This is a genomic window from Clostridium sp. CM039 (assembly GCF_055081075.1).
The window spans coordinates 3,601,201-3,716,543 of record NZ_CM143649.1 but is presented as its reverse complement, the minus strand read 5'-3'; the positions used below and the strand labels follow the sequence as shown (position 1 = coordinate 3,716,543).

General features: G+C 31.3%; 102 protein-coding genes, 4 pseudogenes, 2 riboswitches and 3 other annotated features (2 of these 111 only partly in view). Of the genes and pseudogenes, 42 read left to right on the top strand and 64 right to left on the bottom strand.

Annotated features, from left to right (window positions below):
• The 14 genes from ACWJJ2_RS17390 to ACWJJ2_RS17325 all read right to left on the bottom strand — a co-directional run.
• Positions 1-1,015, bottom strand: the 5' portion of a protein-coding gene (locus tag ACWJJ2_RS17390; RefSeq protein ID WP_462953621.1) for a phosphoglycerate kinase. 182 nt of this gene lie to the left of the window's left edge; only the first 1,015 of its 1,197 coding nucleotides appear in the window; the start codon lies at positions 1,013-1,015; the stop codon falls past the left edge of the window.
• A 226-nt stretch (positions 1,016-1,241) separates the two neighbouring features.
• On the bottom strand, positions 1,242-2,249 hold the full coding sequence (gene gap, locus ACWJJ2_RS17385; RefSeq protein WP_165412698.1) for a type I glyceraldehyde-3-phosphate dehydrogenase: 1,008 nt from the start codon (positions 2,247-2,249) through the stop codon (positions 1,242-1,244).
• Positions 2,250-2,329: 80 nt separating this feature from the next.
• A complete protein-coding gene (locus tag ACWJJ2_RS17380) occupies positions 2,330-3,364 on the bottom strand; it encodes a sugar-binding transcriptional regulator (protein WP_216301897.1) in 1,035 nt (344 codons plus the stop codon).
• 157 nt (positions 3,365-3,521) lie between these two features.
• Positions 3,522-4,892: an RNA polymerase factor sigma-54 gene (gene rpoN, locus ACWJJ2_RS17375; protein ID WP_216302031.1), complete on the bottom strand. Its 1,371-nt coding sequence runs from the start codon at positions 4,890-4,892 to the stop codon at positions 3,522-3,524.
• Positions 4,893-5,081: 189 nt separating this feature from the next.
• Complete coding sequence (locus ACWJJ2_RS17370) at positions 5,082-6,014, bottom strand: ABC transporter permease (RefSeq protein ID WP_216301896.1); 933 nt, start codon at positions 6,012-6,014, stop codon at positions 5,082-5,084.
• Positions 6,007-7,113 (bottom strand): ABC transporter permease, encoded by a 1,107-nt coding sequence (locus ACWJJ2_RS17365; RefSeq protein WP_216301895.1) that lies wholly within the window; start codon positions 7,111-7,113, stop codon positions 6,007-6,009. The genes ACWJJ2_RS17370 and ACWJJ2_RS17365 overlap by 8 nt, the downstream gene beginning before the upstream one ends.
• Entirely contained in the window at positions 7,106-8,647 is a 1,542-nt protein-coding gene (locus ACWJJ2_RS17360; RefSeq protein ID WP_216301894.1) for an ABC transporter ATP-binding protein, read from the bottom strand. The genes ACWJJ2_RS17365 and ACWJJ2_RS17360 overlap by 8 nt, the downstream gene beginning before the upstream one ends.
• Before the next feature lie 161 nt (positions 8,648-8,808).
• Positions 8,809-9,891 (bottom strand): BMP family lipoprotein, encoded by a 1,083-nt coding sequence (locus ACWJJ2_RS17355; RefSeq protein ID WP_216301893.1) that lies wholly within the window; start codon positions 9,889-9,891, stop codon positions 8,809-8,811.
• A gap of 274 nt (positions 9,892-10,165) precedes the next feature.
• A complete protein-coding gene (gene trxB / locus ACWJJ2_RS17350; protein WP_216301892.1) occupies positions 10,166-11,089 on the bottom strand; it encodes a thioredoxin-disulfide reductase in 924 nt (307 codons plus the stop codon).
• Positions 11,090-11,129: 40 nt separating this feature from the next.
• Positions 11,130-11,969: a DegV family protein gene (locus tag ACWJJ2_RS17345; protein WP_216301891.1), complete on the bottom strand. Its 840-nt coding sequence runs from the start codon at positions 11,967-11,969 to the stop codon at positions 11,130-11,132.
• A 55-nt stretch (positions 11,970-12,024) separates the two neighbouring features.
• The gene (locus ACWJJ2_RS17340) at positions 12,025-12,492 is read right to left on the bottom strand and encodes a tRNA (cytidine(34)-2'-O)-methyltransferase (protein ID WP_216301890.1); all 468 of its coding nucleotides are present in this window, start codon (positions 12,490-12,492) and stop codon (positions 12,025-12,027) included.
• A 133-nt stretch (positions 12,493-12,625) separates the two neighbouring features.
• Positions 12,626-14,188: a MutS-related protein gene (locus ACWJJ2_RS17335; protein WP_216301889.1), complete on the bottom strand. Its 1,563-nt coding sequence runs from the start codon at positions 14,186-14,188 to the stop codon at positions 12,626-12,628.
• 165 nt (positions 14,189-14,353) lie between these two features.
• Positions 14,354-14,944, bottom strand: coding sequence for a response regulator (locus tag ACWJJ2_RS17330; protein ID WP_462953620.1), 591 nt, complete (start codon positions 14,942-14,944; stop codon positions 14,354-14,356).
• Positions 14,941-16,755, bottom strand: coding sequence for an ATP-binding protein (locus ACWJJ2_RS17325; protein WP_462953619.1), 1,815 nt, complete (start codon positions 16,753-16,755; stop codon positions 14,941-14,943). The genes ACWJJ2_RS17330 and ACWJJ2_RS17325 overlap by 4 nt, the downstream gene beginning before the upstream one ends.
• Positions 16,756-17,039: 284 nt before the next feature.
• On the opposite strand from ACWJJ2_RS17325, the gene ACWJJ2_RS17320 reads away from it, so the two are divergent.
• From ACWJJ2_RS17320 to ACWJJ2_RS17310, 3 genes are read left to right on the top strand one after another with little or no spacing between them, the layout of a single operon-like run.
• Complete coding sequence (locus ACWJJ2_RS17320) at positions 17,040-18,182, top strand: LuxE/PaaK family acyltransferase (RefSeq protein ID WP_216301887.1); 1,143 nt, start codon at positions 17,040-17,042, stop codon at positions 18,180-18,182.
• Entirely contained in the window at positions 18,179-19,528 is a 1,350-nt protein-coding gene (locus ACWJJ2_RS17315) for an acyl-CoA reductase (protein WP_216301886.1), read from the top strand. Before ACWJJ2_RS17320 ends, ACWJJ2_RS17315 begins: the two co-directional genes overlap by 4 nt.
• Positions 19,529-19,557: 29 nt before the next feature.
• Positions 19,558-20,328, top strand: a complete 771-nt coding sequence (locus ACWJJ2_RS17310) for an SDR family NAD(P)-dependent oxidoreductase (protein WP_216301885.1) — start codon at positions 19,558-19,560, stop codon at positions 20,326-20,328.
• 86 nt (positions 20,329-20,414) lie between these two features.
• Here ACWJJ2_RS17310 and ACWJJ2_RS17305 read toward each other — a convergent pair whose 3' ends face one another.
• Together ACWJJ2_RS17305 and ACWJJ2_RS17300 are read right to left on the bottom strand one after the other, a co-directional pair.
• Positions 20,415-21,242: a Cof-type HAD-IIB family hydrolase gene (locus ACWJJ2_RS17305; protein WP_216301884.1), complete on the bottom strand. Its 828-nt coding sequence runs from the start codon at positions 21,240-21,242 to the stop codon at positions 20,415-20,417.
• A gap of 83 nt (positions 21,243-21,325) precedes the next feature.
• Positions 21,326-22,678 (bottom strand): VanW family protein, encoded by a 1,353-nt coding sequence (locus tag ACWJJ2_RS17300; protein WP_220286101.1) that lies wholly within the window; start codon positions 22,676-22,678, stop codon positions 21,326-21,328.
• A gap of 174 nt (positions 22,679-22,852) precedes the next feature.
• Between ACWJJ2_RS17300 and ACWJJ2_RS17295 the strand changes: the two genes are divergently transcribed.
• The gene (locus ACWJJ2_RS17295; RefSeq protein ID WP_462953618.1) at positions 22,853-23,893 is read left to right on the top strand and encodes a M42 family metallopeptidase; all 1,041 of its coding nucleotides are present in this window, start codon (positions 22,853-22,855) and stop codon (positions 23,891-23,893) included.
• Between the two features lie 49 nt (positions 23,894-23,942).
• On the opposite strand, the gene sleB is transcribed toward ACWJJ2_RS17295, so the two are convergent.
• Positions 23,943-24,659 carry a spore cortex-lytic enzyme gene (gene sleB / locus ACWJJ2_RS17290; protein WP_375294741.1) on the bottom strand — a complete coding sequence of 239 codons (717 nt, stop codon included), beginning with the start codon at positions 24,657-24,659 and terminating at the stop codon, positions 23,943-23,945.
• 438 nt (positions 24,660-25,097) lie between these two features.
• On the opposite strand from sleB, the gene ACWJJ2_RS17285 reads away from it, so the two are divergent.
• Positions 25,098-27,053 carry a YgiQ family radical SAM protein gene (locus ACWJJ2_RS17285; RefSeq protein ID WP_462954359.1) on the top strand — a complete coding sequence of 652 codons (1,956 nt, stop codon included), beginning with the start codon at positions 25,098-25,100 and terminating at the stop codon, positions 27,051-27,053.
• Between the two features lie 71 nt (positions 27,054-27,124).
• Here the strand turns inward: ACWJJ2_RS17285 and ACWJJ2_RS17280 are convergent, their stop codons facing one another.
• The 3 genes from ACWJJ2_RS17280 to ACWJJ2_RS17270 all read right to left on the bottom strand — a co-directional run bounded on the left by ACWJJ2_RS17280 (position 27,125) and on the right by ACWJJ2_RS17270 (position 29,341).
• Entirely contained in the window at positions 27,125-27,775 is a 651-nt protein-coding gene (locus ACWJJ2_RS17280) for a hypothetical protein (protein WP_462953617.1), read from the bottom strand.
• 65 nt (positions 27,776-27,840) lie between these two features.
• Complete coding sequence (locus ACWJJ2_RS17275) at positions 27,841-28,728, bottom strand: YegS/Rv2252/BmrU family lipid kinase (RefSeq protein ID WP_220319577.1); 888 nt, start codon at positions 28,726-28,728, stop codon at positions 27,841-27,843.
• A gap of 184 nt (positions 28,729-28,912) precedes the next feature.
• Positions 28,913-29,341, bottom strand: coding sequence for a CBS domain-containing protein (locus ACWJJ2_RS17270; RefSeq protein ID WP_220286103.1), 429 nt, complete (start codon positions 29,339-29,341; stop codon positions 28,913-28,915).
• Between the two features lie 231 nt (positions 29,342-29,572).
• On the opposite strand from ACWJJ2_RS17270, the gene pssA reads away from it, so the two are divergent.
• On the top strand, positions 29,573-30,085 hold the full coding sequence (gene pssA / locus ACWJJ2_RS17265; RefSeq protein WP_216301878.1) for a CDP-diacylglycerol--serine O-phosphatidyltransferase: 513 nt from the start codon (positions 29,573-29,575) through the stop codon (positions 30,083-30,085).
• Between the two features lie 100 nt (positions 30,086-30,185).
• Here pssA and ACWJJ2_RS17260 read toward each other — a convergent pair whose 3' ends face one another.
• The 5 genes from ACWJJ2_RS17260 to ACWJJ2_RS17240 form a co-directional block, all read right to left on the bottom strand.
• Positions 30,186-30,515 (bottom strand): hypothetical protein, encoded by a 330-nt coding sequence (locus ACWJJ2_RS17260; protein ID WP_216301877.1) that lies wholly within the window; start codon positions 30,513-30,515, stop codon positions 30,186-30,188.
• Positions 30,516-30,623: 108 nt separating this feature from the next.
• Positions 30,624-31,670 (bottom strand): calcium/proton exchanger, encoded by a 1,047-nt coding sequence (cax, locus tag ACWJJ2_RS17255; protein ID WP_165412673.1) that lies wholly within the window; start codon positions 31,668-31,670, stop codon positions 30,624-30,626.
• A 271-nt stretch (positions 31,671-31,941) separates the two neighbouring features.
• Positions 31,942-32,832: an L-serine ammonia-lyase, iron-sulfur-dependent, subunit alpha gene (sdaAA, locus tag ACWJJ2_RS17250; RefSeq protein WP_462953616.1), complete on the bottom strand. Its 891-nt coding sequence runs from the start codon at positions 32,830-32,832 to the stop codon at positions 31,942-31,944.
• 20 nt (positions 32,833-32,852) lie between these two features.
• The gene (sdaAB, locus tag ACWJJ2_RS17245) at positions 32,853-33,530 is read right to left on the bottom strand and encodes an L-serine ammonia-lyase, iron-sulfur-dependent subunit beta (RefSeq protein WP_165412671.1); all 678 of its coding nucleotides are present in this window, start codon (positions 33,528-33,530) and stop codon (positions 32,853-32,855) included.
• A gap of 60 nt (positions 33,531-33,590) precedes the next feature.
• A complete protein-coding gene (locus ACWJJ2_RS17240; RefSeq protein WP_462953615.1) occupies positions 33,591-35,249 on the bottom strand; it encodes a nucleoside kinase in 1,659 nt (552 codons plus the stop codon).
• A 126-nt stretch (positions 35,250-35,375) separates the two neighbouring features.
• On the opposite strand from ACWJJ2_RS17240, the gene ACWJJ2_RS17235 reads away from it, so the two are divergent.
• The 3 genes from ACWJJ2_RS17235 (at position 35,376) to ACWJJ2_RS17225 (ending at position 37,527) form a co-directional block, all read left to right on the top strand.
• Complete coding sequence (locus ACWJJ2_RS17235; RefSeq protein ID WP_216301874.1) at positions 35,376-36,065, top strand: DUF421 domain-containing protein; 690 nt, start codon at positions 35,376-35,378, stop codon at positions 36,063-36,065.
• Positions 36,062-36,442 (top strand): DUF4363 family protein, encoded by a 381-nt coding sequence (locus ACWJJ2_RS17230; protein WP_165413649.1) that lies wholly within the window; start codon positions 36,062-36,064, stop codon positions 36,440-36,442. The genes ACWJJ2_RS17235 and ACWJJ2_RS17230 overlap by 4 nt, the downstream gene beginning before the upstream one ends.
• A gap of 137 nt (positions 36,443-36,579) precedes the next feature.
• The gene (locus tag ACWJJ2_RS17225) at positions 36,580-37,527 is read left to right on the top strand and encodes a ketose-bisphosphate aldolase (protein WP_165413650.1); all 948 of its coding nucleotides are present in this window, start codon (positions 36,580-36,582) and stop codon (positions 37,525-37,527) included.
• 189 nt (positions 37,528-37,716) lie between these two features.
• On the opposite strand, the gene ACWJJ2_RS17220 is transcribed toward ACWJJ2_RS17225, so the two are convergent.
• On the bottom strand, positions 37,717-38,754 hold the full coding sequence (locus ACWJJ2_RS17220) for a nucleoid-associated protein (protein WP_462953614.1): 1,038 nt from the start codon (positions 38,752-38,754) through the stop codon (positions 37,717-37,719).
• Between the two features lie 343 nt (positions 38,755-39,097).
• On the opposite strand from ACWJJ2_RS17220, the gene ACWJJ2_RS17215 reads away from it, so the two are divergent.
• The 5 genes from ACWJJ2_RS17215 to leuS all read left to right on the top strand — a co-directional run bounded on the left by ACWJJ2_RS17215 (position 39,098) and on the right by leuS (position 44,741).
• The gene (locus tag ACWJJ2_RS17215) at positions 39,098-39,646 is read left to right on the top strand and encodes a class IV adenylate cyclase (protein ID WP_216301872.1); all 549 of its coding nucleotides are present in this window, start codon (positions 39,098-39,100) and stop codon (positions 39,644-39,646) included.
• Positions 39,646-40,566, top strand: a complete 921-nt coding sequence (locus tag ACWJJ2_RS17210) for a DUF5685 family protein (protein WP_216301871.1) — start codon at positions 39,646-39,648, stop codon at positions 40,564-40,566. Before ACWJJ2_RS17215 ends, ACWJJ2_RS17210 begins: the two co-directional genes overlap by 1 nt.
• A 124-nt stretch (positions 40,567-40,690) precedes the next feature.
• Entirely contained in the window at positions 40,691-41,320 is a 630-nt protein-coding gene (locus tag ACWJJ2_RS17205; RefSeq protein ID WP_220286203.1) for a J domain-containing protein, read from the top strand.
• A 26-nt stretch (positions 41,321-41,346) separates the two neighbouring features.
• The gene (locus tag ACWJJ2_RS17200) at positions 41,347-41,847 is read left to right on the top strand and encodes a hypothetical protein (protein ID WP_253198072.1); all 501 of its coding nucleotides are present in this window, start codon (positions 41,347-41,349) and stop codon (positions 41,845-41,847) included.
• A gap of 76 nt (positions 41,848-41,923) precedes the next feature.
• Positions 41,924-42,185: a binding site (T-box leader), on the top strand.
• A gap of 96 nt (positions 42,186-42,281) precedes the next feature.
• Complete coding sequence (gene leuS / locus ACWJJ2_RS17195) at positions 42,282-44,741, top strand: leucine--tRNA ligase (protein ID WP_462953613.1); 2,460 nt, start codon at positions 42,282-42,284, stop codon at positions 44,739-44,741.
• 87 nt (positions 44,742-44,828) lie between these two features.
• Here leuS and ACWJJ2_RS17190 read toward each other — a convergent pair whose 3' ends face one another.
• The 7 genes from ACWJJ2_RS17190 to ACWJJ2_RS17160 all read right to left on the bottom strand — a co-directional run bounded on the left by ACWJJ2_RS17190 (position 44,829) and on the right by ACWJJ2_RS17160 (position 52,802).
• On the bottom strand, positions 44,829-45,620 hold the full coding sequence (locus ACWJJ2_RS17190) for a GTP pyrophosphokinase (RefSeq protein ID WP_165413656.1): 792 nt from the start codon (positions 45,618-45,620) through the stop codon (positions 44,829-44,831).
• Positions 45,621-45,673: 53 nt separating this feature from the next.
• On the bottom strand, positions 45,674-46,363 hold the full coding sequence (locus ACWJJ2_RS17185) for a metallophosphoesterase (RefSeq protein ID WP_462953612.1): 690 nt from the start codon (positions 46,361-46,363) through the stop codon (positions 45,674-45,676).
• 308 nt (positions 46,364-46,671) lie between these two features.
• Positions 46,672-47,892, bottom strand: a complete 1,221-nt coding sequence (gene tyrS, locus ACWJJ2_RS17180) for a tyrosine--tRNA ligase (protein WP_220319575.1) — start codon at positions 47,890-47,892, stop codon at positions 46,672-46,674.
• A 209-nt stretch (positions 47,893-48,101) separates the two neighbouring features.
• Positions 48,102-48,317 (bottom strand) — a binding site (T-box leader).
• Positions 48,318-48,505: 188 nt separating this feature from the next.
• On the bottom strand, positions 48,506-48,916 hold the full coding sequence (locus ACWJJ2_RS17175; RefSeq protein ID WP_216301864.1) for an ATP-binding protein: 411 nt from the start codon (positions 48,914-48,916) through the stop codon (positions 48,506-48,508).
• A gap of 117 nt (positions 48,917-49,033) precedes the next feature.
• On the bottom strand, positions 49,034-50,179 hold the full coding sequence (locus ACWJJ2_RS17170; protein ID WP_216301863.1) for an AlbA family DNA-binding domain-containing protein: 1,146 nt from the start codon (positions 50,177-50,179) through the stop codon (positions 49,034-49,036).
• A 108-nt stretch (positions 50,180-50,287) separates the two neighbouring features.
• Positions 50,288-51,403, bottom strand: coding sequence for a Ger(x)C family spore germination protein (locus tag ACWJJ2_RS17165; protein ID WP_220286108.1), 1,116 nt, complete (start codon positions 51,401-51,403; stop codon positions 50,288-50,290).
• A complete protein-coding gene (locus tag ACWJJ2_RS17160) occupies positions 51,396-52,802 on the bottom strand; it encodes a spore germination protein (protein ID WP_462953611.1) in 1,407 nt (468 codons plus the stop codon). Before ACWJJ2_RS17160 ends, ACWJJ2_RS17165 begins: the two co-directional genes overlap by 8 nt.
• Before the next feature lie 129 nt (positions 52,803-52,931).
• Here ACWJJ2_RS17160 and ACWJJ2_RS17155 point away from each other — a divergent pair, with 129 nt between their 5' ends.
• Positions 52,932-54,011: a GerAB/ArcD/ProY family transporter gene (locus tag ACWJJ2_RS17155; protein ID WP_216301860.1), complete on the top strand. Its 1,080-nt coding sequence runs from the start codon at positions 52,932-52,934 to the stop codon at positions 54,009-54,011.
• Positions 54,012-54,242: 231 nt separating this feature from the next.
• Here ACWJJ2_RS17155 and ACWJJ2_RS17150 read toward each other — a convergent pair whose 3' ends face one another.
• Complete coding sequence (locus ACWJJ2_RS17150) at positions 54,243-54,785, bottom strand: ECF transporter S component (protein WP_216301859.1); 543 nt, start codon at positions 54,783-54,785, stop codon at positions 54,243-54,245.
• 305 nt (positions 54,786-55,090) lie between these two features.
• Between ACWJJ2_RS17150 and ACWJJ2_RS17145 the strand changes: the two genes are divergently transcribed.
• Positions 55,091-55,246, top strand: a complete 156-nt coding sequence (locus ACWJJ2_RS17145; RefSeq protein ID WP_165413665.1) for a DUF5670 family protein — start codon at positions 55,091-55,093, stop codon at positions 55,244-55,246.
• A gap of 64 nt (positions 55,247-55,310) precedes the next feature.
• On the opposite strand, the gene ACWJJ2_RS17140 is transcribed toward ACWJJ2_RS17145, so the two are convergent.
• From ACWJJ2_RS17140 to ACWJJ2_RS17130, 3 genes are all read right to left on the bottom strand, one after another.
• The gene (locus tag ACWJJ2_RS17140; protein ID WP_216301857.1) at positions 55,311-56,912 is read right to left on the bottom strand and encodes a peptide chain release factor 3; all 1,602 of its coding nucleotides are present in this window, start codon (positions 56,910-56,912) and stop codon (positions 55,311-55,313) included.
• A 218-nt stretch (positions 56,913-57,130) separates the two neighbouring features.
• A complete protein-coding gene (trpS, locus tag ACWJJ2_RS17135; protein ID WP_216301856.1) occupies positions 57,131-58,126 on the bottom strand; it encodes a tryptophan--tRNA ligase in 996 nt (331 codons plus the stop codon).
• A gap of 468 nt (positions 58,127-58,594) precedes the next feature.
• Entirely contained in the window at positions 58,595-58,969 is a 375-nt protein-coding gene (locus ACWJJ2_RS17130; protein ID WP_216301855.1) for a desulfoferrodoxin, read from the bottom strand.
• 395 nt (positions 58,970-59,364) lie between these two features.
• Between ACWJJ2_RS17130 and ACWJJ2_RS17125 the strand changes: the two genes are divergently transcribed.
• A complete protein-coding gene (locus ACWJJ2_RS17125; RefSeq protein ID WP_462953610.1) occupies positions 59,365-59,586 on the top strand; it encodes a hypothetical protein in 222 nt (73 codons plus the stop codon).
• Between the two features lie 54 nt (positions 59,587-59,640).
• Here the strand turns inward: ACWJJ2_RS17125 and ACWJJ2_RS17120 are convergent, their stop codons facing one another.
• Positions 59,641-68,262: a GH36-type glycosyl hydrolase domain-containing protein gene (locus ACWJJ2_RS17120; protein WP_462953609.1), complete on the bottom strand. Its 8,622-nt coding sequence runs from the start codon at positions 68,260-68,262 to the stop codon at positions 59,641-59,643.
• 165 nt (positions 68,263-68,427) lie between these two features.
• Positions 68,428-69,729 carry a M18 family aminopeptidase gene (locus tag ACWJJ2_RS17115; protein WP_216301852.1) on the bottom strand — a complete coding sequence of 434 codons (1,302 nt, stop codon included), beginning with the start codon at positions 69,727-69,729 and terminating at the stop codon, positions 68,428-68,430.
• Between the two features lie 175 nt (positions 69,730-69,904).
• On the opposite strand from ACWJJ2_RS17115, the gene ACWJJ2_RS17110 reads away from it, so the two are divergent.
• Positions 69,905-71,092, top strand: a complete 1,188-nt coding sequence (locus ACWJJ2_RS17110; RefSeq protein ID WP_220286111.1) for a cation diffusion facilitator family transporter — start codon at positions 69,905-69,907, stop codon at positions 71,090-71,092.
• A gap of 235 nt (positions 71,093-71,327) precedes the next feature.
• On the opposite strand, the gene ACWJJ2_RS17105 is transcribed toward ACWJJ2_RS17110, so the two are convergent.
• Complete coding sequence (locus ACWJJ2_RS17105) at positions 71,328-71,873, bottom strand: GNAT family N-acetyltransferase (protein ID WP_462953608.1); 546 nt, start codon at positions 71,871-71,873, stop codon at positions 71,328-71,330.
• Positions 71,874-72,158: 285 nt separating this feature from the next.
• The gene (locus tag ACWJJ2_RS17100; RefSeq protein ID WP_462953607.1) at positions 72,159-72,500 is read right to left on the bottom strand and encodes a hypothetical protein; all 342 of its coding nucleotides are present in this window, start codon (positions 72,498-72,500) and stop codon (positions 72,159-72,161) included.
• Positions 72,501-72,782: 282 nt separating this feature from the next.
• Between ACWJJ2_RS17100 and ACWJJ2_RS17095 the strand changes: the two genes are divergently transcribed.
• From ACWJJ2_RS17095 to ACWJJ2_RS17055, 9 genes are all read left to right on the top strand, one after another.
• Positions 72,783-72,989, top strand: a complete 207-nt coding sequence (locus ACWJJ2_RS17095) for a helix-turn-helix transcriptional regulator (protein ID WP_216301849.1) — start codon at positions 72,783-72,785, stop codon at positions 72,987-72,989.
• A gap of 1 nt (position 72,990) precedes the next feature.
• Positions 72,991-73,443: a hypothetical protein gene (locus tag ACWJJ2_RS17090; protein ID WP_462953606.1), complete on the top strand. Its 453-nt coding sequence runs from the start codon at positions 72,991-72,993 to the stop codon at positions 73,441-73,443.
• Positions 73,444-73,457: 14 nt separating this feature from the next.
• A complete protein-coding gene (locus ACWJJ2_RS17085; protein ID WP_462953605.1) occupies positions 73,458-73,679 on the top strand; it encodes a hypothetical protein in 222 nt (73 codons plus the stop codon).
• 304 nt (positions 73,680-73,983) lie between these two features.
• Positions 73,984-74,646 (top strand): response regulator transcription factor, encoded by a 663-nt coding sequence (locus ACWJJ2_RS17080; RefSeq protein WP_216301846.1) that lies wholly within the window; start codon positions 73,984-73,986, stop codon positions 74,644-74,646.
• A gap of 1 nt (position 74,647) precedes the next feature.
• A complete protein-coding gene (locus ACWJJ2_RS17075) occupies positions 74,648-76,105 on the top strand; it encodes a sensor histidine kinase (protein ID WP_462953604.1) in 1,458 nt (485 codons plus the stop codon).
• Between the two features lie 149 nt (positions 76,106-76,254).
• Entirely contained in the window at positions 76,255-77,682 is a 1,428-nt protein-coding gene (locus ACWJJ2_RS17070; RefSeq protein WP_216301844.1) for an ABC transporter permease, read from the top strand.
• Positions 77,683-77,697: 15 nt separating this feature from the next.
• Positions 77,698-78,369, top strand: a complete 672-nt coding sequence (locus ACWJJ2_RS17065; protein WP_462953602.1) for an ABC transporter ATP-binding protein — start codon at positions 77,698-77,700, stop codon at positions 78,367-78,369.
• Positions 78,370-78,540: 171 nt separating this feature from the next.
• A complete protein-coding gene (locus tag ACWJJ2_RS17060; protein ID WP_462953603.1) occupies positions 78,541-79,941 on the top strand; it encodes an ABC transporter permease in 1,401 nt (466 codons plus the stop codon).
• Between the two features lie 15 nt (positions 79,942-79,956).
• A complete protein-coding gene (locus tag ACWJJ2_RS17055) occupies positions 79,957-80,628 on the top strand; it encodes an ABC transporter ATP-binding protein (RefSeq protein WP_462953602.1) in 672 nt (223 codons plus the stop codon).
• A gap of 185 nt (positions 80,629-80,813) precedes the next feature.
• Here the strand turns inward: ACWJJ2_RS17055 and ACWJJ2_RS17050 are convergent, their stop codons facing one another.
• From ACWJJ2_RS17050 to ACWJJ2_RS17035, 4 genes and pseudogenes are all read right to left on the bottom strand, one after another.
• Complete coding sequence (locus ACWJJ2_RS17050; RefSeq protein ID WP_462953601.1) at positions 80,814-81,578, bottom strand: MBL fold metallo-hydrolase; 765 nt, start codon at positions 81,576-81,578, stop codon at positions 80,814-80,816.
• A 365-nt stretch (positions 81,579-81,943) separates the two neighbouring features.
• A pseudogene (locus ACWJJ2_RS17045) lies at positions 81,944-82,173 on the bottom strand (DapH/DapD/GlmU-related protein); the annotation flags it as partial.
• A gap of 26 nt (positions 82,174-82,199) precedes the next feature.
• The gene (locus tag ACWJJ2_RS17040) at positions 82,200-82,490 is read right to left on the bottom strand and encodes a YciI family protein (RefSeq protein ID WP_462953600.1); all 291 of its coding nucleotides are present in this window, start codon (positions 82,488-82,490) and stop codon (positions 82,200-82,202) included.
• Positions 82,491-82,563: 73 nt separating this feature from the next.
• Positions 82,564-83,373, bottom strand: a complete 810-nt coding sequence (locus ACWJJ2_RS17035; protein WP_216301838.1) for a nitroreductase family protein — start codon at positions 83,371-83,373, stop codon at positions 82,564-82,566.
• 200 nt (positions 83,374-83,573) lie between these two features.
• Between ACWJJ2_RS17035 and ACWJJ2_RS17030 the strand changes: the two genes are divergently transcribed.
• The gene (locus tag ACWJJ2_RS17030) at positions 83,574-83,966 is read left to right on the top strand and encodes a MarR family winged helix-turn-helix transcriptional regulator (protein ID WP_462953599.1); all 393 of its coding nucleotides are present in this window, start codon (positions 83,574-83,576) and stop codon (positions 83,964-83,966) included.
• Between the two features lie 36 nt (positions 83,967-84,002).
• On the opposite strand, the gene ACWJJ2_RS17025 is transcribed toward ACWJJ2_RS17030, so the two are convergent.
• Complete coding sequence (locus ACWJJ2_RS17025; RefSeq protein ID WP_462954358.1) at positions 84,003-85,076, bottom strand: acyl-CoA thioester hydrolase/BAAT C-terminal domain-containing protein; 1,074 nt, start codon at positions 85,074-85,076, stop codon at positions 84,003-84,005.
• A 304-nt stretch (positions 85,077-85,380) separates the two neighbouring features.
• Between ACWJJ2_RS17025 and ACWJJ2_RS17020 the strand changes: the two genes are divergently transcribed.
• The 5 genes from ACWJJ2_RS17020 to ACWJJ2_RS17000 all read left to right on the top strand — a co-directional run bounded on the left by ACWJJ2_RS17020 (position 85,381) and on the right by ACWJJ2_RS17000 (position 89,178).
• The gene (locus tag ACWJJ2_RS17020; RefSeq protein ID WP_462953598.1) at positions 85,381-85,977 is read left to right on the top strand and encodes a MarR family winged helix-turn-helix transcriptional regulator; all 597 of its coding nucleotides are present in this window, start codon (positions 85,381-85,383) and stop codon (positions 85,975-85,977) included.
• Positions 85,970-86,908 carry an ABC transporter ATP-binding protein gene (locus ACWJJ2_RS17015; protein ID WP_462953597.1) on the top strand — a complete coding sequence of 313 codons (939 nt, stop codon included), beginning with the start codon at positions 85,970-85,972 and terminating at the stop codon, positions 86,906-86,908. Before ACWJJ2_RS17020 ends, ACWJJ2_RS17015 begins: the two co-directional genes overlap by 8 nt.
• Positions 86,909-86,918: 10 nt before the next feature.
• A complete protein-coding gene (locus tag ACWJJ2_RS17010; RefSeq protein WP_462953596.1) occupies positions 86,919-87,662 on the top strand; it encodes an ABC transporter permease in 744 nt (247 codons plus the stop codon).
• Positions 87,662-88,645: an ABC transporter permease gene (locus ACWJJ2_RS17005; protein ID WP_216301831.1), complete on the top strand. Its 984-nt coding sequence runs from the start codon at positions 87,662-87,664 to the stop codon at positions 88,643-88,645. Before ACWJJ2_RS17010 ends, ACWJJ2_RS17005 begins: the two co-directional genes overlap by 1 nt.
• Positions 88,646-88,887: 242 nt before the next feature.
• Entirely contained in the window at positions 88,888-89,178 is a 291-nt protein-coding gene (locus tag ACWJJ2_RS17000; RefSeq protein ID WP_462953595.1) for a ketopantoate reductase family protein, read from the top strand.
• Between the two features lie 24 nt (positions 89,179-89,202).
• Here ACWJJ2_RS17000 and ACWJJ2_RS16995 read toward each other — a convergent pair.
• A pseudogene (locus tag ACWJJ2_RS16995) lies at positions 89,203-89,373 on the bottom strand (manganese catalase family protein); the annotation flags it as partial.
• Between the two features lie 325 nt (positions 89,374-89,698).
• Between ACWJJ2_RS16995 and ACWJJ2_RS16990 the strand changes: the two are divergent.
• The 3 genes and pseudogenes from ACWJJ2_RS16990 to ACWJJ2_RS16980 all read left to right on the top strand — a co-directional run.
• Positions 89,699-89,914 carry a hypothetical protein gene (locus ACWJJ2_RS16990; RefSeq protein WP_216301829.1) on the top strand — a complete coding sequence of 72 codons (216 nt, stop codon included), beginning with the start codon at positions 89,699-89,701 and terminating at the stop codon, positions 89,912-89,914.
• 1 nt (position 89,915) lies between these two features.
• Positions 89,916-90,218: a spore coat protein gene (locus tag ACWJJ2_RS16985; RefSeq protein ID WP_216301828.1), complete on the top strand. Its 303-nt coding sequence runs from the start codon at positions 89,916-89,918 to the stop codon at positions 90,216-90,218.
• 37 nt (positions 90,219-90,255) lie between these two features.
• A pseudogene (locus ACWJJ2_RS16980) lies at positions 90,256-90,369 on the top strand (manganese catalase family protein); the annotation flags it as partial.
• 114 nt (positions 90,370-90,483) lie between these two features.
• On the opposite strand, the gene ACWJJ2_RS16975 reads toward ACWJJ2_RS16980, so the two are convergent.
• From ACWJJ2_RS16975 to ACWJJ2_RS16965, 3 genes are read right to left on the bottom strand one after another with little or no spacing between them, the layout of a single operon-like run.
• A complete protein-coding gene (locus ACWJJ2_RS16975) occupies positions 90,484-90,639 on the bottom strand; it encodes a hypothetical protein (protein ID WP_216301827.1) in 156 nt (51 codons plus the stop codon).
• A 2-nt stretch (positions 90,640-90,641) separates the two neighbouring features.
• Positions 90,642-91,805 carry an undecaprenyldiphospho-muramoylpentapeptide beta-N-acetylglucosaminyltransferase gene (locus ACWJJ2_RS16970; RefSeq protein WP_462953594.1) on the bottom strand — a complete coding sequence of 388 codons (1,164 nt, stop codon included), beginning with the start codon at positions 91,803-91,805 and terminating at the stop codon, positions 90,642-90,644.
• A 12-nt stretch (positions 91,806-91,817) separates the two neighbouring features.
• Complete coding sequence (locus ACWJJ2_RS16965; RefSeq protein WP_216301825.1) at positions 91,818-92,789, bottom strand: polysaccharide biosynthesis protein; 972 nt, start codon at positions 92,787-92,789, stop codon at positions 91,818-91,820.
• A 398-nt stretch (positions 92,790-93,187) separates the two neighbouring features.
• Here ACWJJ2_RS16965 and ACWJJ2_RS16960 point away from each other — a divergent pair, with 398 nt between their 5' ends.
• From ACWJJ2_RS16960 to rfbG, 4 genes are read left to right on the top strand one after another with little or no spacing between them, the layout of a single operon-like run.
• Positions 93,188-93,925 (top strand): sugar phosphate nucleotidyltransferase, encoded by a 738-nt coding sequence (locus tag ACWJJ2_RS16960; protein WP_462952776.1) that lies wholly within the window; start codon positions 93,188-93,190, stop codon positions 93,923-93,925.
• Entirely contained in the window at positions 93,922-96,051 is a 2,130-nt protein-coding gene (locus ACWJJ2_RS16955; RefSeq protein ID WP_462953593.1) for a glycosyl transferase, read from the top strand. Before ACWJJ2_RS16960 ends, ACWJJ2_RS16955 begins: the two co-directional genes overlap by 4 nt.
• Before the next feature lie 31 nt (positions 96,052-96,082).
• Positions 96,083-97,048 carry an NAD-dependent epimerase/dehydratase family protein gene (locus ACWJJ2_RS16950; RefSeq protein ID WP_462953592.1) on the top strand — a complete coding sequence of 322 codons (966 nt, stop codon included), beginning with the start codon at positions 96,083-96,085 and terminating at the stop codon, positions 97,046-97,048.
• Positions 97,049-97,060: 12 nt separating this feature from the next.
• Entirely contained in the window at positions 97,061-98,134 is a 1,074-nt protein-coding gene (gene rfbG, locus ACWJJ2_RS16945) for a CDP-glucose 4,6-dehydratase (RefSeq protein ID WP_462952773.1), read from the top strand.
• A gap of 218 nt (positions 98,135-98,352) precedes the next feature.
• On the opposite strand, the gene ACWJJ2_RS16940 is transcribed toward rfbG, so the two are convergent.
• The 12 genes and pseudogenes from ACWJJ2_RS16940 to ACWJJ2_RS16885 form a co-directional block, all read right to left on the bottom strand.
• Entirely contained in the window at positions 98,353-99,090 is a 738-nt protein-coding gene (locus tag ACWJJ2_RS16940) for an ACT domain-containing protein (RefSeq protein ID WP_268064076.1), read from the bottom strand.
• A 205-nt stretch (positions 99,091-99,295) separates the two neighbouring features.
• A riboswitch (Lysine riboswitch) is annotated at positions 99,296-99,467 on the bottom strand.
• A gap of 273 nt (positions 99,468-99,740) precedes the next feature.
• Positions 99,741-102,038, bottom strand: a complete 2,298-nt coding sequence (locus tag ACWJJ2_RS16935; protein ID WP_462953591.1) for a glycoside hydrolase — start codon at positions 102,036-102,038, stop codon at positions 99,741-99,743.
• A gap of 302 nt (positions 102,039-102,340) precedes the next feature.
• On the bottom strand, positions 102,341-102,865 hold the full coding sequence (locus ACWJJ2_RS16930) for a flavodoxin family protein (protein ID WP_462953590.1): 525 nt from the start codon (positions 102,863-102,865) through the stop codon (positions 102,341-102,343).
• A gap of 574 nt (positions 102,866-103,439) precedes the next feature.
• Positions 103,440-104,639: an aspartate kinase gene (locus ACWJJ2_RS16925; protein WP_462953589.1), complete on the bottom strand. Its 1,200-nt coding sequence runs from the start codon at positions 104,637-104,639 to the stop codon at positions 103,440-103,442.
• Between the two features lie 122 nt (positions 104,640-104,761).
• A complete protein-coding gene (locus tag ACWJJ2_RS16920) occupies positions 104,762-105,079 on the bottom strand; it encodes a recombinase family protein (protein WP_462953588.1) in 318 nt (105 codons plus the stop codon).
• Positions 105,080-105,167: 88 nt separating this feature from the next.
• Entirely contained in the window at positions 105,168-106,352 is a 1,185-nt protein-coding gene (locus tag ACWJJ2_RS16915; protein WP_462953587.1) for a MalY/PatB family protein, read from the bottom strand.
• Positions 106,353-106,496: 144 nt separating this feature from the next.
• Entirely contained in the window at positions 106,497-106,985 is a 489-nt protein-coding gene (locus ACWJJ2_RS16910) for a MarR family winged helix-turn-helix transcriptional regulator (protein ID WP_462953586.1), read from the bottom strand.
• A gap of 148 nt (positions 106,986-107,133) precedes the next feature.
• The gene (locus ACWJJ2_RS16905; RefSeq protein WP_462953585.1) at positions 107,134-107,622 is read right to left on the bottom strand and encodes a GNAT family N-acetyltransferase; all 489 of its coding nucleotides are present in this window, start codon (positions 107,620-107,622) and stop codon (positions 107,134-107,136) included.
• 308 nt (positions 107,623-107,930) lie between these two features.
• Positions 107,931-108,102: riboswitch (Lysine riboswitch) on the bottom strand.
• Positions 108,103-108,158: 56 nt separating this feature from the next.
• Positions 108,159-108,302, bottom strand: a pseudogene (locus ACWJJ2_RS16900) (cysteine synthase); the annotation flags it as partial.
• Positions 108,301-108,429: a hypothetical protein gene (locus tag ACWJJ2_RS16895; RefSeq protein WP_258280624.1), complete on the bottom strand. Its 129-nt coding sequence runs from the start codon at positions 108,427-108,429 to the stop codon at positions 108,301-108,303. The gene ACWJJ2_RS16895 and the pseudogene ACWJJ2_RS16900, both read right to left, overlap by 2 nt.
• Positions 108,413-108,865 carry an S-ribosylhomocysteine lyase gene (locus tag ACWJJ2_RS16890; RefSeq protein WP_462953584.1) on the bottom strand — a complete coding sequence of 151 codons (453 nt, stop codon included), beginning with the start codon at positions 108,863-108,865 and terminating at the stop codon, positions 108,413-108,415. Before ACWJJ2_RS16890 ends, ACWJJ2_RS16895 begins: the two co-directional genes overlap by 17 nt.
• Positions 108,858-109,499: a class I SAM-dependent methyltransferase gene (locus tag ACWJJ2_RS16885; RefSeq protein ID WP_165412454.1), complete on the bottom strand. Its 642-nt coding sequence runs from the start codon at positions 109,497-109,499 to the stop codon at positions 108,858-108,860. Before ACWJJ2_RS16885 ends, ACWJJ2_RS16890 begins: the two co-directional genes overlap by 8 nt.
• Positions 109,500-109,623: 124 nt before the next feature.
• Positions 109,624-109,855 (bottom strand) — a binding site (T-box leader).
• 194 nt (positions 109,856-110,049) lie between these two features.
• Between ACWJJ2_RS16885 and ACWJJ2_RS16880 the strand changes: the two genes are divergently transcribed.
• Positions 110,050-111,162, top strand: coding sequence for a PRK06851 family protein (locus ACWJJ2_RS16880; protein ID WP_216303944.1), 1,113 nt, complete (start codon positions 110,050-110,052; stop codon positions 111,160-111,162).
• 131 nt (positions 111,163-111,293) lie between these two features.
• On the opposite strand, the gene ACWJJ2_RS16875 is transcribed toward ACWJJ2_RS16880, so the two are convergent.
• Entirely contained in the window at positions 111,294-112,607 is a 1,314-nt protein-coding gene (locus ACWJJ2_RS16875) for a hemolysin family protein (RefSeq protein WP_216303943.1), read from the bottom strand.
• A 240-nt stretch (positions 112,608-112,847) separates the two neighbouring features.
• Between ACWJJ2_RS16875 and ACWJJ2_RS16870 the strand changes: the two genes are divergently transcribed.
• Positions 112,848-113,960: a DUF362 domain-containing protein gene (locus ACWJJ2_RS16870; protein WP_216303942.1), complete on the top strand. Its 1,113-nt coding sequence runs from the start codon at positions 112,848-112,850 to the stop codon at positions 113,958-113,960.
• Between the two features lie 412 nt (positions 113,961-114,372).
• Here ACWJJ2_RS16870 and ACWJJ2_RS16865 read toward each other — a convergent pair whose 3' ends face one another.
• A protein-coding gene (locus ACWJJ2_RS16865; protein ID WP_220286129.1) for a DUF2812 domain-containing protein crosses the window boundary here: on the bottom strand, positions 114,373-115,343 show its 3' portion. 223 nt of this gene lie beyond the right edge of the window; only the last 971 of its 1,194 coding nucleotides appear in the window; its start codon lies beyond the right edge, outside the window; its stop codon occupies positions 114,373-114,375.

The following is a 115,343-nucleotide window of genomic DNA, read 5'->3' as shown; positions in this document are numbered from 1 at the left end:
CTGCTATTGTTCCTTTTGCAAAATTCGCAAATTCAAATACTCCCATTGGTCCGTTCCAAACAATAGTTTTAGCCATGCTAATAGCGCCTTTATACATCTCACAAGTCTTAGGTCCAATATCAAGTCCCATAAACCCATCAGCAATATTTTGACTTTCAGTAACTACTGGCTCTGCTTCAGCTGAAAATCTATCTGCAACAATATTATCTACAGGTATTAAAAATTTAACTCCTTTTGACTCAGCTTTTTGCATCATAACTTTAGCATATTGTACTTTATCTTCTTCAACTAGTGAACTTCCGATAGAATATCCACCAGCTTTTAAGAATGTATAAGCCATTCCTCCACCAATTATTAAAGTATCAACTTTTTCAAGCAAATTTTCGATAACATTTATTTTATCAGAAACCTTAGCTCCACCTAAAATTGCTACGAAAGGTCTAACAGGGTTCTCTATTGTATCCCCTAAAAATTTTAATTCCTTTTGAATTAAATACCCACATACTGAAGTCTCAATAAATTGTGTTACTCCAACTGTAGAGCAATGAGCCCTATGAGCAGTTCCAAAGGCATCATTTACAAATACATCTGCAAGGGACGCTAATTCCTTTGAAAAGTTTTCTGTATTTTTAGTTTCTTCTTTTCTATATCTTGTGTTTTCCAATAATAGAACATCTCCGTCTTTCATTTTTGATACGGCAGATTTTACATTATCACTAACTACATTTGGGTCTGCTGCAAAGACTACTTCTTTTTTTAACATTTCGCTTAATTTCTTAGCAACTGGCGCTAAAGAAAGCTCAGGTTTTGGTTCTCCACTTGGTTTTCCAAGATGTGAACATAAAATAACTTTTGCACCTTTTTCTATCAAATAGTTTATTGTTGGCATTGCACCTACTAATCTATTTACATCTGTAATTACCCCATCTTTTAATGGTACATTAAAATCGCATCTTACTAAAACTTTTTTACCTTTAACCTCAATATCCTCGATTGTTTTTTTATTGAATTGCATACACATTCTCCTCCCATATGGTTTATAATACAAGTTTCTTATAATTTAATCACATTCATATAAATAGACTACCCTACTAACTTACTATTTACTACTATCTTACTATTTATTTGAATGTACCTTGTATTAATAAAATATAAAAAGGTCCGGTTCCATAGACTAACTATAAAACCAGACCTTAATACTATACTTACAGTTTCCTACAGTTTTATAATAAAATTAAATTTTATAGTCTGTCTGCAACATATTTAGTTAAATCTGCTAATCTGTTTGAATAACCTGCTTCATTATCGTACCATGAAACAACTTTAACCATATTTCCTTCGATAACCATAGTTGACATAGCATCAACTATAGAAGATCTTTCGTCTCCTTTAAAATCAATTGAAACTAAAGGTTCTTCACAACAACCAAGTATTCCTTTCATTTCAGTTTCAGCTGCTTTCTTAAATGCTGCATTTACTTCTTCTACAGTAACATTCTTTGAAACTTCGCAAACTAAATCTGTACATGAAACTGTTGGAGTTGGAACTCTTAATGAGAATCCGTTTAATTTTCCTTTTAATTGTGGTAAAACTAATGCTACTGCTTTTGCTGCTCCTGTTGTAGTTGGAATCATTGATAGGTTAGCTGCTCTTGCACGTCTCATATCACTATGTGGAGCATCTAATAATCTTTGATCTCCAGTATATGAATGAATTGTAGTCATTAAGCCTTTAACTATTCCAAATTCTCTGTCTAAAACTTTAGCAAATGGTGCTAAACAGTTTGTTGTACATGATGCATTTGATATTACGTTATGTTTTGCTGAATCATATTTTTCTTCGTTAACTCCCATAACTATTGTAATATCTTCATTTTTTGCTGGTGCAGATATAAGAACTTTTTTAACACTTACACATAAATGATCGCTTGCTTTAGTAGCATCTGTAAAGAATCCTGTTGATTCTAATACTATTTCTACTCCAAGTGAACTCCAGTCAATATTCTTTGGTTCTCTTTCTGCAAATATTTTAATTTCTTTTCCGTTAACTACTATTGCACTTTCTTTAGCTTCTACAGTTCCGTCAAATTTTCCGTAAAGTGAATCATATTTTAAAAGATGTGCGAGTGTCGCAGCATCTGTTAAATCATTAATTCCTACTACTTCTAATTCTGTTGAATAATTTTTTACTAGTGCATTAAATACATTTCTTCCTATTCTTCCAAATCCATTAATTCCTACTTTTACCATCTTGGCAAAACCTCCTAAATTTTATTAACCTAATTATATGTAAATATATAATTTTTTCATTAATCAAATCATTATATAGTTTACTCTCTTTTCTCTATAATATTTACTATTTCTTCTGCAGCCGCTTGATCAATTATTAAAACAGTGCTTAAGCGGTTGATTTCAGTAGCGATGATGGCTCTAGCTTTATTTTTTCCAGCCGCTACTGCGATTAGTGTTTTGCTGTCTGTAACATCTTCATTTTTCACCCCAATAGTAGGTGTAGAATGAACTATTTCTCCTAATTCATTATAGTATTGACCAAATGCTTCTCCTACTGCACCTAATTCTTCAAGTTCCTTTATCTCTTTTTCAGGTACTTCTCTTTTCATAGCCATATCACTGGCGATACCTATTCCATAAATAAGAATATCAGCACTTCGAATCTTATCAATTATACTTTTTATACTTTTTTCATTTACTATAGTTTTTAAAGCATCATTGCTCAAATTATCAGGCACATGTAGTAATTCGTAATTTCCACCAATTTTATCTGCTAGCCTAGCCACTAAAGTATTAGCTTGAATTTCTACATTTCTGGCCATACCGCCCCTGGCCGGAAGCACTAAAACATTGGTATATTTGTTATTTTTAGATAAATTGTCTACAACTTCCTTAACTGTTGATCCACCTGTTATTGCAATTATACTGTTATCTTTAATAATATCCATAACATAAATTGCAGCTACCTTCCCAACTTCTTTAAGGACACTTTTATCAATTTCAACGTTCCCGGGAACAACTATAACTTGCTGTAGCTTCAAATGTTTCTCAATAAATTTCTCGATTTTAGACAACCCTTTTATCTCATGAATAAATCCTTTTAACTGATCTAAAATTTCTTCACCATCAGTTGTTATAAACATGCCCAGTGCATTAACCTCAATCAAGTTTTGGGACTTTAGAAAGTTTATTTCATTTCTTACTATTCTCTCGCTTATGCACATCTGATCTGCTAAAATTCTTCGTCCTATAGGTTGATTATAACATATCATCCTTAATATATCATGTCGTTTTTCAAGAAGTTCTATTAATTCAGGCACTATTTTTTGTTGTAATTTTAATATACTCTCCACTTGAACACCTTTCTGGACTTTTTAAGTCCCAGCTTATATTTTTTGCTCCCACAAACATTATAGATGAAATACCAACTTTTTTAAATTAGTATTTGCAAAAAAGATGTTAACATTTTGTTAACGGCATGATTAAATCATCTCCTGCGTAGCTGAAATATTAAAATCTTTTCCGCTTACAAGAACTTTTAATTTCAAGTTCTTCCCTATATTTTGCTACAGTTCTTCTTGAAATATTCATCCCTTCTACATTTAATCGATTACAAATAATTTGGTCTGATAAGGGCTTCTTTTGGTCCTCATTATGCACCATTTCTTTAATAGTTTTCTTAATATTAGTTGTGGATACATCCTCACCACCTACAATTGACGCAATGCCATTAGTAAACAAGTCTTTTATTTTAATGACTTTCCCGTTATTTATACTAACATATTTCTCCCTAATTGCACGGCTTATAGTAGATTCATGCATTTCTAAATTGTTAGCAATCTTTTTAAGCGTCATTGGTTTTAAATATTCAGCGCCTTTATCGAAATATTCCTTTTGAACTGCCAAAATATCTTCCAAAACTCTATATACAGTGTTTTTCCTTTGTTCAATACTTTTAATAAGAAACACTGCGCTATTAATTTTATCTTTTACATATTCTACAGCTTCTATATCATTTTCATTTTTAATAATTTCTTTATACAAACTATTTATATTCAATTTAGGAAGTACATCTTCATTCATAGAAATAAAATATTGGTCATCAATTTTATTAATATAAGCATCAGGCACAATATACTTAACCGTCTCACCAGTATAAAATCCTCTTGACGGCTTAGGCTCTAAAGTTTTTATTATATCTCCATATTTTTGAACCTCAGAAATTTTAACATTTAGTTCCTTAGCTATATCATTGTATTTATTTTCTCCCAATAATTCTAAATACTTATCAATGATTATATAAATATTTTCATCATCTATCCCCAGATTATGTAATTGAATCCTTAAACATTCCCTTAGGTTCCTAGCTCCAATTCCTTGTGGCTCTAAAGATTGGAAAATTTCAAGTGCAATTTCAGCATTCTCGTTTGTTATTCCGAGCTCCCTACATATATCAGATAAATCTTCCGATAAATAACCTTTGGTATCTAAGTTCTCCACCATATATTTGCATATTTCTAAAATTTCATACTGCTCCGTTAGTTCTCCTATTTGCTCTTTAAGATAATCTTTAAGAGATTTTTCCTCTGCAATATAATAAAATGGCGAAATTTCCTCATTTTCATTCTTTGCAGCATAGCTCTTTACTTTATAATCATCCTTGCCAAGATATTTAATTATTTCTTTATAATCAAATTCATTATTGTTATTACTTTTGTGGTTTTGCAAGTCTTTTTCCTCCAGCACTGGATTCTCTTGCATCTCTTTATTTACATATTGTCCTAGCTCATACGCTGACATTTGAAGAAGTTTAACAGACATTTGCATTTCTTGAGTCATTATTAATTTTTGTTCTTGAATCAAATTTAAACCAAAATTAATGTTCATTTTATTATCACCTCATCTTTGGTTGCTATTTATTTTCATGTACCTCTCATATTATAAATATTATAACATAGCTAATGATATAAACCTAGATTATGCATTAAGCTAGAAATAAAAATAAAAAATCTCAGCACAAATTTCTACAACAGCAGAAAACGTAAGCTAAGATTTTTTATTTTTAAAATATTATCTAGATCCTTTAACATATGGTTTACCACTCGCAAGGGGGCCTGTTGTTTTTCCAACAAATCCTGCAAGTGCAATCATGGTAAGTACATATGGAATAACATCATATACTTCTGTAGGTAAATTCCAGCTAAGTCCCTGTGCAAAAATATTAAATGCACTACCAAAGGCAAATAACAAACTAGCCCCAAGCGCTCCGAAAGGTTTCCAATTACCGAAAATAACAGCCGCTAAGGCAATAAATCCACGTCCTGCAACCATTCCTTCTCTGTAAAGTGGTGTTATTCCCAGGGATAATGCTGCTCCACCGAGCCCTGCTAGCATTCCTGATAAAATAACACATAAATATCTTATCTTATAAACATTTATTCCTAAAGTATCAGCCGCCTTTGGATGTTCTCCTACAGCTCTAATTCTAAGTCCTAAAGGTGTTTTATATAGTATATAATGCGAAACAAATACTAAAATAATCGCGAGTATTACAAACCAGTTTAGCTGCGATATTAAATTCCCTATTATTGGTATATTTTTAATCCAATCCGGTATGTTATATGAAAGTCCTGTTACTATATCTGTTTGGCCACCTTTACCACCAAATAACTTAAATATTAAGAAACTCGCAAGGGCAGTAGAAAAAAGATTTATAGCAGTACCTGAGATTACTTGATCTGCACGCAAATGTATGCTCAGCACAGCGTGTATTAGTCCCAAAACACCCCCTGCTATCACCCCAAAAAGTATTCCCATTGCTGGACTTCCAGTGGTGTAACTTCCATATACCGCAAAGAAAGCGCCTATTACCATCATACCTTCGAGGCCTATATTAACCACACCTGATTTTTCTGAAAATATACCACCCAGTGCTGCAAAAATTAGAGGCGTAGCTATTCTTAAAGTTTGCGCAAACAAATTAATTAAAATAACACTACTCATTTGTAATCGCCCCCTTCTTTTTCTTCTCAGAGAAGTATTTAACAATATAATCTGTTGCTACAAATATAATAATTATAGCTTGGATTAAATAAACTATTTCTTTTGGTATTCCGTTTAATTGAAGGGTTCTAGAACTACTATTTAATGTTCCAAATAATAAAGCTGATGCTATACATCCAATAGGATTGCTCTTTGCAAGTAAAGCAACTGCAATTCCATCAAACCCATAAGAGGGAAGTGCCATGAAATCTTTTGCATTATGAAGCACGCCTGCAACATGCGTTGCCCCCCCAACTCCGGCTATTGCACCAGAAATCACCATAGCCAAAACAGTATTTTTCGCTACATTAATCCCACCATATTCTGCAGCATGTGGATTTATACCAACTGCTCTTATTTCGTAACCAACAGTGGTTTTCCATAATAACCAGAATATAAAGATAGCTACTGCTATGGCAAGGAATATACTAATATTAGCTCCACTACCGCTAACAAACCTATGAATTTCTGCACTCTCTTGTATATTAGGAGTACTTGCTTTACCTTCCACTCCAAAACTAGTTCTTAAAATAATAAAATTGGCTAAAGCCATAGATATATAATTCATCATAATTGTGTTAATAACTTCATGAGTGCCTACTTTAGCCTTTAAATATCCCGGGATTGCTCCCCATACTCCTCCGGCTAAAAGTCCTGCTAAAATAACTAAAACTATATGAATTACTGGATTTAGTCCTGGCAATGTTCCAACAACAGCAGCTGCCATCATTCCAAGTATAAATTGACCAGCAACACCTATATTAAATAATCCACATTTAAATGCTACAGCATTTGCAACTCCTGTAAATATTAATGGAGTAACTTCTGAAAGGGTAACGAAGGTTACTCTAGTATTACCAAACCCACCTTTATATATAAGTCCAAATAAATCACCTAAAGCTGAAAAGTATTGTAATATAGAATATCCTTTTGCCCACATTACAAAGAATACAGCAACAAATATAGAAACGATTATAGAAAAGAAAGGGAAAGCAAGTGTTTTAATGATATTTTTTGCTATACTTACAAAATTACTATTTTCACTTTCTACTTTATTCATTATCTTTAGCTCCTTCCGGTGTTTTATTTAGATTACCACCAGCCATAAGTATACCAAGTTTTTTCTCTGTTGCATCACCTCTATCGAGTATATCTACTATTCTGCCATCATACATTACGGCAATTCTATCTGATAATGCCATTATTTCATCAAGTTCTAATGATACTAATAAAATCGCCTTACCCTTATCACGTTCTACAACTAATCTTTTGTGAATATATTCAATTGCACCAACGTCAAGACCTCTCGTAGGTTGTGCTGCTATTAATAATTCCGGATCTTTTGAAATTTCTCTAGCTGCTATAAGTTTTTGTTGATTACCACCTGATAATGATTCCGCATTTACATCTGCATTTGGAGTTCTAATATCAAATTCGCTAATAAGTTCATCACAGTGTTTTCTAATTTCTTTGTAATTCATAACTATGCCTTTACTGAAGGGTGCATTTTTATGAATTCCAAGCACTGAGTTTTCAAATAGAGAATAATCTAATATAAGCCCTCTTTTATGCCTATCTTCTGGTATATGGCCAACACCTACTGACATAATATCTCTTGGTGACTTACCATATGTATTTTTACCGTTTATTATAATGCTTCCACTCTTAGGCTTTTGAAGTCCAGTTAAAACTTCTAACAATTGAGATTGACCATTTCCATCAACACCAGCTATCCCAAGAATTTCTCCACCATATACTGCTAAGTTTAAATTTTGTACTGCAGGTAATCCTCTGTGATCACTTGCACAAAGATTTTCAATTTTCAATATTTCGCCGCGAATTTGAGCAGGATTTTTCTCTACAGTTAGATTAACTTTTCTGCCTACCATAAGCTGCGCTAATTCGTCTATACTTGTTTCTTTAGTCTTTACTGTTCCAGTTACTGCACCTCGCCTAATTATAGTAACTCTATCACTCATACTCATAACCTCTTTTAATTTATGAGTTATCAGTATTACGGATTTTCCTTCTTTTTCAAGATTTTCAATTATGATTCCGAGTTCCTCAATTTCCTTTGGTGTTAAAACTGCTGTAGGCTCATCTAATATTAAAATTTGTGCACCTCTATATAGCGCCTTTAGTATCTCTACCTTTTGTTGTTGCCCTACAGAAATATCTTCTATAACCGCGCTTGGGTCTATTGCGAAACCGTACCTTTCTGAAATTTCTTTAACATCATGTATTGCTTTGCCCATATCAATTTTGAATCCTTTTTTAGGTTCAATACCCAACACAATATTTTCCGCAACAGTAAAATTATGTACAAGCATAAAATGTTGATGAACCATTCCTATACCTAACTTGATAGCATCATTTGGAGTAGATATATTCACTAGGTTACCGCTTACATAAATCTCGCCTTCTTCTTGTTTATATAGACCATAGAGAATATTCATAAGGGTTGTTTTTCCTGCGCCATTTTCACCAAGAAGAACGTGTGTTTCGCCTCTTAATAGTTCAAAATTTATGTTGTCATTGGCAATGGTTCCTGGAAAAATCTTTGTTATGCCCTTCATTTCAATTACCTTTTCCATTGGATTTCCTCCTTAAAAAGATTATTCATCACCTGTGGTGCTGACATCATCTTCACCCAAAATTTTCATTATTCTTAGAAAGAGCTAGATGTAACACATCTAGCTCTTATTGTATACTAAAAACCATAAATCAGTAAATGAAAATTTTTATTTATTGATTTTTATTTAAAATCCATTGCTCCTTTTCTATTTACTGGAACAACTGTTTCTCCAGCTATAACTTTATCTTCATATTTTTTAACTTCATCCAAAACATCTTTTGGTACGTTTTTATTAGATGTATCAGCTATTCCTACGCCTTTTTCTTTTAACCCAAGATTAGTAACTGTACCGCCTTTAAATTCGTTTTTAATTTGAGCTTTAGCTTGATTGTAAGTTGCTGTATCAACTCTTTTTATCATACTTGAAAGTATAATATCAGAATACTGTGGAACTGTTAAAGATTGATCCATATCAACTCCTATAGCCCAAACTGTCTTCCCTCCATCTTTTAATTCTTTAGCCGCTTTAAATAAACCAAGTCCAACTCCCGCTGCTGCATGATAAATTACGTCGCAACCGCCTTGATATAATGATTTAGATAATTCATAACCTTTTGCTGAATCATTGTAACTATCTGCATATTTTACAGTTGTTCCTGCACTCTTACCATCTATGCTCAATAATCCTTTTGCAGCTTCTGGATTAACTGCTTTAACACCAGCTGCAAACCCAACTTCAAATCTATTTATTAATTCATTATCTTTTCCACCAATAAATCCAATTTTATTAGTTTTAGTCATTTTCCCAGCAATAATTCCCATTAAAAAAGATCCTTCTTGCTCTTTAAAAGTAATTGATGCTACGTTTGGAAGATCAACAACTGAGTCTATAATTGTAAAGTTTTTATCAGTATGAGTTTTAGCAACCTCTGTCATTGCATCTGCAATTTGATATCCAACAGCAAAAGTTAGATTTGAACCCTCTTCGACTAATGACTCTAAATTTGCTGAATAATCCTCTTTCTTTTGAGCTTCAAGAGCATGGTACGTGAAACCGTCTTCAGATTGCGCCTTTTTAACCCCTTCATCTGCTGATTGGTTAAATGCCTTGTCGTTTAATCCACCTTCATCAGTAGAAAGTCCTACAACTACAGTACTTTTTTGTGTATTTTTTACAGCTTCCTTCTTAGTTCCACAGCCAGCAAACAATGTTGTAACTATTGCCATTGATGTAAGTACTGCAACTATCTTTCTTTTATTCATAATAAATTCCTCCCTAAGTAAATAACTAATTAATTAAACAATATTATTGCTTCGCAGTATGTATTCTATAAACATTAAAAAAATCCTTTTTATTTTAGAATATTTTTATTTGTAATCTTTATCTGATGCTAAAGTATATTATATGCTATATATAGATTTTTTATTACTTGCCTATGTTTTTATTTAAACCTAATTATTACAATTTTAAAGTATTTTTTTAGAAAGGACACTCATAACTGAAATTATGGGTATTCCTTCCGAATTTACAAACTAATTAAATCATATTTTCAATGTAATATTCAGCATGGGTAGATGCTATTGCCCCATCTGCTGCTGCTGTAATTATTTGTCTTAGTAATTTTGCTCTTATATCTCCTGCAGCGTATACTCCAGGTATATTAGTTCTCATTTCTTCATCAGTGATAATTTCGCCTCGTTTATTCATGGTAATCTTCCCTTTAAACAATTCCGAAATTGGAAGGTATCCTACAAATACAAAACATCCATCTGCTTTTAAATCGTGAGTTTCACCAGTTTTAATATTTTTAAGTACTAATCCCTCCAAGCTTTCTTCGCCCTTAGCCTCCGTAACTACTGTATTCCAAACAAACTTTATTTTCGGATTATTAAAAGCTTTTTCTTGAAGTGACTTAGCAGCTCTGAGCTCTGCTCTTCTATGTATTACCGTAACACTTTTCCCAAATTTAGTTAAGTATATAGCTTCAGATATAGCTGAATCTCCGCCTCCTAGCACTGCAATGTCTAAATCTTCAAAGAAGTCAGCATCACAAGTTGCACAATAAGAAACTCCTTTCCCTCTTAATTCTATTTCATTTTTAAATCCACCAAGTCTTGGGCTCGCTCCTGAGGAAATTATAATTGTTTTAGCCTTGTAAGTTTCTCTCATACATTTGATTACCTTAATGTCGCCTTCGAGCTCAACTTGCATAACCTCTTCTTTAACAAATTGTGTTCCAAATTCCTTCGCTTGCTGTTTCATTCGCTTGCTTAATGATGCTCCTGTACAATCTTCAATAGAGCCTGGGTAATTATCTATTTCATTAGTTGTAGCAACCTGTCCACCAAACTCTCCTCTTTCAATAATTAAAGTGTCCATTTTTGATCTTGATGCATAAATGCCAGCAGATAATCCTGCAGGTCCGCCGCCAATAATTATAGTATCATAAATATGTACCATACGCTTAACCTCCTCACTTTTTATTAACTTAGTAAAAATTTTAATATTCTTCAACGTAAAAAATGCCACAGGCACCTTCACCTGCATGTGTCCCCACAACGCATCCAACCGAGCATTCTATAAAGTCCATTTCACGTTCACTCATATGAGACCTCAAACTCCCTAGAATATCTCGGTCACTAGCTTGCAATAGAATACTTGTCTCTCCACTTCTAGTCCCTGTTTGCTCTAAATTTTTCAAAATAGTTTTTATTGCTTTTTTGCTTCCACGAACTTTATCTATTACGGCCATTTCACCATCTTTTACAGTTAAAATTAATTTTATCCCGAGTAGCCCGCCTATCGCTCCAGCAGTTTTAGACAATCGACCACCTTTAACTAAATTATTTAATGAATCAAAAGCAAGCGCACTCTTCACATGAGGTATTGTTTGTTTAACTTTTTCTTCTATTTCAAATATATTACATCCCTCTTCTTTTAATTTACAGGCTTTTAAAACCAAAATTCCAAGACCTGATGTAACATTATAACTATCAATTGTGATAATATCTTCTGATGATAACATGCTTTTAGCCATACATGAAGATTGATAAGTCCCACTCATTTTTGAAGATAAATGAATAGAAACTATCTTATATCCCTCATCTAAATATTTTTTATAGCATTCATAGAATCTATGTGGGTTTACCTGAGTGGTCACAGGGAACTGCTCAGAATTATTCATTTTATATAAATATTCTTGTAAACTAATATCCTCGCCATCCCTGTAAGTTTTGTTTTCTATGTTCACGAGTAGTGGTAAAACTTCTATATTATACTTATCAATAATGTCTTTATTTAAATCGCACGTACTATCTGTTATGATTTTAATCTTTTCCATTCCTATCTCCTTGTTCGTCTCTTGGGGATATAACAGTTGTTAATTGCTATGCACCTTATTTCATATTCTTAAACCCTATTTGCCTAAGTGCTTCATATGTCACAATAGCTACTGTATTGGAAAGATTAAGGGACCTAGTTGTGCTATTTATCATAGGCACTTTTATACACCTTTCAGGATCGCTACCACGAACATTATCTGGAAGGCCTGATGACTCTCGACCAAAAATTATAAAATCCCCGTCTTTATATTTTACATCTGAATATAATTTTGAAGCTCTTGTTGTAGAATAGTAGAAAGTTGACTCTTTATATTTTTCTCTAAGAGCTTCATATGTATCATGTATCTCTAAACTCAAATAAGGCCAGTAATCGAGTCCCGCTCTTTTAAGTTGCTTCTCCTCTAAACTAAATCCTAAAGGTTTTATAAGATGAAGTTTGCAATCAGTTAGTACGCAAGTTCTTCCTATATTACCAGTGTTTTGTGGAATTTCCGGTTGAAATAAAACTATATTTAAATTCACAATAAATCCTCCTTACCCTTCTTTTTCAGTATAAAACATATAAATATCTAAAACCATATTACCCTAAGTATAGCTAATAGTAAAGATGCAGCTAGTCTACATTCTCTGGGTTATATCATCACCTGTGGTGCTACTATAATAATTTCTCTATGGTCTCAGCTCTTTTAAACGATCTAGATATTATTTTCTTTGGATAACCCATGTACTCTAAAAGTTTTATAGCATTTCTTGTTTGAGAAACTCCTTTTTTTATCTTATAATCAAAACTTAATCCTTTACTCGTATCAACCTTTTCACTAAAATAATAAAACTCATAATTTTCTTTTAGAATGTTGACTAATTCTCTATCATGAGTCGCTACAATAGAAACAGATTTTCCATTGTTTATGTATGTTAATATTTCCGCCGACATTGAAATTCTCTCTATTGGATTTGTACCCCTAAATATCTCATCTATTGGGCAAAATACAGCTGCATCCTTTTCTAGCGCTTTGATTATTCTAAGAATTGCTTCCGCCTCTGCCATATAGAAACTTTTTCCCTTTGTTAAATCATCATTAGGGCTAATTGATGTAACTATGTTAAAAAAAGGAGCTTCGTAACTCTTAGCCAAAACAAAATCAAAGCATTGAGCCAAAATTATATTTACCCCTAGCATTCTTAGAAAAGTCGACTTCCCTGCCATATTTGTGCCCGTAAGCACAATACCTCCATTTTCTATGTTAATTGAGTTTGCAACAGCCTTGTCTATAAGAGGATGTATTCCCTCTTTTATAGTTAACTTAACCTGCTTTATAAACTTAGGTTTTACATACTGCTCACCTAAATTATGCTTATAACCCGCGATAGAAATTAAGGCTTCTACTTCACCAACTGCACCGTAAAGGTCCATTAAAACTTCTTTTTCTTCTTTTATCCTATGAGATATAGAATAATAAGCAGTTTCTTCAAGGAGAAATATAACAGATATAAATTCAAACAATCCTTGCCACATATTTATAAATCCTATTAATCTTATGTTTCTATCTATATCCTTTACAGATTTAAGCATTATCGTTATCTTATCTTTATAATAAACAATATCTTTATTATTTATGCTTACAATTTTTTTAGCTGCCTTAATATTTTTTTGCAGATAAAAAATGCCATTAGATTTAATTTGCCTTACTTCCGAAGAGTTTATTAGCATATTAATAGACGCGATTCCAAACAAAACTATCATAAATTTAATATTCACAAATATCGCAAGCAAGATCGCTATTAATGGTAATATCTTCCCGATAAAAGTATAAATATAATATTTAGTTTTATTTATTATAAGGTCAGTTTCAATCATATCTAGAAAACTATTTTTTATATCACTACCTAATTCAAGGAAAATGCACTGAAGGCTTTCTCTTAATCTGTCATTTTCTTTAAATGACTGAATTAGTTTCCCCCTTTTTTTCAATTTTTCTTCCTTCATTAAAGGATTTCTAAGCATTGTGTATAAAGCGGCTTCTCCAGGGCTACTATATGCTCTATCCAATTTTTCGTACACCTTATTCATATCTAAATCGTCCCATGTTTGATTATCTAAGGTATATTCATCTTTTTTATGTATACTAAAAAACTTCTTAATCTTCTTAAAATCTCTTTTCTTATCCATATCTCCCTTATAATCACTTCTTATTGAATGTAAATACCTATTACTCATAGTAAAATACTCCTTTAGTTTTTTTAAACTATTTCATCTAAACTACATTATATCAAAATCCGATACATATTTCCAATGTTTATTATAAATAAATAAGTTCTGAACCCTTGATAATCAAGAGTTTCATAACTTTCATATACACTTAATCCTATATATGTAGAAGTCTTAAAATAATTTTGCTATAGCAGCAAATCTTTCAGCCTCTTTATAATTTTTCTCACACTGGTTACACTCCCCTATTAATCCATATATCTTGCCGTTGTATGGATTAATATAAAGTGCAGTTCTTAAACTTCCTAATGCTTGAGTACAATTACCTTTAGCCATTTGATTTTCAGCTTTATTAATATAATAGTTTTCATCCTTAACCCCTTCTATAAGTTCGGGCTTTATTTTAACTAAATCCTTTAGCAGTGAATCTATCCTTTTAACAGAAAAGGGTTTTTGAAGATAAGTTACAGCACCAAGTTTTGTACAATCTATAGCATTTTTCACTGTGGCAAAGGCTGTCATAATAATTACTGGACAAGATATATTCATAGATCGTATTTGTCTTAAAACCTCTGTACCAGTCATTTCTGGCATTCTAATATCTAAAAATATAAGATCTAAATCTTTCTTTTCTTCATTTATTATTTCAAGTGCATTTTTTCCATTACCTGTAGATATAACCTCACATCCTCGTGATTCTAAACATGTTGTTAACAGCACCCTTATATTTTTTGTGTCATCTGCAACTAAAATTTTACTTTTCATAACGCACGCCCCTTTTTATTTCTAGAAATAGGAAGGGTAAATGTAAAGATACTACCCACATCAAGTTCACTTTCACACCATATAGTTCCCTTATGGGCATCCACTATTTCCTTGGCAATAGAAAGTCCAAGACCTACGCTCCCAGACCAATAATCATTACTTTTAATTTGCACGAATTTCTCAAAAACTTTATCTTTATATTCTGTTGGCATTCCTTCACCAGTGTCTTTGACAAATAAATGAACCATATTGTTTTTCAAATAAGAACCTATGGATATCACATCTCCTAAATTAGAATGTTTAAAGGAGTTTGAGACTAGGTTATTTAACAGCCATTCTAATTTTTCCTTGTCACCAAGGACAAGAGGAAGTTTCTTTTGTTCATAGTTCATTTTAATACCCAGAGATTTTGCTTGTGCCTCATAGGATTTACAACAATTTTCTATAATATTTTTAATATTACAAGGTTTAATATTAAAAATAGTTCTATCAGATTGAATACGAGATAACCGAAGAAGATTAGTCACTAAATCTGAAAGTTTTTCACCATCTTCTTTTATGGTGTCTAACACTGTTACTTGTTTTTCATTGAGCTTGCCAATATGTTTATCATGAATAAGTTCAATACCAATCATAATTGAGGTAAGCGGAGTTTTAAATTCATGAGATACAGTATCAATAAAATCTATCTTTATTTTTTCTAATTGTTTTAATTCAGTAACATTTTTCATCAAAATAACTACACCATCTATTCCTAAACTACTATCTTTAATTGGATTTACTGTAGTATTAAAAAAATATGTTTTTCCCTTTGTAGACACTTTTATAGTTTTCTCTTCATTTTGCAAGTTATTAATTACTGAAAAAACATGATCATAAAGATCAAAATTTCGAATACTATCTAAAAAATGTGTGTTAACCACTTCATTTTCTTTAATATTAAAAAAGTTTTCACAGGACTTATTAAGAAGCATGATTCTAAAATTCACATCCAGCACTATTATTGGATCAGGAATACTTTTAACTATAGTAAGAGACCTATTTTTCTCTGCCATTAAAGAACCTTTACTACTTTTTTCATATTCAAAAAGCTTTCTAGTCATTTCATTAAATTCAGTAGCAAGCGTTCCTATTTCATCGTTATAAAATACGGGAGCTTGAGTGCTTAAATCCCCATTTTTAACGGATTGAATAGTACGGATAAGAGCTCTTATAGGCTTCAGTGCCCGATTTATATAAAAAATAGATATAATAAAGCCTATTATTATTATGGGAATAGATAATAGATTAAAGCAAATACAAAAAAAGCTAACCTGCTTAACTTTAATTTTATCTTTAATTATAGTTTTTTTTCTAATTTCAACAATATCTCTTAGGTCTTTTTTCACATCATTAGCAGATAAAATTATTGATGAATTATAAGTTTTAATAGAATCAATGGTATTGGTTTTTGTATCAATTTGAGAATAGAGTTTTACAAATTTAAGATAGTTTGTATTGATTTTATTCATTAATATCTTCTCATTTAGATTTGTAACTCGGGCACTTTCCGTATTAAAATACATATAAAATTTTTGATTGTTGTCATAAAATAAATTAACGCTATTTTGGTAATCATTTTGAAATATTGCTTTAAGTTGATTATCAATGCATTCATCCATATTATTTGATGAATCTACAATTTTGTAACTATCCAGTTCAACATTATCTATGGATCTTCTTACTTCAAATATATTATAAATTGATACAGCACTAACTAAAGTAATAATTATAGTTAGAACTATGTAAAACACTGCAATTTTCCCTCTCAAAGTCTTAATAGAAAACCCCTCCCAATCAAGTAACTTTTTAGTGATTCAATGTATTTTATGGTTATATTTGTGAATTAGTCAACTAACACTCTACACATTAAATTGGATTAATTCTATGTAAAAGTAAGCATACCCTCTGTGAAGTTCCTATTTTGAACTATAGTAAGATAAATATTCTTAAAATATAAATTTAACAAACAACTAATTTTCAACTATACTTCAATGCATACGGAATAAATATCCATTAGTTTATGATTTTCAATAGTAAAATAGGAGGGTACTTAATGAGTAAATATAATTATTTTAAAGATTTTAGAAGTAATGTTATAAATCAATATGAGCAATGCAGTGCATATAAGTTGCTTTGTGACAATGAATCATACAATCCAAGCCGAGATCTAAATACAAAAGAGGATATTAATCATGTTCCTTTTATTGCGACCACCCTTTTTAAAAAGTCATCAGGGCTATATTCAAATCTTCTTAGAATAAATACAAAGAATCTTGAAAAGTGGACAGTTTCTAGTAGTACAAGCGGAGATCCTAGTGTAGTTGGAAGAAATCTTCCAGATCTTTTAAAAATCCAGGAATTGATGCGTTGCGATAAAAAGACACTTCGACCTCGATTTGATTATGAATGTGTTTTTTATCCAGAACCAGAAGTAATGAGAATGCATAATAGTGAGAATTTGTGTGATAAACCAACAGAGTCCTATATTGGAAACCTCCTTGATTTATTTGATTTTGGTAAAAGTACACTTTTCTTATTAAAGCCTTTTGAAGGTAATTTCCAAGTAGATATAGATGAATTTGAGAAGTTTATTACTAATCATAATAATAAAGAAGATTATCTTTTAGTTGGAGGGTCCACCCTAATATTTTATAATACTATTGAATATTTAATGGATAAAATGGAGCCTGTTAACCTTGGAAAGAATGTTTTAATTCATACTGGAGGAGGTGGTTGGGATGGTAGAAAGGGATCTGTAAATATTGGGAATAAAATTGAGAGATGGAGATTTGTAGAAACTGTATCACGTTTTCTCGGAGTACCGGAAGAAAATTTTATTGATTCATATTCTTTTACAGAAAATAGTTTCGTTATAACAGGTCATTATTCAAAGAAGCATAAGGATTACCTCTTCCATGTACCTAGCTGGGGAAGAGTAATCATAAGAGATGTAAAGACTCTTAATCCATTAAATAAAGTTGGAAACAAAGGATTTATTCAAGTATTAAATGCATATGGTACTGATACTTTTGCAGGTGCATCCGTGCTTGTAGATGATATTGGAGAAATAGTTTCTACAAATAGATGCCCAGATTGTGGCAAAGATGAAATGACCATAAAGATTCTTGGAAGAGTTAAAGGAGCAGAGGCTAAAGGCTGTGGTGCAACACTTAATGTATCAGGAGGTAAAAAATGAGAATTGAATATACAGTAGGAAAGACAATTTTAGAAAAAGATATAAATGGGTTAAAGCTAGAATTAAATTGTACAGATGAAGAACAGATAATTAGCGAGATAAAAAGACTTAATTCAAATAAGAAAGCTGCTCATGATATATCTACAGAAAGAACTATAGAAACTTTAGATAAATGTGCTAAACTATGGCTAAATAGAGAATATTCTCAGAAACATATTGATGCTTTGGCTACAATAACCAATCAAAGTCCGCAACTTGTAGCCTATGAACTTGAAGGAAGTATGTCAATGCTTTTAAGAGAGAACATTGAAAAAGAAATTTCAGAAGAACTAGGTGATAGTGATGTACTTGATAATTGGGCAGAAACAAGCTATGGGTATTGCCATAGACAACCTAGAGGATTAATTTTCCATAACGTATCTGGTAATGCATTCATCGTAATACCTGTAAGTATCTCTATGGGCTTATTATCAAAGAATTGTAATATAGTTAAAGTATCAGGAGATGAACCATATTTTGCATATGCTTTTTATCAAAGTCTATGCGAAATTGATAGCAGTATAAAGGATAGACTTTCAGTAACTTATTTTGATAGTTCCTCCTCAAATATATATGAAACTTTAGTAAAAGAAAGTGATTGTGTAGTACATTGGGGCGGAGCATATTCTGGTGGAATAATGGCTGGATTATGTGCTAAACATCAAACACATCTTATTATGCATGGTCCTAAAATTAGTTTCGAGGTAATAGATGAAGAAAAAGACTTGGAAGTTGTTGCCCAAAATATAGGAAGCGATATTGTATTTTGGGAACAAAAGGCTTGTTTATCTCCAAGAATTATTTTTATAAATAAAGATATAGACAGGATTTTTTTTGCTTCTGAGCTTGCTAAGTCCCTAGAGAATTTATCAAGTGTTTTACCTAAAGCATACTTGAATCCATGGAACTCAGTAAAAACAATACAAGATAGGCAATATTGCTTATTGAAATATGGCCTGAAAAATGAAACAAAAGTATATTCTTCAAAGAATGCTGACTATACAGTAGTTTTAAATGAAACATTACCAGATAAAGAAGATATAGATAGATGCTTTAATAGATTTATTTTTGTTAGCCCTTATGAAAGTAAGGAAGAACTTTATAATTATGTAGAAAAAAACATTAAAGATTACCTTCAAACTATGGGTTATAATGGATCTGATATTGAAATTATTGAAAACATGACTCAACTTGGAGTAAGCATTGTAACTAAGCCAGGTTTTATGTCTAGGCACTATCCAGGCACATCTCATGATGGAATGTTTAATTTACAAGAAATGACTTATGTAGTAAGCAGGCAGCTGTAATGACAATTCTCTATATGGAGGTAAACTAAATGAATTTTAAAGATAAGAATATTATACTCACAGGTGCCTCTTCGGGTATAGGCAATGAGGTATTAAAAAGATTAGGTGTGTATAATGCAAATGTAATAGCAGTTGGTAGAAATGTAGAAAAAATAAATAACTTCGGATCCTATGTAATACCATATTCCTGTGATGTATCTAATAAGGAAGAGATGGATAAGCTGTTTGAATATGCAATAGCTACTTTAGGTCATGTGGATATATTTATAGCTAATGCAGGTTTTGCCTATTGTGAAGAAATACTTGAGCCAGATTGGGGTCACATTGAAGATATATTTAAAACTAATGTAATTTCCCCTATTTATGCTTTTGAAAAAATGAAAAAACTCAATAAAGGAAAAGAATATCATGTAGCCATTACCTGTTCGGCTGTTAGTAAAGTCCCTTTACCAGGATATTCCTTATACTGTTCTACCAAAAGTGCAATAGATGGCTTTGGACGCGTCCATAATTATGAAATTAGAGATAAAGGCAGACTTTCATTAATTTATCCTATTGCTACAAGTACTAACTTTTTTAAAAGAGCTGGAGATAAAGCACCAGTACCTTGGCCAGTTCAGACAGCAGATAAAGTTGCTGAAAGCATAATAAAAGGTATTGAAAAAAATAAAAAATCTATATATCCATCAAAGGCATATGCAGTCACCCTTGGCCTTAATAGAATATTACCCTTTTTATATCCCATTTATGCTAGAATTCAAGCAAAAAAATTTATTAAATGGATAGAAAATAAAGCCTAATCATTGAAGTTGACTGGAATAACTTCCTACAACTCAAAATTAGCCTTTCATTCCACTCTTTCAAGGATGGAATGAAAGGCTTACCATTACACTTCTAGCACAAATTTCTCAATAACCTTCGCTACTCCATCGTTATTATTAGTATCAGTAATATATTTTGCAGCTTCTTTCACGAACCCATCTCCATTTCCCATAGCAACTCCAAGTCCTGCAATTTTAATCATAGATAAGTCATTTTCACTATCTCCTATACAAATAACCTGTTCACGATTTATTCCATAATAATCAGCTAAAATCTTAACCGCATTTCCCTTTGATACTCCCTTATTTGTTACTTCAAAATTATCGAAATGAGAGCTTACCACTTCAAAATTATCCATATCTCTTAATGATATTTTTGCTTTTCGGATTTTTTCTGTATCCTCATCTACCCCTATACCTTTAAAAATTTCAGTTTCATATTTCTTAAATATCTCATTCCACTCCTTCACGAGCACTACTTTGATCTGCTTATCCTTTGGTAGTGTTTTATTAACTCCCGCATAAAAAGATGTAGAATATGTTAAATTTTCCGTAAAAATCATGTCTTTCGTATAAAAATGCGGATAAATCTCATACTTTTTAAACACAGATAGCAGTTTTTCGCATTTTTCCACACCTAACGCTTCATTGTAAACTACTTCATCTCTATCTTTTTCCCTAATATAAGCACCATTCGCAGCTATTACCGGTGATTTAACTCCCAAGAGATCCGAGAAAAAATCAGCAGAGGCAAAAATTCTTCCCGTACATACCGCAATCTTTACGCCCTTTTTATTAGCTAGCCTTATAGCGCTAAGATTCCTTTCACTAATAGTTTTTTTATCATTTAGAAGTGTACCATCCATATCTATACATATCAATTTGTAATCCATATTTTTCATTCTCCTTCTTAAGTTTTTTTATTAAATCATCTTCTGAAATGTCATTAAGAAGAGAACATAACGTTAATTAAACGTTATGCTCTCTTCTTAGTACCAACTTTTATAGTTCCATTAATAACGTTGAATGTATCATTATTTATAACCTGTGTACCAATTAGCTTACCATTTTCGTAAGTTTTTCTATACACTTTGACTTTAAATCCTGCATAACCCGTCTTAACAATTTCTTTTTCATCCTCGTACTTAGTTGGATCTTGTATTGTTTCGGTCTTTGGCTGAGTAACTTCCAATACTTCACTTACAATTTCATAAGTTCTTTTAGTTAATGTGGAATTAGAATAAATGTTAAATGAGAGATTTCTGTTTGATATAACACCTTCAATGTATATTGGATACTCAAATGTGTTTTTAAACTTATAATCTAGATTGCCATAATCAACTGTAGCATCTTGTCCTTTTGGGATATAACCCGAAGAAATTGTATGATGAATTCTTTCTACAGAAAGAATTTCAGTTGTAAGCATTGCATTATACAGAGTAGATGAAACCTGGCATATTCCCCCACCTAACCCTTGCTCTAATTTATCTCCAACAATTACGCCAGCGGTTTTATATCCTCTTGCTGCAGTTCTCTCTCCTACAATTCCATTAAAGCTAAAGACATCTCCTGGCATAAGTAGTGTCCCATTTATACTTTTAGTAGACAACTCTATATTTGTAGCTCTGCCTTCTTGTGAACTTGCAAAGTTCGTACTATAGCTTGAAATTTTTGTATTTATCGCATTTAAGGAAGCTTCCGTAACTTTAGGACTTAATTTCTTTACTGGAGCCGTGATACTTATATCATCTCCCGAGAGAAGACCATTTATTTTACTTTTAATTTCTTTTTTCAATTTTACTGATTCTAACTGCTTTCCATAAGCGTCACTTGTAACACTAAAGTTTCCACTGCTAACCATAGTTATAGTTGCATTTACTGGATCTTTATTTATATCTTTTGTCATTTCCTCTAATATTTTATCAACAGCCTTATCATTATATTCAAAGGTCAGCTTTATTTGCTTATCATCAGGATTTTTAATAGCTTTATATCTTTGTAACATATTCATGTCACTTCCATAGCTCATTGCCTGCTTTATAGCTTCATCAATATTATATTTTGCGTCTAGCATTGAATAGTCCAAGGTATATTTTTTATCTTCATTTACTATTGTAATTTTTTTCTTAATCACCTTACTTGAGTACTTTTCCTTCATTATTATTTGGGCTTGCTCCTTAGTTTTACCTGTTAAGTCTTCATTTTCTATTTTGATTTTAGGTAAAATCAAAGAATCCCATTGTTTTACTTTAAAATAAGAGTAGCTAGTAAATATAATTGCACCTAACAACACTAAAATTCCTAATACTATAATTGCTTTTTTCTTCATATGTAATCTCCTTTTCTACTCAAGCATATTATACTACAAAGAATCTAATATTCCTATACTTTCCCCCTATTCACTCTTGCTTATTTGTTAACTTAGCTTAATATTTGAGTTCCAATTAAGTGCCTTTTATGGTAAAATTAAACTTATACTGATTCCATTTTAAGGAGTGATAATATGAACTATAATGAAGATAAAATTAAATACTATTTAAAGAACATTTTATCAATATCTAGTCCTTCAGGTTATACACAAAAAATTATGGACTATATAAATGATGAGCTTAATATTCTAAACGCAGCACATTTCATTACTAATAAAGGTGCAATTGTAATCACCTTAAAAGGCAAAAATAACGATTACCAAAGAACACTTTCTGCTCATGTGGATACACTTGGTGCAATGGTTAAAAATATTAATTCCAGTGGTTCTTTAGCAATAGATCCTATAGGTGGATACATGATGAATTCAATAGAAGGTGAAAATTGCGCCATAGAAACTATTGATGGTAAAACCTTCACCGGAACTATCCATTGCACAAAACCTTCAGTGCATATTAGTGGTAATGATGCTCGTGAACTTAAAAGAACCCCTGAAAACATGGAAGTAATTCTTGATGAAAAAATTTCTTCAAAAAAAGAAGTGGAGGAATTAGGCTTAAGCGTCGGTGATTTCATTTGCTTTGATGCGAGAACACTCTTTACCGAAAAAGGTTTTATAAAATCTAGGCACCTAGATGATAAGGCTTCAGTTGCAATTCTCCTTTATGCTATAAAACACATAGTAGAAAATAACATTGAACTTCCATATACAACTAATATATTTATTAGTAATTATGAAGAAGTTGGACATGGAGCTTCTGCATCAATTCCAGAAAACACTAAAGAGTTTGTATCAGTAGATATGGGTTGCCCTGGTCTTGATCAAAACTCATCTGAGTATAGTGTTTGTATTTGCGCTAAAGACTCAACAGGCCCTTATGATTTAGATCTAAGGAAAAAATTAACAAATATATGCAAAAAAGAAAACATAGATTATAAAATAGATATTTATCCACACTATGGTTCTGATGCTTCTGCTGCTCTAATAGCTGGATGGGATATTAAAACCGCTTTAATTGGTGCCGGAATTTTCGCTTCACATGGATATGAAAGGACTCATATGGATTCCATATTATGTACTCTAGATCTAATAATTAAATATTGCACGCAAGAATAATGCATATAAAATAGTAGTAGAAATTTTCTACTACTATTTTATGATTATTCTAGCTACAAAATCTATGTTTACCAATTACTTTTATAAGTGTGCGTGACCATATCCACTTATTAGTAGCCGTTGCAGGATTAAAATAGAATACTGCTCCATCTGAGGGGTCCCATCCATTTATTGCATCCCTTGCAGCCCTTACGGAGCTTTCTTCAAGTTTTGCATTTATTTGTCCATCGACTATAGCTGTGAATGCCCCTGGTTGATAAATTACTCCCGCTATTGTAGCCGGGAATCTTGCATCTCTTGTTCTGTTTAAAATTGTTGCTCCAACAGCCACCTGACCTTCATAAGGTTCTCCTCTAGCCTCCCCATTTATGAGCATAGCTATTAAATCCACATCCTTATTATTTGTTACGTTTTGGCCGGAAGCTGATCCACCTGGAGTTGATGTACTAACCGAAATACCCATGGCCGCAAGTGTTTGTTTTCCTGCAATTCCATCTGCATCTAATCCATTACTACCTTGAAATGCCTTAACAGAAAGATATGTATTGTAACCATATATTCCATCAACACTATCCTTATGGTATCCCCATTGTTTTAGTTTAGTTTGAATTTGTTTAACTTGTTCACCGCGCGCGCCATATTTGTAAACCTGTGCCATAACTTTCATACTAGAAATATTAAGGTAAATTTCATTTGCAAAATATGTAATTAAAACTATCATAATCACAGCACTACATCTTTTAAATAATTGCTTTTTACTCTTCAAATTAATTCCTCCTTAGAAAACAATCTATAAATTTCATTAACATTAATAGTTTGTTCTAAATTCCAAAAAAAATACACTATGCTACTATAATCTAATTAAGTAACACAGTATATTTTTAGAATTAAATTTCTGCATTATAATATTTAAAATACTCTAGTGAGTTATCTTTTATTATTACCTTAAAATGCTTATTTTCTCTTAAAATTCGACATTTTATAATCACAATCTAACATTTATAAACTTTTACAGTTCATATTTTTCAATAGTTATGTTAATATTATTAAATACAGTTAATACAAGACAACTAGCTTTAATTTGAGAGTTGAAAATTGAGGGTTATGGTTGGTTTTTATGAAAACCTGAAAAATATTAAACTATATTTTAAACTCGCAACTTTCCACTATCAATTCTCAACTAGTCTATTAGGAGGATTAAATGATATCAAATAAACAATTTTTACCTATTAGCATGAATGATTTGAAAGAAAGAAATATATCTCAATTAGATTTTATAATAATTACAGGGGATGCATATATTGATCATCCCTCCTTTGGAACTGCTATAATCGGAAGAACCTTAGAAAGAGAAGGCTTTACCGTAGGTATTATCGCCCAGCCTAATTGGGAAAGCGTTGATGATTTTAGAAAACTTGGAAAACCTAAATATGCATTTATTATAAATTCAGGTAATATAGATTCTATGGTTAATCACTATACTGCAGCAAAGAAAAAAAGACACACTGATCTTTATTCACCAGGTGGCAAGTCAGGTCATAGACCAGATAGAGCAGTAATTGTGTATTGTAATCGCGCTCGCGAAGCTTTTAAAAATGTTCCAATTATAATTGGTGGAATAGAGGCCAGCCTTAGGCGATTTGCCCATTACGATTATTGGGCTAATAAAGTAAGACGAAGCTTATTAATTGATGCTAAAGCAGATTTACTAATCTATGGTATGGGAGAAAAAACTATAGTTGAAATGGCTAATCTTTTCAAGTATGGCATGAGTATTGATAAAATGACTACCCTTCGTGGAACTGTCTACGCTTCAAAAGATATTAGTGAACTTAAAGACTTTATAGAGGTACCTTCTTTCGAAACTGTTTCCACTGATAAAAATGCTTATGCAGAAAGCTATAAATTACAGTCTTTGGAACAGGATGACATAAGAGGAAAAGTAGTAATACAAAAACATAATGATCGATATGTAGTACAAAATGCTCCTCAAATTTCTTTAACGCAAAATGAAATGGATATAACTTATGGTCTGCCGTACACTAGAACATATCATCCTATATATGAAGATAAGGGCGGTATTCCTGCAATAATTGAAGTTGAATTTTCTATAACCAGCCATAGAGGTTGTTTTGGTAGCTGCTCATTTTGCGCTTTAACCTTTCATCAAGGTAGAGTTATTCAAAATAGAAGCCAACACTCTATTATAGATGAAGCAAAGCTTTTAACTACCTTAAAAAATTTCAAAGGATACATTCACGATATTGGTGGACCTACTGCAAATTTTAGACATAGAGCTTGCAAAATCCAAGAAAAAGTAGGTGTATGTCGAGATAAACAATGTATGTTTCCAACTCCATGTAAAAATCTTATTATCGACCACACTGAATATTTGGATTTATTAAGAAAAGTTAGAGTAATTCCAAACATTAAAAAAGTTTTTATTCGTTCTGGAATAAGATATGACTATTTAATTTTTGATAAAAACCCTAAGTTTTTTGAAGAATTGTGTCAACATCATATTAGCGGACAATTAAAAGTAGCACCTGAACACATAAGCGACAAGGTACTAGACCAAATGGGAAAATCAAAGCAAGAGGTATTTGACCGTTTTGTTAAAAAATATTCGCAGACAAATAAACAATTGGATAAAAATCAATTTTTAGTTCCATACTTTATGTCAAGCCACCCTGGTTGTGACTTAAATGAATCAATTAAATTATCAGAATATATAAAAGAAATGGGATATACTCCAGAACAGGTCCAAGACTTTTACCCAACACCCGGGAGTTTATCTACCACAATATTTTACACCGGAATTAATCCTTTCACGAATGAGAAGGTTTATGTTCCAACTGAGCAAAAAGAAAAAAATATGCAAAGGGCTCTGATGCAATTTAAAAATCCAGATAACTATAATATTGTAAAAGAAGCACTAATAAAAGCTCATAGGGAAGATTTAATTGGTTTTGATAAAAAATCATTAATACCGCCAAGACCTATGAAGGCAAATACTAATTCCAAATTTAAAGGGAATAAAAATTCTAAAGTAAATCCTTTAAAGACCGGGTCAAAACCCGTTTCAAATACTATTTCAACAACCGTTTCAAAAACTGACTCAAAAATTAGTCCTAGCAAAAAAGCTAGAACTAGAAAATAAAAAAGCATATATGACTACATTTTTTTGTAGTCATATATGCTTTTAAAATTTTCACCTGTGGTGCTATAACATTAACCATTTTGCCTTTTCTTTTTAAACTTTATTAATCCATAATCTATGGTTATAATCCAAGAAATATCGCCTAGCAATAACCATGGGAGATTTCCATTTATTGAAGTTAGAATTACTGAAATAATTGTAACAATAGAAGATATTATTATTATTGCTGATCCTATTTTATTAGAATATGTTTTGTTAAAAAGTTCTATACCTTTAATAATAAAAACTGAATTTATTATAAGTAGTCCAATATAACAATAACCTTCTAGTTGTAATTCTATAATGTATCCACAAAGGATTGATACATTAATATCTGAAGCAGATTTATATATCATAATGCAGTATACTACAGACAACATTAAGCAGATAAATAAAATCTTTTTAAGTTTAATTTTATTGTTTCTTGCAAATATAAACACTGAAATAACGCCACATATTGGTATGCTAAGTAAATTTGTGAATACCAAAGGTTTTAATAAATATAAATAATTTTGATTTTTTATAACGGAAAGGATTATTAAAGCTATGTATCTAAACGTCATTAAAATTAAAGCAATAACACTAATTATTTTAATTTTTTTAGGTGCATAAATCAAACTAGAAATTATACCTTCATACAATAAAAAAAACACTATCAACAGCAGTAAAAAATATATACTCATTCATATACTCTCCTAAAATTGCTACTATTAATATTTATTAATTTATGTTTGATATTATGCTTAATTTACTTTATTTTAGTACCTAATATAGATATTCCACCTTTTTCACATTCTATAAGGAGTGGGAAATCGGGTCCTCTTTCTCCATCTATATCTGTACCAATACCTTCGAAGCATTCTATTTCTAATCTATCAGTTTTAAAATAAACAATTCCTTCTATATTTTCTAAATGCTCATTTCGAATCATTTTAATAAAAATATTTAAGATATTCTTCATGTTTCCAGCCTTTATTATAATTACATCTAAAAGTCCATCGTCCACCTTAGCTTTATATGCAAATTTTAAATTTCCTGCAGTTTGTCCATTGAACACTAACATTAAATACATATTTCCATCAAAAGAAACTTCATCTGAACTAACTTTTATTTTTAGTTTTCTAAAATTAGGTAACTGTTCAATTCCTTTTATATAATATGCAAGTTTTCCTATAGTGTTTTTTAGATCCATATCCATTTTTTGTGATATATCTGTAAATAAACCTGCACTCGCTACATTCAGAAAATATTTATCATTTATTTTCCCTATATCTATTTTTTTTGCATCGCTTGTTAATATTTGATTGCATGCCTTTTCAACATCTTGAGGCATTCCTATATAATTTGCAAAATCATTTGCAGTACCTGCGGGAAGAATTGCTATAGGTAAATCAATATTCTTTTTTTTCATCTCATTTACTACAGTATCTAAAGTTCCATCTCCACCTGCTATTAAAATGTATTTGTAATTTTTGTCTATATCAAAAAAAGCATCTGATATAGGATTTTCATTGCATATTCTATATGGCACTATCGTGTGCTTATATTTTTGATGAATCATTATTATCTTATCTAAATCTGATGCTATAGTATTTTCTCCAGAATATGGATTATAAATAAATTTTACCTTGTTCATTACATTCTCCCCTATTTCCGTTTAAATTTAATATGTTATTTATAAACATTATACCTCTTTAAAAATGAATCCACAAGATTTACCTTTCCTGTGGATTTTTAGTTAATAAAATAAAAGTCAATAGTAATTTAACATATAATTGCGCTAATAAATTACATTTTTTATTTATTTTTTAACATTCTCATTAAATATTCTGTGTGCATGGGATAGAAATATCACTGAGTACGTCCCTAGCCTCTTCATGAAGCTTTGGTTCTAATGCCACATCCCCTAGCGAAACCATCCCAACTAATTGATCCTTTGCCGTTATTGGTAGCCTTCTTATTTGCCTTTCACTCATAATCCTAATAGCATCATCCACATTCATATTTTGATCTCCTACTACTGGGTTAGAAGTCATAATATCTCGAACTTTTTGCGTTTTTACATCCTTGCCTTCTGCCACGCATCTAAGTATTATATCCCTATCCGTTACAATACCAATCACTTTCTCCTTTGTTTTTACAGGAATTGATCCTATATTATGTTCTTTCATAAGCTCGGCTGCATGCTTTGCAGTATCATCTACAGCTAAACTTAAAACGTCTTTAGTCATTATTTCAGAAACTTTCATTTTATATTCCTCCTTCTTAATTTTTTATGTTAGATAAAAATTACTAATATTTTTATTTTAACCATAAATAAATGTTAATATTAATATTTTTTTATTATATTTTTCCTTGACCACCCAATAATAAAATTTATGATTTCATACTTAAATGTTTCTATAATATGATGTATAATTTAAAGTATGATTTTATATTAATATATTAGTGAAATTTTATTATTTTAGGAGTGATATTTAGTGAAGAAATCCTCTATACCCAATATTCTTACTTTTGGAAATTTAATTTTTGGTTTATTATCCTTGCTAATGACTTTTCAAGCTAATTACAAATTATCTGTAATTTTTATATTATTAGCTGGTTTTATGGATAGATATGATGGCCAAGTAGCACGCTTTTTACAAGTATCTAGCGCTTTAGGAAAAGAATTGGATTCATTAGCTGATCTAGTATCTTTTGGCGTTGCACCTTCTTTGCTTATATATAATTTATATAATTTCATTTCCTTAGGCTATTTGGGTTATATTTGTTTTTTAGTTTTCCCTGTAGCTGGTGCATATAGACTAGCACGATATAATAACTCTAAATTTAATAATGTTTATACTGGTATCCCTATTACTATTTCTGGAATGCTTTTAGCACTCTATGCTTTCGTGACTTTAAATTCTCCACACAATTTCCCTCTTACTATTATTATAATATTTATACTCTCTTATCTTATGGTAAGTAAATTTCAAATAAAAAAAGTGTAAGAAATATAATATTTCTCACACTTTTTTAACGACATCTCATCTCAGAAGGAAAGTCCACAATTTTATAACAGGAGATGCTTAATAGCTCCGTAGGAGATAATTAATCTTTTAACCTTAGCTCCTCGTCAATCTCTGTTTCTATATACTCTGTTTGAATCTTGCAGTTCATAACCTCGGTCTTAATTTTGCAATAAGACATATAACTATAACCCGCATCGTCTAGCACCTTTATTGTTTCGTCTATAATATCCCCCAAATTATCAGCTCTTTTTAATGCATCCTTAACCTCACTTTTTTTAGATAGTGCAATTTTATTTAATTCATCTGCTCCACCTATTAATAGCCTATAAGAACTAACTAGTTTAGTTAAAATATCTGCTAAATTATTTACATCATCGTAATAATTCTGAATTACTCTTCTATGTGCCAAATAATCACCTTTTAGTTTAATTATATTATTATATATATCTATTTATGCTTAGGTGCATTAAAATAAATAACAAGTCAAAGGTGTGACTTGTTATTTATCTGAATTTACCTAGACAATATAATAATATGCTAAAGTAATTATGATATAGGTAGTAATTAAAATACTTCCTTCTAGCCAATAGGTTTTCCCATCTTGAAAGACTAAAAAAGACATACCTACAGCTATACTACACATTATTATGTGAAAGGTTGGAAATAGAAGTGTCATATTTAACCCCATAAAACAAGAAAATATTACAAGCACAGGGGTAACAAAAAGTGAAATTTGGATGCTTGATCCTATAGCTGTTTCTAAGCTCATATCTACCTTATTTTGCATTGCACACATTATTGTAGAAACATTTTCTCCTATATTACCCAAAAGTGGAATTAAAATTATACCTATGAACTCTTGGGATATATTATAGTTTTTAGTAAACTCTCTAATATTATAAATTAGCTTATCACTTATAAAATAAAGTAATACAGATATACAAATTAAAATCATTACACTTTCAATAACTTTTTTATTCACGACAACTTTTTTTTCTTCTTTATCCACGCTTACAACAAACAAATTGTTATGAGTATACAATGAGAATATTAGTCCTAAGATATAAATACCTATCAGTAAAAAAGCAACTTTCACACTTATGGATATAAGTACCGAGTCCTTAACTACAGAGTATCTATTTAATGTTGCTATAACTACCATGGAGGACAAGGCCAATAGTAACATATTGAAATTTGTTCGTGCTATTATCCTATTGAAATTCTGCTGCCTGAACTTAAATCCTCCAAACACTACCGCAATTCCAAGACCCAAAAGCATATTGTTTACAATTGACCCAATTAAAGAAGCTTGAACCATAGGTATCATTCCATACTTTATTGACCATATTCCCATCATCAGCTCTGGAACATTGCCTACTGTAGCAGCTAAAAGCCCCCCTTTTTTTTGCCCTATATAATCTGAAATGCTAGTGGTTTGATCTCCTAGTAGAATAGCTAACGGAACTATAGCTATAGAATATATTATTGTATTTATTAAACTTGAAGAAGTGCTTATAAACATTAATGCAATTACACCGATTATAAAAATATAGGTTTTTTTCATTCACAACACCAAACTATCATTATTTTGCACTTTCATTTACGTATTCTTCATCAATCCCCTCAAAAATATCTTCACTAATATTTCTGTATGTGTTATACACTTCATTTTCATCTGTATTGTACCACTCATTTCTATCCCTCCCTTTAATTAGTTATCTCCTTTATTATTCTATTCATTATGATTTTAAAGGTTACTTTACTAAGTGATGTGATATACAAAAAAGAGGGACACCCCGTTTAGGATATCCCTCTCTTAACTTCCAACAATATATTTATTTAAGCGAACCTTGTTTTAATAATATTTTTTTTGCAAGTTCAAGTCCTGTAGGAGTACTTGCAAGCCCGCCCATAGCTGTTTCTCTTAATTCACAAGGTAATTGTTTTCCCACCTTATACATGGCAATTACTGTATCATCAAAAGGTATTCGACTTGTAACCCCACTCATAGCCAAATCTGCAGTAGTCAAAGCACTTACTGCACCAGCTATATTTCGTTTAGCACACGGCACCTCAACCAACCCTGCGACAGGGTCGCATACTAGTCCTAAAATGTTTTTTATAACAATAGCAGCTGCATTTAGTGCCATAGCGGGAGTACCACCCATCATTTCCACTACAGCTGCTGCGCCCATGGCAGCGGCAGAACCACATTCAGCCTGACATCCACCTTCAGCTCCTGACATTGTAGCATTTTTAGCTATTATAATTCCTACTCCAGAAGCTGTGAATAACGCATTAATTAGCTCATCTTCAGTTTTATTTAACTTCTCTCCTGCTGTAATAATTACTGCAGGAAGTATTCCACAAGACCCCGCTGTCGGCGCAGCGACTATTTTTCCCATGGCTGCATTCACTTCTGAGCAAGAAAGAGCTCTCGCCATTGCTTTTATCATAAATTCACCTGTCAGTGTATTTCCCCCCTGCGCATACCTATTCAGTCTAATTGCATCCCCACCTATTAATCCACTAATAGATCTAGTTTCATTTGTAAGCCCATATTCCGCAGCTTCTCTCATTATATTTAGATTTTTCCTCATCTTTTCAACAATTTCACTACGCGTAAATCCACTTTCTTCTTGTTCACACCTTATTGTATATTCCGAAATCGGTATATTTTTCTCTTCACATACACTTAAAAGTTCTATCCCTTTGTTTACAAACATATTATTTCCTCCTCGCTGTATTACGACCGTTGCACTGGTGATATTTCTCTTATACTGTAAATATCCTCCATAGACTTAATCTTACTTAATACGTTTTCAGTTACTATGGTATCTGTCTCAAACACCATGGCTGCTTTTAGCCCTCTACTATTTCTATACACATTCATAAATGCTATGTTAACATTTCCATCATATAACAAGGTACTTACTTTTGAAATCATCCCTGGAATATCTTTATGGCTAATTATAATTGTTGGATAGTTACCTGTAAATTTAACTGGTTGGCCATCAACTTCAAATATCGAAATATTTCCTCCTCCAACAGACGACCCAACAACTTCAACTATTTTCTCATTTTTTTTTGTTATAATAAACTTTACTGTATTAGGATGAACATCTCCCAAATCGTCCTCAGCAAACTCTATTTGGAGCCCTTGATTTTTAGCTATAGCTAATGAGTCTTTAAGTCTATCATCCCAAGGATCCATCCCTAAAATCCCTGCTACTAATGCTCTATCCGTTCCGTGGCCTTTATACGTTTTAGCAAAAGAACCATGTAAAACAAATTTTACTGATATTATATTTTTCCCTGAAATTATAGCGGCAATTTTACCAAGCCTTGCAGCCCCCGCTGTATGTGAACTTGATGGCCCTACCATAATTGGACCCAATATGTCAAAAACACTATAGTTTTTCATTTGTTTCCCTCCTTGTAAGCATCTGCACAGTATAACGTAATTATTTTATTTCCAGGTGCTTTAGTATTTATAAAAGCAACTTCCGCCAGTAAATTCTCTTATTATTGAATTATCTGGTACTAAATCTTTATCTACATCTTTAAAAAAATTAAGAAAGCTTCTTAATCTACTTGCCTCATAATATACTGGACTTTCTTCCCCAACTTTATTAAGCTCGGCTAATGCAAATTTCTTAAGCACACAAAGCTCATATACTACGCTAGAATTAAACATTGCATCTGCCTGCTCTTGAAATACAAAAATATTTTTTTCCTCTCCACGTTTTATAGAAGGCCACATTTTCAGTGTATCTTCAACGCCGTATCCTCTTGATAAATAATCTCTAACTATTCTCCTTGTCATTCTTACGTCTGTTGTAGAAATCCTGTTGTGATCATCTAAATTAAGCTGTGTTAAAGGACTTATATATATTTTAAATTTACTATCCTTAGATATAGATGAAGTTAAAATCTCATTTAATCCATGTATTCCTTCTACAATCATAACTCCATTTTCGGGCATTTTAATTTTATTACCATGCCATTCCCTTTTCCCTGTTTTAAAATTAAAACTTGGTACTTCAGTCTCTTTGCCTTCCAGTAATAATTTTAAATCCTTATTTATAAGCTCTAAATCTAAAGCATATATAGATTCAAAATCATATTCTCCACTTTCATCTCTTGGAGTGATTTCCCTATTAATAAAATAATCATCTAATGAAATAAATATTGGTATTAAGCCGTTTACCCTCAATTGAATCCCTAATCTTTTTGAAAAAGTAGTTTTCCCTGATGAGGACGGTCCAGCAATAAGAACCAATTTCACCTTTTCCCGCTTATAAATCATATCCGCAATATATGCAATTTTCTTTTCATGAAGTGCTTCTGCTACTCTAATTAAATTAACAATATCGCCATTTACCACTTCATTGTTTAGTGCACCAACACTTCCAACACTTAGTATTTCTCCCCATTGCGCTGCTTCATAAAATACTTTAGCTAGTTTTTCGTGTTTATAAAATTTAGGGATTCTATCTGGTTCATCATTTGTTGGATATCTTAATATAAACCCCGGCTCATAGTACATTAAATCAAATATTTTTAATATTCCTGTTGAATAAGCCATAGGGCCATAGAAATAATCATATCTCCCATCTAGTTCATAAAGCTTTATCTCTTTTCCTGTTACATATTTTAAAAGCTTAACTTTATCTTGCATATCATACTGCGTAAAAATTTCCACTGCCCTCTCTTTTGAAAATGCTATTTTTCTTATAGGAATATCCGCTTTTATTATTTCGCTCATTCTGCTTTTTATATCATATATGTCATCAATATCTAGTGCAAGAGTCTTATGAATCTCACCAAATAATCCCTTACTTAAAGAATGTTCGATAGAAATTTTAGCTTCAGGGAATAATTCAGAAATTGCTTTTATTAGTACAAATTGAAGGGTCCTAACGTACGCCATCGTTCCGATTCTACTTGTAATATCTACGAGTTCAAAATCACCCCCATGCGTGATAGTACTTCCTAGCTCATAAAATTTATTGTTGATTTTACCTAAAACTACTGGAAAATCGCTCACTAAATTATTTTTTTTAAAAAAATCATTTAATATAGTTCCCTCTGGAACTAAAATGTTTCTACCATCCTTAAGTCCTATATTGAAACTACGCATACAATCATCCCCTATTTTTAGTAGTTATTACTATTATACTTTAGTTTTTAAAAAATGTATCCTTTCCCCCTTATAATTTTTGAGTTTAAAGGAAACATATACATCATATGTTAAAGAGGTGTTATTATGCTTATTTTAGTAATCAGAACTTTTGTCTTATACTTTACAGTAATATTTATTATGAGAATGATGGGTAAAAAACAAATAGGTGAGCTTGAACCTTTCGAACTTGTGATTGCATTGATGATTTCTAATCTTGCAACCTTCCCCATGGAAGATATAAGAATACCAATTATACATGCTGTTATACCAATATTCACTTTGTTATTTCTCCAAATAGCCACTTCCTATATTGAACTCAAAAGCGAAAAGGCTAGAAAAATTTTAACAGGCACTCCGAGCATATTAATAAAAAACGGCAAAATTGATATTGCAGAGCTCAGATGCCAAAGATTTAATATTAATGATTTATTCGAAGAACTTAGATTAAAAGGGTATTTTAATTTATCCGATATCCAATATGCTATTTTGGAGACTAGCGGTGAGCTATCCATATTGCCTAAAACTAGTATTTCTAATGCAACTAAGGATGATTTAAATATATCCATAGCTCAAGAGTCTTTGCCTATACCTTTAATTATGGATGGCAATATAAATTATAAAAATTTAAATCTTTTAAAAAAAGACATAACTTGGTTAAACAATATATTAAGAAAAAATAATATTTTATGTGCTAAAGATGTTTTCATAGGAATGATTGACTCTAAAAATAAGTTCTATTATCAACTTAAAGAAGGGAAAGATAAGAAAATATGAAAAATGTTATTGTAGCCTTCGGCTTATTTTTTACAATGATTATAGGCATATTTGTATCTATTAATCTTATAAATTATAATTGCGCCCATTTACAAAATTTGAATTCTTCCTTAGAAAGCTATATACTTAAAGAGAACTACGAAGATGCATACAATTTATCACTAGATTATGTAGCTGATTGGAAAAAAGCTTCTAAATTTTTAACTATATATATACATCATGAAGATACAGATCATATGGACAACGAGCTTTTAAAATTAACTCAATATATAAAAATGAAAGATAAGTCTGAATGTTTAGCCACTGTACATAGTATGAAATATCTTATAGATCATATAATGTCTCATGAAAAAGTATCTATAAGCAATATTTTTTGATTTTTTAAATTTATGGGTACAATTTATAGTAAAGGGGTAGAAAATAGTCCAATTATAGCTTATAATTATAACATATCATAAAAGTCCCGCAGGGACAATATATGTCCCTATTACAAAATTTGAAAGGTGGAATTAACATGGCTTTAGTTACTACTACTAATATGTTTAAAAAAGCTTTAGAAGGCAATTACGCTATTGGAGCTTTCAACATCAATAATATGGAAATAATTCAAGGAGTTGTCGATGCTTGTGCTACACACAAGTCAGCTGTTATACTTCAAGTATCAGGCGGCGCTATGAAATATGCTAGACCTACTTACCTTAGAAAAATGGTAGAGGCAGCTGTAGAAGACACTGGTCTTGACATTGCTCTTCATTTAGATCACGGTTCAGATTTAGCACAATGTAAACTTGCAATAGCTTCTGGATTTACTTCAGTAATGTATGATGGTTCTCATCTTGATTATGAAGAAAATGTAAGAACAACTAAAGAAGTAGTTGAATATGCTCATTCTAAAGGTGTTGTAGTTGAAGCAGAACTTGGAAAGCTTGCTGGAATTGAAGATGATGTTAATGTTTCCGCAGCAGACGCAACTTATACTGATCCAGAACAAGCTGTAGATTATGTAACAAGAACTGGTATTGATTCTTTAGCTGTAGCTATAGGAACAAGCCACGGTGCATATAAATTCAAAGGCGAAGCTAAACTTGATTTTGAAAGATTAGCAAAAATCACAGAAAAATTAGAAGAAGCTGGAAAGCACAATTTTCCAATAGTTCTTCACGGAGCATCTGCAGTTGATCAAGATTACGTTACTATGATCAATGAATTTGGTGGCGAAATGAAAGGCGCAAAAGGAATTCCACTAGATATGCTTAGAAAAGCAGCATCTATGGCTGTTTGTAAAATAAATATGGATACTGATTTAAGACTTGCTATGACTGGTTCAATAAGAAAAGTACTTACAAAAAATCTTGGCGAAATAGATCCTAGAAAATATTTAGGCGAAGCAAGAACTAACATAACTAAATTAGTTGAAAGCAAAATCACTAACGTTTTAGGTTCTTCTAATTCTTTAAAATAAATTAGATTAAATTCATTTAAATCTAAATTGTTAAAACAAAAATACCCACAGTATATTCTACTGTGGGTATTTTTGTTTTATTTTTTATTATATAGGAAACTATAATGCTTTCATGCGCAGAAAAAAGTATATATTACGTATAATGCATTAATCGTATTGCAATACGCGTAATATATACTTTTTTCTTATCTATTTTTCAACATAATTGCTTACATGTTTAATAACCATATTAATTGTGCCATCACCATTTCTTTGTATTTCAAAGCGACTATTATCATGATATGTTTCTTCATTTACGTATAAATCTATATCTTTATCAATTTTTAGTCTTACTCTTTTTAGCTTTTTGTCTATCCACTCTTTATCAAGACTAATATTTTCTGAAACTCCTTGTTCTGTTATAAATTCAACAAATTTTTCTTTAGTATCATTATTTTCAGAAAACATTTCCTCAGACAATTCTTTAAGATCAATATTATCTTCTTCTCTAAGCTTTCTTTTTATAGTACTTCTAACAACTTCTGCTTCATCTGCATTTTCTGCAAAGTTGTTTTGGGTGAATTTTTCAGCTGCCTTCACGAAGTTTTTAGTAACATCTCTTTCATTATCAATAATTGTACAACCTAAGAAATCACTTATAAAGTAGTTTGAGCCATATTCCTCATCTTCTTTATTCTTGCTTTTTTTATCGATAACCATTAAATCAAAATTATTTTCATCTCTAATTGGTTTTAAAAACGTACATTTCTGTATTCTTTGAGAACTACCAGGTAATCCTGTAACCTGCGATACTATATCAATGCCTAATTTATTATCCACAAATTCGATAGTGTGCACATAGTTTTTAATATAATCCATTTTAAATATCCCAAGCATTGGTCCAAACTCTGTGGTAAAAGATACTATTACCAAATCACAGGAAGGAACGTTCCCAATAGATCTCATTAAAATAAACATCTGCCTTGCTAGTTCCTTAGATACCGCCAGTAAATTATTCTCACCATTTAAGTATTCTTGTGATAAATCTTTTACTATATTTCGATCGGAATTAAAGACTCCATACTTTAATTCTTCATCCTTTAAGCACTTCTGGATATGTTTCAGTAAATAGTTATATTTTTCTTCATCTAAGTCTAATGCATATTCATTCAAGATAGGTTCATCTGCATTGTTATCTAAAACATGAATAATAGCCTCATTTATATTAACTTCTTTTATATACTCCAAAAAAACACCACCTTAATATTTATCTAAGGCGCATTTAAACAAATAACAAGTCAATAATGCTAGTCCATTTATTTAAACGTGCCCAATTATTATACTATGTATCGTCACTTATAACAAAGTCATATATTGCTATTATCCTTAGTTCTTAACAGACTATTATTGTGACTACCTATTTTCCTGTATTGGAATTTGTAATTTTAAAGCAATATTAATGTTACTTTACTTAAGTTATGATATAATCACAATTAATGGTATAATAAAGAATTAATGATTAGATGTATAAAAATAGAAGCATAACAATTAATAACTGTTATGTTCCTAAGAGTGACAAGGAGGAACTACTTTGAGAGAAATAGAACTTAGAATTATAGATATTGATGTACAAGAAATCCGCAAAAAACTATTAAACATAAATGCTATAAAAGTAAAACAAGAAAATCAAATAAATAATATTTATGATTTCTCGGATAAAAGGTTACTAAACGGCAAAGGCTATGCAAGAATACGAACAGTGCATGATGAACTAACAAATTCCACAGTTCATTACATAACCACGAAAAAACTCATAAGCCAAGAAAAGTATAAAATTATGGATGAACACGAATCAGAAATTAAAGATGCAGCTGCTGCCAAGGGTATATTCGAATCCTTAGGTCTAGAGCTTATACAATCTATTAAAAAATATAGAGAAAGCTATAAATACAAAAATACTCTTATTGAAATAGATATAAATGAGAAGACATTCTGTCCTTTTCCTTACATAGAAATTGAAAGCGAGGATGAATTCGAAATTGAGGAAGTTGTGACTTTGCTCGGTTACCGATTAGAGGATACAACGGCTAAAAGCATTTATGAAATATTAAAATCAAAAAAATCATCAAAGGAACTATAATGTTTGGATATGTAACTCCATGTAAAATGGAAATGAAGATAAAAGACTACGAGAAATTCAAAGCTTATTATTGCGGCCTATGTAACTCTATTAAAAATAATTTTGGAAACCTACCAAGGCTTACTTTAAATTATGATATGACTTTCTTGGCAGTACTTTTGGATGCACTTTCAGAGAATAAATACAATTTTATTAAATTCAAATGTATTATGCATCCACTAAAAAAAAGGATTATGATTAATAATAACCAGGCAATAGATTATGCCGCCTTTTGTAACATTACTTTAGCCTATTATAAGATAATGGATGATGTTTACGATAATAAAACAATGAAAAGTAAAGTTTTTTCAATGTTTTTAAAAAACTATTTATCAAAATCAGATATAGCATATAATGATGTAATGAATTATACAAAAGAAAAGCTTTTATTACTAAATACCCTCGAAGCGGACCATAAGGATCTATGCATTGATGAGCAGCTATCTATAGATGAGCTTTCTCATGTTTTTGCTGACCTTACAGGCTTTATAATATCATTTTATTATAAGACTGCTTCCTTTAAGGATGATTTATATTGGCTTGGGTATAATTTAGGTAAATGGATATATATTATAGATGCTTATGATGATTTAGAAAAGGATATAAAAAGTGATTCTTTTAATGCTATAAATTCATTGTTTAATACTGATAAATTAGATTTTAAAAGTTTTAGTATATCGATAGCACCCCGAATTGATTTTTTATTATCTACCTGCGCGCAGCAATGTTTAAACTATCTAAATAGATTACCTTTAATAAAAAATGAAGCCATATTATGTAATATACTAGAACTCGGACTCATGGAAAAAATGGATAAGGTTTTTAACGACATTTCAGAAGGAAAGTCTCCCACTTCTATAAGTGGGAGTAACATACCCTAACAAGTAGAAAACTTCAGTGGGGGTATAAATATCCTTCTGAAGTCGTTAATATTACATCACCGCAGGTGATGATTTAATAAAGAATGTAACATTAATAATTTAAAAGGAGTGGAATATAAAGATGATAAATCCCTATGAAGTACTTGGTGTAAGACAAGGCTCATCTAAAGAAGATATTAAAAAAGCCTATAGAGAGCTAGCAAAAAAATATCACCCTGATCAGTATGGTGATAATCCTTTAAAAGATTTAGCAGAAGAAAAAATGCAGGAACTAAATGAAGCCTATGATTCACTTATGAAAAATACTAGTTCTTCAAGTAGCAATGGTTCTTCTAACAGTTACAATTCGTCTAATAATTATGGTTCTAATTCAAATAATGACTATACTAATAACAATATATATCAATCTATAAGAATGGATTTAAATAGCGGAAATATCGCTTCCGCTGAGCAGAAATTAAATTCCATGAATACTAAAACTGCCGAGTGGAATTATTTAACGGGAGTGCTTCACCTCAAAAAAGGTTGGCATGATAGTGCTTATAATTTTATAAGCCGCGCTTGCACGCAAGATCCTAATAATATTGAATATAGACGAAGTTTTAATGAACTAAATTCGCGTACTTCAAATTATAGAGATAACTATTATGGCAAGCGTAACAATGATTTTGGCATGGGTAATCTATGTCTTAACTTGTGGTGTGCAGATAGTATTTGTGAATGTTTAGGCGGAGATCTTATATCCTGTTGCTAATTCTATTAATTTAGGAGATGATTTTTATGAAATCTAATAATATTGCTAAGGGTGGAATATTCGCAGCACTTAGTTTAATATTACTATATCTTTCTTCTATTTTCCCTACAAATAAATTTTTTATGTTAGGCATTGCTTCCTGTATTATTCCACTTTCAATTTTAACTACCGGAATAAAGAATACCATTGTAGTATATAGTGCTGTCTCCTTGCTTAGTTTATTTATTATACCTTCAAAGCTTATAAGCATTGCATATATACTAATTTTTGGTTCCTATGGCTTTGTGAAATATTTTATAGAAAAATTAAGGAGTATGATTTTAGAAATTGTGCTTAAGTTATTGTATTTTAATATAGCCTCCGCTATACTTATATTTATTTATAAATTATTTATATTATCAAAACTTCCTAATATAAATATATATTTAACAATAATTGTTATGGAGTTTGCCTTCATAGTATATGACTATGCGCTTACTGTATTTATATCCTATGCAAATAAAAATCTTGTTATGAAATTTAAGTAAATCACATAGCCTTGACACAAAATTCTATTTAAATTATAATGAATAATAATACAATCTTAAACAAATGATACTATAATAAATTGCTTTTATTAGGAGTAGTAGTATTTATAGCATTTTAAAGAGAGCTGCTGTTGGGTCATTAAGATAAATAATGTCCCATAGGTGTGAAGCAGTAATGATATAATATGAACTTGCCTATGAGCTTATTTTTAAGTAAAATCTTACTTGTAAGTAAAAGCTTACTTGTGAAAACAAGTACGGTTAAAACCGTTATATTCTTAAGTGAGGCGTAATGCCTAATTAGAGTGGTACCGCGGAATATTACTTTCGTCTCTTTGTTGAGATGAGGGTTTTTTTTATTTTCTAATTTAAAACTAAGTGGAAAAGATTAATAATTGTTTTTAACCTATAGATCATAATAAGGAGGAATACTAATGGCAAAATATACTACAACTATCGATGAAAAATGGCAACAAATATGGGAAGAAACTAACCTTTATGAATTTGATGAAAATAAAATTGATAAGAAGTTATATGTACTTGAAATGTTCTCTTATCCATCTGGAAGCCAATTACATGCGGGGCATTGGTTTAACTATGGTCCTGTAGATTCTTGGGCTAGAATGAAGAAAATGCAAGGATACAATGTATTTCAGCCAATGGGCTTTGATGCTTTTGGTCTACCTGCTGAAAACTACGCAATAAAAACAGGAGTGCATCCAAAGGATTCTACGAAGCAAAACATTATTAATATGGAAAAGCAATTAAAAGCTATGGGAGCAATGTTTAATTGGGATCATGAAGTTGTTACATGTCGCCCTGATTATTATAAATGGACTCAATGGTTATTCTTAAAACTATTTGAAAAAGGCCTTGCTTACAGGAAAAAAGCACCAGTAAATTGGTGTCCTAGCTGTAGTACAGTACTTGCAAATGAGCAAGTAGTAGATGGCTTTTGCGAAAGATGTAACACTGAGGTTACTAAAAAGAATTTAACACAATGGTTCTTAAAAATAACTGACTATGCTGATGAACTACTAGAAAAGCTCGATACCTTGGATTGGCCTGAAAAAACCAAATCCATGCAAAAACATTGGATAGGCAAATCTACTGGTGCTGATGTTACTTTTAAAGTAGTTGATTCTGATGTAGACTTTAGTGTATTTACTACAAGAGTAGATACTTTATTCGGTGTTTCATATGTAGTCATAGCCCCTGAAAATGAACTTGTAGATGTCCTCACTAAAAGTGAATATAAAGATGCTGTTGAATCTTATAAATATGATGCTAGAAAACAAACTGATATAGAAAGACAATCTATTACAAGAGATAAAACAGGTGTATTTACTGGTTCTTATGCTATTAATCCTATTAATGGACGCGAGGTTCCAATTTGGGTAGCTGACTATGTTCTAAACACTTATGGAACTGGTGCAGTAATGGCTGTTCCTGCTCATGATGATAGAGACTTCGCATTTGCTACTAAATACAAATTGCCTATTGAAAGAGTAATTATTGGTTTTAAAAGTGTAAATGGAGAGGGCGAAAATCTCCCTTATACTGAACATGGAAAAATGGTAAACAGTCAAGAATTTGATGGTTTATCTACCATCGACGGGAAAAAAGCAATTGTAAAAAAATTAGAAAGTATAAGTCTCGGCTGTGAAAAAGTAAACTTTAGACTTCGTGATTGGTTAGTTTCAAGACAAAGATATTGGGGCGCTCCTATTCCAATAATTCACTGCGAAAAATGTGGGGCTGTTCCTGTACCTGAGGATCAACTTCCTGTAGAACTGCCGTACAACGTAGAATTTGCACCAGACGGAGAATCACCACTTGCTAAATGCGAGGATTTTATGAATGTCCCTTGCCCAGTTTGTGGCGGCGCAGCTCATAGAGAAGCTGATACTTTGGATACATTCGTTTGTTCTTCTTTCTACCAATTTAGGTATGTAGATAACAAAAACAATGAAAAAGCTTTTGATAAAGAGTTAGTAAACAAAATGCTTCCTGTAGACAAATATGTAGGCGGACCTGAACATGCATGTGGTCACTTACTATATTCAAGATTTATAACCAAGGCTCTTCGTGATATGGGATATTTAGACTTTGATGAACCATTCTTATCTCTTACTCACCAAGGTTTAATTTTAGGACCAGACGGAGTGAAAATGAGTAAATCAAAAGGAAATACTATTTCTCCAGACATGTACATAAAAGAGTTTGGCGCAGATGTATTTAGGATGTACCTAATGTTTGGTTTCGGTTATATTGATGGTGGAGCTTGGAGTGATGATGGTATAAAAGCCATTGGAAAATTTGTTGATAGAATTGAAAGAGCAATCGACACTGGAATCTGCATTATGTCAAAAGACCTTAATAACAAAGACTCTCTAGGAATAGAAGAAAAAGAATTAAACTGCTGGAGACATTTCGCAATAAAAGGTGTTACCGAAGATACAGAAAAACTTCAATTTAATACCGCTATTGCAAGACTTATGGAGCTTACAAATGCTATATTAAAATATTTTAATGTAGACAATATAAATAGTAAATTTTTAAAAGAAGTGCTTGTGGATTACCTTAAGATTTTAGCTCCCTTTGCTCCTCACTTTGCAGAAGAGAAGTGGGAAAGCTTAGGTATGGGTTACTCTGTATTTAATCAAATTTGGCCTAAATTTGATGAGTTTGCTCTTATAAAAGATGAAGTAGAGCTAGCTATTCAAATCAATGGTAAAATTAAATCCAGAATAACTGTATCTCAAAATTTAGATGAAGAAAGTATCAAGGAAATTTCTCTTAAAGATGAAACAGTAATCGCTACCCTAGAAGGTAAAACTGTGCGTAAGGTTATTATAATTAAAGGACGACTAGTTAATATAGTAGCTTCTTAGTAAGAACCACATATAGTTTTTACAGTTTAAATTTGAATTATTATAAAAGGAGAGTAGAAATTTTTAATTTCTACTCTCCTTTTCAATTTAAACTCCATACATATCTAATGTTTTTTGGGTTGCGCGAAGTAAGCTACTAATTTCATAAACTTCTCCTTCTTCTATTAGCTTATTTAATTGTTCTCTATACCTAGCTGCATCCGTTGACTTTCCAATCGACGAAAGCACAAGTATATTATTCATTATATCCGACACCAAATTAGATTTTACCTCAAACAATTTTTGTGCATCTTTAATTTCGTCTTTAATTTCTAGCATCTGTTCATCTAATTGAAAAGCAGCATCTGCAGCATTTTTAAGTTTTGCCCTTATATTCTCTGGTATATCATGCTTATATTTATAATTTAGAGAATGCTCTACTGTAGCCCAAAAATTCATTGCCAAGGTTCTAATTTGAAATTCTGCTAGTATTTCGGTTTGACCATCAGCTAAGTTTACAGGATACTTTATAATCATATGATAGCTTCTATATCCACTACCTTTTACATTTGCAACATAGTCTTTTTCATAAACCATCTGCATGTCACGTCTTTCACGAATTAGATTTACCACTTTATCAATATCATCTACAAACTGACACATTATCCTTATTCCAGCAATATCTTCCATTTCATATTCAATTCTATCCAGAGGGATACCGAATTTATTAGCTTTCTCAAGAATACTAGATATTTCTTTAACCCTCCCGGTAACAAACTCTATAGGTGAATACTCATTTTTTCGTCTATATTCTCTTCTTATACTTTTAAATTTTACTTTTAACTCTTCTACACCCTGTTCATAAGGAATTAAAAATCTTTTCCACTCTCTTATTGCCATATACTCAGTCCTTTACATAAAATTTCATATCCACATTGTATTAACTTTTGATACTATTCTAATATTTTTAAAGGATCGAAGTTTAAATAATCACAAGAAGTAACTATATATTCTGTGCCTTCTATATTTCCTTCATATAGCCTATTTAAAGATGGTCCATGTAAATGACCATATATGACCTTGCATACATTATACTCTTTTACTATTCTTATAAGTTCAGTTTCCTCAAACTTATCATTAGTAGGTGGATAATGAAGCATTACAATAAATTTATTATAACCCTTTTTCACTGCCTCATCGAGTGAAATTCGAAGCCTTATTAACTCTCTATTATATATTTTTTCATCATGAGTTGTAAATCTTGTATTTCCTGGGCAATTCCATCCCCGTGTTCCGCATATAGCAAAATCTTTGTAGTTAAAAAAGTTGTTTTGGATAAAATCCATATCCGCGTAGAGAGCATTAAGCTTCGTGATACCACTCCACCAATAGTCATGATTTCCTTTTATAAGTATTTTTTTACCTGGAAGCTCATGAATCCATTCTAAATCTTCCACACCCTCAGAAATATTCATGGACCATGAAATATCCCCTGCAATTAGTACAGTATCATCCGCTGAAACTTTGCTAAGCCAATTTTCTTTAATTTTTTCATTATGATTACTCCATTTATCTCCAAATATATCCATGGGTTTATCTGAATTTATAGATAAATGAAGATCAGATATTGCCCACAACGCCATAATATACCTCCTTATTAATCGTTTAGTTTTTTTCCATTAATTATCTATATCCGTTACATAAGCAATAACCTTAGCTATTGCTACACTCATTAGTGCTCAAAGTTTAACCTTAGTCATTTTTTTAATGTCTCTATGCTATTATACCTTTATATTGATTGTATTAAAACTTCTATCACTAAAAAATTCTCCCCAACTTGCCTTTAACCCTTCTCCAGCTTCAAAAGATATTTTACTAAAAGCTTTTTACCACTAAAAGAAAAAAGCAAAGTTAAAATATTAATTTCAACTTCGCCCTTTTTAAATAATTGCTATTCTATAGTTAAAGAATAGTATTTTTTCTTTCCTTTTTTAATAAGTACACAACCATCTTTAAAATTTTCTTCTAAAAGTGTTGCATTCTTATCTTCAATCCTTTTATCGTTAATAGTTAATCCGCCCTGCTCAATTAATCTTCTAGCTTCTGCTTTTGATGGCACCACTTTAGTGTACACCAATATATCCATTAGTCCCGCATTCTTCATATCGCACGGTATAGATACTTTAGGCACGTTACTCATATTAGTTCCACCACCAAATAATGCTTCTGCCGCTGCCTGAGCTTTGATAGCTTCTTCTTCTCCATGAATAAGTTTTGTAACCTCAAAAGCTAAAACTTTTTTAGCTTCATTTATTTTTTCATCTTTTAAAGCACTTAGACGCCTGACTTCATCCATTGGTACAAAAGTAAGTAACGATAAGCATTTTTCTACATCTAAGTCTCCAATGTTTCTAAAATATTGGTAAAAATCATAAGGAGATGTTTTATCTGCATCAAGCCACAGAGCTCCATTTACAGTTTTACCCATTTTAATCCCTTCGCTATTTGTAAGTAGCGTGCAAGTCATTCCATAAGAAGCTTTACTTTCTTTTTTTCTTATTAGTTCTATACCAGCAATTATGTTAGACCATTGATCATCTCCACCTAACTCCATAGTACATCCATATTTTTTATTTAACATTAAAAAATCATATCCTTGCATAAGCATATAGTTAAATTCAAAAAAAGATAAACCTTTTTCTAACCTCTGTTTAAAACACTCAGCAGCTAACATCTTATTTACTGAAAAATGTACTCCTATATCTCTTATAAAATCTACGTAATTTAAATTTAAAAGCCAGTTTGCATTGTTTTCAAGGATTGCTTTACCATCACTAAAATCTATAAGTTTTGAAAGCTGTGATTTTATACAAGATATATTATGATCAATTTCTTCTTTTGAAAGCATTTTCCTCATATCTGTTTTACCAGATGGATCACCAATCATTGTAGTTCCACCACCAACTAAGGCTATGGGTCTATGCCCTGCTCTTTGCATATGTGCCATAAACATCATAGTTATGAAATGTCCAATATGTAGGCTATCCGCTGTTGGGTCATATCCTATATAAAATGTTACCTTTTCCTGTCCTAATATTTTCTTCATTTCATCCTCGTGAGTAAGTTGTTTTATATACCCTCTCTCTAAAAGCGTATCATATACATTTTCCATAATTTATTCCTCCTTATTTTAACGACATTTCAAAATGAAAGTCTTCCTCTTCTATACTATGGCATCCCATAGTATAACAAAGAGAAAAGTTCAGTTGAAACCTAAGTCTCCTTTTGAAGTCGATATACTTATCTTCTGCGAAGCTGTGAGCACCGCAGGTGATGATTTAATACTGTGTTATTTTTTGAAATAAAAAAAACGCCTCCTAAGAAAGGGACGAAAAAATTCCGTGGTACCACCCAAATTGATTTAACAATCCGCTCATTCCTTATAACGTAAGGTTAACCCGTCTTAGCTTACTTTTTAAAAGCTTATTTCAGCTTAAAGCTCCAGAATGTATTTCACTATATTCCTTAACTAGTTCACACCTACCACTAGCTCTCTTAATAATTCCTACAGTTACTTTTTTCTTTCATAGCCTTTTAGATATAATTATTCATGTTATTAATTATATATGTGTATTTATAATATATCAAATGATATATTTGCTCGTTATAATTGATTAAAACCCTATATATACTATTTACGTTTATTTTCAACTATTTTCTCCATATACAATAAAAGCAGGGCTGAAAACCCTGCCTTACATTCACGTAAATAATATTCTATCTCTTTATGTGATATAATTCTTTAAAAATTGTGGTGGATTTAAGCATTCGCAACCTATATTCACATAAAATTCCAAGTTATACTTATTAGCTAAAATATCCATTTTAGAAAACAATTGTGCCGTATGCTCAAGTTTATCATCAATAATATTAAATACACCATCAACAAAGATGGTATCAATATCATAATCTCTAGAAAGCATACCGCACAAAAATCCATAAAAATCATCATGACTTTTTAAATTGAACTCATTTATTGCTACAAGTCTCATTTTTGTACTTAATTGCAACGTAGCTTTAGTATCATCATCAATATATACTATGTTTCCTTTAACTTTATCAACGGACTGGTTGGCTAATTTAATTAGAGCTTTAGTTTTACCCGAACCCTTTTTACCACAAAATACATGAATCATGTTAAACGCCTCCTATTTTATCTAATATAACCAGATAATTATTAAATAGGTCTACTCGTACACAATATTTTTATACATATTATATATTATTCGTAATATGTTCACAATATTATAGTTTTAAATAAAGTTCTTAATCCCTGGGAAAATCACCTTAAAAGTATTATCATCTTTTGAATCTACAAATATTACCTTACCATATTTTGAAAAATCTTTTTTCATTCGTGCAAATCCTCTTCCTGATTTTATAAATCTTTTTCTATCATCTAATGCTATTAACTTATCATATATCCACATATTCCTTTTTAAATAATTATGGGTATTAATTTCAGTTGAAAATAATAGGTTACCTGGACTAAATACGCTTACACTGTTATAGCTTACCACTATTTCAATTTCCTTATAAAATATAGTATAATCTCTATAAAGTATTGCGTTTTTTACAGCCTCATACACTGCAGCAATAGGATAATTTACTGGAAATATATTTTTAAAAAATTCTTCTGTCCTATCTAGCATATCTAATAAATTCCCTTGCACAATTATAACCTCATCAAAGTTATCGTTTACCTTATTTACTATCTTTATCATATTATGCGGTAAATAGATACTGTTAATTGAAGAAAATACCAATAATCCCCCTAGTGTTACTACCCTCTTATTATAATCTCTTTCAATAAAAGTTATTCCTGCATTGTCCATAAATCCTAATCTACTGTTATCATTTACTAAAATGCCCTTATTTAAAAAGTATTTATTAATTATATTAAAATCTAAACTACTAATACCACTATTTACAATAGGTATAGTTTCGATATTGAGACTTAGATTTTCTTGTAAACAAGAAATTAATTCTTCTTTTCTCATAGTATCTGTTGTGGAACCTCTCCTAATGTAAAATGCACCATTCTCCCTTAATTGATAGGGCCTTTGACCACCATCATATATAGTTATAATCGCCAAATTTTTGCTTTGAAATGTTACGAAATCTAGCGATACTGGAATAGGCGGTTCACATCTTGAACTTATAATTTGTTGTAACTGTTCTTCTTTAAAGTCACATACCTTAATACCTATGATTTTTTTCGTTTTATCCTCTACTCCAATAACAAGGTATCCTCTTCCTCCACGGGAGTTGGCTATAGCACATATATCTTTAGCTAATTCTCTTTTCCCACTTTCTATTAATATATCAATTCTTTGCTTGAAATCTAATTTTGTACCCTCATCCCTCTTTAACAATATGCTAATTTTTTTGCTATCCATATATTTCACTCCAACCGCGCTATAATGATATATTATGCTTATAGTAGTGCAATGTTTCCAAGTATTATACCTTACAACAAAAGACGATGGAATACCACCGCCTTTTTATTAGAAGTTTTTAACAACCCCTGTGTTCATTATTTTCACTTCAACTTCAACTTTTAGCTCAGTTTTTTTAATAATATCATCATTTTTTATCTTTGGATATTTTGCATGAAATTGCTCCGTTATATCAAAAATATCCATATTTAATGCCTTATATTTTGCAAACATATTATTGCAGGCTTTCAAAATATTTTCTTCTGACTGCTCCTCAATTTTACTGATATTTTCTTTTGTAAGTGTAATTTCTTTTTGAGCTTCTGCTAAATCCACCTTAACTTTAATTTTCTTTTTCAAATGAACAATATTATTATCATAACTGATTTCTGTCTTAGTTTTACTTTTTAATATTTCTAAAGTAATAAATTTATTAGTATCACAGGGATTAGTTGTTTCTAAAGTACCACCTAAAATAGTGTTCATTAAAAAGTTAAAGCCTAACCCTTCATCTCTTTGTAATACGCCAACCATTTTATCGTCTTTAATTACAGCTCCGCCATTTACTTCTAAAGTCCCTTCTAAACTATCTTTTGGGATATCTATTATGGGTACTACATTTACTTTATCTCCAATTTTTCTTTGATTGTAAAACTCATTTAAACTTAGTTTTACAGCTCTTGAAGATGCTCCAATATTTTCTATAAGTTGCACTACAAATGATCCAATGTATTTATCTTCAGGCATATTTAGCTTCATAAGTTCCTGTGGATCTCCTTGATATACTGTAATATACGGTCTTATAAGAAATTCTTGATCACGATCCATAAAATCTATGAAATTATCAACACCGAATTCTGCAGCCTTTTGAGTAAATATTATGGCACTATTCTGTGTATAGTTTAATTTATAACTAGAAGTAGCATTCATATTTCTGACAGCTTCAAACATTGTTTTTCCTGTTGCTTTAAATAAGATTCTTTGATCCGCTCCTTGAGGTGATGTTCCTCTTACTCCCTTAAAAGCTTCAGCATATAATATAGGATTACCGGTATTATCTGCATCTATTACTAATGCAGAAATAAATAAAACCTTATTAATATCCTTATAACTAAAACATGATGTCATAGTAAAACAATTCATTATTATACATATTATTACTAATGTTTTTTTATACTTATTCATTATAATCATCCCTATCAAAAATACTATTTGATATCTTGCTAAGATCTTTTCTATATAATATATCCTTAAATTTAAAGCTTTCTAGTGTACCTAAAGGGAATAAATATGGATATCCACAACTCTCTAGTCCCGCCATATGTGAGATAAAAATAAAAAATCCAATGTAAAATCCTGGTAACCCAAGCACTGACGAAAACACAATAATAATTATATTCCATATAGATAGAGCGCCATAAAGCTTTGGCACTAAAAAAGAAGAAATAGATGAAAGTGCCACAATTACTACAGTGCTTTGTGATGCTAAACCTGCTCCCACTGCAGCATCGCCTAAAATTAAAGCTCCAACAATGCTCATTGCCTGGCCTATGAGTTGTGGCAATCTTATTCCTGCCTCTCTAAGTAATTCAAAGAAAAAAGTCATTAGTAGTAGTTCTATAACCGTAGGCAGAGGTACTCCTGCTCTAGCGACTGAGAGTTTTACAGCAATCACCTCTGGAATAAGCGAAAAGTGAAAGGTAGTAATCGCCAAATATACCCCTGACAATAAGGTAGCTGAAAAAAAACTAAACACCCTTATAAGTCTTGATATATTAGTAAAATACCTATTAGAATAATAATCATCTGGTGTTTGAAAATTATCCACAAAAAAATACGGTGCAGTAATTACAAAGGGTGTTCCATCTACGATTATTGCCACTTTCCCTTCTAAAAGCTTTGACGCTGCCACATCTGGTTTTTCGGTAGTGCCTATTGTGTCAAAAGCTGTGTTCTTATTTTTTAATTCTTCCTCAATGTAATTTGTGTCTAATATAAACTCTAATTTTATATTGGTCACCTTTTTCCTTATATAATCAACAAGTTTCTTCGGGGCCACACCTTCTATGTAGCATATTACGGCTACCGTATTAGATTTACTCCCTAAAATTATCGGTTCAAATTTCAAATCCGAATTTTTTATTTTACGCCTAATCATTGATACATTATCTACAAAAGCCTCCGTGAATCCTTCCCTTGGTCCTTTAATTACATTTTCTGTAGAAGGCTCTCCCACACTCCGCCTCACATATCCCTTGGCCTCACAATAAATTGATTTATTTGCAAAAGAAAATATAAGCACCAAGTCTCCAGATAAAATGTGATCTATAGCCTCCTTATTACTATTAATATCTCCAATGCTATTAGCTGGTAATACTTCTTTTTTTATATACTCTAAATCTACAGTTGTAATTTTATGTTGTATTAGAGGGTTAAATATATATTCACTAATAAATTTAGAATCACATAAATCATCAATAAATACGCCGAATATTACTCCCATATCAGTCTCTATCTCTCTATATTTGATATCGTAGCTATTTTTTAATTTTTCTTTAATATAATCTATATTTATTTTTTCCATTTTAATCACCCAACTTATTATTTGTAATATTTAAGTTTAATATTCTCAAATTGGGAAATAATACAACTATATTGCAAATTTTATTACAATGCAATTTAGAATCAAAACAAGGAGGAGACAAGAAAAAAAATGGATAAGCTAAATACAAAACATTTAATGTTCATAATTTGGGGAACCTGCATTGTAGCAATGAAAACTTACCCCAATGTATTCATTATAAATGGAGGTAGAGATTCCTGGATTTCCGTCACTATTGCTTCTATTATTTTATTATTTTATTTTATTTATTTGATTTTTGTTTGTAAAAAATGCAATTGCTATGATATGGACAAAATATACCATAAAGCCTTAGGTAAAACCATGGGAGACATCTTTTTAATTTTATTTATCATAACTTTAATTGTCAGCTTAATAGAGAGTTGCTCTGTAGAATCAAATGCCTTGCATCTAAATCTGCTTTCAGATACTCCTCCTTGGTTTTTTCTCTTGTTTATAATAATACCCGCCGTTTATATTACAAAGAAGGGTACTAGAGCGATAACTATAGTTACTATTTTAGTTATTTGTCTTACTATGATAGCCGGGATAAACCTAGCAATTCTTACAGCTAAATATAAAAAGTTTAGTCACCTACTTCCTATAATGGCGGATGGCGTCACTCCCTCTTTTATTTTATCTATAATAAAGGCCCTTGGATGTTACGGTAGTATAGCTGTTTGTATCCCATTTTTGTCTAGGGTAACTAATAAGTCAAAAATCACAAAACATTGCGTTATTGCAATATTAATAGTAATACAAATGGAGATTTTCGCAAACATAGGCGTTTTAAGTACCTTTGGCGTAGTTAGAGCCTTGGAGATTAACTATCCTAAACTCATACAAACTCAGTTAGTTGATTATTTCGGGTTTATAGAAGGAGGGGAGTTTTATGTAATGCTTCAAATGGTAGGCGGCTGGTTTATAAAATATGTATTAGAGCTAACCGCTATCATGATTTTATTAAAAAAGCTTTCCTTCTCTAATAAATATTGGATATACATTATTACTTTATTTGTATTCATAATCTCCTATTTCATTTCCGCTAAAGTAGTATTATTATATAAATTTTTAAATCTTTACGTCTATTTTTCTGTAATAGGCTTTATGTTAATACCAACAATAATTTTCACTGTATTTTACTTTAAAAGTAAAAAAAGCGCTAGAAACTAAAAAAAGTATATATTACTATTAATGCATTCACTTCGCTAAGTACTACTAATTTTATTTTTAATTAATCTGCTGCAAAACATAAACTCGCTATCGCAAGATATAAATTCGCTAGCGCTCAAGCATATGTTTTTCTTAACGCATTTTAATTAAAACTAAAATAGGAAGTTCTAAAGCTTGCTTCAATACATTATACGTAATATATACTTTTTTTTGCGCATAAAATATCTTATATTATCTACTAATTTTGCTTTTTAAAGCTGTTATTAAAGGTAATGCTAAAGCAATACCTCCTACTACTTGAAAAACATTAGTAGGTATGTCCTTTAAAGAAATAATTAAGGCTTGTTTAAGTGCAAATTCCTTAGAAATAAATGTTAGTATAATAGCTCCCCCTAAATAATACATCGCAATCATCCAAATCCCTGCTACAACAAAAGCAAAGATATTATTTGAAAATTTATTTCCATTATAATTTTTTCTATAGGCAATTGTTCCAGCAATATACCCCATTGTACCTTTAATAATGAGTGTAAATGGTGCCCACATGGTATATCCATTTAATAAATCAAATAAACACATACCAACAGCAGAGGATATTGCTGCTTTTTTTCTTCCAAATAATATAGCTGATAAAAAAATCATACTATCTCCTAAATGAAGTACACCCATAAAAGTAGGTATATGTATAACCGAAGCAGCTATAAACGTAATCGCCGCCATTAGACTAATTTGTACTATGTCAATAGTTTTAATTGGTGATATTCTATTTTCCATGTTTATCCCCCCTAAAATTAAATCTTTAATATATCCTTAAGCGTCTTTCTAACATCATTATATACAACATTTATCATCTTTTCAAATGTATGCATACACTTTTCCACAAATATATTGCATATACTTTGCTAAAATAATAAATACTATATATAAGCCACTTTAGTAGATAACTCTACTTTAGTAGATAACTCTACTTTAGTAGATAACTCTACTTTAGTAGATAACTCTACTTTAGTAGATAACGCCACTCTTATGGGTTTTTAATCTTATATTAAATTGTAATTTTAATAAGTGGAGGTGGAAATATGACCTTTTTACGTTGGTTAGGTGGATTTGTAGTGTTATTTTGGTTAATGGGAGTTCTTTTCAGCATAGGTGGAAGTTTAATTAATATCCTGCTAGTAGTTGCTGCGATTGTATTTGTAATTGATGTTCTATCTAGCAGAAAAAGAAACATGTAAAAACCTTCTAAACGTGAAAAAATCTCTTGAAATTAATTCAAGAGATTTTTCTTTTATTTTTTATTTAGTCCTTATCTTTACCAATGTCTGATAAAATCAAGCCTTTATTATGCTCTGTCGCCCAGCTAATACCCCACTCATTTTGGAATACTAATAGGTTTCTGTCCTTAAGGTCTTTAACTATCCTAGCATCACTAGTCAAGTTGAGTTTTTCTTTATCTATATCTATATTACACTTTTCAATCCATCTTATATGTTTAAATGCTAACCTTTCTATCTTAATATCTACATTATATTCATTTTTAAGTCTGAACTCTAATACTTCAAACTGAAGTACTCCTACAACCCCAACTATGATTTGTTCAATCCCTATATGAAGTTCCTTAAATACTTGGATTGCGCCTTCTTGAGCTATTTGTGTAACGCCCTTTATAAATTGCTTTCTCTTCATGGTATCAACAGTTCTCACCCTTGCAAAATGTTCTGGCGCAAAAGTTGGTATTCCTTCGAACTCAAATTTATTTGAAGAAGAACATATGGTGTCTCCTATGCTAAATATACCTGGATCAAAAACTCCAATAATATCTCCTGCATAAGCCGTGTCCACTATTTCTCTCTCTTGTGCTAAAAATTGTTGAGGTTGTGCTAATTTTATTTTATTACCGCCTTGTACATGATAAACATCCATGCCCTTTTGGAACTCTCCAGAACAAATTCTCATAAACGCCATCCTATCCCGGTGAGCTTTATTCATATTAGCCTGAATTTTAAATACAAAGGCAGAAAAGCCCTTACTAAAAACATCAATTTTCCCTATACTTGAATTTCTTGGTAACGGCGCTGAAGTTAATTGTAAAAAGTTATCTAAAAAAGGCTCAACTCCAAAATTAGTTGAAGCACTTCCAAAGAACACCGGAGTAAGTTCTCCTTTAGCAACTTTGTCCAAATCAAATTCATCCCCTGCTACATCTAAAAGCTCCATATCTTCCATAAGCTTTTCATATAATGTTTCACCAATAAGTTCGATTGCCTTTTCATCGTTAATACTTATTTTTGTCTCTTTAGCTTCTATTTGGCCATGCTTTCCATCATCAAAAACAATGATTTCCTTTGTACGTCGATCATAAACCCCTTTGAAATCTACCCCACAACCTATAGGCCAATTTATTGGATAAGATCTAATTCCAAATTCATTTTCTATTTCTTCCATAAGTTCAAATATATCTCTAGTTTCTCTATCCATCTTATTAATAAATGTAAAAATAGGTATTTCTCTAATGCTACAAACATGAAATAGCTTTCTTGTTTGTTCCTCGACCCCTTTTGCACCATCAATAATCATTACAGCACTATCCGCTGCCATGAGGGTTCTGTAAGTATCTTCACTAAAGTCTTGGTGACCTGGTGTATCAAGTATATTTATACAAAAATTATTATAATCAAATTGCATAACTGAAGATGTAACAGAAATACCTCTTTGTTTCTCTATTTCCATCCAGTCAGAAACTGCATGTTTAGACGCTTTTCTAGCTTTAACTGAACCTGCAAGCCTTATTGCGCCCCCATATAATAATAATTTTTCCGTCAGTGTAGTTTTACCAGCATCCGGATGGGAAATTATAGCAAATGTTCTTCTTTTTTCAATCTCTTTTATGTAATCCGCCAAGGTCATCACGCTCCTTTTATTTTTTTACATGCACATATATATATTCTTACAACCACTCTCTGAACTGCTAGTGGTTCTAAATTTCACTTTTCATTTCTCTACCTATCAATTCTAGCTTTAATCAAGAAATCTGTCAACTAAGGTTGTACTACCCGCTGTGAGCTATATATTATAGTATGAAGTTTCTTATTACAATTCCACCTGGAGAATTTTATACTTTATCTTGGTATAAATCCTATTTTCTTTTGCATTTTCCTTAGTGTCTTATTAGCCACATAGTTAGCTTTTTCCGAACCCTTTTTATAAATTTCTTCTAAATAAGCTTTTTTCCCTATGTATTCCTTAATCTTTATCTGTATAGGTTCAAGTTCTGCAACTATTGCTTCTGCTACATCTTTTTTAAATTGAGCATAACCTAATCCTTCATATTTTTCTTCTATTTCACCTATAGAAATACCAGTTATAGCCATTAATATAGTCATTAAGTTCTTAACGCCTAATTGTTCGTCGTTATACTTAACAACCCCTAAGCTATCTGTAACTGATCTGTTTACTTTCTTTCTTATAACTTCCGGTGGGTCCATTATTAAAATGAATCCATTAACATTCTCTCCTGATTTAGACATTTTTTTAGTTGGTTCTTGTAGATCCATTACCTTAGCCCCCGATTTACCTATATATGGTTCAGGTATTACAAAGGTATCACTATAGGTTTTATTGAATCTTTCAGCTATATCCCTGGCAATTTCAAGATGCTGAGTTTGATCTTTTCCTACAGGCACTAAATTAGTTTGATATAATAAAATATCTGATGCCATTAGCACCGGATATGTCAATAATCCTGCTCCTACACTCTCACTGTTTTTAGATTTTTCTTTGTATTGAGTCATTCTGCTTAATTCTCCCATGTAAGTAGAACAAGTTAAAAGCCAAGCAGCTTCACTATGTGCGGATACATGTGATTGAATAAACATAGTATTTTTCTCTGGATCAATACCTGAAGCTATGTAAATAGCCAACATTTCTAAGGTTCTTCTTCTCAAGTCCTTTGGTTCTTGCTTTACTGTAATCGCGTGTAAATCCACCACACAAAAATAGCATTCATATTCTTCTTGTAATTTAACCCAGTTTTTTATAGCTCCTAAATAATTTCCTAGTGTTAAGTCGCCCGAAGGTTGAATCCCACTAAATATTACCTTTTTATTTTCTTCCAAAATAATCATCTCCTATAATAATAATAATAATAATAATAATAATAATAATAAATGAAAATCATATATTGATCCGAATGCTAATTCTTGTTCATATGCTTTCTAATCAATATCTTATTTTTTCATTATTCTAAATGTGCTAAATACAAAAAAAGCCCTATGGATAAATCCATAGGGCGTATATACACGGTACCACCTAACACTTACAAGCTACATTAAAGCTTCTACTTAAACAGATACACTTGTATATCCTACCTTTATAACGTAAGGCTTACGTCAAGGACTACTGCATTTCATCCCGAGTCTTAGAGATCCATTCAATTTAAACATAGTTATCGTAATTCCACCATCAACGACTCTCTGTGAATCTGTTTTTAAATTTACTTACTTCTCATCAAAGACTATAACATTATAAGTTATTTAAATTATATTATGCCTATTCACTTAAATTGTCAATAATAATTTTAAATTTTATGCTTTCCAAAGTCCGTGTAAATTACAGTATTCTCTTACGAATACCACTTTTTCTTCTAACTTAAATTCTGCTTCTGGTTTATCACCTAGTTTTAAGTATTTTCTGTACACCTTATTTTCTGTGTGTACTTCAATAAATTCAATATGATGTTCTTCAAGCATTGGGTGCTCAACTGCTCCAACCTTAACCCTAATTCCACCTTCTATTTTTTCAATTACGGGAACATGTTTTTCAGCTGCTGCATCCTGAGTATTTTCTACTTTAAGTGTCATTGGTTTTCCACAACATACTAAAGTTCCGCCAGCGTTATGAACAACTTCAACTATATTTCCACATACATCGCATTTGTAAATTTGTCTTAATTCAGTCATTTTTATTCCTCCTTTAAATTTGAAAATCTATAAAATACTTATTATATTTTTTCAATTTATAACCGTTATCTATTGATAGTAATTAGATATATATTATTCTACATTTGTTTGAAAATTACCTCTTTTTTTTGAATTTTATTTACATATGTATTTTATGCTAATTTAATTCATTATATGCACCAATATAATTTAACGACATTTCAGAAGAAAAGTATCCCATTTCTATAAGTGGGAGTATAATTCGCCTTCTGAAGTCGTCAATTTATCTTCTTAGAAGCTATGCATCTTCTGTGAAGCTGTTGCAGCTCCGCAGGAGATGATTTAACTAATATTACCTTCATTTTTTTCTCTCTTTCGTGGAATACTATATAATACAATATAATATAAAAGGAGGTATGAACATGACTAAGGACCTTAAGAAGCAAACAAAAGTATATGCACCCTACGATAGAGATTTTTATGAATTAGAAGAGAAGGAGATAAGATCTTACTCTGAAAATGATTCTACTATGCTACCAAACCCAGTAACTGATCCTATAGTTTCTATGAATATATCCAATGTTGAATTTGACTATACCTATAATGGTGGCCAAGAAATTCCAGATACAGAAGACTAACTTGTTTTAAAGCTATAAAAACAGATGACTTCTTATTAGAAGTCACCTGTTTTTTTATATTATAACTTCAACTTTATGCACTCCATCAATAAATGGAACCAATCCATCTTCGCATAAATTACCATCAAGCCAAATTCCTTTGTTTCCCTGGCGCTTAACCTCAATCACATATTCGAATTTATCTTTTTTATATATAATCTCATACTGTGGCCATTCCTCTGGCACACAAGGTTCAATGGTAAACCCTTTTCCCTCCTTTAGTTTAAACCCTAAAATCGCCTCTATTCCCGTTCTATACATCCACCCTGAGGTTCCAGTATACCAACTCCACCCTCCGCGTCCTACATGAGGTTCTTTTCCATAAACATCAGCAGTCATTACGTAAGGCTCAGTTTTATATCTTTCACACTGAGGCAGTGTTTTTGTATGATTAATAGGGTTTATCATATTATAGAGCTTTGCCGCCATGTCACCTTTGTAAAGTTTAGCAAAGGCAAGAATTACCCAAGTTGCAGCGTGTGTATATTGTCCACCATTCTCTCTAACTCCCGGCACATAGCCTTTTATATAACCTGGCTCCAAAGTAGATTTATTAAAAGGAGGAGTTAAAAGCAAAATCATTCCATTATCTTCTTTTATTAAATAATGCTCTAATGACTTCATAGCCTCCTCTGCCCTTTCTTTATCTGCAGCTCCTGATATAACTGCCCATGATTGAGATAGGGAATCTATCTTACACTCCTCATTTTGAGATGATCCTAGTGGCGTGCCGTCATCAAAATATGCTCTCCTATACCAATTACCATCCCATGCGTTTTCCTCTAGATTTATCCTTATATATTCTTGCATCTCCTTGTATTTCTTTATTCTTTCATCATCGTTTTTATATGTGCAAGCTTCAAAGAAATCTCCTAGTATATCATATAAGAACCAACCAAGCCATACGCTTTCACCTTTGCCCTTATTCCCAACGGTACTCATTCCATCATTCCAATCTCCACTACCCATTAGTGGAATGTTATGAGGACCGAATTTAAGGCTTTTATCTATAGCTTTTATGCAATGTTCATATATACTACCTGTAAAATCTGCCCTTCCAGAAATATTATATCTTTCATCTTCACCGTCTGTTAGTGGCGTATCCATTAAATACTGAGCTTGCTGATCAAGAATAGAAAAATCCCCTGTGTTTTTTATATAATCCATAGTGACATAAGGTAGCCATAATAAGTCATCGGAGAACCTTGTTCTTATACCACTATCTACAACCGGATGCCACCAATGTTGCACATCACCTTCAACAAATTGCCTTGAAGCACTGTATAGAATCTGTTTTTTAGTCATACTTGGCTCAATCATGCCTAGTGACATAACATCCTGAAGCTGATCTCTAAAGCCATAAGCTCCACCAGATTGGTAAAAAGCAGTTCTCGACCATAACCTGCACACTATAGTTTGGTACATTAGCCATCCATTAAGCATTAAGTCCATACTCTTATCCGGAGTCTTAACTTGCAACGTATGAAGTAATTTGTTCCAATAGTTCTTTACATTTTCGAGTTCAGTATCCACTCTCTTAAAATCTTCAAATTCGCCAATAGTTTTAGAAACATTTTCCAAATTTTCATTTTCACCAAGCATCGCTACTAATTCAATCTCCATATTAGGTTCTATATGAATTTTTGAAGTGACTGCAAGACATGGATCGAGTCCTGCTCCTACATTGTTTGAAAGTCTTACTCTCTTTAGTACCTCAGGTTCCTCTACACTTCCTCCTCTGCCTAAAAATTCACTTCTATTGCCAGTAAAGCTTTGTTGCCCGCCTCCAAATAATCTTAAGAAAGCATTTATTTTCCCAAAATGCTGACTATAACAATTTGTAGCATATATATATTCCTTCTCTTCATTCAAATGAGTAACAATATGCTGAGCAGTATGCTCTCGTACAACCCCCATCACAAGTTCTGCGTAGTAGGTTATACTTATATCTCTTGCTATATCACTATTATTTCTAAGTTTTATTTTGCATAGCTTAACGTTATGCGACCTAGGCACAAACATGGTTACTTCACCCATAATTCCAAAAGCTTCATGCTTGAAATTTGAATATCCAAAGCCATGCTCAATTAAGTATTCTCCACCATCCCTTATTGGTTTAGGTGTAATGCTCCACACATTGCCATAAGCATCATCTCGCAAATATATAGCTTCTGAGCATTCATCGCTTACCCAATCATTAGACCAATTAGTAATTTTATTTTCGCGGCTATTAAGGTACCATGTATAAGCTGATCCACATTCTGATACATGGAATCCAAAATCACCATTTGAAATTACATTTATCCAAGGTGCTGGTGTATTATTAAAATCCTTAAGTAGAATAGTATAGTTTTCACTTTCTACATTAAAGCCTCCTAAGTCATTAAAGTACTCTAACGGTTTCATATTAAACTTGTGCTCTTTCCATTTAAATTGATTTTCTACAATCTGTAATAATGGTTGTTTTTCTATTTTCTTTAAATTGTTCTGAATTTGAGATACTAACATTCCCTTGCGGGAATCTATAACTATTCTAGCTATAGCTATTAAAAGCTCTATATCCTCCTCCATAATAGTAGCCTTATTAAGTATAAAGAGCCCTCCAGGTTTATTTTCTTTATCTCTTAAATGACTACTGCACACAAAATCCTTAATATCAGTTTGTAAAGGCTGATCATATGAGGCTTTTTGAAGATTTATTATTACCAAATCAACTCTTAACCCTTTAAGGCTTAAGTATTCATGGGCATTTAAAAGTTGACGAACGAGGTCTTTATCTTTGCTCTCACGAACTATAAGTAGAATTATAGGTAAATCTCCTGAAATACCATATCCCCAAAGCGTAAATTGTCCCTTCTTTACATTTTTTATATTTTCTTCTCTTTGTTTAAAAGTGGAATTTAAAAATAATATTTTAGAAGCCATTACTTGGTATAAATTTGCTTGGCTAGATTTTATACCTAGATATTTCATGTCTACCTGAGTTTGGCTCCACGCCAGTTCAAACACCGCATTTACATTGTGAAGTTCACTATATTTCTTAGCTAAACTTATTACTTCTACTTTACTATCAGCTATCGAAGTAGTGAAAGCTATAATGCACGTTTCACCAGGTTTTATATTTACTCTTCTCCTCATACTTACTATAGGGTCAAGCACCGCCCCTACAGTATTGGATAAAATTGAGTCCTGCTTCATTGCTATAGGGTGTATTGTATTTTCACCACGCCCTATGAAACTCTCTCTGCTAGTCTCATATTGAACAGTTCCTACGGTAGTTCCCTCCGTTGCAACAGTTTGCATAATCCAAGGTTGATTTTTACCCTTAGCCCTAGGTCTTCTCGTTGCCAGGATGCAGCTAGGATTATCTATATACTCTGTTTTTACAAATAGATTTCCAAAAGCTGGATGGACTATGTCTGCATCATAATGAGCTAGAGTTACTTCTAAATAGCTTGTTATTTCTAAACTTTTACTTACGGTACCATGATTTGTAATGGATAATCTTCTTACCTCTGAGTCATCCTCTGTAGACACAGTGATTTCCGTGCGAGTAGTAATATCACCATCGTCCCTTGTAAATTCAGCTTTGTCTAAGGCGAATGTTACCTCATAACTATTCCCTACCTTTTTACAAGGTTCATAAGCTGCACTGAAGTATTCATGTTCATCCATATCTTTGATATACACGAACATGCCTGTATTGTCCTTAGTGACATCTTCCCTCCATCTATAAATCATAGTTCTATCTCGCATAGCATACCCTGACCCACTATTAGAAATCATTAGCGAATAACTTCCATTAGAAATTAAATGTGTTTCTGGAGTTTCCGTTTTAGCTGTAATATATTTTCTAACTATAATCTTTTGTTTTCCTATAGTAGTTCCTGATATATTAAATTTATATTTTCTATCATATACCACTCTCTTAGAAATTTTCTCTTGAAGCAATAGCTCTGTAGCTTTGACCTTTGGCAAAGTATGAAATCTTTTTTGAAGAATATTATTTAATAATACATTGTCTATTGCCATTAAGCTCATACCTTCATGATGAATCATGAAGCACTTAATAATAGCCTTAGGTTCCTCCTTTAACATTCTATTTTTAGTGTAATCTACCGCTTCATAAAAACCATAAGTTCCTTCTAATCCTTCCAAAGCAAGGCTCTTAAGATTATGATAAGATCCTCTAAAATCAGTTTGCAGTGCCATAACAGTAGCGTATGGCGCAATAACCAATTCATCTTCGAGTCCTGACTTGAGTCCTACTCCTGCTACCCCAAATGCCTTGTATTGGTAATTTGAATTTATGTCAAAATTATAAAATGCAGATTCAGATATTCCAAAAGGCACCCCTCTTTCATTACAATATTTCTTTTGTGCCCCAATTACAGCTTTATAAGTTTCATCTAGCATTGTTTCCGGATAATTTTTCATTATAAGTAGGGGCATCATATATTCAAACATGGTCCCACTCCAAGAAACTAATCCCTTACTTTTACCCATAAGAGTCATAGACCTACCAAGCTTAAACCAGTGTTTTTTAGGAACATCTCCTTTTGCTATGGCAACAAAGCTAGCCTGCCTTGACTCAGACGCAAGTAAATCGTAATAGCTCTTACCTAGACTATCATTCTCAACGTCATATCCAATTCTAAACAGTTCTCTTTCTTCATCATACAACATTTTAAAATCAGTAGCTTCTGCCATTGAATTTAGTCTTTCTTTTAAGCTCTCAATGCTACTAATAACCACTTGAGCTTTTTCTTTTGTATTTTGCAGTAAATCTTTTAATTTCTCTAAAGATTCATCACTTTTTGACATGCCATTTAACATATTTAATATGTTGGTGGTTTTTTCTGGAATACAATTTATTGCTGTGTTTTCGATTAAGCTTTTTAAAGAATTACTAATGTCTATATCAAAGTTTTTTTCATGGATAAACTCAAACCAAGGGAAAAATTCATTTATTTCCTCTAAGAACTTATCCACATCACCTTTGAGTTTTTTATTCCAATATGGCTCCTTGCCTTTTTGTACTTCCGTAACCCTTGATGCTAAATCTACAAGCACAGTTCTCCAAGAATAAAAATCTGTTTTGTCATTGCCTAAGGTGACAATCACTTCATGATATAATTCTTTCATTTCTTTGGATTCTTCTATTTCTTCACTAGCAAGCCTTATTGTGTCTTGCAAACCCTCCACTTGCACAAGATTAAATATTGGATTACACAAATATTCTTCTAGTGATTGAGAAACCAACCAGAGATAACCAACTAAGTTCCCGCTATCCACAGTGGACACATATCTAGGATAAAGTGGAGTTTTAGTTTTAGTATCATACCAATTATAAAAATGACCTTTATACGTAACCATGTCCTCAATTGAAGTCATAATTTTCTCTATTCTTTGTGTTACTTCCATTATGCCTATATACCCTAGATCATAGGCAACTATATTTGACGTTAATTCCATACCCATATTAGTGGGTGAAGTTCTCTGGGCTAATCCATTAGGCGGATCTTCTTGATAATTATCTGGTCCAAGCCAATTATTTTCGTCATTGACAAAATCCTCAAAATACGCCCAAGTTTTCCTACTTAATTTCCTTAAAAAGATCTTTTCTTCAACCATCATTTTAAAAGTTTCTAAACTTCTATCGCGACTTATAACATATGCAATTACAGGGCTTAAAAACCAAAGCACACAGGACGGTATACTAAGAAACCCAATACTCAAACTTGAATTAAATGCTAAAAATAAAATCAAAAGTGAAACTGCACTTTCAATCCACATAAAAGATATGAAATTTTTAAGTTTTTTCCCTAGTTTCACCTCTACGTCTGCCGCTGTCTGCCACTCTAATAAATTTTTCTTGCTTACCATTATTCTATATAATGTTCTAATTATGGCATCCAACATCATATACGCTTGAAAAGGTATAAAACAAATAATCAAAAATATTTGTTCTATAGCCATAGACCCATTTTGAATTTTACCCGATAAACTTATACCTGCAGCAGGAGAAACTACAGCTTCGGATACATCAAAAAGTATAGGTGCTAAAACCGCAACAAATGCTGCAATAACCCATTTATCCGTCCCATCAGGCAATATTCCACCTAATGCAAGTATGAGCAAAATTGTAATGGAGGGTGCGAGTAAGCTCCTCCTTAAATTATCAAATATTTTCCATTTAGATATTTTATTTATTGGCGAATGTTTTGTAAGCCAAGGTAATAATTGCCAATCACCTCTAGTCCACCTGTGTAATCTCATACAACTAGAATTGTAATAAGCTGGGTATCCATCTATGAATTCCACATCAGTAACTAATGCAGTCCTAACATAGCAGCCCTCTAACAAGTCATGGCTTAATACAGTATTTTCAGGTATTTCATCTTTTAACATATAATTAAATACATCTACATTATAAATCCCTTTTCCAGTAAAAATCCCTTCCCCAAATAAATCCTGGTATACATCAGATACAGCAGTAGTATAAATATCTATACCCGTTTCCCCAGAAAATATCTTTGAAAATAGAGTTTTGTTTGCGCTAAGAATAGACACTCCTACTCTCGGTTGCATTAAACCGTAACCTCTATCCACTTTCTTTTTACTATTATTTATGACAGCATTGTTTAGTGGATGAGCCATAGCCCCTATAAGTTTTTTTGCAGAGTCCCTTGGAAGCTTCGTGTCCGCATCTAATGTAATAACATATTTAACCTTTCTAAGGTTCAGAGGATTGCTGCTTATTACATCGTAACTAGTATTCTCGTTACCTCTTAAAAACTCATTAAACTCCATAAGCTTTCCGCGTTTTCGTTCAAATCCAATCCACTTGTTTTCTTTTTCATTGTACTGTCTATGTCTATTTAGAAAGAAAAATATCTTTTTATCAGGCTTGCAATACTTTTTATTTAAACTTTCTATGGCTAAAAGCCCAACATTAACTATTGACTTATCTTCTACTTCCTCCTCAGTATCACTATCTTTAAAGTCACCCAGTAATGCAAAAAACAAATTTTCCTGAGCATTGGCTAAATAGTATACTTCTAAATCATTTATTAATTCGACTACCCTACTAGGATTATTTAATAGTGTTGGAATTACTACAACCGTACTATATTTTTCTGGTATTACTTCTTTAAAATCCATTTTAGGAATAAAAGAAGGAGTACTCAGAACACTTACACTCCAGTTGAAAATCGATATTACTATTTCGCTACAGGGTACTAATATAACAATTATGGCAAGACAATATCTCCATAAATCTTTATTACTATCATTTAATAGGCTACTCGCAATAATTAGACATATTATTATCGTTGTAAATATAATAATAGTGCCTATATAAAAATTTTCTACATTCTTCTTTATGCTGTTTTTGAGCCTCTCTATACCAGTATTCTCATATCCTATTTTTCGCTTTAATTTATTTAGTCCCTTATCTATCAAATAATATCCAACATGTTGTTCATAGGTATTATTTTCTGAAAATTCACTTTCTTCGCAACATTCAATAGCTTTTTTTGCTATATATGATTCTGGAAGCTTTATATTTTTAGATATTTTTTCTATTTCGTGTCTATACTTATCTCTAGATTGAAAATCCATTTCTCTATAAATATGTGAAGGATCTTCTCTCAAAATACCCTCTACACCACTTAGCTTTTCAAAATAATTTTCCCAATTTAAACCTTCAATAACCCTTATACTATTAATGGAATTTGCCATAGATATTTCAAAATTAGCTTCCATTTGATGCTCTAATACTATAATTTCTTCTAGGCTTGTTTCCTGCGCTCCAAGCCTTTCATCTATAAAATCATAAACCTCTTTAGAATCAATACCATTATCCCTTAACAATTTCAATAATCTTTCTGTAAAATGAGAATTGAATGTAAATTTTTCATTTTCTAATAAATATATCTCTTTGACAATTTTGTCTTCATTAAAAGCATTGATTAACCGCTCTGCAACTTTTTCTGCTTCTTTTTTATCTTGCTTCGCTTTAACAATTTTTTCAGTTATCCTACTAATATTTTGAATTAATGCTATTCTTAACATTATAGGAATAGCCCAAAGTTCACCAGACGTCAGTACAGCACTCCTTTGATAGGCCCTAATAAAATTCTCAATAACTGTTTCATCCATCCTACCGTCGGTGTGAGATGCTATTTCTATAGCAATATGATAAACTCTTGGATAGCCCTTCATGAAACCTTTGTATATCACCGGTAGGTCTTTATAATAATTTTGTGGCATGTTATATTTTATACTCTTATACTCCTTCTCTACCAAGTAAAGATTATCCAAAAGCCATTCAGAAGCAGGCAATACATCTTTTTTATTTTTTTCTTCTTTATCCATGCTATCATAGCCATTTAAAATCTTTTCATAACTTCTATCTAAATTACTAATAAGCTTTTTCTTACAATTAGTTTTTTTCACATCAGCATAATGACGTGCCATTTCGAAAGCATGTTTCTCTAAATCTTCTCTATTCACATTTATGGTTGGAACATCTTTTAGTAAATTTTCCTCTTCATAATAACTCAGATTTTTTCTTATCACTATGTAGATTAAAATACTTATTACGGCTATTGCCCCTAATGTAGCATATGGCATTATAAACACCCTTTCAACACTTTTTGTTAATAATATTTGTAAAGTTTTAGACCTAGTTGAAATTATTATCTCCAACTAATTGTTTAATTATTAGCAAAAACAACAAAAAAAACTCACAATGAAACATTGTGAGTTCTTTTTAAATGTGCTTAAGTTATCTTTTTATTAAATTTTATAAAATTCTTCAAATGATTTCGTAACATAAGTATGGTCTATTACTCCGCCTAGTTCTCTTATAGAATGCATAGCTAGAGTTGGGCTTCCTATATCTACCGAGCGTATATTTAAATGAGTTGAAGATATTGGTCCTATAGTTGACCCACCACGTGCATCAGAACGATTAACAAATTTTTGCACCGGCACCCCTGCTTTTTCACAAACTAATTCATAAACTGCATCAGAGTTACTATCAGTTGTGTAGTTTTGATTAGCATTAATTTTTATAACTGGGCCTTTGTTCATATAAGGCTTATTTGTTGGGTCATTCTTTTCTGGACTATTAGGATGAACAGCATGTGCATTATCCGCTGATATCATAAAAGATTTAGAAATTGATCTTAAAAAATCCTCACGATTTTTATCTAAAGATATTGTAATACGCTCTAATATATTAACTAGCATATTTGAGTCCGCACCTTGCTTTGTTGAGCTTCCTACTTCTTCATTATCAAAACAAACCATTACATTTGTTGCCTCTGCGGCTGGCGCTATAGCTAGTGCTCTTATTCCTGCATGTACCATTGCTAAATCATCTAATCTTGAGCTTGATATAAATTCATTGTTTAACCCGATAATTGAACCCTTTTCGTATTCATAAAGGAATAAATCAAAATCTATAATTTGTTTATGATCTACAGATAATTCCTTTGCAATGGCACTCATAAGATAATTATCTTTTTCTAATTCGTTGCTCACCATTGAAAGTAGTGGCAATGTATCCTTTTGCTTATTTAGTTCAATTCCAGTGTTTATTTCTCTATTCATATGAATAGCTAAATTAGGAATTATCATTATAGGCTTTTTAATATTTACTAACTTAGTTTCTGGATATAGAATATTTTTGTCTCGCAAAGTTACCCGTCCAGCTATTGCAAGAGGCCTATCCATCCAAGTATTTAATATAGGTCCGCCATAAACCTCTGTGTTTAATCTTACATACGTATTATCTACTACCATTTCTGGTGCTGGTTTAATTCTAAATGTAGGCGAATCTGTATGAGCGCCAATAATTTTAAAGCCATTTTCTTCGATTTCTCCCTTTCCAACTACAAACGCAATTAGTGCGGAGTCATTTTTAGTCACAAAATATTTCCCGCTTTTTTTAAGGTTCCACTTTTCTTCTTCTTTAATTTCCACAAAGCCTTCTTTACATAAATCTTCTTTAACCTTTGCTACAGCATGATAAGATGTTGGACTATCATAAATAAAATCAATAAGATTTTGGGCAAATTCTAATTCCTTATTCATATATATTCCTCCAATGAGTGTTAAAGCACATAATTACTTTGCTTATCCCCTTCTCTATTATAACAATTTTTTTAATAAAATTTCTATAAAATCCAAATAAATGCTATAATTAATTATCGAATATATGTTTAAAATTAACTTTTTAAATTATACTATATAATCAGAGGTGAAAAATATGTTATCAAAATTTTTAATTTCAAAATTCGTAAAAAATTCGGAGGATGTTAATAATAAAAAAGTAAGAGAAGCTTATGGTTACCTAGGCGGCTTAGTTGGAATTATAGTGAACTTAGTTCTTTTTACTACAAAACTAATTATAGGAATAATATCAAATAGTATAGCAATTACTGCAGATGCCTTTAATAATCTTTCAGACGTTGCTTCTTCTGTTATTACAATTCTAGGTTTTAAACTAGCTAGTAAGCCACCAGACAAGGAGCATCCATTTGGTCACGGAAGGCTTGAATATATTTCCGGACTTATAGTTTCCTTTTTAGTAATACTAGTAGGTTTTGAATTTATTAAAACCTCTTTTGATAGAGTAATTCATCCCTCAAAAGTAATATTCAAACTTATACCCTTTGTATTAATATTAGCCTCTATAGGATTTAAACTTTGGATTAGTGGATTTAATAAGACCATGGGCAAGGCTATAAAATCTTCAGCCCTTGAAGCCTCTTCAACTGATGCATTAAGTGATGTTGTTAGTTCAAGCTGCGTTGCACTATCACTACTTCTGTCTATTTGGATCGACCTTCCCATAGATGGATACATAGGAATCCTTGTATCCTTTATCATAATATATGCTGGCTACAAGCTTATTCGCGAAACTATGAACCCGCTTCTTGGTGAAGCTCCTGATAAGGATTTAGTAAACGGCCTTAAGGAAAAACTGCTTACCTATGATCATATTACCGGTGCCCATGATTTAGTTATCCATAACTATGGTCCAGGTAGATGTATGGGTTCTATTCACGCTGAAGTTCCTTGTGATATTTCTATAGTTAAAATTCACGAAATTATCGACACAGCTGAAAAAGAAATTTCTGAAGAATTTAACATTTATCTAGTTATTCACATGGACCCTATAAATACAGATGATGAAGATGTTAATGCCTCTCGTTTGGAACTTTTAGATGTATTAAAGTCTTTTTCTATAATAAAATCAATTCATGACTTTAGAATTGTAGGCGAGGGCGAACATAAAAATCTTATTTTTGATGCTGTAATTGATTTTAACCCAAGCTTTACAGATGTTGATGGACTTAACCTAGAAGATGAAATCAATAAAGAACTAAAAAAATGCTACCCAAATTATAATGCCATAATGACCTTAGATAGAGATTATTTAGGAGTCCAATAAAATTAAAAAAGTATATATTACTACAGATGCATTCTCTTCGCTAAGGACTTCTTCAATGCATTTTACGTAATATATACTTTTTTTGCACATAAACACAAATTTATCTATGGTAGATAGCAACCATTGAGTTTTATAGAATCTTAGTTTATGTAAAAAAAAATTTCCTCAAACAACTTAGGAACATTCTATTCTAGTTAATGAACCCATTTTATTGATTCGTTATAAATGAATAGAACTAATAAGAAAACTCCATCTTAACAAATTCACCATATCCTATTAGTGTGTCTTTACTATAAGTATTAACAGTTTTAAAACCCGCCTTCTTATAACATTTAATTGCCCTTTCGTTAAAAGAGCGAACTTCTAAAATAATTTTTTTATTGCCATATCTACTCTTACATTCATTTTTTAATAACTCCATAAAATTATCACCAAATCCTTGTCCACATAAAGATGGTTTTAAGCCAACCCCAATCAAAACATAGTCATTATTATTTATAAATCTAATGTAGCCACATAAACTACCAACTTCATTAATAACAGAACCAAACTCATTTTGCCTTTTTGACTCTATTGCAATACCCCAATTTTGCCTAAGAATAACATCCCATTCTGGAAAATTATATATAGAATATTTACCCTCGTATTTCCAATTACATATTTGTTTTGCATAATCCTCAGTCAAATTTTCTAATTTAAAATTCATTGTACAATCCGTTACGTAAACTTTATAAAACTCTATAACAACATTATATAAGTTTATATTTACTTCCTCATTCATCGTGTCCGATTTCATAGTCCCAAAGGATACTACTTTCGTTTGCTATAGCACTCCAAAGGCTTAAATACCCCTAATAACCTAGGGTATACAGTAGTTATTTTGTGTCTATAATCAGTTCTAATATTATCAAGACTCTTATGTAACTTTATAATATTCTGTTCAAGTTTTATAATATTGCTTGTTTTAACGTAACTTCCTCCTTTTTTATTTAGTTGGTATCTATTAGACACCTTACGTTGCAATCTACGTAATTTTTTTTCTACTTTCTTATCTTTTTGACTTTTATTAATTTTTATATGATTCCTCTTTATTTGAGCATATAGCTAAATCCTTAATTCCTAAATCTATCCCTATACTCTCGCCAGTTAACTCTACTGGTACTTGAATTGATTCTATACCTACTGAAATATAGCCCACAATAACTGATGGTATAAAAAATAATAAAGAATAGGATGCTGTATAATGCGTTCCACTATTACCATTAGACCATGGGATTAATCCTATAAATTTTAATATATTGTCTCCATAGCATACCTTATCTTCAAAAGAAGAAGCAAATAATATTCCCATAACATATAACAATAAAGAAATTGAACCTATCCCTATTTTTTTATTAACTTGTCTCAACCTTAGCACCCCCATGCAAATTATATTATCGTAGCTGTTAATGCATTATTTATGAGACATACGAACTAATTTAACTACAAATTATTCTTTAATCTCTATTGTTTTTTACAACTTTTCAATCCTTTAAAACCACTTATCGCACAAATAGCGACTACATATATTCTCACATCTCTTTACTCTGTTAAAAACATTTTTTGCTTTTTTTTGCAAAGCATGCTTGACATTCAATGCAAAGTACACTATGCTTAAAATGCAAAGCGAACATTGCAAAGGAGAGATGAGATGAAAACATGTATTCAGGAACTACGAAAAAAACATAAATTATCTCAAGAAGAACTAGCATTAGCAGTTGGTGTTACAAGGCAGACAATCACATCCCTAGAGTGCGAAAAATATACAGCATCACTTGTCCTTGCATACAAAATATCAAAATATTTCAATTTGAAAATTGAAGAAGTTTTTAATTTTTCAGAAGTGGGGGAATTATAAAATGGAAGAATATCGAAAAGTAATAAAGAAAAAAATAGGACTTATGTTAGGATTTAATGTGTTGGCAGCTGCCTTTATCACATTAATTGGAATCTCGGAAAATATGACAGCAATAATTAATGAACCTATTACTGATTTTATACATGGGTTTCAATTAGGTATCTTCATATTTTTGCAATTTGTCATGGTAATGTACATTATGAAATATGGAAAATCATTGAAAAACGAAGATAAATTAAAGAAACTGTATATAGTTGAACATGATGAAAGAACGACACTTATTAGAAATAAAATTGGTGGCGTAGGTTTTAACTTTTCCTTAGGCGTAATTGCAACTACCGCAATTATGGCTGGATTCTTTAATCAAATGGTTTTTGTCACTTTACTTGGTGTTCTAATTTTTATGTCATTCGTAAAAGGATTCTTAAAAGTATATTACAGAAATAAATTTTAGGAGGTAGATTCAGTATGAAGAGAGGAAATTATAATAAGTATTTAATCATTGCTAGCTTTTTTGGTTTCATCATATGTTTCATAGGACATTTCATTCATTTGCCCTGTATTATTGTGGGTTTCTGCTTTGGTGCTTGCATAGCATCCTCTACCATTGGTTTATATGCTTTAAATCATGATATAAGTAAATTAAAAAACTTTAAAAGGAACCTTATCAGAAGAATTGCGAATAATTAACCGAATATTGTGTATTTTACTAATAGAGGAAGCATAAGGCTTAAACACAGCCTTATGCTTATCTTTTATATTCAAATAAGCAATTTCTTTTAATTTTATTTACATTCATTATTTTGATAAACAAACTAAACTATTGACTACTTATTTTTAAATTTTAGCAATATTACATATTTAACTAACTAATATAAAATACTAAGAAAGGTAATAAAAATTGTATAATATAATCAGATAATTCTAAATTAAATGCTTTAACTTCACACAAAACTCACACTCATACTTTATAATTAACGGAAGAGGTGTATATATGAATGAAAAAATACTTGTAATTGAAGACGATATAGATATACAAGAAATTATACGTGAATTTTTGTGTGCAAGTGGATATGTTGTTGAAGTAGCTGAAGATGGATTAAAAGGTATTGATATATTTAATTCAAGTAAGTTTGATTTAGTGCTTCTAGATATAATGCTTCCTAAGATTGATGGCTTTGTTGTATGTGAAATTATTAGAAAAACATCTAAAATTCCAATTATAATGCTAACTGCTTTAGAAGAGGAAGAAGATCAAATAAAAGGTTTCGAATTAGAGATAGATGATTATATAACCAAACCTTTTTCAGTTAATCTTTTAATTAAAAGAGTGGAAGCTGTAATTAGAAGAATAAATGCTCAAGACGAAGAGTTAAAACTTAGCTTCGAAGATATTCTAATTGATACTACCTGCTTTAAGGTTTGGGTTGGTGGAAAAGATATAGAACTTACATCTAAAGAATTTGAAATTCTAAAGATATTTATTGAAAATAAAGGTAGAATTTTAACAAGAGAGATAATATTGAACCAGCTTTGGGGATATGACTTTTATGGTGATGCTAGGGTTATTGATACTCACATTAAAAACCTAAGGTGCAAGCTAAAGGTTGATTATATTAAGACGATTAGAGGTGTTGGCTATAAACTTGAAAAATAAAATGAAAAAAAGTATTACATTTAAAATCTTTACAATCACATCTATATTGCTAATAGCATCAGCCATATGCATATATTTAATAATATACTTTATGTTACCAATTTATTACTATAATTATAAACGAAACAATGTAGAAACTGGACTAACGAAATTAGCTAGCACTGTACAAAGCCTTTCAATGGAAGAATCAAAGAAATATTTTGATGAATTTAATTTAAAATATACTGTTAGTTTGAATGTACAAGATATGAAAGGAAATATAATATATCCACCTTTAAATATTATATCTTTTGGTATATCTCAAGATACTGATATACCAAAAGACTCCTTACCACTTCCAGACAAAACATTACTGCGGGGTAGTGTAACTTCAACCATGTCTAAAGAAGTTATCAGTCTTGTTCCAAAACAGATAAAATTTTCAGAAGATAATGAAAGCTACACTATAAATGTTATCATTCCCTTGCAGCCTATAGATGAAGCTTCAAAGGTTTTATTAAATTTAGTGCCCTTAATTGGAATTGTAGTCATTATTATATCAGTGGTAGGTTCCTTTATATATTCAAAGAAAATTACTAAGCCCTTAGTTGAAATAAATAAGAATGCTATACAATTGGCAGCTTTAGATTTTGAAAAAAGCTGTGAGGTAAATAGTGAGGATGAAATTGGAGAAATTGCATTAAGCTTAAATGAGTTAGCATCCAATTTGCAGCATACAATGGATGAACTTAAAAACACTAATTTAAAGCTTTTGGGTGATATTGAAAAAGAACGGGAAATCGAAAGGAAAAGAAGAGAGTTTACTGCTACAATTTCACATGAATTAAAAACTCCTATTACAATAATCAAAGGTCAACTTGAAGGTATGCTTGGAAATATAGGAGTTTATAAGGACAGAGATAAATATATGAATAGATCCTTAGTAGTTTTGGATGATATGGAATCAATGGTTAGAGAAATACTTGAAATTTCAAAATTAGAAACTCATGGGTTTAAACCACAATACACTGAAATAAATCTATCCTATCTGATTAGCAATTGTCTTGAAAAACTCAGCTATCTTATAAGTCAAAAGGATATAAGTTTAAATACAAAAATAGCTGAAGAACTATGTTTTCAGGGAGATGAAAAACTAATTAAAAAGGCCATAGCTAATATTATTAATAACTCCATCACACATACAGAAAGAAATGAGAAGGTTCTTATAAATTTGTATGAGGATAATTATCTAATAGTATTAACTGTTGAAAATGAAGGTGTACATATAGACGAAGCGGAATTCGAAAAGATCTTTAACCCTTTTTATCGCATAGAAAAATCTCGAAGCAGGAGTACTGGTGGCAGCGGGTTAGGGTTATATATAGTAAAAAAAATACTAGAGGCCCATGCTTTAGAATATAAATTTAACAATACTCAGTCGGGAGTTTGTTTTAAAATTATCTTTAACAGAAGCAATTAAGCTTCTGTTTTTTTGCGCCCGGCATGTTAGCACCAATTTATGACTTTCACCTACTTCATTCACGGTAAAAACATTTTAACTTCACCTTAACTACATAATTAAAAACTATAATAACATAAGAAAGATAAGAAAAAGAAGGAGGGTAACAAATGAATTTTATTAAAAGAGCAATACTAAGTGTTACTAAAAGGAAAAGTAAAACTGTACTATTAATTGTGATGTTTTGTGTTATAGCTAATATGGTGCTAGCTGGATTAGCTATACAATCAGCTACTGCTAAAGTTGCTGTTCTTGCTAGACAAAAACTTGGAGGGTCTGTATCTATTGAACTTGATCAGGAAAAGATTCGTGCTAAAAATTCAAGTGATATTCCTAGGCTAAATATGAAGGATATGGATAAACTAAAATCCTTAGAACATGTTAAATCATATAATTATTTAACGAACTCAATTGCTATGGCAGAGAACTTTAAACCTGTTAAAGAGGAAAATAAAAATGAGGTTGAGCCTGGCCAACAGGGAGGTATGAGTATGAGTATGAAACAAGGTGAAGATGGTGAAGAACAAAAGATACCAGATTTATCAATAGATGGCGCTTTATTTTCAAATCTTTATCCCGCTTTTACTGAAGGAAAAAGTAAACTGATTGAAGGACGACATTTAAAAAGTAGCGATGAAGGAAAAAATGTAACAATGATAAATAAAAAACTAGCAGATGCAAACAATTTAAAACTTGGAGATAAAATAAAAATAAAAGATAGAGAAGGAAAAGAAACCTTAGACTTAGAAATTGTAGGTTTATTTACAGATGATGGAACCGAACATACTCCTATTATGGATGCATTTCCTTTTATGAATCCTTCTAATACAATATATACACCTAATTCTGTAGCATCTTTAATGGATTTTTCATCTAAAGATACTTTTAAAGTAGCTACCTATTTCTTGGATGATCCTATACACATGGAAAATTTTAAAAAGGCTATAAAAAATTCTGGCATAGCACTAGATGATTTCAAAATAGATGCACAAGATTCGTTGTATAAAAAGCTGATGACACCTATTGAAAATGTTGGATCATTTTCAAAAACCATAGTTATTATAGTCGCCATTGCTGGTACAGTAATTTTATCACTTTTAATAAACTTATCACTTAAGGGCAGAAGATATGAAATTGGTGTATTGATGTCTCTAGGAGAAAGTAGATTTAGAATTATTGGTCAATTATTATTAGAATTAATAATTGTTGCTACCATAGCTTTTAGCATAGCTACATTTACCGGTAATAAGGTATCACAGACAATGGGTAATACTTTATTACAAAATGAAATAACTGCAAATAAAGATAAAGATGCAAACTCACAATCTGTTTCCTCTCGCAACCCATTTGAGATGTCGGCTCATCCATCACAGAATGATGATATTGATACTATAGACAACATGGATGTTAGCGTGAGTTCAAAAGATTTACAAAAATTATATCTAATGGGATTCATTATAGTGATTTTAGCAACATCAGGTTCAGCAGTTTCAATACTTCGATTTAATCCAAAAACCATATTATCTAGAAATGATTAGGGAGGTTGTATAAAAATGAATACAATATTAGAATTTAAAAATGTGAGTTATCATTATCAGGATGGTTCAAAAAAAACAACGATTTTAAAACAAATAGGTTTTAAGTTCGAAAAAGGAAATTTTTATACAATACTTGGCTCCTCTGGTTCAGGAAAAACTACATTTCTTGCTTTAGCTAGTGGATTAGATACATCCAAAGCTGGAGAGATATTATATGAAAAAAAGAATATAACAAATATAGGGCTTACTAATTATAGAAATAAATATATTGGTATAGTATTTCAATCCTACAATTTAATACCTTATATGTCAGCTCTACAGAATGTTTTAACAGCAATGGAAATAACAAAGAACAAAATAGAAAATAAAAAACAAAAAGCTTATGATTTACTAGAAAAGATGGGTTTATCAAAGGATGAAGCCCATAGAAACGTATTAAAGCTAAGTGGTGGACAGCAGCAGAGAGTAGCAATAGCACGCGCTCTTTCCTCGGAAGGAGATTTGATAATTGCAGATGAGCCAACTGGAAATCTTGATGCTGATATCGCAAGTGATATAGTAACTATATTTAAATCACTTGCTCATAGAGAAAATAAGTGTGTTATAGTAGTTACGCACTCTAGTGAAGTAGCCTCTCAGTCAGACGTTATACTTAGACTTAAAGGTGGTGTGTTAGTTAAAGCTTAAATTTTATTAGAGAATCCTTTTATATGAAATCCCCCCAGCCTAAGAGGTTGGGGGGATCTCACTATCAGATACAGGCGATATTCATGTTAAAAACATTTTAACTTCACCTTAACTATATAATTAAAAACTATAATAACATAAGAAAGATAGGGAAAAGAAGGAGGGTAACAAATGAATTTTATTAAAAGAGCAATACTAAGTGTTACTAAAAGGATAAATAAAACTGTACTATTAATTCTGATGTTTTGTGTTATAGCTAATATGGTGCTAGCTGGATTAGCTGTACAATCAGCTACTTCTAAAGTTGGTGATCTTACTAGACAAAAACTTGGAGGGTCTGTAGATATTACTCCTAATTATGAAAAGGCAACTTCTCAAAAATCAGCAGATGATCTACCTAAGCTACATATTAAGGATATAGATAAACTAAAATCCTTAGAGCATGTTAAATCATATAATTATTTACAGGCAACAAATGTTATGGCAGAGAACTTTAAACCTGTTAAAGCGAAAAAAGATGACACTAAGGATGCATTGCCTGAAGGTACGTCTATTCCTGATTTATCATTGGAAGGTACTTTATATTCAGATCTTCATCCTGATTTTACTGAAAGAAAAAGTAAACTGGTTGAAGGACGAAATTTAACAAGTAGCGATGAAGGAAAAAATGTAACAATGCTAAATAAAAAACTAGCAGATGCAAATAATTTAAAGCTTGGAGATAAAATAAAAATAAAAGCTCAACACGGAGAAGAAACTTTAGACTTAGAAATTGTAGGGTTATATACAGCTGATGAAACTAAATCTGATCCTAGGATGGCTGATTTTATGGATAAATATAGCTCTATGAATCCTTCTAATAAAATATATACACCTATTTCTGTAGCATCATCCTTAGGTGATTCTTCATCTAAAGGTACTATTCAAAAAGCTACTTATTTCTTGGATGATCCTATAAACATTGAAAACTTTAAAACAGATGTAAAAAATTCGGGTATAGCACTAGATGATCTCAAAATAGATGCACAAGACTCGCTGTATAAAAAGATGATGGCACCTATTGAAAGTGTTGGCTCATTTTCAAAAACCATAGTTATTATAGTCGCCATTGCTGGTACAGTAATTTTATCACTTTTAATAACTTTATCACTTAAAGACAGAAGATATGAAATTGGTGTATTGATGTCTCTAGGAGAAAGTAGATTTAGAATTATTGGTCAATTATTATTAGAATTAATAATTGTTGCTGCCATAGCTTTTAGTATAGCTACATTTACCGGTAATAAGGTATCGCAGAAAGTAGGTAATACTTTGTTACAAAATGAAATAAAGGCAAATGAAAAGGAAAAAACAGAATCTGAATCACAATCCGGGTCAGTGACGATGGTTATGAGTAGTAGCGGACCAGCGCTTGATGCTGATGCTATAGACAAAATAGATGTTAGCGTAAGTTCAAAGGATTTACAAAAATTATATCTAATGGGATTCATTATAGTGATTTTAGCAACATCGGGTTCAGCAGTTTCAATACTTCGATTTAATCCAAAAACCATATTATCTAGAAATGATTAAGGAGGCTTTATAAAAATGAATACAATTTTAGAATTTAAAAATGTCAGTTATCATTATCAGGATGGGTCAAAAAAAACAACGATTTTAAAACAAATAGGCTTCAAGTTCGAAAAAGGAAATTTTTACACAATACTTGGCTCTTCTGGTTCAGGAAAAACTACATTTCTTGCTTTAGCTAGTGGTTTAGATACATCCAAAGCTGGAGAGATATTATATGAAAAAAAGAATATTACAAATATAGGGCTTACTAATTATAGAAATAAATATATTGGTATAGTATTTCAATCCTACAATTTAATACCTTATATGTCAGCTCTACAGAATGTTTTAACAGCAATGGAAATAACAAAGAACAAAATAGAAAATAAAAAACAAAAAGCTTATGATTTACTAGAAAAGATGGGTTTATCAAAGGATGAAGCCCATAGAAACGTATTAAAGCTAAGTGGTGGACAGCAGCAGAGAGTAGCAATAGCACGCGCTCTTTCCTCGGAAGGAGATTTGATAATTGCAGATGAGCCAACTGGAAATCTTGATGCTGATATCGCAAGTGATATAGTAACTATATTTAAATCACTTGCTCATAGAGAAAATAAGTGTGTTATAGTAGTTACGCACTCTAGTGAAGTAGCATCCCAGTCAGACGTTATACTTAGACTTAAAGGTGGTGTGTTAGTTAAAGCTTAAATTTTATTAGAGAATCCTTTTATATGAAATCCCCCCACCTATGAAGATTAAATCATTCCGGCGACTTGATGTGAAAAATCCATATTGAGTCGCTGATTTTATTATTTGCAAATTAATTCATACTCATTAATGTTTTGTTGCTTTATCTTAATCTCTGGCACAAAATCAATGATTATTTTGTACTTCTAATTTTTCATAACCATGTTCTTTTTCTGGTTCTTTCCTATATTTATTTTTAGTTTTTCAACTGAAAACGGGTTCCCATGTGCTAGGAATATTCTCTGGCAATTTTCAGAAATTATTTTTCTCCAACTCTCATAATATTCATCAATATTGCAAATAAATATTACACAATACCTTGTTCCAGCAAATTTGAGCATATTAGCAGCGGCATCTCCTACTATACAATCACCGTTATCAAACAATACTGAAATAGAATCTATAGTATGTCCAGGTGTTTTCAGTATTTTCCCGTTTAAACTAATTCCAATATCTTTGAGCCTTATTTCTTCTTTAACAAGAATATCATTTACTCGTACCTTATAGGGTGGAAATTTAAGATTGGTTTTTTTGTCTATAATTCTTTTTAAATGTATCCCAATATATATCTGCTTAAGAGAAACCAGTTGTTTTATGCGTTTGTTTATGAGTCCACCACCATGTGTTAGATCATTTTCTCCCTTTAACAATAAATCTTTTGCAAGATAAGACATTACTACTTGAACACTACTATTTTCTTTCAATATTCTATTTAACAATCCACAATGATCATCATGATGATGCGTTAGTATAATATGACTAATATCAGATAATCTAACACCAACTGATTTTAATCTTTTACAGAATAAATCCCAATCATATTCATATCCTGTATCAATTAAAATATATTTGTTTTCAGTTTTTATTAAAAAGCAATTAGTCACACTAAGCTTTAATTGGATAATTTCCATTTTGGTACCCCTCCATTATTAATATAATTTTGAAATCCCCTCTAAGTTAATAGATGCTATCAAGGTTCATAATCCTTATTTAATTAGTATTTTCAAATATAAATCTAACTTTACTCTCCTTAGAAAAAAACTAAACACTAATATTGAATAAATTATATAATTAATTACAGTTGCTATTGCGGAGATGCAATATTAATGACTTCGGAAGGAGATTTATACTCCCACTGAAGTTTTCTATTTGTTATGGCATGTAACCCCCACTTATAGAAGTGGGAGACTTTCCTTCTGAAATGTTATTAAACCAAGTGATTTTACCGATTGGCGACCTATAACTGTTAAAGGTTGGTCGTAACTGAATGACACTGTTTACACGGATTCGCCCCTAGAATATGATATGGTGGAATATCTTTTGTTACTACAGAATTAGCTGCAATAATGGCACCATCTCCTATATGTACACAAGGCATTACGGTAACATTTTGTCCAATCCATACATCATTACCAACTACAGTATCGCCTTTTAGAGGCATATCTTCAAGACTAGGTGTAGCTTTTTCCAAATATTCCCCATAATATTAAATGGATATGTTATAATATTTTTTGATTTGCATAATAAGAAGATTATTCACTTATGAAATGTTCAAACCCCTCAGCATATTTTGTAGACGAAAACTCAATTATTTCGTATTCGGCAATTTTATTAATATAAAATGGATCTTCTTTAATTATTGTTTTAACTTCTTCCCTATTCTTTGCATTACAAAGAATTACTCCACCTACCCTCGGATTTCTTCTGCCTGAACAAATAAACTTTTGTAATGAATAATATTTCTCTAAATGTTTTATATGTGGTTTTAATTCTTTTTCAACTTCCTCAAGTGGCTTTATATACTTCAATACTAAAATAAACATTAATATTCCACTCCTAAAAACTATTTTTAATCAACCTTATTATACGATTATGACCTAACTATGAAAACTGTCGTTAAATCCAAGTAACATCTAATGGGTTACGATCTACCAGTCGCTTATAACCATATTGGGGATACCCAACCATAACTGCACCTGTTAATACTTTATTTGTTGGAATGTTAAACAATTCCATCAACGGATAATAATTATCAAACGCACACATTTCAAAGAGTCCGGCCCAACAACTGCCTAACCCAAGGGTAGTTGCAAACAGTTCCATGTAGGCAAAGGAAAAAATCGTATTTTCTCTACCGTTTCTAATTTCTTTTGGAGCCATTGCTAAAATTAGATTTGGAGCATCACGTAATACTTTATCTATCCCAGTTTCTCTGTAATCACGAACATGATAAGGAAAACTCCAGTGGTGCAAAGGATTTTCAATTTGTGCTTCCATCCATTCTATGACAACCTCAGTAGCTTTTTTCAGTATTTTTTTATCTTCTACAATTATATATGATATTCCTTGCTGGTTACTGGCGGTAGGTGCAAAACGTGCAATATTAACTAATTTAATTAATTGTTCTCGTTGCACGGCCATGTCTTTGTAACAGCGAATTGATCGACGAGACCTAAGAAACTGTTTAGCAGTTTCTTCATTTACAACCGGGAACTTTTTTAGATCGGTCTGGTTATTTAAAGGTGTTTTGATATTGTCAATTGCACTGTGAGGGCATATGGCAACACACTGCCCACAGGCTATACATGCTTGTGGCTCAATTGCTACAGGACCATTTTCTCCCATACCCAAAACTTTTGGTGGGCATACTTTCGTACAAATTCCACATTTAATACACTTTGCTTGGTTTACTTTAATTAATTCCATTGGTGTTCACCCCTATTTTGTATATTCATAATTTCCATAATGTGCTTCTAACGGTATAATATTACATGATAACATCGTTTTTTACAAGTACACACCTATTAGTAGCATAGTATTTAAAATCAATCAAATTTAATGTAAAAGATACGATTAATCAGTAATATAAACGACAAGTAGATGAATTAAATAAGTTATCGCATTCTATGCTAGCTGAATCTAATTATAAGGATATCGAATCAAAGTTTTTAAGGATACGGGGACTGAGCACTAATGAGCTTTCAATACTTAGAATTATTTCTGAAAAAGAAGATGTTATTATAAAAGATATATTAGAAATATTAAATGTACCTAAAAGTACATTAACTAGCATAATTGATAGATTAGAAAAACGCGATCTTATTGTTAGAGCTATTAGTAATAAGGATAGAAGATCCTATAAGCTAGAACTTACTGAAGAAGGTCACATGGCACAAGATGAACATCTTAAATTTGAAGAAGAGTTTTACGCAAAGATAATGATTTCTTTAGATACTTATGAGGATAGAGAAAATTTATTAAAACTTATAAGAAAGATAGCATACAATATTTCTAACTAATAGCAGTAAATTATCGTGAAACTTTAAAATTTAATGCTAATTATTAATTGTCTCATTCCATGAATCAATATTTGCTTTTGCCCAACTGTCTATATCGACTCTGGATCCTTTTAATGATGGCATAGACTGAAATGGTACTGTTAGCATATGACCTGACTTTTCATAGGTGATATGTTTATATTCATATTTAAAATTTGATTTTTCAAGCAACTTCATAGCCATTTCTGAATGCATTTTTGAAGGCCATATGGAGTCTGATTCAGAGGATATCATTAGGATAGGTCCATTTATTCTATTAACGGCAATTGTGGCTTCGTCAGTATTTCCTTCATCAATCAGCTTTTTGTACATCCATGACAACGCACCCTCTTTATTTTGCAACATTTTTATTACTAATTGCAATATAATAGAACAACTGAATTTCAGACAAGAAATTTCTTCACCTTTATACATCCATGAAGAATGGTGTGCTGGCAGCCCACCCATTTTTATCCCTTCATATGCATAGCAGCTAGGCATATTGGCAATAACACAAGTAATATCCTTGAATAAAGAGGCTGCCAAAAGAACCATTTCTCCACCCTTAGACCTTCCATACATTGCTATTTTATCTTTATTAACAGTATCTTGTTTTTTTAGCCATGTTATAGCATTTTCAATATATTCAAGTGATACACAATTAAGATTTTTGGGTGTTCCTTCAAGTCCAAAATAACAAACTGCTAATGCAGAATATCCCTTCATAGCTAAGATTTCAGCAATTGCCTGTGCTTTTTCTATTCTTCCGTCGCTTCCACTTACAACAATTACTGCTGGCCTCTTCATATTGTTTTTTGAAGTAAAATATCGTGCCAATAGATTCTTTTCTACTACATCTACGCTTTTAATCGTTTCATCGCAGAATATTCTTATATGCTCTTTTGATGTAATGGCTTTCCCATTCCTCTCCACCGTGCATGTAATGGTATATTTTCTATTTTCACTAATATCGCTTAATTTTTGCATTAACTTGCCCCGATGATTTTCTTTTACCTTCATAGAATAGAACAACCCCATTTCATTGCATGTTTTATAGGTACCATCAATAGGTGTTGTGTTTACTAAATCTATATTTCCATATTCATCTGCTATAAAAGTCGCATAAGCATCCCATAATCCATTTGCAGTGTATATTACCTTCCATAAAAAGTCAATGACAATTTTGTAAGTTACTATTATTTAATGTACAAACATACTATATATCCAAAATTGTATTACATTCGTTTTGCTATAAACATATTTAAAGATATTTTAGAAACTTTAGTAGTCATGATAATAATTCTTTTTTAAAAATAGACAGTATATTGACAAGTTTTACATGTTCTGCTATTATTATTTTAGACAGTATAATGTCTTAAAGGAAAGGGGCATATTTATGGATAATTACAGAGATCTATTTTTAATGCAGCAAACTTACGCTACACTTTTTTCTCTTAACAATAAGCTTCAGGTACAAGGCGATAAATACTTTGAGAGCTTAACGTCAAGACAGTTTATGGCAATGATTGCAATTATTCATTTGGCGGAAGATGAAACAACAATCAACAATATTGCGAGAAAGTTAGGTACCACCAAACAGAGTGTTAAACAAATGATAACTATTATCGAAAATAAAGGTTACATTATCACGATGCCCAGCCAGAAGGATAAGCGTGCAGTGAACGTTAAAATTACGGAATCCGGAAAACAGATCATGATGGAATGCGGTGAAAAAGGAATAAACTTTTTCGCAGATGTTTTTAAAGACTTTACCACGGAAGAAATGGAAATATTGTGGAGCCTATTAAAGAAACTGTATCGTTTTGACGGTGAAGAGCAGGATGGTTTTGAAGAAGATGCTAGTTTAAACGCGGAAGAAGAAGTAAATGACGCTCAAACGAGAGTATTAAAGGAAGCTCAAGCGAAGGCATTAAATGAATTTGAAAGACGACGAAATCATTCTCGAAATGAGAGGAGAGATAAAAATGAATAATATTGTTACAGTTAAGAATTTAGAAAAAAGTTATAATATGAAAAAAGCTGTTGATGGAATAAATTTTGTAGTAAATAGAGGTGAAATTCTTGGACTCTTAGGTCCTAATGGGGCGGGCAAGAGTACAATTATCAATATCCTGGCCACCATATTATCACCTGATAATGGCGAAATAACTATTTTGGGGCATGACTTAAAAAAAGATGTAAAAGCCATCAAACTGGGAATTGGAATAGTTCCTCAGGACCTGGCCATTTATGAAGAGATTACTGCCGAGAAAAATGTACGTTTTTTTGCAAGTCTATATAAACTCAAAGGAAATCTGCTGGAAAAACAGGTCAAGGAGGCCCTTGACCTCGTAGGTCTTTACGATAGAAAGGATGATAAGCCAAAAACCTTTTCTGGCGGCATGAAAAGAAGATTAAATATTGCTTGTGCCATTGCCCATAAGCCAAAACTTATTATCATGGATGAACCCACAGTTGGTATCGACCCCCAATCAAGAAATCATATCTTGGAATCGATTAAAATCCTGAAAAATGAAGGCGCAACTGTTATCTATTCCACGCATTACATGGAAGAAGTGGAAGCGATTTCTGATAGAATCATTATTATGAACGAAGGAAAGATTATTGCTGAAGGTACAAAAGAAGAATTAAAACAGGAAGTGAATGATAAAATCACATATTCCTTTCATGTAAACAATTTAAATGAATTAAGCAATAATCATTTTTCTGGAATTGATGGCATAACAAAAATTAAAATAACTGAAAATGTGATTAAAATAACTGCCAAAAAGTCAAAGGATAATCTCAATGAAATCATATCCATAATCATAGCAAAGGGCTGTAAGATTGAAAGTATTAGCAGTAAAGAGGCATCTCTAGAAACTGTATTTTTAGAACTTACCGGAAAGAATCTAAGGGATTAGGAGGAAATACATGAACTTTATAAAAATAGTCAAATTTGATTTTATGAATATTATTAGAAACCCAACTCTGCTAATGTTTAACACTATATTTCCAATAATAATGATTGCGGTTATGGGTTTTGTAACAAAAGGTAAATATGGTTCAGGGCATGTAAGTTCCTATGATTATTATGGAGTCACAATGATGATTTTTACAGCGTTATTCATTGCCATGACAGCTTCCAATACATTTATGGAAGAAAGGGTAAAGGAAGGTAATACTCGCATAGTATATGCTCCGGTTTCAAAAACAGAGATATATCTATCTAAATTGATTGCTACTTATATTTTGGGTATGGTTTCATACAGTGTTTTATTGCTTGTAGGACAATATATTTTTCACATTAACTTTGGAGGAAAAAACATTCTGTATATTATGTTGTTAATCAATATATTTTCGTTATTTGGCTGCTCTCTCGGCACCATGTTCTGCTGTATTTTCAAAAGTGAAGAAGGAGCAAATTCTGTAATGCAAATATTTTTGTTTTTGTTTATATTTTTGGGCGGCTTGTTTTTTTCTGTAGCTAGTCTTGGAAATATAGTGGAGAAAATATCTTATTTATCGCCAGTCAAGTGGGTTACAGAATGTACATTTAAGGTCATTTATGATAATGACTTCAGCATATACCTCCCTACTCTTATCATTGTGTTGTTTAGTAGTATCATCTGTATAATAATATGTCAAATCACTTTTAAACCGGAGGAATATGTATAATGAATGTGCTCAATCTATTTAAAAATAGTTTAAACAGGATTCTAGCAAAAAAAGAGATAGTTATAATTGCAGTGGTCATTGTACCACTTATGATTGGAGTTGCTGTATTTTTTTCTGGAAAAATGAAGATGAGGCAGCACGTTGCTTTAGTAACAAATCATGCACAGAGCATTCCCAAAAATGATAGGATTAAAATTGATGTAATGAATGAAAAACCGGCTACTTCGAATCTACTTTTGGGTAAATATGCTGCCGTTGTGGAAGAAAAAAACGATGGAACCTATGAGGTAACAGGTATAAAAAGCAAAGCTGATAAGGAACTCATAGAAAACTTTTTTAACTTCGGTAAAATTCCCAAAATTGATCAAAGTGGACAAGCTAAAAGAGGTGTTGGAACAAACATTTTAGGGTTTATTCTAATGATTGTTTTAATGCAGGGGGTTGCTTTGACAATCCTTTATCCAGAAGATAGAACCCTTAAAACATTTAGGCGGATATTAACGACACCCGTAAGCGAAAAGCAATATATTTTTGCACAGGGAATTTTTACATTTTTATGTCTTTATATACCCACCTATCTAGTAATTGTTATCACAAAGGTGTGTTTTAATATAAAGATTGGATTTGGCCTTTTAATGCTAGCAATGTTAATTGGAATTCTTACTGCCCTCTCAACATCACTTGCTTTATTTATTTCATCAGTGCTAGAGAGAAACATCTCTTTAGTGGCCAGCGCTATATATGTAATAACTTGTATATTATCAGGCTGTTTTTATCCCTTTACGGGGAACAATAAAGTTCTTGATACCATTTGCAGTATCATCCCACAAAAATCATATATGACGCTGATTCAAGGGATAGAAAACGGGACTGGAATGTTAGAATTTAAAGGACAACTTATATATTTACTTATTTGGATTGTTGCACTCTGGCTCTTAGGAAGTATTATTACTAAGCGAAAAATGAGGCAAGGCATCTATTAAATCATATAGTAAGTAGTAGAAATATTAATTGGTAGAAAAATTTGTTTGTGAAAATTTGAAATAAAAACATACAACATAACGAGAATGTCACATTCGTTAGTTTAGTCATATATATCTTACTTTAAAATGTTCAAAGTAAGATATATATAATTGTGCTAAATATTTGAAATTTATGTTAGTATTTAGTATAATTTAAAATAAATAATGTTAATTATTAATAATTATGAATGTGAGGCACTTCTATGAAAATAATGATATTGGGACTTGGTGTTATCGGTACAACCTATGGCTATGCTTTTCAAAAATCAGGTCATCAGGTTGAACACTTTATAAGAGAAATTAAAAGAGACAATGCACCAAAAATTCTTGACATAAAAATGTTCGATGGCAGATATAACAATAAGGGCGAAAATAAGAAAGACACATATAATGTTACTCTTTCACAGCCCAACAGTAATTACGATTTTATTTTAATTAGCGTATCTGTGGGTAAATTGGAGAGTGCAGTAAAAACACTTAATGAAAACAATTAATTTCTTAATTAAATAGGATCATAATTAATGCATTATAAATAAATGTGGTTGTTGTAGATGATCCTGTACAATTCTTAGAACTTCACCGAATCTTTGATAATGAACAACTTCTCTTTCTCTTAGAAATTTTAACGGCTCTATTACATCTGGATCATCAGCCATATTAATTAGATATTCATAAGTAGCCCTTGCCTTCTACGATTTCTTCAAGACTTGAGCATTTCATTAGCTGCCTAACCATACTAGCAACCATTTCCATGTGAGCTAATTCTTTAGTATTTATTGTTATAAATTTAATTAAAATATATTAAATTTATAACAATAGATATGTCAGAATAGAAGATAAAAAAGTTTGCAAATTTTACTATTTTAGCATGCTTTTTTTATTTTGATTTTCTTATGTAGACAAGTTATTGTAATACAAAGCTCCAATGTTTAAGTTTACAAATTATTCCAAGGTTTAATTGTTTATTAAATGCACATAATAAATCGTAAAAATTATAAATTTGGAGGTATTGATATGAGAAAACTTTCAGAGGGTGAACTATTATCCTTAACAACCTTGTTAACTATGGAAAAAGATGGGTTAGCCGTGTCAAAAGTTATGAAAAATCTAATTAGTGATGAAGATTTAAAGAGACAAGCTGAGACTGGTGTTTTAGCAGCAGAAGGAAGAATAAAAGGCGTACAACAATTTATCAATGAAAATCAAGTAACTATAGGCGGTGTAAAATAATATGGGAATAATAACGGATAATATTGTAAAAAACAACACAGATATTAATGACGAAGTAATAGTTGGAACTATGATTAGTTCAGCAAAAAGTGCAGCAGATGCGTATCTAAACGCAACTATGACCAGCGCTACCCCTGAATTAAAAGCTATATACTCCTCTAGTTTAAATCAAATAATAGGCGGGCATTCAGCATTAACAGAGCTTGCTGTAAACCGCAAGTGGGCTTCACCTTATGATGCTCCTGCGCAACAACTAGCTATGTCCTTTAGTAAATCTGAAACTACAGTTAAGGCTAGTAAATAAAACCGTTCCAAAACAAGAATTGAGCGTAAAATTGGAGTTATCTCAAAGTTTTAGGGTAAAAGATCAAACCATTAAAGATTTATTTCTTGATATAGGTTCGGAAGAGCTAAGTCATATGGAGATGGTGGCGGAAGCACCAAGTTTTGAAAACCCAAGAAAGTAAAAAATATATATAAAAAAGAGCATCGTAATGGTGCCCACTGAAAAACAAAATTTTAATAACAGCATTAAGACTTAAAATGGATATGGATTTTCCATTTTAAGTTTATTTTTTATATAAGAGCATCCATAAGATCCCCACATTAATATTTGGAATTTCATTTCCGATATAATTTGCTAGTTGTGAGTTAGTAGCTACCATAGCTTTTAGAATTAATACGGTAAAAGCAAGCAATTCGAGTAAAGCTACAATTCCAGACATTGCTATTTCCCATATATATCTGAGAATTTCATATAAAATCCCCATTCTTTTTCTGAAATTTTACTTAAGTCAACAGATTTTGCACGCTTAACCTTTTTATCTATTTTCTCCCACATAACTTTCTTTATTGCATTAATTTGCTCATTGCAATTATTAGCTAGTAATTCCTTTGAAAGAATTAATTCATTATTAAGGGGTGTAGTCAATAACTCTTCTGATGTTTCAATTATTGATTTTGCAGTAATATCCTCTTCTTTCAATATTACTGCACAGCCGTGATTTACAGCGTATTGTGCATTTAGCTCCTGTTCACCTCGGCTACTTTTTCTAGAAAGTGGAACACAAATCATTCTTTTACCAATTGAAATACCCTCAGCAATTGCATTTGAACCACATCTAATAATTACTATATCAGATATAGCATAAATCAGAGACATATCATCAACATATTCATATTGACGATATCTTGCATCTGCAGGTAAATTGTTATTAAGTTTTCCTTTTCCACAAATATGAATAATATTATACTTTTCAAGAAGTTCGGATAAACACTCCCAAATCTTATTGTTAATTGCCGCCGAACCAAGGCTGCCTCCTAAGACCAGAAGAGTGGGGTTGCAGTTTTTGAAGGCTTTATCCTCAATGCATTCGTTTTGCACATTTAGTAATTCAGGACGTATTATCATGCCACAATAACCTCTTTTTTTACTAGGGACTTGAAATTTAGTACTAGGAAAGGTTACAAATACCTTTTTCGCAAATTTCATGCAAATCCTATTAGCAAGTCCAATAGTAACATCGGTTTCCCTAATGACAGATGGAATATGTTGTACCCAGCTTGCTATAATAACAGGTACCGAAACAAATCCTCCACCTGACATAACAACGGTCGGTTGTTCTTTCCTAATAATCTTATACGATTGATAGATTCCTTTTAAAACCCTGAATATATCTGTTACATTCTTCAGGGAAAAGTATCTACGAAGTTTACCTGTGCTAATAGCATGATAAGTAGCTAATCCTTGATTTTCAATCATTTCTTTTTCTATACCATGTCCAGAACCTATATACACAACTTCTAAACCTTCATTTTTCAGTAATGGTATTAGAATTTTATTAACCATAGCATGTCCAGCAGTTCCTCCACCAGTTAAAACAATTTTCATTTAAATCCTCCTTTAAATATTAGCTGCTTTTAAAAATTCAACAGTTTGCTCATAACTTATGACCGCATCTTGAGAATGATATAAGAAATTGTTATCTTTCTTAATAAAGTCGTTTATGATCCAAGAATGCCTGTCCTCAGCTTCAATAATGTACAGTTCATCATTCACACAGTAAATATGTTTTGTTTCTTCCTGCGTTGCTAAACATTCATTATTTTTTTCGCCTGGCCTTAGTCCAGTCACTACAATAATTGATTCATCTAATCCATATTTATATACTAAATACTTTGCAATATCATAAATCCATAACGATGGCATTCGTGCTATAAAAATTTCTCCTCCAGCACCACGAATTGCAGACTCAATTAATAATTCACAAGCCTTAGGAATATTAATAAAAAAGCGATTCATATCCTTATCTGTAAGCGTTACTGTCTGTTTTTCACTAATTTGTTTTTTAAATAATGGGATTACACTACCTTCACTTGCTAAAAGGTTGCCACATCTGAAAACAATAAATTTAGTTAATATAGAATTTTGGTTTGCAGCCAACATTAATTTTTCTCCTAACAATTTTGTACATCCATAAGTGCAATTTGCGTTTACCGCCTTATCTGTTGAAATATAAATTACCTTTGCTACCTTGTTAGCATTAGCACAATCAATTATATTGTTAGTACCTATAACATTAGTAAGAATAGCTTCATTAGGTGCTGTTTCACAAATTAGTACGTGCTTTAGAGCTGCTAAATGGAAAATAATATCACAATCACTACTCGCCTCTAATAAACGTTTTTTATCTCTAACATCTCCTAATACTATTTCTACACGTTTATCTGATAATGTCCTTTTTATTTCAATCATTTTCGCTTCATTTCTAGCAAAAATTCTAATTTGCCTAACTTCCATTTCTAGAAGCTTATGAGCTAACGCGTTACCAAAAGAGCCAGTGCCACCAACAATCAATATTTTTTTATTTTTCATAATATTCCCTCCATGTGTTTCCTATATTTTCATTATAAGAAACATATGTTACAACTATGTTACAACGTTTATTTTTATAAAAAAAGACTCCGCAACTAAAAATTGATTTGTATATTGTGAACTGCACCCTATTGTAGGCTATATCCCCTTAAAGTAGACGGATTAAGTAGTACTAAATATATTGTAACAACTTAAATCCTAATGAATAACATAATACAAAATATATTATAATTTCAAATATCGAGTTATTAGTAATATAAAGATAAGCGTTTAGATGATGAAGATGTAGTTTACTTATGCAACTATTATTAGATTTTTAGATCAAGGAGTGATTTTCGCTTGAAATATTCAATACTTCGGAGATATTGAAGAAGTGATAAAAATGAGGAGCGGTAAATATGAAAGTAGTTATATTATGTGGAGGTAAAGGGACCAGATTAGGGTCATCTACAGAAACTATTCCGAAAACATTAGCTTTAGTTTCTGGGAAACCAATTATATGGCACATTATGAATATTTATTCAAGCTATGGCTTTAATGACTTTATTCTTCCATTAGGTTTTGGTGGTGATAAAATAAAAGAATATTTTTGGAATTATGAGTGGAAAAACTCTGATTTCACCAAAGAACTCGGCAGTAATACTGTTTCTTTTTTAAATAAGCCTGCCAACTGGAAAGTGACTTTTGTTGATACAGGAACTGATACAATGACTGGTGGAAGAATTAAAAAAATTGAAAAATTCATTAATGAAGATACCTTTATGTTGACCTATGGTGATGGATTATCTGATATTAATATAAATAATCTACTAAAGTTCCATAAGGAAAACGGACAAGCGGTAACAGTTACCGGAATAGAAAGAAAGAGCCAATATGGAATTTTAACTGAAAAGGATGGTATTGCAACAACCTTTGACGAAAAATCAAAATTGGATGGCATAATAAACGGAGGTTTTTTTGTAATGAATAAAAAAGTTTTTAATTATATAGAAGATGACGATAAATGCATTTTTGAACAGGGTCCATTGAGAAACCTTGTAGAAAGTAGAGAATTGGCGGTTTATAGTTTCAAAGGTTATTGGACAGCAATTGATACTAATAAAGATCTAATTTATGCAAATGAGACATGGAAGTGAGTAAAATAAATAAGGACGATATGGACGCAATTTATGCATTTTTTTCTAAGGATAAATCTCGGTTTAATAAACATGAAAATGAAAATCATGATATAAAAAAAGATAATAAAAAGGATGAAAAAAGCAAAAACAAAGATAGTAAAAAATATAAAGAAGAAAATGAAGAAGAAAATAAAGAAGAAGATATTGAAGACTATAGAGAATCAGATATAGAAGAATATAAACAAAGATGTTCCTTTTGTACAATAGTTAGCAAGGATTATTTAATAAAGACCTTAACTTTTTACTATTCACTTGAGAGGAATAGTGAAAATTTTCATCTATGGATTTGCTGTATTGATGATATTATCTATTCATCCCTTTCAAAGATGAATCTCAAAAATGCTTCTCTTATTCATTTGAATACAGTAGAAGACCAGCAACTGCTCGCTGTAAAAAACACGAGAAAAACAAATGAATATTGCTGGACATTGAAAGCAGCTGTTATTCGCTACGTGCTTATGAATTACAGCGTAAACTCAATAATATACTGTGACAGTGATATATTTTTCTTCTCAGATCCACAGATAGTATTTGATGAATGGGGTGAAGCTTCAGTGTTTTTATGTCCCCAAAGGGATCTTGAATGGGTTCACAAAATATATGGAAAATTTCAAGCAGGATTCATAGGTTTTAAAAAGGATATACAAGGATTGAATTGCCTTAATTGGTGGAATCAAAAATGCATTGAATGGTGTTATGGGGAACCTGACTCTGAAACGGGACGATGGGGAGATCAGAAATATCTTGATAAAATCACAGAAATGTTTTCAAATGTAAAAATTTCAAGAAATCTTGGAATAGATGCTGCACCATGGAATACAATTTATAATAATAATTTCAATATTACCTCAAAGGATAATGAAGTCTTTATTGAAGGTGATAAGTTAATAGCATATCACTTTGCATGTCTTTCAATATTTAACGAAAATGACTATGACTTATGGACTTTTAATTATTTAGAAATAAGTTCTGCAATTAAGTCCAATATTTATATCCCATATATTGAAAGTCTAAGGAATACAATCAATGTTATAAGAAACAATCTTAATGAAAAAGTAGAGGGTTTATTTAATAAATCTGATTCTAAAGAAGCCCAGACATTATTTAAATACTCAGATCTGACGTTAGCCATGGCCCGCTATAACGATTTTTATAGCTTTTGTACTATAACTAGTAAGGCATATTTATTGCAAAGTATGTCACTTTATTCTTCGCTGAAGGATAAAATCGATAATTTTAATTTATTCATCTGCTGCATGGATGAAATTTCTTTTTCTGTATTAAGTAATCTGAAGCTTGAAAATACGATTATTATTAATGTTAGCGAAGTAGAGGATATGGAATTACTTCATGTTAAAGAAACCAGAAATATGCAGGAATATTGTTGGTCGCTTAAAGCACCATTGGTCCTTTATATTTTAGAGAAATATGCTATAGATTCAGTTATTTATTGTGATGCAGATATATTCTTTTTTTCTGATCCGATGGCGATCTTCAAGCAATGGAAGGATTATGATACACTAATTTGTCCTCAGAGGGATTGTCCGGAATTTGAAAAGGTACATGGACATTTTCAGGCAGGCTTTTTAGGTTTTAGAAACAGGAAAAGTAGTCTAGCTATTTTAAATTGGTGGAAGAAAAAATGTATAGAGTGGTGCTCAGATAAACCTGATATCATAATGGAGAGATGGGGAGATCAGAAATATCTAGATAAGGTTCCAAATTTATTTTATAGCATAAAAATATTAGATGACCTAGGTATAGATGCAGCTCCATGGAATCTAATTATTAACAATGATTACAAAGTTTACAAGGATAATAATACTGTTTTAATTGATGATCGAGAACTTATGGTTTATCACTTTGGCAGTATGAAAATATTTGATGAATCTGTCTTTGACTTATGGAAGCTAGATCCTTTGATTTTTAGCAAAGAAATAATTGATTATATATATATTCCATATTTAGATGCTTTATGCAAATCAATGGAAATATTAAAGTCATCAGGCCTTGTGGATCTTAAAGAATTATTTAGTAAAGAAGAGGTCACTAACGCTAAGAACCTGTATAGATTTCAATCGTAAATGTAAACCTTTCAACTTGGAGGTATAGTATATGGAAGAGGTTAGTCTTACCGGTAAGAGGATATTGGTAACTGGTGGATTTGGATTTATAGGCTCTCACCTAGTTAAGAGGTTATTGAATGAAGGCGCAGAGGTATCTATTATAGGAAGACAGAGCAGCCAAACCTGGAGACTGGAAGAGCAGTTAAAAAATATATCAATCTATGAGATTGATATAACTGACAGTAAAAAAATTGAAATTTGCATCAAGGATATATGCCCTGAAATAGTATTTCATTTAGCAGCTTATGGCGTAAACTCAGCACAAAAAGAATATATTAAAGCTGCAAACATTAATATTTTAGGAATGATTAATATTTTAAATTCATTGAAGGACACCGACTGCAAAAAATTCATTAATATGGGTAGCTGTGCTGAATATGGAGATAGGAAAGATCTTATGAAGGAAGATATGTATCCAGAACCTGTGAGCATCTATGGAAGTTCTAAAGCTAGTGCAACTATAATCGCTCATCAGATTGCCAGAGAAAATAATATAGATATTATAACCTTAAGGCCCTTTGGTATTTTTGGGGAGGGAGAAGAGAGGCATAAGATTTTTTGTCATATAATACTGTCAATACTGGAAGATAAGGAGGTAAGACTAACATCTGGTGAACAATTACGTGATTACTGCTACATTGAAAACATAATTGACGGATTGGTTATGTCTGCTAAAAGCAATTTAAAGAGCAATATTTTCAATATAGCAAATGGAAGTCTTTTCCCTTTAAAATACTATATAGATCTTATATTTAAAAATATTAAAACAGATAGGGTCCCCTTATATGGGACAATAAAATACAGAAAAAATGAAATGTGGTCACCTGGTGCGGATATAAGTAAGATCCATACTGAATTAGGCTGGAGCCCTAGAATAAGCCTTGAGGATGGAATTGTTAAAACAATAAGGTGGTATGAAGAAAATAAAGATATGTGGATTAAGCATTTACCATAGGATGTGAAAAAAATGTTAAAAGACCTTGAAAATAATTATAAAAATAAAAATGTTTTAATAACTGGTCATACAGGTTTTAAAGGATCATGGCTAGCTATTTGGTTAAAAAAATTAGGAGCAAATGTTATTGGTTATGCACTAGATCCCGTCAGTGTCAAAAGCAATTTCGTTTTATCTGAAATTAGCAATGATATTGTTGATATAAGAGGAGATATAAGAGATAGCAAACATCTTAATGAAGTTTTTATGACCTATGAACCAGAGATAGTTTTTCATCTTGCAGCACAACCACTCGTTAGGTACTCCTATGAAAACCCTAAAGAGACCTATGAGGTGAATTTTATGGGCACTGTAAATGTATTGGAAGCGGTGAGGGCCAGTAAAGAAACAAAAGCTTTAGTTATTATCACTAGTGATAAATGTTACGAAAATAATGAATGGATGTACAGCTACAGGGAAATAGATCCCATGGGTGGTTATGATCCGTACAGTTCTAGTAAGGGTTGCGTTGAACTTTTGGTTTCCTCATATAGAAATTCTTTTTTTAATACAGCTGAGTATAAAAATCATGAAAAAATAATTGTAACAGCACGGGCAGGTAATGTAATTGGAGGTGGAGATTGGGCCATCGATAGAATTATACCAGACTGCATCAGGGCACTAGAAAATGATGAAGAGATTTTGCTTAGGAATCCAGGTGCTGTAAGACCCTGGCAGCATGTCCTTGAACCATTATACGGATATTTACTTTTAGGAACAAAAATATTAAAAAAAGATGTGGAGTTTTCTGGAGCTTGGAACTTCGGACCTGAAGCTCAAAATGTCATTACGGTTCAGGAGGTTGTCAGAAGACTTGTCAAAGAGTGGGGCAATGGAAGCTGGAAATCTTTAATCCTTAAGGGAGATTCATTCCATGAAGCAAGCTTACTAAGTCTTGACATTAGCAAGGCTAGATTCTGTTTAAATTTTAAGCCTAGGTGGGGCATAGATGAGACAATAGAAAAGACTGTAGAGTGGTATAGGAAATATAAGGATGAAAAGGTGATTGATATATGCGAATCTCAAATTAATGATTATTGTAGATAGAGCTCTCATTCTAGGTGCATTAATATCAATATGGAGTGAAACTTAGGGTTCTAAAAAAAGAATAAATAATCTTTCCAATCAGATAATATTTATAAAATATTACAATTTTTAAGAGAAGTCCAAAATGGCTTCTCTTAAAAATTATTATCAGGGTCGTACTTTAAAGAGCCTTTAGGTAAATTATGTTTAATACTTAACTATCGTCTAACATGTTATATTTATAGATTAAATTCCTCTGCAACAACCTTTATAGCCTTTAATTTATCTCCAGTTTTAATAGCACAAGTAATTCTTATTTCTGATGTAGTAATCATTTTAATTTCAATATTGTTTTTGTTAAAAACCCTAAACATTCTAGCTGCTACTCCAGAGGTTGTCTTCATGCCAAGCCCCACCACTGAAAATTTAGTTATCTCTTCATCAACTATAACTTTATTATCTGCTATTAAGTTATCTATAATTTCTAAACTATCCTTTAAGCCTTCTTTAGGTATAGTAAATGATACACTTACCTTTCCATCTATAGGTGATGTTTGACTTATCATATCTATATTGATTCTTTTACTTCCTATAGCTTCAAATATAGTAGACAATATATTCACATCTTTAGGTATACGCTGAAGTGTTACTGCAACATCCTCATCACTAGTTGCTATTCCTGTTACTGGCTTATTTTCCATATTCATATTTTTTACCTCCTTAATTGCCATAGCTAAAAGCGCGCTTGAAATTATTTCACCTGTTGATAATAAAGCATCCAGTTCTCTCTTATCCGGTTTTTCTCCTATGCCTTTTGATAGAGATAATAAATCATCTGTAGTGTCCCCCATAGCAGATACTACTATAACTAAATCTGTATCTTCATTTTTCCTCTTTACTATACTTTGTGCAATCCCTTTAATTTTCTCTGTAGTTCCTACAGATGAACCTCCATATTTTTGAACAACTACTGCCATAATCAAATCACTCCTATTAATTATCACCTTTGGTGCTGTTTATCACCTTCGGTGCTGTTTATCACCTCCGGTGCTGTTTATCACCTTCGGTGCTATTTATCACCTTTTGTGAGATTTAGAACTCTTATATATTGTTCCAAAAAAAATAAATACAGCAAAGGAACACCTTTGCTGCATAAAATACATGTTTTTATACAAACTTCGTGTACCTTGTAGCTCACCACTGAAAAATCAGTGACAATTTTACACATATTATATGTAATCTCAGAAAACAATTTCACCAAATACATTTTCTTCGGCCATAGCTCCTTTTCTTATTCATCTTAGCCTGTAAGCTCCGAACAAGTACTCTTAGATACAGCACCTCTACCCTAGGTAGTTTATTTTTTTAATTAGTTTTTATATTATCACAGTATATTTATAAGTACAATCATTAATTATAGATGTTTTTGTTAAATCATCTCCTGCGGAGCTGAACAGCTTTGAAGAAGATGAATTGACGACTTCAGAAGGAGATTTACCCCTTTGTAGACCTCTGGAGTAGATAAAAATTCTCAATTGTTATCCCACCACTGAAGTTTTCTATTTATTAGGGCAAGTAACTCCTACTTATAGAAGTGGGAGACTTTCCTTCTGAAATGTCGTTAAAACTATTTCTTAGGCATATATGGTATCTTATTTTTACCATCATATATTATTAAAGATTTAGCTTTTACAACATCAGTATTATATTTAAAATCTTTGTTAGAGAAATTTGCAACTACTTTTAAGTCCTTGCCAAATTTACTCATTTGTACAAGTTTGTCTGGTGAAAGTATTTTAAAATCCGTCATTTCCTTAGTTACAGCTTTTTTGTGAAATGGAGCCCAAATTTTATTGTGTGATGCTATTAAATCTTTATAATTATTCCATTCATATTTATCTATATGGTATAACGGTGGAGTATTATATAGAATTTCGTTTAACATTCTATTTCCTACTTCATCCTTTATTTTAAGCGTTGACCAGTCCCAGTGATAAGTAGTTATAACTGAGTCGTTGTAAACTAATTTAAAAAGAGGAAGAGAGTAAGTTTGATCAATAAATATATGTTTATATAAATCTTTTAGAGGAACTTGCTTCGAAAAACGATTAGGAACTCCGCCATTTGGAGAGTAATATGTTCCAAAATAATATTTACTATCTTTGTTTTTATTCATATCAGGATCCAGCCAAGAAAATGAGGGTGTTTCAATACCATGAGCAAAAGCTATAGTTTGGCTTGCAAAATCATTACCACCTTCAGAACCTATAACCATATTTTTATTATCTCTTATAAATGCCATTCTTTTAAGTCTTGCATTCATATCTTCTTGTTGTGTTGTTATGTGCTTCGGTGAGTAATCATCAAAAACCTCTCCAAAAGCATCGCAGTCAATAAACCAAGAATTATATTTTACGCCTGTATTTAAAATACTTTCTACTCTTTCTTTCACTGCTGGCATGGACAGAGTAGGATTAAGTTTTCTTCCTACCCCCTTAAAACCTTCTAATTTTTCACCCTTTCTATTTGTAACAGTAGCATTTTCATATAAAGATTTATCTTTAAAAGCAGCCGTAACCCATTTTTCTTCTCCAGGCTTATGAATAGAGTGATAAGAATCATAGGTACCTATTAAATAGCCCATATTATTGGCTTTTTCAACTAATTTAGGATTTATAGAACCTTGTATCCAATCATCGACGCCTATCCACGCATTTTTTATACCAGCGGCATTTATATCTTTTAATAAATCTACAGTATTGGAATTTGCCCAATTCTCTATTGGATCAAAATCATTTGGCATTTGAGATTTTAGTAACTTTTTATTTAAATCTATAAGTTCTAATTGATTTAAATTATTAACGCCTTTCTTTACTAATTTTTCAGTTTCTTTATCAAGATTCTTAAACACTTTAAGATTGTAAAAATCTTTTAATAATAATACCTGATTTAATGCACTCACTATTGTTTTCTTTTGATAATCGTCAACATAATCTTGAGTTTTTACTTGCTCAAAAACATCTAGCATTTCTTTTCCACCATCTATTTTTGTTTTTAATAATTCTTTTACCCAACTAATAGTTTCGTTTGATGTATTATTTCTAAATGCACCCCATTTCACATTTTCTTTTGAGATTACAGATTTATCCCAAAAATACATATGGGGTGCACCATAAAGTTTAGCAATGTTTTTATTTGTTTTTTCTTTACTTTTTAAAGTGGTGAATTTTCCTTTTTCAACAATATAATTCTTATATGTTTTTGCAATATTAACAGGGTCTTTTTCTGTTACATATATTCTAAATGAATATTCTTTATTTTTATTGATTTTAGGAAACTCATGATTAAATGAAAATTTAATTTTATCTTTCGAATTAAAAGTTATTTCATTATTGAACACATTTTCTATTACGTATAAAATAGAATATTTTTGCTTATTCAAAGCAAAAAATTGCATAGAAAATGATTCTAATGGTAAATAACTATTATTGCTTAAATATATTTTCCAATATTTATCGTTGCTTGGTATATATTTGCCTTCTGAAAGAGGAATGACATAGCTTTCAGCACTAACATTAGGCCATTGAAATTCCGAATTATTTTTCACATTAGATTTTATTTTTACATTTAAGTATGTATTTTCCTTTTTAATTTCCACATTTACATTTTCTTTAGGATATTTCCATGATACACTATTATTTGACCTTTTTAAATTTGATACTTTTCTTTTTGGTAACCCATCTGAAGCATTTTCCTTTACACCATTTTTTTCAATAGATAACTGAAAGGTTTCAGGATTTACAGTGAATTTGAAATTAGATTTTTTGACTATTCCTTCAGTAGTAGCATTAGCCGTGCTGGTACAGCTACCGAGTACTCCTACAATTAAAATAGAACTCATAAATATTGACATGATTTTTTTCATATTGCCCACCTCCAATTGAAATATTATACCATTAAATACCATTAAGTACCAGGTAAGGAGGCATTATAATGGGGAATAAATCAGTATATGTAGCTGTTATTCTAGATGCATTAATATCTATATGGACAGTGAGTAAGACTTGGGGTTCTAAAAAAAGAATAAATAATCTTTTCAATTAGATAATATTCATAAAATATGACGATTTTTAAGAGAATCCCAAAATGGCTTCTCTTAAAAATTATTACCAAGGTCGTACTTTCTCAAGCCAACCCTTCTCTTCCCAATATGTTTTATCAGTTTGATTAAATGCGTTTTTTCTGTATGAAACGCATGATATAGAAAAGAGCCTTTACTTTAAAACCAGGGATAATATGTTTAGATTTATTTGATATTTTAACAGACAATTTATCAACATCTTTTTCAATTTGCTTTTTTTTATTATCGCTGACACCTTGCCAGTCAGAAGCACCAACTGCTTTACCGTAAGTAAATATCTTTCCTACACCCCACTGAGTTAAGCTCATAGTCATATCTTTTATCGTTGATTTCATTCCGCCACCTGCTGCAGTACTTACAACGACAGCTGTTTTTGAAAACATTGTTTTATTGGGACGATGTATCATGAATTGAAAGCCGAAATGGTCAAGAAATGCTTTCATTTGACCACTTACATGCAATACATAAACAGGACTTTCCAAAATAATTAAATTTGCATTTTCCATTGCAGTTTTTATCGGAGTTATTTTATCTTCATGAGGACAAAAACTTTCGCCTTTACTAAAACAAAGTGCACAGCCTTGGCAAAAATGGGACATGTCTTTTGGCAAATAAAACTATATTAGTTCATCTTTCTCTCCAAGTAACTTTCTCAATAAAAGTTGCACAATGTTATAGGTACTGCCTTTATGTTCTGTTCCATATATGGCTACTATATTCATGTTTCCCCTCCTACTCAAAATTATAGAAATAAGATATATTTTCTTACTACTGAGAAATAACCTTTAAGTAAATTATAGACGATAGTTAACTATCGTCTATAATGAGTTTTATCTTTAGAAAAATAATCACTTTTTAAAAATGTTAAAAAGTAAAAAATGATACATATTATACTTACATAATCTTATGGTGGGAAAAACATTAAAATAGTATTTGATTAGCAATTATGAATTTCTCCGCAGCGACCTGCAACAAGAAGCGAAAAAGCACTGAAATTTCATTTAGGAATTCTTCTTTTGTGAAAATGTAATTCTCGTAAGACTGCCAGGAAGGCAGTCTAGAGAACTTGAGGCATGACGCCGAATGTGAACGTTAGCGAATTACATTTTCAGAAAAGTTTAGAATTTCTTAATGAAATTTCACGTTTCGAACTCCTGTTGCAAGTCACTGTGGAACATGTTATATTTACAGATTAAATTCCTCTGCAACAACCTTTATAGCCTTTAATTTGTCTCCAATTTTAATAGCACAAGTAATTCTTATTTCTGATGTAGTAATCATTTTAATTTCAATATTGTTTTTGTTAAAAACCCTAAACATTCTAGCTGCTACTCCAGAGGTTGTCTTCATGCCAAGCCCCACCACTGAAAATTTAGTTATCTCTTCATCAACTATAACTTTATTATCTGCTATTAAGTTATCTATAATTTCTAAACTATCCTTTAAGCCTTCTTTAGGTATAGTAAATGATACACTTACCTTTCCATCTATAGGTGATGTTTGACTTATCATATCTATATTAATTCTTTTACTTCCTATAGCTTCAAATATAGTAGACAATATATTCACATCTTTAGGTATGCGCTGAAGTGTTACTGCAACATCCTCATCACTAGTTGCTATTCCTGTTACTGGTTTACTTTCCATATTCATATTTTTTACCTCCTTAATTACAGTTCCTTTAATATCACTATTACTGAGCCCTACATATATAGGTATGCTATATTTTTGAGCAAGTTCTATAGACCTTGAATGCATTATTTGAGCTCCCAAACTTGCTAGCTCGAGCATCTCCTCATATTCTATTTCATCTAATTTTTTAGCTGCGCTGTATGCTCTAGGATCTACACTATATATTCCAGAAACGTCCGTATATATTTCACATCTGCCATTAAGCTTCACAGCTAAAGCAACTGCAGTAGTATCAGATCCACCTCTGCCGAGTGTTGTAATATCACCTTCCCCATTTATTCCTTGGAAGCCAGCAACTATTACGATTTTGCCTTCTTTTAAGCTTTTTTTAATCCTGCCACCGTGTATATCTTCAATTAACGCTTTACCATATTGTCCACTAGTCTTAATCCCAATTTGGTATGCAGTATAACTTATGGCATCATATCCAAGTCCCTTAATTGCCATGGCGAGTAGTGCACTTGAAATTATTTCACCTGTTGATAATAGAACATCCAATTCTCTCTTATCTGGTTTTTCTCCTATACCTTTTGATAGAGATAATAAATCATCTGTAGTGTCCCCCATAGCAGATACTACTATAACTAAATCTGTATCTTCATTTTTCCTCTTTACTATACTTTGTGCAATTCCTTTAATTTTCTCTGTAGTGCCTACAGATGAACCTCCATATTTTTGAACAACTACTGCCATAATCAAATCACTCCTTTATATATCTCGTGTAGCATATGATACACTGATTGATTTTACTTGTTCTTTACAGAGAATACATATACGCTATGTATTCTCTGTATTAATATTATTTCTGTTAATATCTACTTTTTATTATCGCTTAGTAATTTAACTGCACGATTAAATACATCATCTTCAACAAACCCATTAGATACATTTTTAGAATTTAACAATATAAATCTAATAGAACTTTTAGACCATTCCTTATTTCGATTAGTTTTAATTTCTGCAACATTTAACTCGTTAGAAATTCCTTGTAGACTTTTACCATCAAGATATAAGTTGTATATTATTCCAATAACATTTTTATTAGAATAAGCCTTTCTACCTGCATATCTTTCGTTCAGTTTTATTTCTGAACTATTTAGTTGTTCTTCAAGTTCTTCTAATCTTTCTACCAAAGCATTACGCTGTCTGCTATGTTTAATTTTTAAATTACCTTAGCAAGTTTAGGCTCTGGTCGTTTTTGTAGCATAGACTAAATACTTTTTAGTTAATTCCTTCTAGGCTTTTTTCAATGCTCTTTAAAGCTTTTTCCAATATTGTTCTAGGACATGCAAAATTGATTCTTTGGAAATGTTCTCCACCAACGCCAAAGATATAGCCATCATCCAGTGCGATTTTAGCTTTTGTCTGCATCAATTGCTGAAGTTCTATATCCGTGAAGTCAAAATCACTAAAATCAAGCCACGCCAAATAAGTTCCTTCTGGTCTAATCATCTTTACCCTTGGAATTCTCGCCTTTAGAAATTTATCAATGAAATCAAGATTATCTTGTAGGTATATAATAAGCTGCTCAAGCCATTCTTCCCCTTTATTGTAAGCTGCTATCTGAGCCACAGATGCAAAGGAGCCTGGATCGATATCAATTGTTGCTAGTTTATGGTTTAATTCTTTCCTTAACTTTTCATTGGGTATTATAATATCAGAAATTTGTAGACCTGCAAGATTAAATGTCTTTGAAGGTGATGTACATACAATTGAGTTCATCCTAAATTCTTCAGAAATCTTACCAAATGGAATATGGCGATTTGACTGATATATTAAATCCGAGTGAATTTCATCTGAAATTACCAGCACATTATTCTCTACACAAATTTCACCCAACCGTTGCAACTCTTCAGCTGTCCAAACACGCCCAACGGGATTATGGGGGCTACATAAAAACATGAGCTTAGTTCTGCTATCTTGAGCAATTCTTTCTAATTCACAAAAATTCATTTCATATTTGCCATTATTAAGTATTAATGGATTATTAGCTATATGACAACCATTATTGGTGATAATATTGGCAAATGGATAATAAACAGGACTTTGAATTATCACTTTATCACCTAGATTACAAAATGTCTCTACAATAAAGTTTAGTGCAGGTATTATTCCTGGTGTAAAAAGTATCCATTCCTTTTCAATGTCCCATCCGTTCCTTTTTTTATGCCAGTTAACTACAGCCTCCAAAAACTCATCACTCTTCTGTCCATAACCAAAAATTCCATGTCGTGCTCTCTCTGTTAGTGCCTCAATAATGGGTTGAGCGACTTTAAAATCCATGTCCGCAATCCACATTGGAATGCTTTTTTCCTCTCCAAAGTTTTCTTTAAGATGTTTTTTAGACCATTTTATAGAGTCTGTTTCTCTTCTGTCGATAATTTCATCAAAGTTGTATTTTGTCATAATATCTCCTCCCAGGTTTAAATGTATTACAAAAAAACAAATATTGTTTAGGCTCTATACTATTTATAGTTTATAACCTAAACAATATTTTGTCAAGAGAGTTTTTATTTATACACTATTAAATCAAAATACTCTTTTTTATTCTTAACGAGGTATATTTAACAATTCAGTATACTTTTGCATAACTTTATAAAATGCGTCAATCTCTTCGGTAGTAAAGCTATTATGCAATGTTTTATCAGCCCAAGTGAGTTCCTTAATATCATATGCTTTATGTGCTTTACTTAGGAGTTCTCCTTTGTCAGTGACATACAAATGGACGTTTTTTGCGTTGTCATCTTCTTTTTTTCGTATAATTAAACCACGCTTTTCTAGTTTGGTAATAATCTGTGATACAGCACCTTTAGTACGATTCCACTCCAATGCCACCTCAGTAACAATAATTCCTGGATTCTCATCAATAACAGTCAGAGTATGTAATTCAACCATATTGATTATATCTCCAGTCCCATAATCACGAGCTGCCTTTATATAGTCACTATAAGTCATAACAAATTTATAAATAATATTTGCCTTTGTATCTAATTCATAATATTTAGTATTTCTTTGGATTACATTTTCAGTATCGTTCATTTTGCCCAAACAACCTTTCGTTCATATTTTTATAATTAACCAAAAAAGTTTACGTTAACTAACTATACGATTCAGCATTTCTATTACCGATAATTTAATACTGTTAATTAGCTATAAATTACAAATATTCACTCATATTATAGCTCAATTAAAACTCTAAAATCATATTATACCATTTAGAACCACCGTGTGCTGATTTAGATATCCCTATATTTATGAACCCGAATTTTGTATAATAATGAATAAGTTTTTCTTTACATGTTAGAATAACGCCTTTACGACCCTCTAATCTTGATACTTCTATCATATGATTCATTAATTGTACAGCAATTCCTTGATTACGATAATCTGGTATCACATCAAGGCCAAAAATAGTCTGGTAATCTCCATCTGGAACATGTTGTGTAGCATCATTATATAATTCATCATAGATAGCAGTTTCATTGATTATACACCCATTGATGAACCCAATTATATCTCCATCAATTTCTGCTACAAAAAAAAATTCTGGAAATATCTTAATTCGTTGTTCGAATGATGTCTTCGTAGCAGCCTCTGCCTCTGGAAAACATCTTGATTCCACTTCTGTTACTGCATCTAAGTCTTCTATAGATACTCCTCTAATTTTAATATTCATTACACTAATCTCCTTTTGCTTAAAATATAAGTAATATTTGCTTCGTCGTATAGTACAGTTGCGAAGTATATATATATTTCAATTAAACATTAATAATTAATTACTGAACTTGATTTAACCTAAAGCATTTTTCTCCTAACACTTTTAATTTTGCAAGTTATATCTTTTCATATAGTTCCCTCTGACAATCTCAAGTTGTTCTTTTAACTTCTTATTTTTACACCTTTTTTTATATTGTTTCAAAAAAAATAAATACAGCAAAGGAACACCTTTGCTGCATAAAATACATGTTTTTATACAAACTTCGTGTACCTTGTAGCTCACCACTGAAAAATCAGTGACAATTTTACATATATTATATGTAATCTCAGAAAATAATTTCACCAAATACATTTTCTTCGGCCATAGCTCCTTTTCTTATTCATCTTAGCCTGTCAGCTCCGAACAAGTACTCTTAGATACAGCACCTCTACCCTAGGTAGTTTACTTATTAAATTAGTTATTATATTATCACAGTATGTTTATAAGTACAAGCATTAATTACAGATGTTCTTACTAAAATGTCTATCTCCCCTCTCAGGCAGTATTGCAACAACGTTCCCACCTTCAATGGATTCTCCAAGTTTTATTGCAGATACTATGGCAGTCCCTAAAGAACTGCCTACAAATAGCCCCTCTTTACATTGTATCCTTAATTGATGGCTGCAGTTTTGCGAAGATATTTACACCTTCTTTTACACCCAAATTATTTAGCTTAATAAGTGGTGTATTTCCTATAATATTTAATATACTATTTATATATCTCACTGCTAAGACCTCTACTTAGAACTAATTTTGCATATTCTTTTGCACCATCTAAGGAATGATCTCTATAATTTCCACATTGAACTTCATTGGCTGCCGGGATTTCCTCTGTTTCTATCACCTTTTTCAATCCATAATTTAGGGCTTCTATAACCCTATCTACACTGACATCATTCCATACGATCATGTAAAAACCTGTTCTACATCCCATAGGTGAAATGTCTATAATTCCGTCCATTACTTCTCTCATATATCCAGCAAGCAAATGCTCTAAAGTATGGATAGCTGATATATTCATAAACTCCTTGTTTGGTTGCATAAATCTTAAGTCAAACTTTGTTACTTTATCACCCTTTTCGCCTATCTTTACCTCACATTTTCGTACAAAAGGTGCCACAACCTTTGTGTGATCTAATGAAAAACTTTCAACCTTAATCATTTACCCTTACCTCCTTATTTGCTACTGCAATGAAAATGCCAGTTTCAGTATATTCGCCTTTGCTAGAATAACCTTTGCATCTTAAATCTGTATTCTCAATGTTTACTATATTAAACCCTGCGCCAGTTAACCACTCTTCCATCTGATTATTTGAAAACCCAAGCCATTCGTCAAACATTTCAGTCCTTGCCCACTGCCCATTATGCTCTTCTACATCCGATATTATTAAAGTCCCACCTTTTTTAATTATTCTGTGCATCTCTTCAATAGCCTTTTTAGCATCGCTCACATGGTGAAGAGCCATATTAATGAAGACCACATCTACAGATTCATCAAACAAAACCAAGTTGTCTATGGAGGATTTTATTGGATATACATTATCGAATTTTTTAGTTTCCATTAATTTTTTGGATTCTTTAAGCATATTTACTGATTGATCTATAGAAAACACAATGCTTGCATCTAAGGCCAGCGCTAAGGATAAAAATCCAGCGCCGCATCCAAGATCAGCCACTACCTTATCTTTTATACTTACTTTGGATAATACCTTGTACTTTAACCTTTCATCAAAATACTCACTTCTTATTACGTTCCAACTTTTAGCTATTTCGTTAAAATAATCTAATGAACTCATAATATTACCTCCATTTATTTTTTTTAAGTCTAAATTTTACATTTTATACTTAAAAAATAGTGTTAAGGCCAAGTTTTTTTTTAAATCCAAATATTTTTGGTGTCAAAAAAACACCGTCTCATTTTATAGAGGCGGTGTTATTACACTCCGCGGTCCACTCTAATTAGATATAGAATCTCACTTAAATCCAAGCACAAAATGCTTTATCGCTTTAACGGGCGAACCCGTAGTACCCTACTATAATTTCAGGTCCATGCTCCAAAGGGCACTTCATATATATTTAGGTAAAAGCTTCTCAGCATCGCTTCCTCTCTGTACCCATGCAATATACTACTTTCCTTTTTCATTGCATTTCCTAGTATTCATATTGGAATGGTTATATTTTTATTATATGCCATATTTTATTTTTGTCAACCTCAATTTAAAAATAATAATTTACTATTATTCAGAATATATACAAAATATTTTCAACAAAAATATAAAATAATTATAATCAATTTCAACATCTATGAATAGTATGTATTGATATGATGAAATGGAGTGTGATATTATGCAAGGTACTATTAAAAATTTTTTCCCCGGTGGCAATACTTCAAGAGGATTCTATTCCTACTATAGGTATATACTAGGTCAAGATGAAGCAAGAAGAATAATATGCATAAAAGGAGGCCCTGGAACAGGTAAATCATCCTTAATGAAGAAAGTTTCTAAATACTTCAATGAAAAAGGCTACGATATAGAACAACATCACTGTTCTTCCGATAATAATTCACTAGACGGAGTAGTTATTAAAAAACTTAACGTTGCAATACTTGATGCAACAGCACCTCATATAGTGGATCCTATAAATCCAGGAGCCGTAGATGAAGTTCTAAACATGGGAGATTGTTGGAATGAAGAAGGCTTTAAGAAATATAGGCATAAAATAATTGGCATAAATAAAAAAGTTGGCAAAACTTTTAAAAGGGCCTATCGATTCTTTGGAGCAGCTAAATTAGTTTATGATGATTGGCAAAACTATAATGATGAAGCCTTGAATATTAATAAATTAAACATACTGAAAGAAAATCTAAAAGAATCTTTATTCACCACGCCACCATCTACTATAGGCTATGATAGACATTTATTTGCTACAGCCTTTACACCTAACGGTATTGTCACTTATATTGAAAACTTAAGCGCAGGTTATAAAAATATTTATGTATTAAAAGGCGGACCTGGTACTGGAAAATCAGATGTACTAGAATTTCTATCCACCGAAGCCTTAAGGCGTGGATACAATGTAGAAATTTTTCATACGCCACTTATCCCTGAAAAAATTGAGCATATATTGATTCCTGACTTAAATGTTGCCATTTTGACCTCTAATGAAATAAATAATTCAGATCTTCCAGGTATTGTAATTGATATGGAGGATTGTTTAAATCTAAGTACACTTGAAAATAACAAAGATGAAATAGAATATGATGCAACTGAGTTTTACACGCTATTAGACAAGGGTTTAGCTACAATAAAAGAAGCTAAATGTCTACATGACGAACTTGAAACTTACTTTATACCAAATATGGATTTTTCTAAGGTGGATGCAGTATTCACAAAGATCATTAAAAAGATAAACGAGTATGAAGAAGATTATTTAAATGATCCGTATACAGATTTTTAGTTAAATCGTATATTATAAATTCATAATCCTCATAAATACAAGTAAAAAGGATATTTATGAAAATAATCACCTTTATATAACTTCCCTATATGAAAAAAGATGCTCTACTTTTTTTGAAAGTAGAGCATCTTTTATATATATATTTTAATTTTTTCTATTCTTCTTTGTTTAACTTGCTCTATTTTAAATATTACATTCCCATATTCAATAGTTTGGGTTTCATTTTTCTTTGGAATACATCCTATAAGGCTAATTAAAAAACCTCCTATAGTATTGTAATTCTTCGACATTAAATTTAAATCAAGATGATCATTCAATTCGTCTAAAGAAAGTAATCCATTCACTATATAAGTATTATTATCAACTTTTCTTATATCAGGTTCGTCATCATCATATTCATCTTCAATATTTCCCATAACTTCTTCTATAAGGTCTTTAATAGTAACTACCCCTGAAAATCCTCCATATTCGTCTATAAGTACTGCCATATGATTTTTAGATATTTTTAATTCTCTAAATAATTCATCTATATTTTTACTTTGATAAACAAGGTAAGGAGAATGTAATATATTCTTAATGTTTACATTTTCAAAGCCCTTAATGCGAGCCTCCATTATAAAATCTTTCATGTGAAGTATTCCTATGATATTATCAACATCACCGTCATATACTGGCACTCTTGAATACTTTTTCTCTAATAACTCACCTAAGAACTGTGTAACATGATCATTTATATCAATCAAAAACACTTCAGTTCTTGGAGTCATAACTTCTCTAGCTGATTTATCATCGAATTCGATAATGTTATTTATCATCTTTTTGGCAGTTTCGTTTATAGCGCCGCGTTGTCGTCCAACTTCTATAAGTGATTTCATTTCCTCTTTTGATAACTTCTCCTCTAATTTTTCACTATTAAGACCAGTAATCTTAACTAAAACATCAGTGGATGCTGAAAGTAGCATTGCAAAAGGAACCAGCAGCTTAGATACATAGAAAACAGGCACTACGCAAAACATTGCAATAGCTTCTGATTTTTGTAGTGCTACTCGCTTTGGAAACAATTCACCAAACACAAGTGTTATATAACATAGACCAATTGTTATGCTAGCTAAAGCAATTTGCTTACTATAAGGTACATTCAAATTGTTTAAATATCCTGAAAAATGATTAGATATTCCAGTAGCCGCAGTTGCAATAGAAAAAAAACCAGCGAGCATAATTCCAATTTGAACAGCCGATAAAAACTTTGTTGGCTCCTCAATAAGTTTTACTAATAGCTGTGCTTTTTTGTTATCCTCTTGCGCAAGATGCTTAATTTTATTTTCGCTAAGTGACGCTATTGCCATTTCCGCCGATGCAAAGAATGCATTTATCAGTGTTAAAATACCAATTGTTATAAATTGCGCCATTATATTATTGGGCGCAGGGTCAGGGTCTGAATCCATTAAAATTCCTCCTCTTAAATAAAAACTTTTCATACTACAATAATATCACAAATATTGTATTCTTTATTGATAATATGAAAATTAATATTTAATTATATCTAATTTATTGCAATTATTTAAAATAAAGTATGTTTCGATCTATACATAAAAAAAACAAACGCATACTGCAATATGATATAATATTATAATCAAATGAACCAACCCAATAACATTATGATAGAAATCATAGGAGGTAAATAAATGGATAAATCAAAAGTATACTTTACAAACTTAAGAACAAAACCAGGATGCAATCTATTAGATAAACTTCAAAAACTTGTGGTAGAAACAGGTATAAAAAATATTGATTTCAAAGATAAATTTGTAGCTATAAAAATTCATTTTGGAGAGCCAGGAAATCTTTCTTACATTAGGCCAAATTATGCTGCAAGTATTGTTAAGCTTGTGAAAGGACTAGGCGGTAAACCTTTCCTTACTGATTGCAATACACTATACACAGGAAGAAGATCTAATGCTGTAGACCATATTGAAGCCGCTATGGAAAATGGTTTTAATCCGATTTCAGTTGGATGTAACTTAATTATAGCTGATGGATTAAAGGGTGGGGATTATAGAGAAATCCCAATTAACCAAAAACATTGCAAAACTGCTAAAATAGGTTCAGCCATTGCTGATTCAGATATAGTTATTTCTATGACTCATTTTAAAGGCCATGAAATGACTGGGTTTGGTGGATCATTGAAAAATTTAGGTATGGGCTCAGGCTCTGTTGGCGGCAAGCTTGAAATGCATTCTGCATCAAAGCCATTTATGAAACATCGTAAATGTGTAAGCTGTGGTCAGTGCGTTAAAAATTGCCTACATGAAGCAATTACCTTTAATGAAGATAAAAAGGCAACTATAGATTATGATAAATGCGTAGGCTGTGGTCAATGTGTTGCCGTATGTCGCTATGGCTGCGCAACAGTAAAGTGGAATGAATCTGCTGATAGCGCTAATGAAAAAATTGCAGAATACACCTATGCAGTTATTAAAGATAAGCCACATTTTCATATTAGTTTCATTATGAATGTTTCCCCTAATTGTGACTGTTCACCGGAAAATGACGTTGCAATTGTTCCAGATATAGGAATAGCTGCATCCTTTGATCCAGTAGCCTTAGATCAAGCCTGTGTTGATATGGTTAATAGTGCAATTGCATTAAATGCAACTGAACTTTCAGATAACCACTATCATGATGGAGACGATAAATTTTCTACTATACATCCTGATACAAATTGGAAAGTTGGACTCGACCATGCAAAAGCTATCGGAATTGGAACTGACGAATATGAACTAGTAACAGTTAAATAAAAAAGTGCATCAGTATAACTTTCTCCTGCGTGACTTGAAATAAGAGATTGAAACGTGAAATTTCATTAAGGAATTCTAATCTTTTGCAAATATAAAATTCTCTGACGCTCACATTCGGCTTACAGCCGGTTCACTAGCCTGCCCTCCAGTCAGGCTCACGAGAATTTTATATTGGTAAAAGAAGAATTTCTAAATGAAATTTCAATGTTCCTGCTCTTCTTATTGCGAGTCACTTCAGGAGAAAGTTCATACTATTATGCATATCTATCTTCAAAGGAGAGACCCTTGCGTTACCATGGGACGATATTGTCGATCGGGAAAACATCAGTTTCCTATATAATAAAAAGTTTTTATGAAACTAAATAATTATAATCTAAAAATATTATGATAATACCTATCCCAAAGTAAGTAATTAACTAACTTTCCTTCTAATTCTTAAATAGTAGCCTAGAGATTTTACAACAAAACAACCAAATTCAACCATGCATATCAACATTACTATTAACGCTATTAATCCTGTTCGCATTACTGGAATACCTTCTAAATACATTTTTATGTTAAACCCGATTATAACTAAATACATTATAATTAAAGGTATAAATAAAAAGCAATACACCATACACTGCTTTTTTGCATGTTTAAGTATATGACTAGTATCTGAATATAACGCTGGCTTTTCATCCCAATATTCTTTTCCCCATAATGTATGTTTTGTAAAATTTGAATAACTTGTAAATATCATTTTCCACCCACTAGACTTATGAAATTCGAAATAACTATCATTTACAGTAATCTGAAAATCCAGAGAATATTTAACGTTTCTTGGTTCACCCTTCATAAAGTAAAAAGTATTACCTGATTTGCTCATTCTATACAGGTTATAACCCTTTAGTTCCATGTTTTCAAGCCATTCCTCTGTTATATCTGGAGAATAAAACCAACATAATTTAATTTTCTTAATAACTTTTCCATCTTTACGTAATTTTCTCTCTTCTTTATTATCTAAAATTGTGTCTTTAGGTCTTGTAAAGTTTAAATTTAAATCTGTATTATTTTCATTTCGAAGCTTCTTATCTGATTTATTAAGTTTTATCATAATGTAGACTAAAAAAACCAAAACTAATACAATTAACATCATTGATAATTTAGCTCCTGGCATAAAAGTAGCATTTAAAGACTCATCATTAAGATTAAAAAGTAACTCCGTAAGAAAAATCATTGGCACTATTGATATAATTATCCACATTGAAAGTAGTGTTCCTATAGAGTATTTTATAATACGACTTCTATTTAATAGACTTTCTCTTGAAGGATGTATTTTTATTTGAGATTTATCATTTTCATTCGCTAATATGTTCCATTTTTTTTTTGAAAAAGCACTAT

What these genes read in the sequence shown, in the direction of transcription:
- ACWJJ2_RS17075 (WP_462953604.1), top strand. Translation starts at nt 74,648, where the DNA reads ATGAAAAAAAGTATTACATTTAAAATCTTTACAATCACATCTATATTG.
- sdaAB (WP_165412671.1), bottom strand. Translation starts at nt 33,530, where the DNA reads ATGAAAAACTATAGTGTTTTTGACATATTGGGTCCAATTATGGTAGGG.
- ACWJJ2_RS16990 (WP_216301829.1), top strand. Translation starts at nt 89,699, where the DNA reads ATGAGAAAACTTTCAGAGGGTGAACTATTATCCTTAACAACCTTGTTA.
- ACWJJ2_RS17085 (WP_462953605.1), top strand. Translation starts at nt 73,458, where the DNA reads ATGAAGAGAGGAAATTATAATAAGTATTTAATCATTGCTAGCTTTTTT.
- ACWJJ2_RS17200 (WP_253198072.1), top strand. Translation starts at nt 41,347, where the DNA reads ATGAAATCTAATAATATTGCTAAGGGTGGAATATTCGCAGCACTTAGT.
- ACWJJ2_RS17175 (WP_216301864.1), bottom strand. Translation starts at nt 48,916, where the DNA reads ATGATTCATGTATTTTGTGGTAAAAAGGGTTCGGGTAAAACTAAAGCT.
- ACWJJ2_RS17030 (WP_462953599.1), top strand. Translation starts at nt 83,574, where the DNA reads ATGCTAGCTGAATCTAATTATAAGGATATCGAATCAAAGTTTTTAAGG.
- ACWJJ2_RS17055 (WP_462953602.1), top strand. Translation starts at nt 79,957, where the DNA reads ATGAATACAATTTTAGAATTTAAAAATGTCAGTTATCATTATCAGGAT.
- ACWJJ2_RS16925 (WP_462953589.1), bottom strand. Translation starts at nt 104,639, where the DNA reads ATGGCAGTAGTTGTTCAAAAATATGGAGGTTCATCTGTAGGCACTACA.
- ACWJJ2_RS17065 (WP_462953602.1), top strand. Translation starts at nt 77,698, where the DNA reads ATGAATACAATATTAGAATTTAAAAATGTGAGTTATCATTATCAGGAT.
- trxB (WP_216301892.1), bottom strand. Translation starts at nt 11,089, where the DNA reads ATGGTACATATTTATGATACTATAATTATTGGCGGCGGACCTGCAGGA.
- cax (WP_165412673.1), bottom strand. Translation starts at nt 31,670, where the DNA reads ATGAAAAAAACCTATATTTTTATAATCGGTGTAATTGCATTAATGTTT.
- ACWJJ2_RS17190 (WP_165413656.1), bottom strand. Translation starts at nt 45,620, where the DNA reads ATGGCAATAAGAGAGTGGAAAAGATTTTTAATTCCTTATGAACAGGGT.
- ACWJJ2_RS17300 (WP_220286101.1), bottom strand. Translation starts at nt 22,678, where the DNA reads ATGAAGAAAAAAGCAATTATAGTATTAGGAATTTTAGTGTTGTTAGGT.
- ACWJJ2_RS17295 (WP_462953618.1), top strand. Translation starts at nt 22,853, where the DNA reads ATGAACTATAATGAAGATAAAATTAAATACTATTTAAAGAACATTTTA.
- ACWJJ2_RS17320 (WP_216301887.1), top strand. Translation starts at nt 17,040, where the DNA reads ATGAGTAAATATAATTATTTTAAAGATTTTAGAAGTAATGTTATAAAT.
- ACWJJ2_RS16935 (WP_462953591.1), bottom strand. Translation starts at nt 102,038, where the DNA reads ATGAAAAAAATCATGTCAATATTTATGAGTTCTATTTTAATTGTAGGA.
- ACWJJ2_RS16875 (WP_216303943.1), bottom strand. Translation starts at nt 112,607, where the DNA reads ATGGATTCAGACCCTGACCCTGCGCCCAATAATATAATGGCGCAATTT.
- ACWJJ2_RS17355 (WP_216301893.1), bottom strand. Translation starts at nt 9,891, where the DNA reads ATGAATAAAAGAAAGATAGTTGCAGTACTTACATCAATGGCAATAGTT.
- ACWJJ2_RS17145 (WP_165413665.1), top strand. Translation starts at nt 55,091, where the DNA reads ATGACCTTTTTACGTTGGTTAGGTGGATTTGTAGTGTTATTTTGGTTA.
- ACWJJ2_RS16885 (WP_165412454.1), bottom strand. Translation starts at nt 109,499, where the DNA reads ATGAGTTCATTAGATTATTTTAACGAAATAGCTAAAAGTTGGAACGTA.
- ACWJJ2_RS17360 (WP_216301894.1), bottom strand. Translation starts at nt 8,647, where the DNA reads ATGGAAAAGGTAATTGAAATGAAGGGCATAACAAAGATTTTTCCAGGA.
- ACWJJ2_RS17315 (WP_216301886.1), top strand. Translation starts at nt 18,179, where the DNA reads ATGAGAATTGAATATACAGTAGGAAAGACAATTTTAGAAAAAGATATA.
- rfbG (WP_462952773.1), top strand. Translation starts at nt 97,061, where the DNA reads ATGTTAAAAGACCTTGAAAATAATTATAAAAATAAAAATGTTTTAATA.
- ACWJJ2_RS17010 (WP_462953596.1), top strand. Translation starts at nt 86,919, where the DNA reads ATGAACTTTATAAAAATAGTCAAATTTGATTTTATGAATATTATTAGA.
- ACWJJ2_RS17120 (WP_462953609.1), bottom strand. Translation starts at nt 68,262, where the DNA reads ATGCCATATGCTACATTAGGGGCAATAGCCGTAATAAGTATTTTAATC.
- ACWJJ2_RS17345 (WP_216301891.1), bottom strand. Translation starts at nt 11,969, where the DNA reads ATGGAAAAGATTAAAATCATAACAGATAGTACGTGCGATTTAAATAAA.
- ACWJJ2_RS17130 (WP_216301855.1), bottom strand. Translation starts at nt 58,969, where the DNA reads ATGACTGAATTAAGACAAATTTACAAATGCGATGTATGTGGAAATATA.
- ACWJJ2_RS17050 (WP_462953601.1), bottom strand. Translation starts at nt 81,578, where the DNA reads ATGGAAATTATCCAATTAAAGCTTAGTGTGACTAATTGCTTTTTAATA.
- ACWJJ2_RS17040 (WP_462953600.1), bottom strand. Translation starts at nt 82,490, where the DNA reads ATGTTTATTTTAGTATTGAAGTATATAAAGCCACTTGAGGAAGTTGAA.
- ACWJJ2_RS17235 (WP_216301874.1), top strand. Translation starts at nt 35,376, where the DNA reads ATGCTTATTTTAGTAATCAGAACTTTTGTCTTATACTTTACAGTAATA.
- ACWJJ2_RS17060 (WP_462953603.1), top strand. Translation starts at nt 78,541, where the DNA reads ATGAATTTTATTAAAAGAGCAATACTAAGTGTTACTAAAAGGATAAAT.
- ACWJJ2_RS17335 (WP_216301889.1), bottom strand. Translation starts at nt 14,188, where the DNA reads ATGAGTAATAGGTATTTACATTCAATAAGAAGTGATTATAAGGGAGAT.
- leuS (WP_462953613.1), top strand. Translation starts at nt 42,282, where the DNA reads ATGGCAAAATATACTACAACTATCGATGAAAAATGGCAACAAATATGG.
- ACWJJ2_RS17105 (WP_462953608.1), bottom strand. Translation starts at nt 71,873, where the DNA reads ATGAATGAGGAAGTAAATATAAACTTATATAATGTTGTTATAGAGTTT.
- ACWJJ2_RS16915 (WP_462953587.1), bottom strand. Translation starts at nt 106,352, where the DNA reads ATGACAAAATACAACTTTGATGAAATTATCGACAGAAGAGAAACAGAC.
- ACWJJ2_RS16965 (WP_216301825.1), bottom strand. Translation starts at nt 92,789, where the DNA reads ATGAAAAATAAAAAAATATTGATTGTTGGTGGCACTGGCTCTTTTGGT.
- ACWJJ2_RS17095 (WP_216301849.1), top strand. Translation starts at nt 72,783, where the DNA reads ATGAAAACATGTATTCAGGAACTACGAAAAAAACATAAATTATCTCAA.
- ACWJJ2_RS17005 (WP_216301831.1), top strand. Translation starts at nt 87,662, where the DNA reads ATGAATGTGCTCAATCTATTTAAAAATAGTTTAAACAGGATTCTAGCA.
- ACWJJ2_RS17125 (WP_462953610.1), top strand. Translation starts at nt 59,365, where the DNA reads ATGAACATGACTAAGGACCTTAAGAAGCAAACAAAAGTATATGCACCC.
- ACWJJ2_RS16890 (WP_462953584.1), bottom strand. Translation starts at nt 108,865, where the DNA reads ATGATTAAGGTTGAAAGTTTTTCATTAGATCACACAAAGGTTGTGGCA.
- ACWJJ2_RS17275 (WP_220319577.1), bottom strand. Translation starts at nt 28,728, where the DNA reads ATGAACAAGGTAAAATTTATTTATAATCCATATTCTGGAGAAAATACT.
- ACWJJ2_RS17270 (WP_220286103.1), bottom strand. Translation starts at nt 29,341, where the DNA reads ATGAAAGTTTCTGAAATAATGACTAAAGACGTTTTAAGTTTAGCTGTA.
- ACWJJ2_RS16880 (WP_216303944.1), top strand. Translation starts at nt 110,050, where the DNA reads ATGCAAGGTACTATTAAAAATTTTTTCCCCGGTGGCAATACTTCAAGA.
- ACWJJ2_RS17000 (WP_462953595.1), top strand. Translation starts at nt 88,888, where the DNA reads ATGAAAATAATGATATTGGGACTTGGTGTTATCGGTACAACCTATGGC.
- ACWJJ2_RS17160 (WP_462953611.1), bottom strand. Translation starts at nt 52,802, where the DNA reads ATGGAAAAAATAAATATAGATTATATTAAAGAAAAATTAAAAAATAGC.
- ACWJJ2_RS17115 (WP_216301852.1), bottom strand. Translation starts at nt 69,729, where the DNA reads ATGAATAAGGAATTAGAATTTGCCCAAAATCTTATTGATTTTATTTAT.
- ACWJJ2_RS17280 (WP_462953617.1), bottom strand. Translation starts at nt 27,775, where the DNA reads ATGAGTATATATTTTTTACTGCTGTTGATAGTGTTTTTTTTATTGTAT.
- ACWJJ2_RS17080 (WP_216301846.1), top strand. Translation starts at nt 73,984, where the DNA reads ATGAATGAAAAAATACTTGTAATTGAAGACGATATAGATATACAAGAA.
- ACWJJ2_RS17150 (WP_216301859.1), bottom strand. Translation starts at nt 54,785, where the DNA reads ATGGAAAATAGAATATCACCAATTAAAACTATTGACATAGTACAAATT.
- ACWJJ2_RS17305 (WP_216301884.1), bottom strand. Translation starts at nt 21,242, where the DNA reads ATGGATTACAAATTGATATGTATAGATATGGATGGTACACTTCTAAAT.
- ACWJJ2_RS17330 (WP_462953620.1), bottom strand. Translation starts at nt 14,944, where the DNA reads ATGAAAAGTAAAATTTTAGTTGCAGATGACACAAAAAATATAAGGGTG.
- ACWJJ2_RS16970 (WP_462953594.1), bottom strand. Translation starts at nt 91,805, where the DNA reads ATGAAAATTGTTTTAACTGGTGGAGGAACTGCTGGACATGCTATGGTT.
- ACWJJ2_RS17015 (WP_462953597.1), top strand. Translation starts at nt 85,970, where the DNA reads ATGAATAATATTGTTACAGTTAAGAATTTAGAAAAAAGTTATAATATG.
- ACWJJ2_RS17035 (WP_216301838.1), bottom strand. Translation starts at nt 83,373, where the DNA reads ATGGAATTAATTAAAGTAAACCAAGCAAAGTGTATTAAATGTGGAATT.
- ACWJJ2_RS17310 (WP_216301885.1), top strand. Translation starts at nt 19,558, where the DNA reads ATGAATTTTAAAGATAAGAATATTATACTCACAGGTGCCTCTTCGGGT.
- ACWJJ2_RS16870 (WP_216303942.1), top strand. Translation starts at nt 112,848, where the DNA reads ATGGATAAATCAAAAGTATACTTTACAAACTTAAGAACAAAACCAGGA.
- ACWJJ2_RS17230 (WP_165413649.1), top strand. Translation starts at nt 36,062, where the DNA reads ATGAAAAATGTTATTGTAGCCTTCGGCTTATTTTTTACAATGATTATA.
- ACWJJ2_RS16905 (WP_462953585.1), bottom strand. Translation starts at nt 107,622, where the DNA reads ATGAATATTAAAATTAGAGGAGTATCTATAGAAGACTTAGATGCAGTA.
- ACWJJ2_RS17110 (WP_220286111.1), top strand. Translation starts at nt 69,905, where the DNA reads ATGTTATCAAAATTTTTAATTTCAAAATTCGTAAAAAATTCGGAGGAT.
- ACWJJ2_RS16975 (WP_216301827.1), bottom strand. Translation starts at nt 90,639, where the DNA reads ATGTCTGGAATTGTAGCTTTACTCGAATTGCTTGCTTTTACCGTATTA.
- ACWJJ2_RS17165 (WP_220286108.1), bottom strand. Translation starts at nt 51,403, where the DNA reads ATGAATAAGTATAAAAAAACATTAGTAATAATATGTATAATAATGAAT.
- ACWJJ2_RS17020 (WP_462953598.1), top strand. Translation starts at nt 85,381, where the DNA reads ATGGATAATTACAGAGATCTATTTTTAATGCAGCAAACTTACGCTACA.
- ACWJJ2_RS17070 (WP_216301844.1), top strand. Translation starts at nt 76,255, where the DNA reads ATGAATTTTATTAAAAGAGCAATACTAAGTGTTACTAAAAGGAAAAGT.
- ACWJJ2_RS16950 (WP_462953592.1), top strand. Translation starts at nt 96,083, where the DNA reads ATGGAAGAGGTTAGTCTTACCGGTAAGAGGATATTGGTAACTGGTGGA.
- ACWJJ2_RS17170 (WP_216301863.1), bottom strand. Translation starts at nt 50,179, where the DNA reads ATGGATAGCAAAAAAATTAGCATATTGTTAAAGAGGGATGAGGGTACA.
- tyrS (WP_220319575.1), bottom strand. Translation starts at nt 47,892, where the DNA reads ATGGAAAATGTATATGATACGCTTTTAGAGAGAGGGTATATAAAACAA.
- ACWJJ2_RS16985 (WP_216301828.1), top strand. Translation starts at nt 89,916, where the DNA reads ATGGGAATAATAACGGATAATATTGTAAAAAACAACACAGATATTAAT.
- ACWJJ2_RS16940 (WP_268064076.1), bottom strand. Translation starts at nt 99,090, where the DNA reads ATGGCAGTAGTTGTTCAAAAATATGGAGGTTCATCTGTAGGAACTACA.
- ACWJJ2_RS16960 (WP_462952776.1), top strand. Translation starts at nt 93,188, where the DNA reads ATGAAAGTAGTTATATTATGTGGAGGTAAAGGGACCAGATTAGGGTCA.
- ACWJJ2_RS17240 (WP_462953615.1), bottom strand. Translation starts at nt 35,249, where the DNA reads ATGCGTAGTTTCAATATAGGACTTAAGGATGGTAGAAACATTTTAGTT.
- ACWJJ2_RS17370 (WP_216301896.1), bottom strand. Translation starts at nt 6,014, where the DNA reads ATGAGTAGTGTTATTTTAATTAATTTGTTTGCGCAAACTTTAAGAATA.
- ACWJJ2_RS17155 (WP_216301860.1), top strand. Translation starts at nt 52,932, where the DNA reads ATGGATAAGCTAAATACAAAACATTTAATGTTCATAATTTGGGGAACC.
- ACWJJ2_RS16910 (WP_462953586.1), bottom strand. Translation starts at nt 106,985, where the DNA reads ATGAACGATACTGAAAATGTAATCCAAAGAAATACTAAATATTATGAA.
- ACWJJ2_RS17225 (WP_165413650.1), top strand. Translation starts at nt 36,580, where the DNA reads ATGGCTTTAGTTACTACTACTAATATGTTTAAAAAAGCTTTAGAAGGC.
- sdaAA (WP_462953616.1), bottom strand. Translation starts at nt 32,832, where the DNA reads ATGTTTGTAAACAAAGGGATAGAACTTTTAAGTGTATGTGAAGAGAAA.
- ACWJJ2_RS17210 (WP_216301871.1), top strand. Translation starts at nt 39,646, where the DNA reads ATGTTTGGATATGTAACTCCATGTAAAATGGAAATGAAGATAAAAGAC.
- ACWJJ2_RS17365 (WP_216301895.1), bottom strand. Translation starts at nt 7,113, where the DNA reads ATGAATAAAGTAGAAAGTGAAAATAGTAATTTTGTAAGTATAGCAAAA.
- ACWJJ2_RS17090 (WP_462953606.1), top strand. Translation starts at nt 72,991, where the DNA reads ATGGAAGAATATCGAAAAGTAATAAAGAAAAAAATAGGACTTATGTTA.
- ACWJJ2_RS17185 (WP_462953612.1), bottom strand. Translation starts at nt 46,363, where the DNA reads ATGGCGTTGTGGGCAATATCTGATCTTCATTTATCTATAAATTCAGAT.
- gap (WP_165412698.1), bottom strand. Translation starts at nt 2,249, where the DNA reads ATGGTAAAAGTAGGAATTAATGGATTTGGAAGAATAGGAAGAAATGTA.